Source organism: Bacillus sp. GW823-FHT06A10, from assembly GCF_058795375.1.
The window spans coordinates 115,343-207,346 of record NZ_JBXAHT010000005.1 but is presented as its reverse complement, the minus strand read 5'-3'; the positions used below and the strand labels follow the sequence as shown (position 1 = coordinate 207,346).

The 92,004-nt window shown below is 34.4% G+C and carries 73 protein-coding genes, 4 tRNA genes and 3 pseudogenes (1 of these 80 running past the window's edge); 62 read left to right on the top strand and 18 right to left on the bottom strand.

What is annotated here, in order from left to right; all coding sequences use genetic code 11:
* Positions 1 to 79: 79 nt before the first annotated feature.
* From AC1Q8M_RS25900 to AC1Q8M_RS25890, 3 genes are all read left to right on the top strand, one after another.
* A tRNA-Gly gene (locus tag AC1Q8M_RS25900) sits at positions 80 to 154 on the top strand.
* Positions 155 to 168: 14 nt separating this feature from the next.
* Positions 169 to 239 (top strand) — tRNA-Cys (locus AC1Q8M_RS25895).
* Positions 240 to 249: 10 nt separating this feature from the next.
* Positions 250 to 331 (top strand) — tRNA-Leu (locus tag AC1Q8M_RS25890).
* Between the two features lie 185 nt (positions 332 to 516).
* On the opposite strand, the gene AC1Q8M_RS25885 is transcribed toward AC1Q8M_RS25890, so the two are convergent.
* Positions 517 to 837 carry a DUF3884 family protein gene (locus tag AC1Q8M_RS25885; RefSeq protein ID WP_097925564.1) on the bottom strand — a complete coding sequence of 107 codons (321 nt, stop codon included), beginning with the start codon at positions 835 to 837 and terminating at the stop codon, positions 517 to 519.
* Positions 838 to 1,189: 352 nt separating this feature from the next.
* On the opposite strand from AC1Q8M_RS25885, the gene AC1Q8M_RS25880 reads away from it, so the two are divergent.
* The 13 genes from AC1Q8M_RS25880 (at position 1,190) to AC1Q8M_RS25820 (ending at position 17,826) form a co-directional block, all read left to right on the top strand.
* Positions 1,190 to 1,909: a YebC/PmpR family DNA-binding transcriptional regulator gene (locus AC1Q8M_RS25880; RefSeq protein WP_000532949.1), complete on the top strand. Its 720-nt coding sequence runs from the start codon at positions 1,190 to 1,192 to the stop codon at positions 1,907 to 1,909.
* A gap of 147 nt (positions 1,910 to 2,056) precedes the next feature.
* Positions 2,057 to 2,518 (top strand): NUDIX hydrolase, encoded by a 462-nt coding sequence (locus AC1Q8M_RS25875; protein WP_000400463.1) that lies wholly within the window; start codon positions 2,057 to 2,059, stop codon positions 2,516 to 2,518.
* A 483-nt stretch (positions 2,519 to 3,001) separates the two neighbouring features.
* Positions 3,002 to 3,778, top strand: a complete 777-nt coding sequence (locus tag AC1Q8M_RS25870) for a transglycosylase domain-containing protein (RefSeq protein ID WP_000664716.1) — start codon at positions 3,002 to 3,004, stop codon at positions 3,776 to 3,778.
* 187 nt (positions 3,779 to 3,965) lie between these two features.
* The gene (locus AC1Q8M_RS25865) at positions 3,966 to 4,616 is read left to right on the top strand and encodes a DsbA family protein (RefSeq protein WP_000841308.1); all 651 of its coding nucleotides are present in this window, start codon (positions 3,966 to 3,968) and stop codon (positions 4,614 to 4,616) included.
* A 115-nt stretch (positions 4,617 to 4,731) separates the two neighbouring features.
* Positions 4,732 to 4,805: transfer RNA gene (locus AC1Q8M_RS25860), tRNA-Gly, on the top strand.
* Between the two features lie 202 nt (positions 4,806 to 5,007).
* On the top strand, positions 5,008 to 6,150 hold the full coding sequence (queG, locus tag AC1Q8M_RS25855; protein ID WP_000345209.1) for a tRNA epoxyqueuosine(34) reductase QueG: 1,143 nt from the start codon (positions 5,008 to 5,010) through the stop codon (positions 6,148 to 6,150).
* 44 nt (positions 6,151 to 6,194) lie between these two features.
* Entirely contained in the window at positions 6,195 to 7,082 is an 888-nt protein-coding gene (locus tag AC1Q8M_RS25850) for an amidase domain-containing protein (RefSeq protein ID WP_097925561.1), read from the top strand.
* Positions 7,083 to 7,140: 58 nt separating this feature from the next.
* Positions 7,141 to 7,629 (top strand): tRNA (uridine(34)/cytosine(34)/5-carboxymethylaminomethyluridine(34)-2'-O)-methyltransferase TrmL, encoded by a 489-nt coding sequence (gene trmL / locus AC1Q8M_RS25845; RefSeq protein ID WP_000538147.1) that lies wholly within the window; start codon positions 7,141 to 7,143, stop codon positions 7,627 to 7,629.
* Positions 7,630 to 7,756: 127 nt separating this feature from the next.
* Positions 7,757 to 9,826 (top strand): sensor domain-containing protein, encoded by a 2,070-nt coding sequence (locus AC1Q8M_RS25840; RefSeq protein ID WP_016513613.1) that lies wholly within the window; start codon positions 7,757 to 7,759, stop codon positions 9,824 to 9,826.
* Positions 9,827 to 10,217: 391 nt separating this feature from the next.
* Positions 10,218 to 12,113 (top strand): PrkA family serine protein kinase, encoded by a 1,896-nt coding sequence (locus AC1Q8M_RS25835; protein ID WP_000353273.1) that lies wholly within the window; start codon positions 10,218 to 10,220, stop codon positions 12,111 to 12,113.
* A gap of 452 nt (positions 12,114 to 12,565) precedes the next feature.
* The gene (gene yhbH / locus AC1Q8M_RS25830; RefSeq protein ID WP_000503516.1) at positions 12,566 to 13,741 is read left to right on the top strand and encodes a sporulation protein YhbH; all 1,176 of its coding nucleotides are present in this window, start codon (positions 12,566 to 12,568) and stop codon (positions 13,739 to 13,741) included.
* 128 nt (positions 13,742 to 13,869) lie between these two features.
* Positions 13,870 to 16,806, top strand: a complete 2,937-nt coding sequence (locus tag AC1Q8M_RS25825) for an NEAT domain-containing protein (protein WP_098855751.1) — start codon at positions 13,870 to 13,872, stop codon at positions 16,804 to 16,806.
* 156 nt (positions 16,807 to 16,962) lie between these two features.
* Positions 16,963 to 17,826, top strand: coding sequence for a GNAT family N-acetyltransferase (locus AC1Q8M_RS25820; RefSeq protein ID WP_016513615.1), 864 nt, complete (start codon positions 16,963 to 16,965; stop codon positions 17,824 to 17,826).
* A gap of 79 nt (positions 17,827 to 17,905) precedes the next feature.
* On the opposite strand, the gene opuD is transcribed toward AC1Q8M_RS25820, so the two are convergent.
* A complete protein-coding gene (opuD, locus tag AC1Q8M_RS25815; RefSeq protein WP_016513616.1) occupies positions 17,906 to 19,456 on the bottom strand; it encodes a glycine betaine transporter OpuD in 1,551 nt (516 codons plus the stop codon).
* Between the two features lie 246 nt (positions 19,457 to 19,702).
* Here opuD and colA point away from each other — a divergent pair, with 246 nt between their 5' ends.
* The 7 genes and pseudogenes from colA to AC1Q8M_RS25780 all read left to right on the top strand — a co-directional run bounded on the left by colA (position 19,703) and on the right by AC1Q8M_RS25780 (position 29,648).
* Complete coding sequence (gene colA / locus AC1Q8M_RS25810) at positions 19,703 to 22,600, top strand: collagenase ColA (protein ID WP_098361477.1); 2,898 nt, start codon at positions 19,703 to 19,705, stop codon at positions 22,598 to 22,600.
* Between the two features lie 246 nt (positions 22,601 to 22,846).
* Positions 22,847 to 23,395 (top strand): NfeD family protein, encoded by a 549-nt coding sequence (locus AC1Q8M_RS25805; RefSeq protein WP_001173144.1) that lies wholly within the window; start codon positions 22,847 to 22,849, stop codon positions 23,393 to 23,395.
* A 12-nt stretch (positions 23,396 to 23,407) separates the two neighbouring features.
* Positions 23,408 to 24,976, top strand: coding sequence for a flotillin lipid rafts scaffold protein FloT (gene floT / locus AC1Q8M_RS25800; RefSeq protein WP_000155000.1), 1,569 nt, complete (start codon positions 23,408 to 23,410; stop codon positions 24,974 to 24,976).
* Between the two features lie 248 nt (positions 24,977 to 25,224).
* Positions 25,225 to 26,259 (top strand): annotated as a pseudogene (locus tag AC1Q8M_RS25795) (HAMP domain-containing protein); the annotation flags it as partial.
* Positions 26,254 to 27,201, top strand: coding sequence for a methyl-accepting chemotaxis protein (locus AC1Q8M_RS25790; RefSeq protein ID WP_372584488.1), 948 nt, complete (start codon positions 26,254 to 26,256; stop codon positions 27,199 to 27,201). The pseudogene AC1Q8M_RS25795 and the gene AC1Q8M_RS25790, both read left to right, overlap by 6 nt.
* Positions 27,202 to 27,345: 144 nt before the next feature.
* Entirely contained in the window at positions 27,346 to 28,953 is a 1,608-nt protein-coding gene (locus AC1Q8M_RS25785; protein ID WP_003269387.1) for an ATP-binding protein, read from the top strand.
* A gap of 2 nt (positions 28,954 to 28,955) precedes the next feature.
* Positions 28,956 to 29,648, top strand: a complete 693-nt coding sequence (locus AC1Q8M_RS25780; RefSeq protein WP_000503468.1) for a response regulator — start codon at positions 28,956 to 28,958, stop codon at positions 29,646 to 29,648.
* Positions 29,649 to 29,694: 46 nt separating this feature from the next.
* Here AC1Q8M_RS25780 and AC1Q8M_RS25775 read toward each other — a convergent pair whose 3' ends face one another.
* Entirely contained in the window at positions 29,695 to 30,999 is a 1,305-nt protein-coding gene (locus tag AC1Q8M_RS25775; RefSeq protein ID WP_000880483.1) for a CitMHS family transporter, read from the bottom strand.
* A gap of 254 nt (positions 31,000 to 31,253) precedes the next feature.
* Between AC1Q8M_RS25775 and AC1Q8M_RS25770 the strand changes: the two genes are divergently transcribed.
* From AC1Q8M_RS25770 to AC1Q8M_RS25675, 20 genes and pseudogenes are all read left to right on the top strand, one after another.
* On the top strand, positions 31,254 to 31,508 hold the full coding sequence (locus AC1Q8M_RS25770) for a hypothetical protein (protein WP_000857376.1): 255 nt from the start codon (positions 31,254 to 31,256) through the stop codon (positions 31,506 to 31,508).
* A 135-nt stretch (positions 31,509 to 31,643) separates the two neighbouring features.
* A complete protein-coding gene (locus AC1Q8M_RS25765) occupies positions 31,644 to 32,147 on the top strand; it encodes a nitrous oxide reductase accessory protein NosL (RefSeq protein WP_000865665.1) in 504 nt (167 codons plus the stop codon).
* A gap of 286 nt (positions 32,148 to 32,433) precedes the next feature.
* Positions 32,434 to 33,303: an ankyrin repeat domain-containing protein gene (locus AC1Q8M_RS25760; RefSeq protein WP_141544297.1), complete on the top strand. Its 870-nt coding sequence runs from the start codon at positions 32,434 to 32,436 to the stop codon at positions 33,301 to 33,303.
* Between the two features lie 142 nt (positions 33,304 to 33,445).
* Positions 33,446 to 33,721: pseudogene (locus tag AC1Q8M_RS25755) on the top strand (GNAT family N-acetyltransferase); the annotation flags it as partial.
* A gap of 308 nt (positions 33,722 to 34,029) precedes the next feature.
* Positions 34,030 to 34,596 (top strand): glycerol-3-phosphate responsive antiterminator, encoded by a 567-nt coding sequence (locus AC1Q8M_RS25750; RefSeq protein ID WP_098683974.1) that lies wholly within the window; start codon positions 34,030 to 34,032, stop codon positions 34,594 to 34,596.
* Positions 34,593 to 35,690: an ABC transporter ATP-binding protein gene (locus AC1Q8M_RS25745; RefSeq protein WP_058840026.1), complete on the top strand. Its 1,098-nt coding sequence runs from the start codon at positions 34,593 to 34,595 to the stop codon at positions 35,688 to 35,690. Before AC1Q8M_RS25750 ends, AC1Q8M_RS25745 begins: the two co-directional genes overlap by 4 nt.
* Positions 35,690 to 36,622, top strand: coding sequence for a carbohydrate ABC transporter permease (locus AC1Q8M_RS25740; RefSeq protein ID WP_000573797.1), 933 nt, complete (start codon positions 35,690 to 35,692; stop codon positions 36,620 to 36,622). Before AC1Q8M_RS25745 ends, AC1Q8M_RS25740 begins: the two co-directional genes overlap by 1 nt.
* Positions 36,619 to 37,440 (top strand): carbohydrate ABC transporter permease, encoded by an 822-nt coding sequence (locus AC1Q8M_RS25735; protein ID WP_000635946.1) that lies wholly within the window; start codon positions 36,619 to 36,621, stop codon positions 37,438 to 37,440. The genes AC1Q8M_RS25740 and AC1Q8M_RS25735 overlap by 4 nt, the downstream gene beginning before the upstream one ends.
* A gap of 21 nt (positions 37,441 to 37,461) precedes the next feature.
* Positions 37,462 to 38,838 (top strand): ABC transporter substrate-binding protein, encoded by a 1,377-nt coding sequence (locus tag AC1Q8M_RS25730; RefSeq protein WP_098855753.1) that lies wholly within the window; start codon positions 37,462 to 37,464, stop codon positions 38,836 to 38,838.
* Positions 38,839 to 39,275: 437 nt separating this feature from the next.
* Positions 39,276 to 39,980, top strand: coding sequence for a metallophosphoesterase family protein (locus AC1Q8M_RS25725; RefSeq protein ID WP_000821970.1), 705 nt, complete (start codon positions 39,276 to 39,278; stop codon positions 39,978 to 39,980).
* 195 nt (positions 39,981 to 40,175) lie between these two features.
* Positions 40,176 to 40,847 carry a response regulator transcription factor gene (locus AC1Q8M_RS25720; RefSeq protein ID WP_001238623.1) on the top strand — a complete coding sequence of 224 codons (672 nt, stop codon included), beginning with the start codon at positions 40,176 to 40,178 and terminating at the stop codon, positions 40,845 to 40,847.
* Complete coding sequence (locus tag AC1Q8M_RS25715; RefSeq protein WP_080017751.1) at positions 40,844 to 42,094, top strand: sensor histidine kinase; 1,251 nt, start codon at positions 40,844 to 40,846, stop codon at positions 42,092 to 42,094. Before AC1Q8M_RS25720 ends, AC1Q8M_RS25715 begins: the two co-directional genes overlap by 4 nt.
* A gap of 230 nt (positions 42,095 to 42,324) precedes the next feature.
* A complete protein-coding gene (locus AC1Q8M_RS25710; protein WP_097822420.1) occupies positions 42,325 to 43,146 on the top strand; it encodes a transporter in 822 nt (273 codons plus the stop codon).
* A gap of 7 nt (positions 43,147 to 43,153) precedes the next feature.
* Positions 43,154 to 43,909: a C39 family peptidase gene (locus tag AC1Q8M_RS25705; protein ID WP_086387701.1), complete on the top strand. Its 756-nt coding sequence runs from the start codon at positions 43,154 to 43,156 to the stop codon at positions 43,907 to 43,909.
* Positions 43,910 to 44,191: 282 nt separating this feature from the next.
* A pseudogene (locus tag AC1Q8M_RS25700) lies at positions 44,192 to 45,235 on the top strand (HAMP domain-containing protein); the annotation flags it as partial.
* The gene (locus AC1Q8M_RS25695) at positions 45,227 to 46,174 is read left to right on the top strand and encodes a methyl-accepting chemotaxis protein (protein WP_433996687.1); all 948 of its coding nucleotides are present in this window, start codon (positions 45,227 to 45,229) and stop codon (positions 46,172 to 46,174) included. The pseudogene AC1Q8M_RS25700 and the gene AC1Q8M_RS25695, both read left to right, overlap by 9 nt.
* Positions 46,175 to 46,252: 78 nt before the next feature.
* Positions 46,253 to 47,857, top strand: coding sequence for a sensor histidine kinase (locus AC1Q8M_RS25690; protein ID WP_000746401.1), 1,605 nt, complete (start codon positions 46,253 to 46,255; stop codon positions 47,855 to 47,857).
* Entirely contained in the window at positions 47,854 to 48,561 is a 708-nt protein-coding gene (locus AC1Q8M_RS25685) for a response regulator (RefSeq protein ID WP_097822419.1), read from the top strand. The genes AC1Q8M_RS25690 and AC1Q8M_RS25685 overlap by 4 nt, the downstream gene beginning before the upstream one ends.
* Positions 48,562 to 48,683: 122 nt before the next feature.
* Positions 48,684 to 50,030: a 2-hydroxycarboxylate transporter family protein gene (locus tag AC1Q8M_RS25680; RefSeq protein ID WP_000512729.1), complete on the top strand. Its 1,347-nt coding sequence runs from the start codon at positions 48,684 to 48,686 to the stop codon at positions 50,028 to 50,030.
* A gap of 59 nt (positions 50,031 to 50,089) precedes the next feature.
* On the top strand, positions 50,090 to 51,289 hold the full coding sequence (locus AC1Q8M_RS25675) for an NAD(P)-dependent malic enzyme (RefSeq protein ID WP_025118066.1): 1,200 nt from the start codon (positions 50,090 to 50,092) through the stop codon (positions 51,287 to 51,289).
* Positions 51,290 to 51,581: 292 nt separating this feature from the next.
* Here the strand turns inward: AC1Q8M_RS25675 and AC1Q8M_RS25670 are convergent, their stop codons facing one another.
* Together AC1Q8M_RS25670 and AC1Q8M_RS25665 are read right to left on the bottom strand one after the other, a co-directional pair.
* Positions 51,582 to 52,106, bottom strand: a complete 525-nt coding sequence (locus AC1Q8M_RS25670) for a DUF4871 domain-containing protein (protein ID WP_025118065.1) — start codon at positions 52,104 to 52,106, stop codon at positions 51,582 to 51,584.
* A 187-nt stretch (positions 52,107 to 52,293) separates the two neighbouring features.
* Complete coding sequence (locus tag AC1Q8M_RS25665) at positions 52,294 to 53,220, bottom strand: DMT family transporter (RefSeq protein ID WP_098855755.1); 927 nt, start codon at positions 53,218 to 53,220, stop codon at positions 52,294 to 52,296.
* A 120-nt stretch (positions 53,221 to 53,340) separates the two neighbouring features.
* Between AC1Q8M_RS25665 and pdxR the strand changes: the two genes are divergently transcribed.
* Positions 53,341 to 54,741, top strand: a complete 1,401-nt coding sequence (pdxR, locus tag AC1Q8M_RS25660; RefSeq protein ID WP_097822417.1) for a MocR-like pyridoxine biosynthesis transcription factor PdxR — start codon at positions 53,341 to 53,343, stop codon at positions 54,739 to 54,741.
* 32 nt (positions 54,742 to 54,773) lie between these two features.
* On the opposite strand, the gene AC1Q8M_RS25655 is transcribed toward pdxR, so the two are convergent.
* The 3 genes from AC1Q8M_RS25655 to AC1Q8M_RS25645 form a co-directional block, all read right to left on the bottom strand.
* The gene (locus AC1Q8M_RS25655) at positions 54,774 to 55,286 is read right to left on the bottom strand and encodes a GNAT family N-acetyltransferase (RefSeq protein ID WP_000351212.1); all 513 of its coding nucleotides are present in this window, start codon (positions 55,284 to 55,286) and stop codon (positions 54,774 to 54,776) included.
* A 145-nt stretch (positions 55,287 to 55,431) separates the two neighbouring features.
* Positions 55,432 to 56,886, bottom strand: coding sequence for a HAMP domain-containing sensor histidine kinase (locus AC1Q8M_RS25650; RefSeq protein ID WP_063546416.1), 1,455 nt, complete (start codon positions 56,884 to 56,886; stop codon positions 55,432 to 55,434).
* A gap of 65 nt (positions 56,887 to 56,951) precedes the next feature.
* Entirely contained in the window at positions 56,952 to 57,623 is a 672-nt protein-coding gene (locus tag AC1Q8M_RS25645; RefSeq protein WP_000238956.1) for a response regulator transcription factor, read from the bottom strand.
* Positions 57,624 to 57,953: 330 nt separating this feature from the next.
* Between AC1Q8M_RS25645 and AC1Q8M_RS25640 the strand changes: the two genes are divergently transcribed.
* A complete protein-coding gene (locus AC1Q8M_RS25640; RefSeq protein WP_097822416.1) occupies positions 57,954 to 58,076 on the top strand; it encodes a hypothetical protein in 123 nt (40 codons plus the stop codon).
* 457 nt (positions 58,077 to 58,533) lie between these two features.
* Here the strand turns inward: AC1Q8M_RS25640 and AC1Q8M_RS25635 are convergent, their stop codons facing one another.
* Both AC1Q8M_RS25635 and fdhD read right to left on the bottom strand, forming a co-directional pair.
* Positions 58,534 to 59,040, bottom strand: coding sequence for a GNAT family N-acetyltransferase (locus AC1Q8M_RS25635; RefSeq protein ID WP_000405868.1), 507 nt, complete (start codon positions 59,038 to 59,040; stop codon positions 58,534 to 58,536).
* Positions 59,041 to 59,271: 231 nt separating this feature from the next.
* Entirely contained in the window at positions 59,272 to 60,078 is an 807-nt protein-coding gene (gene fdhD / locus AC1Q8M_RS25630; RefSeq protein WP_000529236.1) for a formate dehydrogenase accessory sulfurtransferase FdhD, read from the bottom strand.
* Between the two features lie 299 nt (positions 60,079 to 60,377).
* Here fdhD and fdhF point away from each other — a divergent pair, with 299 nt between their 5' ends.
* The 7 genes from fdhF to AC1Q8M_RS25595 all read left to right on the top strand — a co-directional run bounded on the left by fdhF (position 60,378) and on the right by AC1Q8M_RS25595 (position 71,941).
* On the top strand, positions 60,378 to 63,314 hold the full coding sequence (gene fdhF, locus AC1Q8M_RS25625; protein WP_098400325.1) for a formate dehydrogenase subunit alpha: 2,937 nt from the start codon (positions 60,378 to 60,380) through the stop codon (positions 63,312 to 63,314).
* A gap of 12 nt (positions 63,315 to 63,326) precedes the next feature.
* Positions 63,327 to 63,809 (top strand): helical membrane plugin domain-containing protein, encoded by a 483-nt coding sequence (locus tag AC1Q8M_RS25620; RefSeq protein WP_001040540.1) that lies wholly within the window; start codon positions 63,327 to 63,329, stop codon positions 63,807 to 63,809.
* A 155-nt stretch (positions 63,810 to 63,964) separates the two neighbouring features.
* Complete coding sequence (locus AC1Q8M_RS25615; protein ID WP_001164721.1) at positions 63,965 to 65,836, top strand: glycerophosphodiester phosphodiesterase; 1,872 nt, start codon at positions 63,965 to 63,967, stop codon at positions 65,834 to 65,836.
* Positions 65,837 to 66,204: 368 nt separating this feature from the next.
* On the top strand, positions 66,205 to 67,338 hold the full coding sequence (ald, locus tag AC1Q8M_RS25610; protein ID WP_001219741.1) for an alanine dehydrogenase: 1,134 nt from the start codon (positions 66,205 to 66,207) through the stop codon (positions 67,336 to 67,338).
* A gap of 103 nt (positions 67,339 to 67,441) precedes the next feature.
* Positions 67,442 to 68,857 carry an amino acid permease gene (locus AC1Q8M_RS25605; protein ID WP_001284896.1) on the top strand — a complete coding sequence of 472 codons (1,416 nt, stop codon included), beginning with the start codon at positions 67,442 to 67,444 and terminating at the stop codon, positions 68,855 to 68,857.
* A gap of 316 nt (positions 68,858 to 69,173) precedes the next feature.
* Positions 69,174 to 69,551, top strand: a complete 378-nt coding sequence (locus AC1Q8M_RS25600) for an ArsR/SmtB family transcription factor (protein WP_000918378.1) — start codon at positions 69,174 to 69,176, stop codon at positions 69,549 to 69,551.
* Positions 69,552 to 69,574: 23 nt separating this feature from the next.
* Positions 69,575 to 71,941, top strand: a complete 2,367-nt coding sequence (locus AC1Q8M_RS25595) for a heavy metal translocating P-type ATPase (RefSeq protein WP_097853650.1) — start codon at positions 69,575 to 69,577, stop codon at positions 71,939 to 71,941.
* Between the two features lie 203 nt (positions 71,942 to 72,144).
* Here the strand turns inward: AC1Q8M_RS25595 and AC1Q8M_RS25590 are convergent, their stop codons facing one another.
* On the bottom strand, positions 72,145 to 73,608 hold the full coding sequence (locus tag AC1Q8M_RS25590; RefSeq protein WP_000150177.1) for a nicotinate phosphoribosyltransferase: 1,464 nt from the start codon (positions 73,606 to 73,608) through the stop codon (positions 72,145 to 72,147).
* Between the two features lie 198 nt (positions 73,609 to 73,806).
* Between AC1Q8M_RS25590 and AC1Q8M_RS25585 the strand changes: the two genes are divergently transcribed.
* The 3 genes from AC1Q8M_RS25585 to AC1Q8M_RS25575 all read left to right on the top strand — a co-directional run bounded on the left by AC1Q8M_RS25585 (position 73,807) and on the right by AC1Q8M_RS25575 (position 77,079).
* A complete protein-coding gene (locus AC1Q8M_RS25585; RefSeq protein WP_001187938.1) occupies positions 73,807 to 75,078 on the top strand; it encodes a helix-turn-helix transcriptional regulator in 1,272 nt (423 codons plus the stop codon).
* Between the two features lie 2 nt (positions 75,079 to 75,080).
* Positions 75,081 to 75,212, top strand: a complete 132-nt coding sequence (nprX, locus tag AC1Q8M_RS25580) for a quorum-signaling peptide NprX (protein ID WP_000738910.1) — start codon at positions 75,081 to 75,083, stop codon at positions 75,210 to 75,212.
* A 166-nt stretch (positions 75,213 to 75,378) separates the two neighbouring features.
* Positions 75,379 to 77,079 carry a M4 family metallopeptidase gene (locus AC1Q8M_RS25575; RefSeq protein ID WP_000730376.1) on the top strand — a complete coding sequence of 567 codons (1,701 nt, stop codon included), beginning with the start codon at positions 75,379 to 75,381 and terminating at the stop codon, positions 77,077 to 77,079.
* A gap of 63 nt (positions 77,080 to 77,142) precedes the next feature.
* On the opposite strand, the gene AC1Q8M_RS25570 is transcribed toward AC1Q8M_RS25575, so the two are convergent.
* Positions 77,143 to 77,691 (bottom strand): TVP38/TMEM64 family protein, encoded by a 549-nt coding sequence (locus AC1Q8M_RS25570; protein ID WP_000852231.1) that lies wholly within the window; start codon positions 77,689 to 77,691, stop codon positions 77,143 to 77,145.
* A 397-nt stretch (positions 77,692 to 78,088) separates the two neighbouring features.
* Between AC1Q8M_RS25570 and AC1Q8M_RS25565 the strand changes: the two genes are divergently transcribed.
* On the top strand, positions 78,089 to 78,607 hold the full coding sequence (locus tag AC1Q8M_RS25565; RefSeq protein ID WP_141549526.1) for an RNase A-like domain-containing lipoprotein: 519 nt from the start codon (positions 78,089 to 78,091) through the stop codon (positions 78,605 to 78,607).
* A 16-nt stretch (positions 78,608 to 78,623) separates the two neighbouring features.
* Positions 78,624 to 78,896, top strand: a complete 273-nt coding sequence (locus AC1Q8M_RS25560) for a hypothetical protein (RefSeq protein ID WP_000288806.1) — start codon at positions 78,624 to 78,626, stop codon at positions 78,894 to 78,896.
* A gap of 42 nt (positions 78,897 to 78,938) precedes the next feature.
* Here the strand turns inward: AC1Q8M_RS25560 and AC1Q8M_RS25555 are convergent, their stop codons facing one another.
* The 3 genes from AC1Q8M_RS25555 to AC1Q8M_RS25545 form a co-directional block, all read right to left on the bottom strand.
* Positions 78,939 to 80,201: a VanW family protein gene (locus AC1Q8M_RS25555; protein ID WP_000777370.1), complete on the bottom strand. Its 1,263-nt coding sequence runs from the start codon at positions 80,199 to 80,201 to the stop codon at positions 78,939 to 78,941.
* A gap of 234 nt (positions 80,202 to 80,435) precedes the next feature.
* Positions 80,436 to 81,452: an LCP family protein gene (locus AC1Q8M_RS25550; protein ID WP_002153524.1), complete on the bottom strand. Its 1,017-nt coding sequence runs from the start codon at positions 81,450 to 81,452 to the stop codon at positions 80,436 to 80,438.
* Between the two features lie 186 nt (positions 81,453 to 81,638).
* Positions 81,639 to 82,817, bottom strand: coding sequence for a NupC/NupG family nucleoside CNT transporter (locus AC1Q8M_RS25545; protein WP_000668876.1), 1,179 nt, complete (start codon positions 82,815 to 82,817; stop codon positions 81,639 to 81,641).
* A 91-nt stretch (positions 82,818 to 82,908) separates the two neighbouring features.
* Between AC1Q8M_RS25545 and gloA2 the strand changes: the two genes are divergently transcribed.
* The 3 genes from gloA2 (at position 82,909) to aspA (ending at position 86,309) form a co-directional block, all read left to right on the top strand.
* A complete protein-coding gene (gene gloA2, locus AC1Q8M_RS25540) occupies positions 82,909 to 83,295 on the top strand; it encodes an SMU1112c/YaeR family gloxylase I-like metalloprotein (protein WP_001017682.1) in 387 nt (128 codons plus the stop codon).
* Between the two features lie 108 nt (positions 83,296 to 83,403).
* Positions 83,404 to 84,702: a hemolysin family protein gene (locus tag AC1Q8M_RS25535; protein WP_000353320.1), complete on the top strand. Its 1,299-nt coding sequence runs from the start codon at positions 83,404 to 83,406 to the stop codon at positions 84,700 to 84,702.
* 173 nt (positions 84,703 to 84,875) lie between these two features.
* The gene (gene aspA / locus AC1Q8M_RS25530; RefSeq protein WP_000562125.1) at positions 84,876 to 86,309 is read left to right on the top strand and encodes an aspartate ammonia-lyase; all 1,434 of its coding nucleotides are present in this window, start codon (positions 84,876 to 84,878) and stop codon (positions 86,307 to 86,309) included.
* Between the two features lie 39 nt (positions 86,310 to 86,348).
* On the opposite strand, the gene AC1Q8M_RS25525 is transcribed toward aspA, so the two are convergent.
* A complete protein-coding gene (locus AC1Q8M_RS25525; protein WP_000109093.1) occupies positions 86,349 to 87,968 on the bottom strand; it encodes an L-lactate permease in 1,620 nt (539 codons plus the stop codon).
* An 819-nt stretch (positions 87,969 to 88,787) separates the two neighbouring features.
* Here AC1Q8M_RS25525 and AC1Q8M_RS25520 point away from each other — a divergent pair.
* Together AC1Q8M_RS25520 and AC1Q8M_RS25515 are read left to right on the top strand one after the other, a co-directional pair.
* Positions 88,788 to 89,075: an ArsR/SmtB family transcription factor gene (locus tag AC1Q8M_RS25520; protein ID WP_000081428.1), complete on the top strand. Its 288-nt coding sequence runs from the start codon at positions 88,788 to 88,790 to the stop codon at positions 89,073 to 89,075.
* Positions 89,076 to 89,266: 191 nt separating this feature from the next.
* Complete coding sequence (locus AC1Q8M_RS25515) at positions 89,267 to 89,446, top strand: acid-soluble spore protein H (protein ID WP_000382679.1); 180 nt, start codon at positions 89,267 to 89,269, stop codon at positions 89,444 to 89,446.
* A 41-nt stretch (positions 89,447 to 89,487) separates the two neighbouring features.
* Here AC1Q8M_RS25515 and AC1Q8M_RS25510 read toward each other — a convergent pair whose 3' ends face one another.
* Complete coding sequence (locus AC1Q8M_RS25510; protein WP_071714244.1) at positions 89,488 to 90,873, bottom strand: peptide MFS transporter; 1,386 nt, start codon at positions 90,871 to 90,873, stop codon at positions 89,488 to 89,490.
* 380 nt (positions 90,874 to 91,253) lie between these two features.
* A protein-coding gene (locus AC1Q8M_RS25505; protein WP_098361481.1) for an ABC transporter substrate-binding protein crosses the window boundary here: on the bottom strand, positions 91,254 to 92,004 show its 3' portion. Its footprint extends 218 nt past the window's final position; only the last 751 of its 969 coding nucleotides appear in the window; the start codon falls outside the window, past its right edge; it ends in the stop codon at positions 91,254 to 91,256.

Sequence of the window (92,004 nt, the reverse complement as noted above, 5' to 3'; positions counted from 1 at the left end):
GGGCTATAGCCAAGCGGTAAGGCAACGGACTTTGACTCCGTCATGCGCTGGTTCGAATCCAGCTAGCCCAGCCATTTTTGCGGAAGTAGTTCAGTGGTAGAATACAACCTTGCCAAGGTTGGGGTCGCGGGTTCGAATCCCGTCTTCCGCTCCAATAAAATTTAATATGGCGGCATAGCCAAGTGGTAAGGCAGAGGTCTGCAAAACCTTTATCACCGGTTCAAATCCGGTTGCCGCCTTTTCTTTTGTGCCGATGTGGCGGAATTGGCAGACGCGCACGACTCAAAATCGTGTTCCTTCGGGAGTGTCGGTTCGACCCCGACCATCGGTATCATGAACGTCGTAAAAAACTCTATACAATTAGTATAGAGTTTTTTTGTGTTTTCTTTTCATTACATGACAAAATAAGCACAAAAAGTGTACGGTGAGTAAACTGCGAAACATTAAAAGGATAAAAACAAACATTCAATTTTATCCTTTTAATTGCGGTATTCTATAATATGCCCTTCGAGCACTCTAGAGAGAATTTCTCCACCCGGGTGACATGAAGTTAAATCCGACACCACCAGTAGATATTAGTACATGATCAGCTGTTAATTTCGTAATTTCTAAAAACTTCTTTTCAAACTTTTCTCTGTTGTATTTGTACATAGTTGAGTGGCACGACCACATGTGCGTTGAAGTACTCAACCAGTCCCCTAATTCCTTCAATTCAGGAAACGCCTCAAATTGGATTGGTTCATCTAATTTCATGAATCTTACTTGATAGATAGTTGGGTTTAACTTCTCTCCTATTCCTTTAAAAGCATGTAATTTTTTCTCATTTGAATGTGTCATAATTCCCCCTCTACCTTTTCTTCAAATTTTTCCCTATTTTTATTGTACAACAATAGAAAGTAATTATGGGGATATTATGGAAATCGGTATCTGCAATATAAAAAGACTCTAATAGAAATGTTAGAGTCTTTTTTGTTAAATTATATTATGTGATGCTAAAATTCGTAATAAACTTAGGAATTCATGTATAATATAACTTGTCGAAAGAACAAAATGATAGTGATTTATATTATGTCTGTAATATGAATCAAAAATGAACTTTTTATATTTCTTTTAAAAATGTGTTGAACACACATTATATTTCATATTAATATTTTTATGTAGATTTAAAACGAGAAAGAGAGTGGAAAGTATGGGCCGTAAATGGAACAATATTAAAGACAAAAAAGCATCAAAAGATGCAAATACAAGCCGTATATACGCGAAATTTGGACGTGAAATTTATGTGGCGGCAAAACAAGGCGAGCCAGATCCAGAATCAAATCAAGCGCTTAGAGTCGTATTAGAACGTGCGAAAACATACAATGTACCAAGAACAATTATTGATCGTGCAGTTGAAAAAGCAAAAGGCGGTTCAGAGGAAAATTATGACGAGCTTCGTTATGAAGGATTTGGACCAAATGGAGCTATGGTTATTGTAGATACACTTACAAATAACGTAAACCGTACTGCAGCAGATGTACGAGCTGCATTTAGCAAAAACAGTGGTAACATGGGTGTAAACGGTTCTGTAGCTTACATGTTTGATGCGACAGCTGTTATCGGCCTTGAAGGTAAAACATCAGATGAAGTTCTTGAAATTTTAATGGAAGCAGATGTAGATGCACGTGACATTCTAGAAGAAGAAGATGCTGTTATCGTGTATGCTGAACCAGATCAATTCCATTCAGTACAATCTGCACTTAAAGGTGCTGGTGTTGAAGAATTTACAGTTGCAGAATTAACAATGCTTGCACAAAGTGATGTTACACTTCCTGAAGATGCTCAAGTACAATTTGAGAAAATGGTTGATGCATTAGAAGATTTAGAAGATGTACAACAAGTTTACCACAACGTAGACTTAGGAGAGTAATACGATGAAAGCCCCTTTTCGTTTAACGAATAGGGGCTTTTTTTATGAAGTTAATTAAGGTGATGAATTATTAAAGGTATTTTGGTGTAGATAGGGAATATGCTTATAGGGATATATGAAATAACCATTATTTCTAGGAGGCTTAGTATGGAACATAAGACACCAAAGCATATAGTTGCCGTAGCAGGTTATTTAACAAATGAGAAAAATGAAGTGTTATTAACAAAGGTACACTGGCGAGCTGATACGTGGGAAATGCCAGGAGGACAGGTAGAAGAAGGAGAAGCACTCGATCAAGCTGTCTGTAGGGAAATAAAAGAGGAAACAGGGTTAACGGTGAAGCCTATCGGAATTACCGGGGTTTATTATAATGCCTCTATGCACATTCTAGCTGTTGTTTTTAAAGTAGCATATGTGAGTGGCGAAATAAAAATTCAACCTGAAGAAATACAAGAGGCTAAATTTGTTGATTTAAATGAAGAGAACATAGATGAGTATATAACTCGTCCTCATATGAAATCCAGAACGCTTGATGCAATGAGAGCAACACATTGTATTCCGTATGAAACGTGGGAAGTACAGCCATATAATTTAATAGGAAGATTGTAAAGAAAAGAGTAGCTGATTTGAGATACATTCAAATCACTACTCTTTTTTGTATACTGTTTAAGAAAAAGGTCAAAATAATAATAGTGTTAGTATTGATTTACAGAACGTTTGTTCTGTATAATGTATATGTTATATACATTAAGATTACTAGATACTCAAAAGTACATATATTTGTAGATGATATAATTAAAGTATAAAGTGAAAATATAATAGCCTTAAGGCTTACTCTGTTATTGGTTATTCGTGATTGAATATAATCTATATTCAATATTTCAGATGAATAGTAGATAAAAAAGGTCTGTGATACAATACTTTTTTACCCCGCTATTTGCCGGGAACGTGATTGGTGAGGGCTGATTAAAGTTTCACTTTATACCTTACAATGATGTAAGGTACGTGTAAGAGAAATCGATGGGATATTTTTTTACAACAATGTATTCTTAAAGTAAGAGTTATATGCTGTGTGGAAAAGAGGTGTTCAAGATGAAAGAACGAGTATTATCTAGGGTGAACTATCATCAAAAAGTTGCATTAAATCCAATGACTAAACTTTTTTATAAAGCCATTATATTATTATTATTGTTAAGTTGTACGTTATTATTCATTGGAAATGTAATGATTGAGAAAAGTGACATTAGTAAATTACATGTACCGGCTAATTTAGAGGTGCCAGAATCATTAACACATGCATTTATTGCGACAGAAGATAAAAGATTTTATCATCATAACGGTTTAGATTATATAGCAATTATTAGGGCCTCTGTTGAGAATATAAAGGCTGGTGGTGTCGTGCAAGGAGGAAGCACGATTACACAGCAGCTATCTAAAAATGCTTTTTTAACTAATGAGCGTACATTTTCTCGTAAGTGGAAAGAGATTTTTTATACGAAAAAAATTGAACGCACATTTACGAAGGATGAAATTTTAAAATTATATGTAAGTAACATTTATTATGGTGAAGGAGCATGGGGAATTGAAAAAGCAGCAAACCTTTACTTCGGTAAAAAGGTGAACCAATTAACGTTGGCTGAAAGTGCAATGATGGCTGCTGTAGTAAAAGCACCTGCTTATTACTCACCTGCCCAAAATTATGATAAAGCAGTAGAGAGACGAAATGTTGTGTTGAGACTAATGGAGAAAGAAGGCTATATAAGCCATGATGAGTATGTTCAAGCAGTTAGTGAGAAATTAGTAATTCGTCATGATATAAAAATAGAGCAGTCGATGTTAAATAGTGCGCGTAAAAAAGCAGTAAGTTAAGAGAAGTTCCTACAGAGGAGCTTCTTTTTTTGAATAAATTGTGACAAATTGTGACACAATATCGTCACAATTATTGTGTTTTTGTAATTTATGTGAGCGTGTTCATTGCGTGACGTATATAAGTGTTGATATTATGTGTATTGTGTACAATGCTGTATACAGAATATGAATTTAAAGAGGAATGTATATGAAATCAAATAAACTCATGGCTCTTGGTATAGTTTTTTCTATCGCAGTATTGATTGTAATTGGAACAATTGCGTATAGCATCATAAATGACAAAAAAGATAAAGGGAATGAGATGTTTGCTTATTCCACGCAACAATCTTTAGGGAAAGATGATGCTCCAGTTAAGGTAGTTGAATTTGGAGACTTTAAATGTCCTGCTTGTCGTACTTGGGATGTAACAGTATTACCTCGATTAAAAGAAGAGTATATTGATAAAGGCAAAGTGCAGTTATATTTTATTAACTTCCCATTTATCGGAAAAGACTCGGATTTAGGTGCAGCAGCTGGTGAAGCAATTTATAAACAAGATAAAGATTCATTCTGGATTTTCTATGATGAGATTTATCAAAATCAAAAGAAAGATACGGAAGAATGGATTACAGAAGATTTGCTTCTTAGCATTGTGAAAGAGAAACTTCCAAAAGTTGATGTAGAGCAATTTAAGAAAGATTTACACAGTAAAGAAATTACAGAAAAAGTACGTAAAGATTCAGATCGTGCTCAAAAATTAAAAGTTCAAGGTGCTCCTTCAGTATATGTAAACGGAAATCTTGCAAACCCTGATTTCGATAGTATGAAGAAGGCCATTGATAAAGAATTGAAAAAGTGATGAGGTCTCTCATCACTTTTTCGACTTTTTTCGATAAAATTCTTGCCTCTATTTTTTTAACATGCTATACTACTTTACATAAGTTATTCTAATATCTTATATGTAATTCATATTTGCGGGTGTAGTTTAGTGGTAAAACAAGAGCCTTCCAAGCTCTGGTCGAGAGTTCGATTCTCTTCACCCGCTCCAAATTTTATTAAATGTTTTTCTATAAATTGTGATCAACGCAGTGTTTCGTTTCCGAGATAAACGAGGCATTGCGTTTTTTAATGTTTGAAAAATATAATTACATGCGAAAATAGAAGTAAATAATAGTATTCCAAAAGTGAATTACTAACCAATAAAGTCGTTACATAAGGGATGATGGATTCATCTGAGGAGGCGATTAAGAGTGGATTTTGAACAATTAAAGCAAGATGTAATTGCGTATAGTAAAACAATTGGCATAGATAAAATAGGCTTTGCGAGTGCTTCTCCTTTTGAGGAATTAAAGCAGCGCTTAATCCAGCAACAACAATTAAATTATCAATCTGGATTTGAAGAGCCTGATATAGAGAAGAGAACGAATCCGCAACTTTTATTACCGGGTGCTAAATCAATTATTGCGATTGCTTTAGCATATCCTTCAAAATTAAAAAATGCACCATTAAGTAAGCGTGGAGAACGCCGTGGAATTTTTTGCCGTGCTTCTTGGGGACAAGATTATCATCTTGTTTTACGAGATCGTTTGCAAAAATTAGAAGCATATTTAATTGAAAAACTTCCAGATATAGAAGTGAAGTCCATGGTTGATACAGGTGAATTAAGTGATCGAGCTGTATCAGAGCGTGCAGGCATTGGCTGGAGTGGGAAAAACTGTGCTATTATTACACCTGAATTCGGTTCGTACGTATACTTAGGGGAAATGATTACAAATGTTCCATTCCCGCCAGATAAGCCGATAGAAGATCAATGCGGGGGCTGTACGAAATGTATCGATATTTGTCCTACAGGTGCTTTAATACAGGGGGGACAGTTAGATTCGAAGAAGTGTATTGCGTTTTTAACACAGACGAAAGGATTCCTACCTGAAGAATATCGCGATAAAATAGGAAATCGTATATATGGATGTGATACGTGTCAGACTGTTTGCCCGAAAAACAAAGGAATGGATTTTCATAATCATCCTGAGATGGAGCCGGATCCTGAGCTAGTTAAACCATTATTAACGCCACTTTTAACAATTAGTAATCGTGATTTTAAAGAGAAATATGGGATTATGTCAGGGTCATGGAGAGGGAAAAAGCCACTGCAAAGAAATGCGATTTTAGCATTAGCACATTTTAAAGAAGCATCGGCAATTCCTGATTTAATTGGTGTTATGAAAGATGACCCAAGACCGGTATTGCGCGGAACGGCAGCATGGGCACTTGGGAAAATTGGGGGAGATGGAGTAGGCGAAGCGATTGAGAAAGCGATGGAACGTGAGAAAGATGAAGAAGTACTTCATGAAATGAATCGCGGGCTTGAATTGTTAGCACAGAAAAAAGAGTAGATAATATTTCCCTTTTTCATATTGTAATATGGGAGGGAAACGAAATGGCTGTAAAAATGAATATTGAAAAGCAAGTACAACAGTTTTTAGCATATATCACAGAGAAACGAACAGACGTGGATGGTATTGCTGAGGATTTACTACAAATGGCACAGAGAAAGAAACAATTGTTTCAAAGGCGTAGTGCACATATAGTGAAAGCAATTGCGGATGTTTCTTTCATTAGACAATTAAATAGTAATGACCATCAAGAAATTGATTATCAAATACATTTTAAATATTTAATTAAGCATAAAGAATTATTTTATATTGAAGAGGAACAATTAAAACGAAGAGTTTGTTTAAATAATAGTCGGATTATAGGCGATTATGATATTGAAGTGTCAGAAGAAATTAGAATGGGTGAGACATTAGAAAGGGAAATTACGAAAGAGAAGTACGGTTCTTATCAGTATAATCGTTTAGAGGCAGTGAAATATGCAGAGCGTTGGTGGGATGACCGAAATCCTATGTATCGTAATTTCCCTGATAATTGTACGAATTTCATTTCTCAATGTCTTCATACTGGAGAAGTACCTATGAACGGATATCCTAATATTCGTAAAGGATGGTGGCAAAGGGAGAATCAGTGGAGTTGGAGCTGGGCTGTTGCACATTCTTTTTATTGGTATTTGTCAGGTGCTACAACAGGACTTCGAGCAGAGTCGGTAGAGAGGCCAGAAGAACTTATTCTTGGAGATGTAATTGCTTATGATTTCGAGGATGACGGAAGATGGAATCATACGACGATTGTAGTAGCAAAAGATGCAGATGGTATGCCGCTTGTAAATGCACATTCAGCAAATAGCCGTCGACGTTATTGGAACTATGAAGACTCTAGTAAATATACACCACAAATGAAATATAAATTCTTTCATATTATTAATGGGTAGAGATTTTTCGCTCAAGTGGTATAATACGTAGTAGACAAAAAACAGAGGTGAATATCGCGTGGGAGTACATGTTGTTTTATATCAGCCAGAAATTCCAGCAAATACAGGAAATATTGCTCGTACTTGTGCAGCAACTGGAACAGAATTACATTTGATTAGACCGCTTGGATTTTCAACGGATGATAAAATGTTAAAGCGTGCCGGATTAGATTATTGGCAGCACGTGAAAATTACGTATTATGATTCAATTGAAGAATTTTATGAAAAAAATAAAGATGGTGAATTCTTCTATTTAACGAAGTATGGCGAGAAAGCTCATACAGCGTTTGACTATAGCAAGCGCGAGAAGGATTACTATTTTGTATTTGGAAGAGAAACAAACGGCTTACCAGCTAATGTAATCGAAGAAAACTTTGATCATTGTTTACGTATTCCAATGACAGATAAAGTACGTTCATTAAATTTATCTAATACAGCAGCAATTTTAATTTATGAAGCATTCCGTCAACAAAATTACCCTGGATTAGATTTAGAAATCGTTTATTAAAAGTCGCCATATGGCGACTTTTTTTTATAAAATAAAAATAATATGTGATCATACGTTTAAAAGAGAGGACATAATCATATAGAATGGGATATATGATTAAAAATAGATAAGACGGGTTGAGATAAATATGAAGGAAGAATATAGTAATCAAAATACCTTTTTAAGTATGATAGATATGGATTTAATTAGACAAGGGTTATTACATGCTATTCAAGATTTAGTATTTATATTGAAAGTTATTGATGATGAAACGTTTAAATATATGTATGTGAATAAAATAGGAATGGATTATGCTAGGTTAAGCGAAGAGTGCTATGGAAAAACTTTTGCAGAAGTATTACCGAAAGATATAGCGGGGATATTGCAAAGGCAATATGAAAAAGTAGTGAGAGAAGCGAAAGCACACACTTTTTGTGATGTAGTCAAATTACCAAAAGGTGAGATACATTATGAATCTTCACTTAATCCTGTCTGCGATGAAGAAGGAATATGTCAATTTGTTATTTGTATTACAAGAGATATTACAGCTCAAATTGAGGAGAAGACAGAGATAGAGGAAAAACAAATGTTATTTAAGTCGTTACTGGAATATAATAATGACTCAATTATATCTATAGATTCTATAGGGAGAGTTACATATGCAAATCCGGCAACGTATGAAATATTTGGATACCGGTATGAGGAATTAAATAATAAATTTATTTTTGAATTTATTAATAAAGAATATGAAAAAGATTTTCAAATTATATTTAAGGGATCGATGCAAGGAAAAGCAAAACAAATTGTTTCAAAGAAATATGTTCATAAAGAAGGGTACGAGCTATATATTTCTTTGAGAACTATCCCGATTATTGTGAACGGTGAAATTGTTGGAGTGTATATTGTTACGAGAGATGTTACAAGGCAAGTATTAAACGAAATGCGAACAGAATATTTAGCTTACTATGACCAGTTAACAGGATTAATGAATAGAATTTCATGTACAAATAAGTTAAATACTTTTTTAAAAGAGAGTATAAATTTTGCGCTTGTATTTATAGATTTAGATGAGTTTCATCGTATTAATGATACATTTGGTCATAAAGAGGGAGATAAAGTATTACAAAAAGTGACAGAATGTTTAAGCAATCTAAAAATAGAAGGTATGCACTTATTTAGAGAACACGATGATCAATTTGTTATGTTGATAGAAAATATAACGAAAGAATGTGTAGAGGAAGTTGCAAAAAGCATACTGAAAAATATTAGTGAATATTTTGTAATTGAGAAAGAAGATGTATATTTAAGTGCGTCAATTGGAATTGTAATGGCTCCAGCAGATGGAGAAGATGAAAAAATACTATTTCAGAGAGTCGATGCTGCCTTAGAAAAAGCAAAAGACAAAGGAAAAGGACATTATCATTTTTATTGTAGTGGATTAGACTGTGAGCGTGAACAAAGGTTTATAATAGAAAACCAGTTACATCGTGCTATAGAAAAAAATGAATTTTTCTTATATTATCAGCCACAAATTAATATTGAGACGAAAAAAATAGCTAGTATGGAAGCTTTAATAAGGTGGGAGAATAAGGAATTAGGATTTGTTTCTCCAAACCAATTTATTCCGTTGGCAGAAAGAACAGGATTTATTATTAAGCTCGATGAATGGGTAGTAAATCAAGTGTGTCAGCAACTGCGCGAATGGTTAAATAAAGGATATGAAGTGGTCCCAATTGCAGTTAATATTTCAGCTAGACACTTTCGCTCTATTACATTAATAGAGATGATTACACGGGCTTTAAATAAGTACAATGTACCAGCTCATTTATTAGCGATAGAGGTTACAGAAGGAGCTCTTATACATAAAGATATATCGAAGAGAGTGTTACTACAATTAAAAGAACAAAATTTAAAGATTCATTTAGATGATTTTGGAACAGGCTATTCATCTTTAAGTTACTTAAAAACATATCCAATTGATACTTTAAAAATTGATCGTTCTTTTATGGAAGGTATACATATAGATGAACGTGATACGAATATTACAGCTGCAATTATTCATTTAGCTCATACTTTAGAATTGAATGTAATTGCAGAGGGAGTAGAAAAAAAGGAGCAAATACAGTTTTTGAAAGAAAAGAATGTGAAGCTTGTACAAGGTTATTATTATAGCCGACCACTATCCAAATATGATATGGAAAATATGTATTATAAATAATGCATAAAAAATGATGTGCTAAAAGCACATCATTTTTTATGTGTACCTGGTTTGTCATTGTAACCGGATGTAAAAATCGCTGTAAGAAATGTGAGTGATACACCTAAAATTAATAATAATTTCATACTAATATCCTCCTTACTTTTTTCGGTTCACGAGTTTTATTTATTACCCAAAATGTATGTAAGGTTCTTAGAAGAAAAGAATTTATTTATAATGAATAGCAGTGTAAAAACGTTAATACCTATATTATACAGAATTTTCTTTGAATTTTGGAGAGAATTTTAGCGTGCTATTATATATTTCGTTTTGATTTAAAGAATGTTTAAGGACATCCTAGCATACCTTTTATAATAATCCGATTGAACAAGGAGATGGGGGAGGAGCTATAATGGATATTCTAAAAAAGATTGAACAGCATCGAGCAGCAGAAGAACGTTTACAATGGGAAGGTACGTTTGCGGAGTATTTGGAGCTTGTGAAAGAAAGACCATGGGTGGCTCAAACAGCACACTCTCGCATTTACAATATGATAAAAGATGCCGGAATTGAAGAAGTTGATGGTAGAAGAAAGTATAACTTCTTTAGTAATCAGCTCTTTGGATTAGAGGATGCTCTAGAACGTCTTGTAGAGGAATATTTTCATCCATCTGCAAAACGATTAGATGTTAGAAAAAGAATTTTATTATTAATGGGTCCTGTTAGTGGAGGGAAATCAACGTTAGTTACGATGTTGAAACGAGGATTAGAAACATATTCAAGAACAGATCGCGGAGCAATTTTTGCAATTAAAGGATGCCCAATGCATGAGGATCCACTGCATTTAATTCCACATCATTTACGAGATGATTTCTTTGATGAGTATGGAGTTAGAATTGAAGGGAATTTATCACCACTAAATGTCATGCGTTTAGAGCAAGAATACGGATCAAGAATTGAGGATGTAGTTGTAGAGCGTATTTTCTTCTCTGAAGATCGCCGTACAGGGATTGGTACATTTAGCCCGTCTGATCCAAAATCACAGGATATTGCAGATTTAACAGGTAGTCTGGACTTTTCTACGATTGCAGAATATGGTTCAGAATCAGATCCCCGTGCGTATCGATTTGATGGAGAATTAAATAAGGCAAACCGAGGAATGATGGAGTTCCAAGAGATGTTAAAATGCGATGAGAAGTTTTTATGGCACTTATTATCGCTTACGCAAGAAGGGAATTTCAAAGCGGGAAGATTTGCGCTTATTTCAGCAGATGAATTAATTGTAGCGCATACGAATGAAACAGAGTATCGCTCATTTATAGCAAATAAGAAAAATGAAGCATTACACTCAAGAATTATTGTAATGCCAGTTCCTTATAATTTACGAGTAAGTGAAGAAGAACATATTTATGAAAAAATGATTCGTGAAAGTGATGTGTCGAATGTTCACATTGCACCACATACACTTCGCGTTGCAGCAATGTTCACTATTTTAACTCGTTTAAAAGATCCGAAGCGTCCGGATATTGATTTAATTAAAAAGATGCGTTTGTATGATGGAGAAACGGTAGAAGGTTATAATGCGATTGATGTAGAAGAATTACAACGCGAATATCAAGATGAAGGTATGAAGGGGATTGATCCTCGTTATGTCATTAACCGAATTTCGTCTACAATCATTCGAAAAGAGGTACCATCTATTAACGCGTTAGATGTACTTAGATCTTTAAAAGATGGGCTGGATCAGCATCCATCGATTAGTAATGAAGACCGTGAACGTTATATGAATTTCATCTCATTAGCGAGAAAAGAATACGATGAAATCGCGAAGAAAGAAGTACAAAAAGCGTTTGTTTATTCATATGAAGAATCAGCTAAGACGCTTATGGATAATTACTTAGATAACGTCGAGGCGTACTGCAATAAATCGAAATTACGTGATCCGTTAACAGGGGAAGAAATGAGTCCAGATGAAAAACTAATGCGCTCAATTGAAGAGCAAATTGGAATTTCAGAAAATGCTAAGAAAGCATTCCGTGAAGAGATTTTAATTCGCATTTCTGCTTATGCCCGTAAAGGAAAACGCTTTGATTATAATTCACATGAACGTCTTCGTGAAGCGATTCAGAAAAAACTATTTGCTGATTTAAAAGATATAGTGAAAATTACAACATCAACGAAGACACCGGACGAAAATCAGCTTAAGAAAATCAATGATGTTGTTGCACGTTTAATTGATGAGCATGGCTATAATTCTTCTTCAGCAAATGAATTACTACGCTATGTAGGTAGCTTGTTAAACCGATAGTTTGATAACAAAACGCTGTCTCTTGTATTTTGCGGGACAGCGTTTTATTATCCGTTCATATGTGTGTAAAGTGTCATACCTTGTCCAAATGTAATAAATTAAGATGCAATTTCATGAATTTATTGTCAATTATTTTTACAATATGCATATGATAGAGTAACCAACCATTCATACGAAAAAAGCCAACACAATACAATATGTTGCAAAGTAAAAATGTGTGCAACAATGCATTGTGTTTCTTTCTTATCAGTGGCTGAATATTTCTTTCTATTATGTGAGTGGCAAAATTTTGTTTAGGATGCTCGGGGTATTGTATGAAAAACGTTATAAATGTTTATGGGATGATTTTCTATGGGCAGTTACCTTTCAAATATTCTAGCTTGCACATTACAGAACAAAATTTGTAGCTTGCTGTTCATACAGGAAGACAATTACAGTAAGGAGGGAAAGGAATGGGCGAAGAAAATCAACCAAATTATACGATTTCACAGGAAAACTGGTCCCTCCATCGCAAAGGATATGACGACCAACAGCGCCATCAAGAAAAAGTACAAGAGGCAATTAAGAATAATTTACCCGATCTTGTAACAGAAGAAAGTATAGTTATGTCTAATGGCAAGGATGTTGTAAAAATACCAATTCGTTCTCTAGATGAATATAAGATTAGATACAATTATGATAAAAATAAACATGTTGGGCAAGGAAACGGTGACAGCAAAGTTGGTGATGTCGTTGCGAGAGATGGATCAGGTGGTCAAAAACAAAAAGGGCCAGGAAAAGGGCAAGGAGCAGGAGATGCAGCTGGGGAAGATTACTATGAAGCTGAAGTCTCTATTTTAGAATTAGAGCAAGCGTTTTTCAGAGAGTTAGAGCTGCCTAATTTAAAGAGAAAAGAAATAGATGAAAACCGGATTGAACATGTTGAATTTAATGACATTAGAAAAACAGGATTATGGGGAAATATCGATAAGAAACGAACAATGATATCCGCATATAAACGAAATGCGATGCGTGGTAAAGCATCTTTCCATCCAATTCATCAAGAAGATTTAAAGTTCCGTACTTGGAATGAAGTATTAAAGCCAGATTCAAAGGCTGTTGTGTTAGCGATGATGGATACGAGTGGATCGATGGGAATGTGGGAGAAGTATATGGCACGTAGTTTCTTTTTCTGGATGACAAGATTTTTACGCACAAAGTATGAAACAGTTGATATTGAATTTATTGCTCATCATACAGAAGCGAAAGTCGTTACAGAAGAAGAATTTTTTTCAAAAGGAGAAAGCGGTGGAACAATCTGCTCCTCCGTATACAAAAAAGCACTCGAGCTAATCGATAATAAATATTCACCAGACCGCTATAATATTTATCCATTCCATTTTTCAGATGGTGATAATTTAACATCAGATAATGCTAGATGTGTAAAGCTTGTGGAAGAATTAATGAAGAAATGTAATATGTTTGGATATGGGGAAGTGAACCAGTATAACCGCCACAGTACACTCATGTCAGCCTATAAAAATATTAAAGATGAAAACTTTAGATACTATATTTTAAAGCAAAAAGCAGACGTATTTCATGCGATGAAAAGCTTTTTTAGAGAAGAATCAGGTGAGAAAATGGCATAACCTCTTTTAAAGAGGTTCTTTTTTTGTAAACTTTTTATTTTTTTAGTTGACAATGATAATGAAAATCATTATCATTTATTCGAGAAATGATTACATTTCGAATTATATATTTCAGAGGAGATGTAAAGTTGAAACAAAATAAAAGAAAACGTATAAATGCAATGATTATAGTGGCGACGTTATCACTTCCGTTTGCTGTTTATTCAACACCTGCTTTAGCGGCAGTAGCAATTGAGACGAATAAAACGGGACAAGGTTTAGAAGATGGTACATATGACGCTGTTATTAAAGCGTATAAAGATAAAACGAATGAAGAGTCTATGGCAGCTGTTTATATAAAGGGTCCGAAACTAACAATTGAGAATGGAAAGAAAATTGTAACAGCAACGTTAAGTGATAGTGATTTCTTTCAATACTTGAAAACAGAGGATATTCATACTCCAGGTGTGTTTCATGATGTGAAAGTAATATCAGAAGATAAAAAGAAAAATGGAACGAAAGTGATTCAGTTTGAAGTAGGGGAATTAGGAAAAAGGTATAATATGCGAATGCATATTTATATTCCAACAATGGCCTATGACAATAAGTACCAAGTACAGTTTGAAGTAAATACATTGAATTTAGAGAACAATGTTCCAGAAAAACAAAAGGAAAATAAAGAGGATAAAGTGGATCAACAAGATGAAATTGGAAATGTAATAGTAGATAAGCAACTACAAAGGCATATTAATAAATATAATTTGAATAGAGAAAATCTAGATACCCCAATAACTAAGGAAGATTTATTAAAAGTTAAATCTTTAATAGTCGTTGAAGCTAAAAATAAAGGAATACAAGACGTAAGCGGTCTAGAATATATGACGAACTTAGAAAACTTAAAGTTGGAAGAAGTTAAGTTAAAAAATATAAAATTTATCTCGAAATTGAGACAATTAAAATCATTAAGTATAACCTATGGTGAACTTGAAGATATTGGACCTTTGGCTGAGTTAGAGCATATTGAGTTTTTAACTTTGAGAAACAATAAAATCTCAGATTTAAGCCCATTAAGCCAAATGAAGAAGATTAAAATGCTAGATTTAAATAGTAATTATATAAAAGATATTAAACCATTATTTACAGTGAAATCTTTAAGGACTTTGACTGTGGCAAATAATCAAATTAGTAATGATAACCTTGCTGGAATTGAGCAATTGAAAAATGTAAAAAACTTATCTTTAAGTAACAATGGACTTACGAATATTGAACATATTACATCAATGAAAAAATTAGTAGAGTTAGATCTTGCTAAAAATGAATTAGAAAATATCGAACCTTTATCAAGATTATCTACTGTACAATCACTTAATTTAGAAGAAAACTATATTTCAGATATAACGCCACTTAGTCACTTAACAGACTTATATGATTTAAAGCTAGGTTCAAATGAAATTCGTGATGTTAGACCTGTTCAAGAGCTAGGAAAAAGAATATATATCGATATTCAAAGACAAAAAATCTTTTTAGATAATGTAGAAAAAGATAAGGAAGTTAAAATACCTATCTATAATTTACAAGGAGAGCCACTTGATACTATTCAATTGAAGAGTGAAGATGGGATAGTTAATAATGGTTCTGTTAAATGGGGGACTACTGGTGAAAAAACATACGAATTTACGTTGGATATAAAGCCAGAAGAGAATCGTATTAAGTTTAATGGAACAGTAATTCAAAATGTTGTTGAAAGATTAGACGAAATCAAGGAAACAATAAAAGAGGATAATGAACAAAAGGAAAATGTAATTCTCGATAAAACTTTACAACAACATATTAATAAAGAGAATTTAGGTAGAGAGAATTTAAACGCTCCTATTACAAAAGAAGATTTATTACAGATTAAAAAATTAGAGATACTTAAAGAAAATGGAAATGAGATAAAAAATATAACAGGTTTAGAGTACATGACGAACTTAGAAAAACTCACTTTAGAAGGAGTAGGCCTGAAAAATATTGAGTTCATCTCAAACTTGAAACAATTGAATAATGTGAATGTATCTCATAATCAAATTGAAGATATAACACCACTATCTTCATTGGAAAATTTACAGTGGTTAAATCTTGCGGACAATCATATTAAAGATGTAACGGTTATTGGTTCCATGCTAAACTTATTTAGCTTAAATTTAGCTGGAAATGAGATTCGTGATGTAAGGCCGTTAATACAATTAGGTCAGTGGTTTACAATTGATGTTGGAAGACAAAATATCATTTTAAATGATGCAAAAATAAACGAAGAAATTCAAGTTCCTGTATATGATTTAGAAGGAGAAAGTATTGAAAATATTCAATTGGTAAGTGAGGGAGGGACGTTTAATAACGGAGTAATAAAATGGAGTACCCCAGGTGAAAAGGTGTATAAATTTGATTTAGATTCTGATGAAATTAGCATAAGGTTTAACGGAACAGTTATACAGAATATAGTGGAAAAAGAAGAAGAAAAAGAGCCGGTAAAAGAAATTGAAGAAACAAAAGAAGAAGTGAAAGAGCCGGTAAAAGAAGTTGAAGAAACAAAAGAAGAAGTGAAAGAAGAAGTAAAAGAGCCAACAAAAGAAGTTGAAGAAACAAAAGAAGAAGTGAAAGAACCGGTAAAAGAAGTTGAAGAAGCGAAAGAAGAAGTAAAAGAACCGGTAAAAGAAGTTGAAGGTACACAAGAAGAAGTGAAAGAACCGGTAAAAGAAGTGAAAGAGGAAGTAAAAGAGCCAACGAAAGAAGTTGAAGAAGCGAAAGAGGAAGTGGACGAGCCAACAACAGGAGTTGAAGGATCGAAAGCGGAGGTAAAAGAAACAGGAAAAGAAATTGAAGGTTCAAAAGACGCGGTAAATCAATCAGCAGTAGTCCAAGAACAAAACGTGAATAATCAAGTTGTGAAAGAAAATAAACCAGCTGTTAATAAGCAAGAAGAAAGTAAGAAATCATTAGGAGCAACAGGTGGACAAGAGAATACATCAACATTACTTTCAGGCATAGCGTTAGTTCTTTCAGCACTGAGTATGTTTGTATTTAGAAAGAGATTATTTAAGAAATAAAAAACGTTTTATCTTATTATAACGTAAGATGATTATATGAGTTTTTGAGAAGACATTATCATGGCGATTTCATTTTGAAATATGCTTATGGTGATGTCTTTTTTAGAAGGATATAAATGGAAAAGGTGTGAATATATTAGTGAAGGAGGAGAGGTTATGTATGTCAGTTCTATTTTGAAAATTGAAGAGGTGGCAGCATTTATTGCGAATATGAATAAAGATGCTACTCATCATGTTGGCTATTGTGGAGATGAGAAAGAGGAGTTGTTACAGACAATTATTCATGATTTTTCAGATATAGGCTGGGAACAATCTTTTGTTGCTACTTATGAGAATAATAATTTAATAGGTTTATTAGGATTTGATGTGGATGAAGTAAAGAAATGTGCAGAGATATGGGGACCGTTTATTATCGCAGAGAATTGGGAAGAAGTTGCTTTACATATGTGGAAGGAACTTATAGAAAAGGTGCCTTTTCATATTGAGAGATTTTATGGTTTTTATCATGTGGAAAATAATAATTGTGCCCGTTTAATGAGGAATTTACATGCAAAAGAACAAGGTCGACATAGTATTCTCGTTTTAAATAATATTGTGGAGCACCGTATTATATGTAATGTAGAAGAGGCTTTACCACAAGTGTTTGAGCAGTTTATCGCTTTACACAATCATGTATTTTCTAATACGTATTATGACGGAAACGAAATTATTGAACGTTTAAGTAATACGAATAAATTATTTGTAAGTATGAAGAATGATAAGTTAGAAGGTTATGTATATGTGGAAGTAAATCCAGAGTTTCAAGAAGCGAATATTGAATTTATTGCAACCGCTGAAAATAGTAGAAGAAAAGGTGTCGGAGAGCGGATATTACAAGGGGCAATTCAGTATATTTTCTCCTTCCAAGGGATGAGAGAGATAGTACTATGTTTGAATACGAATAATGATCGTGCGATGAAATTGTACAAGAAAGTAGGTTTTGAGGAAAAAGCATGTTTACAACACTATATAATAGAGTGAAAAACCCATTCATATGAAAATGATATTTCATATGAATGGGTTTTATTACGGATTTAAAAGTAATTTGAGGCGCCAATTGTTACATAACTTTTTTTGTTTTTTGAGATATTTCTTTCGTTTGCGAATTAACATCTTCTTTTTTTAGCTCTTTAAAAAGCGAAGTGACCATAAGAACGACTACAATAGAAAATGGTAGCGCAGCAATTATAGCTGCGATTTGTAGTGCATTTAATCCTCCAGCTTGTAATAAAATAGCGGCAATTATCGCGATTGTTAATCCCCATATAAGTTTTAAACTATTTTTCGGTGATAAGCTTCCGTTACTCGTTTGCATGGAAACAACAAATGTTGCTGAATCGGCAGAAGTAACGAAAAATGTGGCTACTAAAATTAACCCGATAATCGTTAAAAATGTAGAGAATGGTAGATGTGAAATAACAGCAAATAATCCAATCTCTGTACCATTTTTTGCAATTTCATCAGCTATTCCAAGCGATTGGAACATTTCCATATGAATTGCGGTACCACCAAATACTGCAAACCAAAATGTACAGATAAGAGTTGGGACTAATACAACTCCAAAAATAAATTCTTTTATTGTACGCCCTTTAGAAATACGTGCGATAAATGTGCCGACGAATGGAGACCAAGAAATCCACCATCCCCAATAGAAAATAGTCCAGTTTTCAATCCAAGAAGAAGATTTTTCATTAAATGCTCCTAAATTTAATCCCATACTAGGCAAAGCTCCAATATAAGAACCGAGTGTAGATGTGAAATATTTCATAATAAATACGGTTGGCCCTAAAAGTAAGAAAGAGATGAGTAAAATACCTGCAAGAGAGAAATTCAAGTTACTCAAATATTTAATCCCACGATCTAAGCCAGTTTGTGCACTTGTTAAATATAAAACAGCGAAGATAGCTATAAGTACGAGCTGGGTAAGTAAAGTGTTATGAATGGAAGGGAATAAATAGCTTAATCCTCCAGCAATTTGTTGAGCACCAATCCCAACAGATGGTACAATGCCAAACACTGTGGCTAAAACAGCTAAAATATCAACTGTTTTTCCGATACGAGAATTTTTCGATCGATTAAATAATGGAGTAACTGTAGCCCCGATAGTGCTACCTTTTTGTTTGCGGAATGTGAAATATGCAATTGTTAAAGCGACCATTGCGTATAGTGACCACGGAAAGAGTCCCCAGTGGAAAAATGAATATTGCATAGCGAGTTTGGCGCTTTCTTCTGTACCTGCTTTTCCTGTTAATGGATCTGTAAAATGTGAAATCGGTTCAGCGATTCCATAAAAGAGGAGTCCAATTCCCATTCCTGCCCCAAACAACATGGATAGCCAAGATGGATAATTATATTTTGGCTTTTCTCCATCTTTACCAAGACGAATAGAACCGTACTTAGAAAATGCTAAATAAGCAGCCAAAATAATCATTGTAGTCATAAGTAGAGAGTAAAACCACCCAAATTTATTGAGGATAAATGAGTTTAAAGAAGATGTAACACTTTGTAAATCGTAGCCTTGTATCCAACTTGCTGGGGTAATTCCCCATATAATGAATAATGTTGTTAGCAAGAAGGAGATATAAAATACACTGTTTTCTTTTTTTATCATAGAATCCCACCCTTATTTAATAAAGTTAACAATTATAGTAATCATAACAATTAAGTTTTTAATTGTCAAAAAACTCCCTTTTTTTAACATGAAAGGATGTAATTTGTTTTAGGGAGGTAAAGAGCAATGTGTTCACGATATGTACAAATTATAGGAAGAAATAATATGAAATATTGCATTTTATATTGTTACATCCAGATTTTATGTTAAATTCTTGAATGGAATATTAAAATAGGGGGCAAGGATATGAACAAGAAATCAAAGATCAATAAAGTGATGCTTAGCATTAGTACAATGGCTTTATCGTTAGGCGCACTTCAAACTCATGCAGCAGCGGAAGAAAAAGTACCGTATAACGTGTTGAAAACGAAACCGGTTGGAATTGAAAAGTCGGTAGATGAAGTTGGACATATTTCAAAAGTTGATGAAACTTTATCATTTCAAGAACGTTTAAAAGTAGGAGATTTTTCACAGCGACCAGCATCTATTACGAAGAAAACTGCAGTAAAGCAAGTTAAAGAAAGCTATTCAATGGCTGATTTAAACAAAATGAATGATCAAGAATTGGTTGAAACGTTAGGCAGTATTAAGTGGCACCAAATTACAGACTTATTTCAGTTTAATGAAGATGCAAAGGCTTTTTATAAAGATAAAGGAAAAATGCAAGTCATTATAGATGAATTAGCTCATAGAGGTAGTACATTTACAAAAGATGATTCAAAAGGAATTCAAACGTTTACTGAAGTGTTGCGTTCAGCTTTTTATCTTGCATTTTATAATAGTGAATTAAGCGACTTAAATGAAAGAAGCTTCCAGGATAAATGTTTACCTGCTTTAAAAGCAATCGCAAAAAATCCAAACTTTAAGCTTGGTACAGTTGAACAAGATACAGTCGTATCTGCATACGGTAAATTAATTAGTAATGCTTCAAGCGATGTTGAAACGGTTCAATACGCATCGAATATTTTAAAGCAATACAATGATAATTATACTACTTATGTAAATGATCGAATGAAGGGACAAGCAATATACGATATTATGCAAGGTATTGACTATGATATACAGTCGTACTTAACTGAGGCTCGTAAAGAAGCGAATGAAACGATGTGGTATGGAAAAGTAGATGGGTTTATTAATGAAATAAATCGTATTGCTCTTCTAAATGAAGTAACGTCAGAAAATAAATGGCTCGTTAATAATGGCATTTATTTTGCTAGCCGTTTAGGGAAGTTTCATAGCAATCCAAATAAAGGATTAGAGGTTGTTACACAAGCGATGCATATGTACCCGCGCTTAAGTGAACCTTATTTTGTTGCGGTAGAACAAATTACAACAAATTATAATGGTAAAGATTATAGTGGGAATACAGTAGATTTAGAGAAAATACGTAAAGAAGGAAAAGAGCAATACTTACCAAAAACGTATACATTCGACGATGGATCAATTGTGTTCAAAACAGGAGATAAAGTATCAGAAGAAAAAATTAAGAGACTATATTGGGCTGCGAAGGAAGTAAAGGCACAGTATCACCGTGTAATTGGAAATGACAAAGCGTTAGAGCCAGGAAATGCGGATGATGTATTAACGATCGTAATTTATAATAGTCCAGATGAATATCAGTTAAATAGACAATTGTATGGATATGAAACAAACAACGGTGGAATTTATATTGAAGAGACAGGAACATTCTTTACATATGAGCGTACGCCAGAGCAAAGTATTTATAGTTTAGAAGAGTTATTCCGTCATGAATTTACTCATTATCTGCAAGGGAGATATGAAGTTCCTGGTTTATTTGGAAGAGGAGATATGTATCAAAATGAAAGGCTAACTTGGTTCCAAGAAGGAAATGCAGAGTTTTTCGCAGGATCTACTCGTACGAATAACGTTGTACCAAGAAAGAGTATAATTAGCGGATTATCATCTGATCCTGCAAGCCGTTATACAGCAGAGCGTACACTATTTGCTAAATACGGTTCTTGGGATTTCTATAATTACTCGTTCGCATTGCAGTCTTATTTATATACGCATCAGTTTGAAACATTTGATAAAATTCAAGATTTGATTCGTGCGAATGACGTGAAAAATTATGATGCATATCGTGAAAATCTAAGTAAAGATCCTAAGTTAAATAAAGAGTATCAAGAGTATATGCAGCAGTTAATTGATAATCAAGATACATACACTGTACCAGAAGTAGCTGATGATTATTTAGCTGAACATGCAACGAAGTCATTAGGAGCGGTGAAGAAAGAAATTAGTGATACGTTGCCTATGAAAGATACAAAAATGACAAAACATAATTCTCAATTCTTTAATACATTTACATTAGAAGGTACGTATACAGGTAGTGTCACAAAAGGTGAATCAGAAGATTGGAAAGAAATGAGTAAAAGAGTAAATGAATCTTTAGAACAATTGGCGCAAAAAGAATGGAGTGGCTACAAAACTGTTACAGCATACTTTGTCAATTATCGTGTGAATAGCTCAAATGAATTTGAATATGATGTAGTCTTCCATGGAATCGCAAAAGATGATGGAGAAAATAAAGCTCCAACGGTTAATATAAATGGCCCTTATAATGGTCTTGTAAAAGAGGGAATTCAATTTAAAAGTGATGGCTCAAGCGATGAAGATGGAAAAATTGCTTCTTATTTATGGGAATTTGGAGATGGAAGCACAAGTGCAGAAGTGAATCCAGTACATGTATATGAAAGAGAAGGTTCTTATAAAGTATCGTTAAGAGTAAAAGATGATAAGGGAAAAGAGAGCAGAAGCGAAACAACTGTTACGATTAAAGATGGAAGTTTAACAGAATCAGAACCAAATAATCGTCCAGAGGAAGCAAATCGTATCGGGCTAAATAGTACTATAAAAGGTAGTCTTATTGGTGGGGACCACACTGATGTTTATACATTTAATGTAGCATCAGCGAAAGATATCGACATTTCTGTTTTAAATGAGTATGGAATTGGGATGACATGGGTACTTCACCATGAATCAGATATGCAAAATTATGCGGCTTACGGTCAAGCTAATGGGAATCATATAGAAGCAAAATTTAATGCAAAACCAGGTAAGTATTACTTGTATGTATATAAATATGATAATAGCGATGGAACATACGAATTGTCAGTAAAATAAGCGCTTTTCCAATGTATGTTTAACTTTACTTTTTGTGGAAAATAGTATATTATATAGATATATAATATATCGGTTATTTTCTAGGAGGAGCCTGTCACAATAGGTTTCTCCTGTTCTTTTTTAGAGGCCTGTCTTACAGGCTTTTATTTAAAAGGGAAATGACTGAAAATTAAGAACGATAATCTTTGAAAGAGGTGGGGCATACACATAACAAAAAAGGGATTGTTTAAGAGAGGGGGATAAGAAATGGCTTTGTTTGGTTATCCACTTGAAACAATTTATTTATATGGATTTATTATTGCTACTATACTCACTGTTATTTATATCTTTTTTGGAGATATATTTGAATCGATATTTAGTTTTGGGGGCGGATCTGTATCCGTTGTTACTTTATTACTTAGTTTTTTCGCCATGTTATGTGGACTTAGTTATATAGGAGAATATTTATTTTCCTTTAATAGCATTCTTATTTTTGGGGCTGCATTTGCTATATCTTTTATCGGTGTTTTCATCATGAAAATACTAATTTTAAAACCGATTGCAGAAGCAGAACAAAATACCGTACAACGTATGGATGAATTTATCGGTTGTAAAGGAGAAGTCATTACGACAATTCCTACAGAAGGATTTGGTGAAGTATTAATTTCATCCCAATTTGGAAGTAATGCAATCCCAGCTAAAACTGTTGGAAAAAAAGATATTTCGCAAGGAACAGAGGTTATTATCGAGGGAGTCCAAGATGGTGTTTTACTTGTACAAAACATCGCTTATTCTTTAAAGAAACCAAAATTATAAGGGGGAATTTACATGACGATTCCATTAATTATCGGTGGAGTTTTACTCGCAATTTTAATTCTACTCATTTTAGTATTTATTACGAAGTATCGTACGGTTGGTCCGGATGAAGCGTTAATTGTTACAGGGAACTGGCTTGGTGGAGGAAAGAATGTAGTTACCACTGATGATGGAAAGAAGATTAAGATTATTCGCGGGGGCGGTACTTTCGTAGTTCCAATTATGCAAAGAGCAGAGCCTTTAAGCTTATTAAACTATAAATTAGAAGTTGGTACACGTGATACGTATACGAAACAAGGTGTACCGATCACAGTAAACGGTGTTTCTATTATTAAAGTGGGATCAACAATTGAAGAAGTTTCCACAGCAGCTGAACAATATTTAGGAAAAGAAACAGAAGAGTTAAAAATAGAAGCAAAAGAAGTTTTAGAAGGGCATCTCCGTGCTATCTTATCTTCTATGACAGTAGAAGATGCGTATAGTAATAGAGAGCAATTTGCTCAAAAGGTACATGAAGTAGCTTCTACAGATTTAAAGAAGATGGGACTTCGCATTGTTTCTTTCACAATTAAAGAAATAATGGATAAAAACGGATACTTAGATGCGCTTGGTCAGCCCCAAATTGCGACAGTTAAGCGTGATGCAACAATTGCGAATGCAGAGCGTGAAAAAGAAGCACGTATTGAAAAAGCCCGTGCTGAAAAAGAGGCAAAAGAAGCAGAATATCAACGTGATGCACAAATCGCTGAAGCTGAAAAACATAAAGAATTAAAAGTACAGTCTTATAAGAGAGAACAAGAACAAGCGCGTGCAGATGCGGATCTTTCTTACGAATTACAACAAGCGAAAGCACAACAAGGTGTTACAGAAGAGCAAATGCGCGTTAAAATCATTGAGCGTGAAAAGCAAATTGAGTTAGAAGAAAAAGAAATTGCGCGTCGTGAAAAGCAATATGATGCAGAAGTTAAGAAAAAAGCCGATGCAGATCGCTATGCTGTTGAGCAATCAGCGGAAGCAGAAAAAGTAAAACAAATTAAAAAAGCCGATGCGGATCAATATAAGATTGAAGCAGAAGCGAGAGCACGTGCAGAAGAAGTACGTGTAGAAGGTTTAGCGAAGGCGGAAATTGAAAAAGCACAAGGTCAAGCGAAAGCGGAAGTACAAAAAGCGCAAGGTACAGCAGAGGCAGATGTTATTAGATTAAAAGGTTTAGCAGAAGCAGAAGCGAAACAAAAAATCGCAGAAGCATTTGAATTATATGGTCAAGCGGCAATTATGGATATGGTTCTTAAAATGCTTCCAAGTTATGCGAAGGAACTTGCAAGTCCGCTTAGTAATATTGATAAAATCACAGTTGTCGATACAGGCGGCGGTGGTAAAAATAGCGGGGCCGGAAAAGTTGCGGGTTATGCGACTGATTTAATGGCAACGATGCAAGAAACGTTAAAAGCTTCTTCTGGCATTGACTTAAAAGAGCTATTAGAAGGATTTGCAGGAAAAGGAGCGGTACAACAATTATCAAGCGATAAACCTGTTGTATCTGTAGTAGAAGATGAGAAAAAAGAAGTAGAAAAAGAATAGTAAGGTGAAAAGAACCTCTAGTAAGTGAAATACTAGAGGTTCTCCTATGAATTATAATATTTCGAATAATATACATTTTTATACATTGTTTTAATTATTTAATTTATATAGAATGAAAAAGATATGTATCAATTCTTTAGATGTATAAAAAGATAGAGAGTCTCATTGATACATTTAAATCGTATTATTTTTATAGAAAGATTAAATGTTAATTAATTACATTTAAAACGGTATGGAGGGGTAGAAGTATGTTTCAAGGGAAATTAAGGAGTAGTAGTTTAAAAACAAAGTTACTTGTATCATTTATTATTATTTTAATTCTTCCAAGTATTGTAATTGGTTGGACGTCTTATCAACAGGCGAAGACGAATTTTAATGAAACAATTTTAAACTCGGCGAAAGATAATATAAAAATTTTGGATAATGTAATTAATAAGGAATTGGATAGTAAAAAAATAGATGCAACTTATTTTACGAAATTATTTACACAATCAAGTTACCAAGCAGATCAAATTCAAAACATACAAAATAAACTAGAAGAATACAATAAACTGCATCCAGAAATGGAAGCAATCTATACAGGATCTAGTAATGGACAGTTCATTCAATCACCAGCTATTCAGATGCCAGATGGATATAATCCTACAGAAAGAGATTGGTATAAAGAGGCAGTGAAGAAAAGCGGAGAAGTAATTGTAACTGCTCCATATAAGTCAAAAACGACAGGAAATATTGTTATTACACTAGCAAAACAAAACGAGGATAAAAGTGGAGTTCTTGGGATTGACTTAATCATTAATGATATCGTTACTACTTCTAAGATGGTTAATATCGGTAAGGAAGGATATGTAGCGATATTTGATCAAGATAAAAATGTAGTAGCGCACCCGAAAATGAAGCCAGGAGAGAAATTAGAAGAGAAACTTAGTAAAGAATTGTATAAACAGGAAGCTGGGGATTTTCATTATTCATTAGATGGTGAAGATCGCAATATCACTTTTAAAACGAATAAGAAAACTGGATGGAAAATAGCAGGAATTATGCCTTCCAAAGAAATTATCGAAGCGGCTGAACCTATTTTCTATAAAACAATAACTGTTCTTGGAATTTCACTAATAATCGGTGGGATTGTAATTTACTTCATAATTGCGTCTATTATTAAACCGTTAAAACAACTTGTCATATCATCGAAGAAGATTAGTGAAGGTGATTTAACAGAATCAATTACAGTTCATTCTAAAGATGAAATTGGACAGCTAGGAGAAAGTTTTAACGAGATGGCTGCATCGTTACAAAGTGTCATTTCTAATATAAACACTTCAGCAAGTCATGTAGCGGCATCTTCAGAAGAATTAACAGCTAGTATGAAGCAGACAAGCGAAGCAACGGAACAAATTACACAGGCTATAGAGCAAGTATCAAGTGGTGCAGAAATACAAACGAAAGAAGTTGAAGAAGGAGCAACATTGTTAGAAGAAGTTACAGAAGGAATTCAGCGTGTTGCAGATAGTTCTTCATTAGTATCTACAGCCTCTATGTATACGAAGAAAAAAGCTGAAAATGGTGGGAAGTTAGTTGAACAAACTGTGAATCAAATGCAATTAATTCATGAGTCTGTTTCACAGTCAGACAAAATCATTGGTTTGTTAGACGATAAGTCGAAACAAATTGGAGCAATCCTTGAAGTAATTCAACATATTGCAGAACAGACAAATTTATTAGCGTTAAATGCGGCAATTGAGGCTGCGAGAGCTGGAGAGCAAGGTAGAGGATTTGCAATTGTAGCAGATGAAGTGCGAAAGCTAGCAGAACAATCAGGACAGTCATCTACGGAAATTGGGAAACTAGTGAAAGAGATTCAATTTGATATAAAAGAAACAGTAAGCTCTATGAATCAAGTTGGAGCAGAAGTACAATCAGGACTTGTAGTTGCAAATGAAACGAAGCAAAGCTTTGTCGAAATATTGAAGTCTACAAATGATACAGTTGTACAAATTGATAGCATGGTAGATGTAGCAAAACAAATGACGGTAGATGCAAAACAAGTAAGTGCATCTATTAATGAAATTGCAGCTACGATTGAAGAAAATGCCGCAAGTGTTCAAAATATTGCTGGTTCCTCTGAGGAACAATTAGCTTCAGTAGATGAAATAAATGCAGCAGCAGTCCATTTATCACAAATGGCAGAAGAATTACAAGAGATGATTGGTAAGTTTAAAATATAATAATAAACTGTTAAGAAACGAAGTAGTACTTATGCTTCGTTTCTTTTTTTATGAAGATAAAAAAGAAAGAAATATATAGTAACCGTGTTATGATAATAAAAAACTGTATTTTCTTTAAATTCTATCTTTAATCATGTTAGGGGAATGGTTTTGAAATTTAAAAAATTAAAACTCCAACCGAGAATTACATTAACTATTAGTACACTTATTTTAGTTGTACTTATGCTAACGAGTTATTTGTTTTATTACATATTATCTGAAACGGTAGAAGAGCAAATTGGTAAACGGGCTTTGCATGTTGCGAAAACAGTTGCCGCGATACCAGAAATTCAGGAAGCTTTTCAAAAAGAAAATCCAGCTTCTATTATTCAGCCAATCGCAGAAAAAATTCGAATTGATACAGAGGCTGACTTTATTGTAGTTGGAAACAAAGAGGGGATTCGTTATGCGCATCCTGAGCGAGATAAAATAGGAGAAAAAATGGTTGGCGGAGATAATAAAGGCGTTTTATTAGAAGGGAAATCTTATGTTTCTAAAGCTAATGGATCATTAGGCCCTTCGTTGCGTGGGAAAGTCCCAGTCCGTAACCAGGAAAATGAAATTATTGGTGTGGTGTCTGTTGGGTTTTCAATGGCTGATATTCATGGAGCGGTAGAAGTGTATGGAAAGCGTGTATTTTGGATTACAATAATAGGTCTTTTAATTGGAATAATCGGCTCTATATATTTAGCGGCAAGTATAAAAAGAATGATGTTCGGGATGGAACCAGAAGAAATTTCATCTTTATATGAAGAGCATAGTACAGTGATTCAATCTGTACGTGAAGGGATTATTGTAATCGATAAAAATGGCATGATTAGTTTAGTCAATCAAGCAGCTTATGATATTCTTTCGCTAGATAAGCAACAAAATATTATTGGGGAATTTATTTTAAATGTAATTCCTAATTCAACGATACTAGATGTACTTCAAACTGGTGAAGAACAGTTTGATCGTCAATTAAATATAAAAGGACAGGCTGTTATTGCGAACCGTCTACCTATTAAAGTAAAGAATAAAGTAACTGGCGTTGTATCGAGCTTACGTTTGAAATCTGAAATGGATCAGTTAACAGCAGAATTATCTCAGACGAAGCAATATACAGAGGCATTACGAGCGCAAACGCACGAATATAACAATTTATTGTATACGCTTTCAGGTCTTATCCAATTAGAATCATACGAAGATGCTTTAGAGCTTATTCATAAGGAAACAGCGGTATATCAAGATTTTGTTCAATTTATTATGAAGCGGATTCAAAATCCATGGCTAGGTGGAATTTTAATTGGATTTTATAATAGAGCACGAGAGTTGAAGATTGATTTTATGCTAGATAGAGAAAGTGGTTTAGACAAATTAAGTCCACATATTGAGAGTAATTATGTCGTTTCTATTTTAGGAAATTTAATTACGAATGCATTTGAAGCAATTGAAAAAAATGAAGAGAATGATAAGAAAGTAAGGATGTTTGTAACTGATATTGGAGAAGAAATATTAATTGAAGTGGAAGATTCAGGGCAAGGGATTCATGATGAAATAATTACTAGCATATTCTATAAAGGCTTTTCGACGAAAGAAGGAGGAGAGCGAGGGTATGGATTAGCAAAAGTGAAAGAGTTAGTAGAAGATTTAAATGGAAGTATTGCAATTGAAAAAGGGGATTTAGGTGGTGCGTTATTTATTATTGCACTACCGAAAGAGAGAGGCGAATAGTAATGGGTGAGGAGATTGAAGTATTAATTGTAGAAGATGATATTCGGATTGCTGACATTCATCGTCGTTTTACTGAAAAAATTGAGGGATTTAAAGTAATTGGAACGGCAACGACTGGAGAACAAGCGAAAGAATGGCTAGAGCTTGTGAAGCCACAGCTCGTGTTATTAGATGTGTACTTACCTGATATGCAAGGAACGGAACTTGTCACATATATTAGGAATCATTTGCACGATACAGATATTATTATGATTACAGCGGCATCGGAAACAGATGTAGTGAGGCACGCCCTACGGGGCGGAGTAACAGATTATATCGTAAAGCCACTAATGTTTGATCGATTTAAAGCAAGTCTAGAAGGCTATCAAAAAAAGATTATACAGTTAAAGAAGAACAATCAATTATCTACGGAACAAATTGAATATTTATGGTCTCAAAGAGGCGTGAAGGGAGATCAAATAGAATATGCCCCGAAAGGGATAGATCCTTATACTTTAGCGAAAGTAAAAAAGCATATGTTAACAGTTAATGAAGAAGGGATTACAGCAGAAATGTTAAGCTCAATGATTGGAGTAAGCCGATCAACGGCAAGGCGCTATTTAGAGTATTTGATATCTGGGAAGAAAGTCCACGCAGAGCTAATATATGGAAGTGTTGGGAGACCGGAGAGACGGTATTTTCTTGCTTCTTCATAATAAAAAACAGTAGAGGATTTTATTTCTTCTACTGTTTTTTTGCATCTTATATTGGAATAATCCCAATTACAATTCCGGTAATTAACATAACCATTGTCGTTCCAACGGCCCACAATAAAGTGAAGCGTTGATGTTCACCGAAATCAACTTTGGCCATTCCGACCAATAAATAAGTGGAAGCGACAAGAGGACTTAATAAGTGAACGGGTTGCCCAAGTAAGGAAGCGCGTCCCATTTCAGCTGCACTAATTCCGTAAGTAGCAGCAGCTTTCGTCAAAATAGGTAATACCCCGAAGTAAAATGCATCATTAGACATGAAAAATGTGAATGGCATACTGAGAAGTGCTGTAATAATTGGTAGTTGTGGTCCAAGTGCATCTGGTATAAGAGTTACTACACTGTTAGCCATTGCATCTACCATTTTTGTTCCAGATAAAATACCAGTGAAAATACCGGCAGCAAATACGAGAGAAACAACTGCTAATACATTCCCTGCATGAGAAGCAATACGTTCTTTCTGTTGCTCTAAGTTTGGATAGTTAATCATAACAGCAATAGCAAAAGCGACTGTAAATAAAACAGGTAACGGCATAACTTCTAGTATGAGACAAACAAGTAATGCAGCGGTTAATAAAAAGTTAATCCATAGAAGTTTAGGGCGTTTATGCGCTGCAGCTTCAACAGTTGCAGCTTGCTCATCCATTGTTTGCATTTGTTTTAAATACTGTACATCCATAATTCCTAAACGTTTTCTTTCTTTTTTTCCAAGATAGTAGGCAACGAAAACAACCCAAATTGCACCAGCAATCATTCCTGGAATAAGAGGTGTAAATAATTCGGAAGCCTCAAGTCCAAGTGCGCTCATAACACGAGCTGTGGGTCCACCCCAAGGTGTAAGATTTGTTACCCCCGCCCCTAACATAACAACTCCAGCCAATATGAGGGGGTTCATTCCAAGGCGCTTATATAGTGGATACATTGCAGAAACTGTAATCATGTATGTTGTTGTACCATCACCATCTAGAGAAACGATAATAGTCAATATAGCCGTTCCGACAACGATTTTTAAAGGATCTCCTTTTACAAATTTTAAAATCTTACTAATGACAGGATCAAATAAACCGCTATCAATCATAATCCCAAAATATAAAATAGCGAACATAAGCATAATACCAGTAGGTGCTAATTTTTGAATCCCCTCTAACATCATAGGCCCCATATTGGCATAGAATCCGCCAATTACTGCAAAAACACTCGGAATTAATATTAAGGCTACTAGTGCTGACATACGTTTCGTCATAATTAAAAACATAAAGACAAATACCATCACAAATCCAAGTAGTGCTAACATGTAATTTCCCCCTCAAAAGAATGATTGCGCTTTCAAAAAAGAATAAAAATTCAGAAAAAGGTTTTTTATTTATAATAAAAGCATCTATTCAAATGGTAAATAATTTGAAAAATAACATCATTAGAAGCATAATTTTTATTTTGTTCATTTTGTTCACGGTAGTTAATTTGAATTTTTAAAAAGTAAGCCACTCCTCGTAAGAATGGTAGAATAAGATGAAAATAGTGAAGTGTGAAATAGGGAGTAGATGTTATATGAAAACGAGAATAGAAGAGATTTATAGCTCTTATGAAGGAAAAGTAGAGGAGATTTTTATTAATGAATCTTCTTACGTATATGAATGGGAAAAATTACTGATGATCCGAAAAAATGACGGTGAGCTAAAAAAAATTGCAGTCGGGATTAGTGGAAATATAAGATTGGTAAATGTAGAAGTTGGACAGGAAATTAGTGCGGATACATTATTAGTTAAATTAGAAGATGATTTATTAATTACAGGTTGTGAGTGATGAGAGATGTGTAGAAATAACTACACATCTTTTTTTGTTTCCTATATTACAAAAAGCACATTGTTTTTTCACAAATCTCACACAACCTTTTGGTATTCTTTTCGTGGAGTATACGGTTTCTAGGGAGGAATATTGATGAAAGTAAAATATGTCGTACTTGCTATATGTTTATGTTTCGTATTTACAGTAGTCGGGTGTGGGAAAAAGGAAACAGCAGCTGTTGCCATTGATGAGAAACATGATAAATGTGATATTTGCCAAATTGGGGTAACAGATAATCAATTTGCAACAGAAATTATTTTAGAAAATGGAAAAGCGTTAAAGTTTGATGATATCGGTTGTATGTATAAATGGATGGAGATCAACTCAGATGAAAAGACGAAAGAGAAATTTGTCCGAGATTATGATTCGAAAGATTGGATTTCGTTAGAAGACGCTACTTACGTATATGATAAAACAATAACGACACCGATGGCTTATAATGTCATTTCATTTAAAAATAAAAAAGATGCAGAGAGCTTTGTATCTAACTATAAGGGGAAAGTTCTTTCGTATAAAGAGCTAGCAGAGCATAAATGGGAAATGAATAAAGAGATGATGGGGAAACCGAAAGCAGGAAATCATGGTGGACATCATTAATAGAAAAAGACAACTATGTAGTTGTCTTTTTCTATTATTACTCAGGTGCAAATATAGAAAAGGTGTAAAATTTTTAGCGGAACGGTTACAATGGAATATAGTAACCTAAAGCAATCATTTATGTACTTTTTAGAAATGTATACAAATGCGGTAAAAACGTGCTAAACTAATTGCTTCATAATGTTAATGATGGGGCCATCAGGCGTATCATTTCAATAGGTTGAGAAACATAGTATAAGCTTAAGATAATCCGATTAAAGAAGGAATCTAAAGGGCTTATGGATAAATGTACTCAAGAAGAGTTATTGTATGTGATGGAGGAATGGTTAAGAAAACATTATCTTTCATAGGAGCTGTAGTTGTGAGAAAACAAAAAATTTTATTATGTATTTTATTAGGACTTTTAATCACGGTAGTGGCTTGCGATAAGCAAGAAGAACCAGAATCGAAACCGGTTCATGTGAAAAATGAAAAGAAAAAAGAGAAGCATAAAGAACAGGAAGAATCTAAAGAAGAGAAAAGTATAAATTTAATGGACAAACAGTTGTTACTTTCAGCTACTCTTGGAGACACAGAGACAGCTATGAAGTTGATTCAGGATGGAGCGAATATAAACGTAGAAGGTGACAACGGAGAAACGCCTGTCCTTGCAGCGACGTACCAAAATCATGTAGAGACAGTTAAAGCATTAATTGGTGCAGGTGCTAATATTGAAATTAAAGATGAGAAAAAAAGTAATCCACTTCTTTATGCAAGTAGAGAAGGATATACGGATATTGTAAAAGTATTAATTAATGCAGGAGTTAATACGAAAGAAACGACTAGGTCAGGTGGGACAGCACTTATTTCTGCATCTGAACGTGGCCATGTAGAGGTTGTTAAAGAATTATTAGAGCATACAGATATTGATGTGAATTATAAAAATGAACGTGGTGGAACAGCGCTATTAGAAGCAATTGTATTAGGAAATGGTAGTGAAAACCATAAGAAAGTAATTCAATTGCTTATTGATCACGGTGCAGATGTAAACATGGCTAACAAGGAACATCTGACGCCACTGCAATACGCTGAAAAAAGAGGTTTTAAAGATATTGTAAATATGTTGAGGGTAGCTGGAGCGAATGAAGTAGTACAGCCACAACAACCAGTAGAGTAAAAAACGAAAAATAATCCCATTTAGATAGACAGAATGAAGAAATCAGTTAGTATGATGGATTCAGTAATGTGTATTTGAATGGGATTTTTATTTTGAACATGAAAAATAGATTATGAATGGATGGTATATGGAGTAAATAAGGAGGCAACCTTATTTGGCAATTGTAAAAAATGAAAAAGTAGTTTCTGTTTGTTGCAGTGCCAGAAGTACGCCCGTAGCTGCTGAGGCAAGTGTGGAAACTTTAGCGGAGTTTCAAGGGAACGGATATGGTACTGATGTTGTTACAGCCTGGGCCATATCAATACAAGAGAAAAGGCGCATTCCACTTTATAGTACCGCTTGGGATAACTTTAGTTTGCAAGCAGTGGCAAGCAAACTAAAAATCATTAACTATGGAATGAATTTACATATTGATTGAATTTTAAGTATTGTTTCGTTCTATTTATTTATATTTTAATATCTAGATTAATGTAAAAAATGATGTGGTGAATATTAACATTCGATTAACACCTAATTAACAATCTATCAAAACTGACTTAATAAATGCGTAATATAGTAAAGGTAACAAAATAACTAGGGTAGAGAATATTTGAGAACACCCACTTACATATAATGTGCCACTTTCTTAGGTGTGCTCTATTCCCTAGAGTTCAAATAAGGAGAAAGGCGTTCTATGTAAGTAGGTGTTTTTAGTTTGGATAAAAATAGAACAGTTAGGTGGAATAAATGTTTAAAGAACCTTATATTGCGATGATAAAGGATTGGAAAGGATACAAAGCATACAAAAAATTGCCGAAAACAGTTTTTCTTATGACTGGTTCAATGCTGGAATTACCAGAGCTTGTATATGAATTGCAGAAACATGGACATGATGTATTTCTTCATTGTGATTTTATACAAGGTTTAAATACGAATACAGAGGAAGCGCTTTTGTATATTCAAGATGTTATCGGGGCACAAGGTATTATTTCAACAAAGGGTTCGACAATTCGAAATGCTAATAAAATTGGATTGAAAACAATTCAACGTATTTTTATTGTAGATACTTTATCTCTTACTAAATCAATTGAAAATTGTAAAACGACTAAACCAAATGCAGTAGAGATTATGCCGGGGATTATGCCTTCTATAATTAAACAGCTAGTAGAGGAAATAGAGTTTCCTATTATTGCAGGCGGGTTGATTCAAACGCGAGAAGATGCGGAAATTGCAATTCGTGCAGGAGCAAGTGCGATTTCAACAAGTCATTATGAAGTATGGATACATGAAGAAAAAAGGAGTGCAACTTTGTGATTGAATTGAAAAATGTTTCAAAGGTATATAAAAATGCAGAAGAGACAGCGGTTAAAGGCGTATCGGTTCATATTAAGAAGGGCGAATTTTTTGTTTTAGTTGGACCTTCGGGATGCGGGAAAAGCACATTATTACGAATGATCGCTGGCTTAGAAGAGATTTCTTCGGGAGATTTAATTATTAATGAACGTGTTGCAAATGATCTAGAGCCGAAAGACCGTAATCTATCAATGGTATTTCAAAATTATGCATTATATCCACACTTATCTGTAGAAGAAAATATTTTATTTGGACTTAAGGTAAGAAAAGTACAAAAAGAAGAGCGACAAAAGCGACTAATGGAAGCTATTGAAATGGTAGGACTGAAAGAGTATGTGAAAATGAAACCAGGTCAATTATCAGGCGGACAAAGACAGCGTGTTGCGCTTGCTAGGGCAATCGTGAGTCAAGCACCAATCTGTTTAATGGATGAACCACTTTCGAATTTAGATGCGAAATTACGTGCGCAAATGAGAATTGAAATTAGAGAAATTCAGCAGCGATTAGGAATTACGATGATTTACGTTACCCACGATCAAATAGAAGCGATGACTATGGGAGATCGTATCATGGTTTTAAATAAAGGAAGTATACAGCAAGTTGGAACACCACTTGACATATATAACGAACCAGCAAACGAATTTGTTGCAAGCTTTATAGGTTCTCCTTCTATGAATATAAATGATGGGGAAGTAAATAAAGAAAAAGGTGTATTACATATAGGACAATTGCAAATTCCATTATCTATTAGACAGTTAAAGCAATTACCAGAAGGAACAATTCGCATAGGCATGCGCCCTGAGCATATTGCACTGTCTGAGGAGGGACAAGAAGTGATGTTGCAATCTGTAGAGGTATTAGGGAATGAATCTATATTGAACTTTGCGGTAAATGGAACAACTTGGAGTGCGAAAGTTATCGGACAGTTACTCCTGAACAAAGGTGACAAAGTAAAATTATTATTCTCGCAAGAAAAGTTATGCTTCTTTAACGAAAACACGAATGAACGCTTAAAAGTGGTAGCTGAAGAAGAGTTGAAAGTGGTGGCGAAATAATGATCGAAGTAAGTAAGTTACCAGTTCAAACAAAGGTGTCAAAAAAGAAAAAATTATGGGAGAGAACGAAAGATTTAAGAATAGGATTATTGTTTTTGGCGCCATCTATTTTGCTATTTTCGATTTTTCTGTTCTATCCATTGTTTAGGACGATTTATTATAGTTTTTATTTAACCGATATACATGGAGAAGCTAATCTCTTCGTTGGCTTAGAAAATTATCAATATTTATTCTCTGATCCAGCCTTCTACAAAAGTATAAAATCAACTTTATTATTTGTTTTATATACAGTTCCTACGAGTATTATATTTGCTTTGTTTCTTGCATTGATTGCAAATGGAAAGGTAAGAGGTATTGGGTTATTCCGAGTTCTGTTTTCTTCGACGATGGGAATATCAGTAGCTGCTAGTGCAGTGATTTGGCTATTTTTATTTCATCCAAGTGTAGGATTATTTAATAATATATTAGCCTCTATGAACCTTCCTGCAATCGCATGGTTAACGAGTCCGGACTGGGCACTATTCTCTGTATCAGTTACAACAGTTTGGGTGAATACAGGTTTTGCATTTTTAGTTATATTAGGTGGTTTACAAAATATTGATACGTCTTTATATGAGAGTGCATCTATAGATGGTGCTAGTTATTTATATAAGCTTCGCCGTGTTACATTACCGATGCTATCGCCAACTTTATTCTTTATTGTAACAGTAACATTAATTAGTGCGTTCCAAAGCTTTGGACAAATTGATATTTTAACGCACGGTGGACCAAATGATGCAACGAATTTAATTGTGTACTCGATTTATAAAGAGGCGTTTGTGAATCATCAATTTGGAACAGCAAGTGCACAAGCGATGGTATTATTTGTTTTCATTTTCGTTGCTACATTACTTCAATTTAAGTTTGCTGAGAGAAAGGTGCATTATAAATGATTGTTAAACAGTGGAAACAAAATTTCCTATTATACATGCTACTCATTATTAGTGCAGTGATGGTGTTTTTTCCTGTACTGTATGCATTTTTAATAAGCTTTATGACACCAGACGATATTCAAATGAGAAGGTTATTTCCGACCCAGTTTACTTTTGATAATTTCATTAATATTTTTCAAAAAGTACCGCTTTTTACATACTTATATAACAGTTTAATTGTATCGACAGTCGTTATGATTGGACAACTTATCGTATCAAGTTTAGCAGCTTATGCTTTTGTTTTTCTTCAGTTTAAAGGGAGAAACTTAATTTTCTTCCTGTTTATTTCAACGATGCTTATTCCGTGGGAAGCAACGATGGTGCCTAACTTTTTAACGATTCAAAACTTTGGCTGGATCAATAGTTTCGCTGGGATGACAGTGCCGTTTTTTGCAACAGCTTTCGGTATTTTCTTGTTACGCCAACATTTTATGACACTCCCGAATGAACTGAAAGAAGCTGCTTTTATTGAAGGGATTGGAAATATAAGATTTTTATTCAGCGTTGTAATACCGTATTGTAAAACGAGTTTTATTACGCTTGGAGTATATAGCTTTTTAACAACATGGAATATGTATTTATGGCCACTTTTAGTGACCACTGATGAAAAAGTAAGAACAGTGCAAATCGGTGTAAAGCAGCTTCAGTCTCAAGAAGTTGCAACTGATTGGGGAAGTGTAATGGCCGGTGTTACGGTTATCGTTATTCCAACATTGATTTTACTATTTTTAGGACAAAAACAATTACAACAAGGATTAACAAAAGGTGCAATTAAATAACTAAGAGAAGGTGAGCTTAAAATGAGTTTAGTAAAAAAAGGTGCTGCTCTATTAATGGCAGCAACAATGGCATTATCTAGTGCCGCTTGTTCAAATAGTAAAACAGAGGGAAAACCTGAAGCGCAGGCAAAAGTAGCACCAGTTGAAAAAAATGGTGATAAAACTGTAATTCGCTTCTGGCATGCGATGGGTGGAAAAATACAAGGTGTACTAGATGGTCTTGTTGCAGACTATAATAAGTCACAAAATAAATACGAGATAAAGGCAGAGTTCCAAGGGACATATGAAGAGTCTTTAACAAAATTTAGAACGATGTCTGCAACGAAAGAAGCGCCAGCTCTTGTTCAATCGAGTGAAATTACAACGAAATATATGATTGATAGCAAAAAAATCACACCAATTGATAGCTGGATAAAAAAAGATAAGTACGATACGTCAAAATTAGAAAAAGCAATTACAAATTATTATTCAGTTGATGGAAAAATGTATTCTATGCCATTTAATTCATCTACACCAGTATTAATTTATAATAAAGATGCTTTTGCAAAGGCGGGCTTAGATCCAGAGAAAGCTCCGAAAACATATGCGGAATTACAAGAAGCAGCGAAAAAGTTAACGATTAAAGAAGGTGGAAATGTAAAACAATATGGATTCTCCATGCTTAACTATGGTTGGTTCTTTGAAGAATTGTTAGCGACACAAGGTGCTTTATATGTAGATAACGAAAACGGCCGTAAAGATGCTGCAAAGAAGGCGGTATTTAACGGTAAAGAAGGACAGAAAGTATTTGGAATGTTAGATGATTTAAATAAAGCTGGCGCACTTGGAAAGTATGGAGCAAGTTGGGATGATATTCGTGCCGCGTTCCAGTCTGGACAAGTTGCTATGTATTTAGATTCTTCAGCAGGTGTTCGTGATTTAATTGATGCATCTAAGTTTAATGTAGGTGTTTCATATATTCCGTATCCAGAGGATTCGAAACAAAATGGTGTTGTTATTGGTGGAGCATCATTATGGATGACGAATATGGTTTCAGAAGAAACGCAACAAGGTGCTTGGGACTTTATGAAATATTTAACGAAGCCAGACGTACAAGCAAAATGGCATACTGCAACAGGTTATTTCTCAATTAATCCAGATGCATATAATGAGCCATTAGTAAAAGAGCAATATGAAAAATATCCGCAGTTGAAAGTAACAGTAGATCAACTGCAAGCGACGAAGCAAACTCCGGCAACACAAGGTGCTTTAATTAGTGTATTCCCAGAATCAAGAGATGCAGTTGTAAAAGCATTAGAAGCAATGTATGACGGGAAGAATAGTAAAGAAGCGTTAGATGAAGCTGCCAAAGCAACAGATAGAGCAATTAGCATTTCAGCTCGTACGAGTCAAAAATAAGAGAAAGCCGTATCCTTAAAAGGGATACGGCTTTCTCTATAGGGAGATAAGGGATCAAAGAAATGATGAAGTCTTATCTCTTTTATATGAGTAAAGGGTCTAGAGTGAATGTTGTCCTTTTCATTATTTATTTAACTCCATTGCGACTTGTTTACCATTTACGAAAACCTCTACTACCGCTACTACAACTTCCATTACTTTTTTCATCTCTCATCTCTCCTTATTTTTTGTTTCATTTCTTACTCTCAGTATAAGGAAATACAGTAATTACAACTATCGAATTGGATGACAAGAGACTTACATTGTTGTAAGGATAATAGTTTAGTTTGTAATAAAGTGAAATTGTAATCAGTGGGGGGCTTACTGCCCGTTAATGCGGGATTTCAATTCTGAACTTTCTGTCGTTTTGAACTATAATTAGAAAGAGGGGGGATAATATGAAAAGAATTCTTGTTATTAGTGATATTCATGGAGAGATAGAAAAGTTCGAACAGTTATTGGAAGAAGCTCAATATGATGCGAAACAGGATCAATTAATCTTACTGGGAGATTATGTAGATCGTGGTCCAAATGCGCGTGCTGTAATTGAAAAGGTAAGAGAATTGAAAGAAGAGGGAGCACTCATTTTAAAAGGAAATCATGAAGATATGATGATTAAGGCGTTAACGACAAATGAGGAACGTTCATGGAACCATTGGGTAAAAAGAAATGGTGGAGATAAGACATTATATAGCTATGGATTTGTAGAAGAGGATATTGCGGTTAATGAGAAAGACTTCCAAAAACCGATGTTACAATCTCGTGTATTAGAGGAACATATAAAGTTTATTCAAGAATTAGATCATTACATTGAAACAGAAGAGTATATATTTGTACATGCTGGGGTTGAACCGATGAAACGAGTTTCTGAATCTGAACCATATACGTTAATGTGGATCCGTAATGAATTTCATAATGGATATAGTGGTGAAAAGGTTGTTGTATTTGGGCATACGGAAACAAAAACGCTTCATGGTAGTGAGGATTGCGGAGTGTATTTTGGGAGTAATCGTATTATTGGAATTGATGGCGGGGCTGTGTATGGTGGTCAGCTAAATTGTTTGGAGTTGCCGAGTAAAAAGGTATATGTAATAAAAAATTGAAAGAGATAAGAGGAATCTTATTTCTTTCAATTTTTTATTAAGCTAAATTTAAGACAAAGTTTTTATAATAAAACTTCAAAATTTTAGAAGGAAATAGTTAAAAATGAAAATACGTAATGTAACTACATTCTTTTTTTATGAAGAGAAGAAATGTAATAATAAATAGAATTGAACTATTTGATGGAAGGTGAGAGCATGCGATTACTTGTAGTAGAAGATAATGCCTCGTTATTAGAGTCTATCGTACAAATTTTGCGTGATGAATTTGAAGTAGATACGGCAATAAATGGAGAAGATGGATTGTTTTTAGCGCTTCAAAATATATATGATGCAATTTTGCTGGATGTGATGATGCCAGGGATGGACGGATTTGAAGTAATTCAAAAAATACGTGATGAAAAGATTGAAACACCAGTCCTGTTTTTGACAGCGAGAGATTCTTTAGAAGATCGGGTGAAGGGATTGGATTTTGGTGGAGATGACTATATAGTTAAGCCATTCCAGGCCCCTGAATTAAAAGCGAGAATTCGCGCTTTACTACGCAGAAGTGGTAGTTTAACAACCCAGCAAACGATTCGTTATAAAGGGATTGAATTGTTCGGAAAAGATAAAGACGTTCAAGTAGATGGACAAAGTATTAAGTTGACATTGAAACAATATGAGCTACTAGAGTATCTCATTCAAAATAGCGGGAAGATTTTAATGCGTGAACAAATTTTTGATCGTGTTTGGGGATTTGATTCAGATACGACAGTAGCCATTGTGGAAGTGTATGTGCATCATTTGCGTAAAAAATTAGAACCATTCGGTTATCAGAAAGATATTCAAACCGTTCGAGGTATTGGATATATATTAAAAGAACAATGAAAAAGGGAAGTATGTTTCAAAAGACACGCATTCGTTTGACTATAGTGAATTCATTAGTATTTATCCTATTAATAGGTATATTAGGTAGTATTATTTATTCATACACATATAAGCGTATTTATAATGAAGTGGATCAATCTATAAAAATGATGGCTCAGTATAGAGAAAAATTAGATGTTAAAATACCACCAAGAAAACGTATGGAGAATATCCAAATTGGAGATCCGCGAGTAACTAGAATAACTTGGAATGGGAAAATAGTGAAAATAGAGGGCGATAACCGTAAATTCCGTTCTATTTTTGAAGAGAATTTGGAAAAGTTTTCTCCGGAAAAAATAGGGGAGTTACAAGATATCAAAGTACAAGGACGATATTTTAGAGCATTTTCGCTTCAAAAAGATGGAGAAATAGTTCAAATCGTGCGAGATATAACAGCGGAAGAAGGAATGTTAAATACTTTATTTTTAATTCTTATTATAGGTTGTAGCATAGGAAGTTTATGTGCAATAGGAATCGGCTTTTTCTTAGCTGGTAGGGCACTCGTACCTATTCAAAATTCATGGGAGAAACAGCAGCAATTCGTTTCTGATGCATCACATGAACTCAGGACACCACTTGCAGTTATTCAATCAAAAACGGATGTTTTATTCCAGTCACCATCCGCTACGATAGAAGAAAAAGCGATGGATATTTCTACAATTTCAAAAGAATGTAGGCGGTTATCGAAACTCGTTAGTAATTTATTATTGCTAGCACGTTCTGATTCTAATCAAATTGAGATGGATAAGAAAACATTTGAACTTGATAAATTGTTAGAAGAAATAGTAGCTCCATATAAGGAGATTGCTTCTTATCAAGAAAAAGAAATGATGCTAAAAGTAGAACGTGGTGTATCTTTTATGGGGGATAGAGAGCGGATTCATCAAATGATGGTCATACTGTTAGATAATGCGATGAAGTATACAAACGAAGGTGGGCATATTCAAATCGATTGCACGCAAACGAGTAGTTCAATTCGTATACATGTGAAAGATGACGGGATAGGAGTGAAAGAAGAAGATATTCCGAAATTATTTGATCGTTTTTATCAAGGGGATAAAGCAAGAAGTACGTCAGAAGGAGCTGGATTAGGTCTTTCAATCGCAAATTGGATTGTAGAAAAGCATTATGGAAAAATATCAGTAGAGAGCAAATGGGGAGATGGAACTTGCTTTGAAGTGATTTTCCCTAAAAATCAAAAAATATAAGTAAGAAGACGATCTTGTTTTTACAAGGTCGTCTTTTTTAAGGGAAAGTTAAGAAACTATTTATATTATGTATGGCATAAAGAAAGTTCGTTACATGAAGAAGAGACTAGGTGTATGTGAGTGAGTTTTATCAATCATAATGTTATCTCAAGCAGCGATGAGATGTATGTATAGTATTAAAAAAACTAGGGGAATGATGGGAAAGAAAGTATAAGAGGGAGGAATTAATTTTGAAAAAGAAAATGATGACGGTATTCACTATTGGAGTAATGAGTTTAAGTATATTAGGGGGTGCCTCTCCTTCTGAAACACAAAAAGGAAAGACAGATTACACACAGCGCAGTAAAGAACAATTGAACAATGGTAAGATACATGCAGTGCATACAGAAGAAAAAGCAGAGAAACTAGGTATTGAAACGGAAGGAAAAGAACAAATTACACTAGAAAAAGAAATTCATGAAACAGAAGTAGGAAGGGAAGCAGAGCAGTTAGGCATATCGATTGAAGGAAAAGATGTTGGGACGCTGTCAGAAGAAATCTATGAAACAAAAGTAAAGCAAGAAGCGTTAAAGCTAGGTATATCTATAGAGAATACATCAATTGTAGATTTAATTACTCAAATTAATGCGATTAAAATTAAAGATGAAGCAGATAAATTAGGTATTTCGGCAGATGGACAAGAAATCGAAGACATCGCGGAAGAAATCTACGGAAAGAAAGTAAGAGAAGAAGCAGGAAAGTTAGATATTTCTCAAAAAGGAAAAGAAATTGAAGAGTTAGCACAAGAAGTGTACGAACAAAAAGTACAGGAAGAAGCAAAAAAATATCATATTGATTTGTATGGTAAAGATATATATCAAATATTAAGAGAAATTAATGAACAAATGGTGCTACAAATGGCAGATGAGCTTAATATGGATAAAATGAATATGAATATTCAAGAGTTAGCGGAAAAGATAAAAAAAGATCAGCCTGAAAAAGGAAAAGAACTAAATTTTGTACCGATGATACGAACGGATGCTGACGCATTTTATTCTTATTTAACGAATTAATAAGGGCGTGAAAGCGATAAGAAAATTGAAGTGGTATATATGTACAGCTTTACTAGGTACAGCAATATGGAGTGTATATACAAATGGAATTCCAAAGTATGTAGAGAAGTTAACATTCTCAAATATACAAAGAGGAAAAGAAACGGAGTTTAGTAATAACGATGAAAAAGTCATCTTATCAAATGTTCCATTAATTCAGCAGTTACCAGAATTGGATAGAGGCTGTGAAGTGACAAGCTTAGCGATGATGTTACAATACGCTGGTGTTTCAGTGGATAAGATGACATTAGCAAATGAAATAAAAAAAGTTGATTTTATAGACGATGGTGTGCGCGGGAATCCAAATGAAGGATTTGTAGGTAATATTTATACATTCTCTGAATCAGGATACGGTGTATATCATGGGCCACTTTTTCAGTTAGCGGAAAAATATTTACCTAATAAAGCTGTAGACTTAACAGGGAAGAATATAGAAGAAATTTATAAGAGTGTAAAAGCAGGGAAACCTGTAGTCATGATCACGAATGCAACATTTGCACCATTAGATGAAGATGAATTTACTACATGGGAAACAAATAGTGGAGATGTTTCTATTACGTATAATGAACATTGTGTTGTACTTATTGGGTATGATCAGGAATCTGTATATATTCGAGATCCACTTGAGGATAGCTTAGATGTAAAAGTACCGAGAGAAACCTTTGAACAGGCATGGGTACAAATGGGAAGTCAGGCAATTAGTTATGTAAAGAGCGCTAAATAAATTAGGAAGAAGATTTTTAGTAATATGACTATAAGGTGAAGGATAAAACATTTGAGGATTATAAGAGAAGTTTTATAGAGTAGAAGCTGTTAAGAAATAAGAGAACTTTAGCATATATAATGCTAAAGTTCTCTTGTTTTTATGATTAAAATACTTATAGGGAGTAAATATGTAAAAATGCATAATTGAAGAAAAAATTACATTTTATCATTATATATTGTTTTATATATGTTAATTGTATAAAATGACACAAGTATCCACATTACATAAAGGAGGCTTATTATGCAAAAAGTATTTAACTGGGTTAAATGTATGAGTATCAATAAAAAATTAATCATTTCATTTTTTATTATTTTAACTATACCAGGAATTATTATCGGTGGTGTTTCATATCAAACTGCCAAAACAAATTTTGAACATCAAATGACAGATAAGGCAAAGGAGAATATTTCGATTTTAAATACTGTTATTTCTCAAAATATAGAAGAGAAATTTGTTGATGCGACGTACTTTGCAGACATCTTAACAGAGGATACATATCCAAATGGACAAGAAGAAATAGTAAGAACGAAGTTAGCACAATATATAAAGCTTCATCCAGAAGTAGAAGGTATTTATATTGGAACAGAGACGGGAAAGTTTATAAGAGAACCATTTATTCAAATGGCTGATGGGTATAATCCAACAGATAGATCTTGGTATAAAGAAGCACATGAAAATAAAGGGAAAGTAATTGTTACTGCGCCATATCAGTCAGCATCTACAAAAAATATGGTAGTGACAATTGCGAAAGAAGTAAAAGATGGTAAAGGTGTTATAGGAATTAATTTAAACTTAGATAACATCTTAAAAATTTCCAAAATGATTAACATTGGTGAAAAAGGTTATGCAGTTATTTTAGATCAAAATAAGCAAATTGTTAGTCATCCATCTAGAAAACCAGGTACAAAAGTTACTGATCCTTGGATTAAACCAATTTATGAAGATAAACAAGGAAATGTGTCTTATACAGAACAAGATGATAAAAAGAATTTAATCTTTGCAACAAATGAGAAAACAGGCTGGAAAGTAGTTGGCGTTATGTTCGATGAAGAAATTACCCAAGCTGCAAATCCAGTGTTTTATAAGACTTTAATTGTTATTGCTATCGCTATTGTATTTGGTAGTGTATTAATTTATTTCATTACAAAGTCTATTACAAGGCCATTACGAAAAATAGCTGAATCGGCACATAAAATTAGTAAGGGAGATTTAACAGAGAAAATTACAATCCATTCCAAAGATGATATAGGGAAACTAGGGAATTCATTTAATGAAATGTCTACGTCTTTACAAGATGTTATTACCCAAATTAGCTTTTCAGCAGAACATGTTGCAGCATCGGCAGAAGAGTTAACAGCGAGCGTACAGCAAGCGAATGATGCGACAGATCAAATTACAATTGCAATGGAGCAAGTATCAGGTGGGGCTGAATCACAAAGCCAAGGTGTTGAAGAAGGTGCGGCTACATTACAACAAGTAAATACAGCAATTCAAGATGTAACTGGAAGCGCAGAGTCAATTTCTATTTCCTCATTACATGCGCGAGAAAGAGCTGAAGAGGGAGAAGATTTAGTTGAACAAACCGCAAAACAAATGCAGTCTATTTCTAGGTCGGTATCCGAGTCAGATGCTATTATTAAACTTCTTGATGAGAAATCAAAGCAGGTAGGAGCTATTTCTGAAGCAATTCAAAATATCGCTACTCAAACGAACTTATTAGCTTTAAATGCGGCTATTGAAGCAGCAAGAGCAGGTGAACAGGGACGAGGATTTGCTATTGTAGCAGATGAGGTTAGAAAATTAGCAGAGCAATCAGGAGAGTCATCTGGAGAGATTGCAAATTTAATTGCAGAAATTAAGGCGGATATTGAACATACTGTTAAGGCAATGGATAATGTGAATGGAGAAGTTCAACAAGGCCTTGATGTTGTAACAAAAACGAAAGTAAGTTTTACGGAAATTTTAAGTTCTACTACACATATTGTTTCTCAAGTTAATCAAATGGTAGAAACAACGAAGAGAATTGCGGGAGATGCAAATGAAGTGACAAATGCTATTGATGAAATTGCAGCGGCTGCAGAAGAAAATACAGCTAGTATGCAAAGTGTTGCAGCTTCAACAGAAGAACAAGTTAATTCAATGGAAGAAATTAGTTCTGCTTCGCAAAACTTAGCTGGGATGGCAGAAGAATTACAAGCGATGACTAGTAAATTTAAAGTATAATAACAGCAGATAAGTAAGGTGAAAATAATATCACCTTACTTATTTTTCTATTCAGCAATTAGGGGAGTCATTAACGGGATGAAAAAAAGAAAAAGACTATGGAATTTATGGAAAACGATTACATTGTTAGTTTGTACAGTTGTGATTTTTTCTTTACTTGTGACAGATATATTAATTAGTCACAATGTAGAACGGACAACGGAGGATAACCAAGCAGAGAAAGCAAAAACAATTGCACACATTGTGGCGAATGATTCGATTGTAATCGATGGCTTGATTGGGAAAGCAGATACTTCTGCAATCCAAACGTATACAAATAGGATATTAAAAAACACAGGTGTTCAATTTATTGTAGTTATGGACATGAATGGAATAAGAAAATCACATCCAAATCCTCAAAAAATAGGTCATCATTTTATTGGGGGAGATGAAGGGCCTGCATTGAAAGGAAAGGAACATGTATCACTGGCAGAAGGAACTTTAGGTATTTCAATGCGAGTGTTTGTACCTGTATTTTCTGAAACGGGTGAACAGCTTGGAGCGGTGGCGGTCGGTATTTCAGCAGATAATGTAAAAGAGAGAGTTAAGGAAAGTAGATATATCATTTATATTGGAGTTGGAGTTGGAGTATTAGTCGGAATTATAGGAGCGATATTGCTAGCTAGACATATAAAGAAAAGCTTATTCGGTCTTGAACCTCACAGGATAGCAAAAATTCTTGAAGAAAGAAATACGATGCTACAATCTGTAAAGGAAGGTATTATTGCTGTAGATAAAGAGGCTAGAGTAACGCTAATTAATAATGAAGCGAAACGTCTATTTAAAAAAAGCGGACTTGAAGAAGATTTTATCGGTAAAGATGTTGAGTTGTATATGCCGAATTCACGTATAAAAGAAGTATTGCAAACGGGAGAAGTACAATTAAACGAAGAACAAAATATTTATGGAATTACGATTGTGACGAATCGAGTTCCTTTATATGTAAAAGGAGAAATAGTTGGCGCAATTGCAACATTTCGTGATAAAACAGAGATTCGAAAACTAGCAGAGGAACTAACTGGTATTAGACTATATGCAGAAGCATTACGGGCACAATCTCATGAGTTTATGAATAAGATGCATGTCGTATTAGGGCTTACACATATGAAACAGTATGAAGAATTACAGAAGTATATAAGCGGTATGGTATCAGAGCATCAATATGAAATTGGTGGAGTTATGAAAAGAATAAAAAATCCAGTATTTGCTGGTTTTTTACTAGGTAAGCTCAGCTATGCTAGAGAGAAGAATATCAAATTAATTATAAGTGAAGATTCTCATATGCCGGAAATAGATGATGAAAGTATTACTCATGAACTTATTACGATTGTGGGAAATTTAATTGATAATGCGTTAGAGGCAGTGACGAATTGTGAAAAGAAGCAAGTTGAAGTTGAGATACAACAAGGGGATATATTAACTATTACAGTGCAAGATACGGGAAAAGGTATACAAGAAAAAGAAATAGAGGAATTATTTACGAAAGGTTATTCCACAAAGGGAGATAACCGCGGTTATGGTTTGTATCTTGTAAAAGAAAGTATACAGCGAATAAATGGGGAAATTGATATACATTCATTAGTAGGAAAGGGAACAACGATAACAATTGAAATACCTAAAGGTAGGGATGAGAGGCAAATATGATTAAAGTTTTAATTGTAGAAGATGACCCGATGGTAGCAATGTTAAATACGCATTATTTAGAGCAAGTAGGAGGGTTTGAACTTGTTCAAGCAGTTAACTCAGTAAAGTCGGCGATAGAAGTATTAGAGAAATCACGAGTGGATTTAGTATTACTTGATATTTTTATGCCTGAAGAGACTGGGTTTGAGCTTTTAATGTATATTCGGAATCAAGAAAAAGAAATCGATATTATAATGATTTCAGCTGTACATGATATGGGGAGTATTAAAAAAGCATTACAATACGGAGTTGTAGATTATTTAATTAAACCATTTACATTCGAACGATTTAAAGAGGCATTAACTATATATCGAGAAAAACTTACTTTCATGAAAGAACAACAAAAGCTTAGTCAATCGGAATTAGATTCGTTAATTTTACAAAAAGAAAAAAGAGAGCCTACTGTCACTAAAGAGCTTCCGAAAGGATTAACGAAGCAAACGTTGCAATTAATTTGGCAGAAGATCGAGTCGTTGAATGGACGAGCGTTTACAACAGATGAAATGGCACAATTAGTTGGAATTTCAAGAGTTTCTATTCGGAAATATGTAATGTTTCTGACTGAAATTGGGGTGTTAGAAAACGAAATGATGTACCAACATGTGGGAAGACCTGTAAGTAAATTAAGATGTGTTAATCAAAAGAAAATAGAGTTTTACGTATAAGCGACTTAGTATAAGTCGCTTATACTTTTTTTAATTACAAAATCAATTACAAAACTTACAAAAACTATTTTTACTATTGAAAGCGTTTTAATATTGTTATTAAGAAAACGAGGGGGTGCCATATGGGAATTCAAAAGAATGTGGAAGCGGTATCATTTTCTGGAGGAAATGAAGTACAAAGAGAATCTTTCGCTTCTAAAATTATGAATGTAAAAATCGGTGTTATACCTTTACCGTTATATGTAGTATTGGCTGCTATTATTTATGGGGCATCTGTATATAATAAATTGCCAGCAGATATGATTGGTGGATTTGCAGTTATTATGATCATGGGGATTTTCTTAGGCGATATTGGGATGAGAATTCCAATTTTAAAAAATATCGGCGGTCCAGCAATACTTTCGTTATTTATTCCATCATTACTTGTATTTTTTAACTGGATGAATCCAGCTTCAATGGAAGCCGCGACTATGTTAATGAAAAAATCGAACTTTTTATATTTATATATTTCTTGTTTAGTAGTCGGAAGTATTTTAGGAATGAACCGTAAAGTGTTAGTGCAAGGTTTCGTTCGCATGTTTATTCCTTTAGTAGTAGGGACGTTAGCTTCTGTAGCAGTAGGATTATTGGTCGGTTCATTATTTGGATTTGAAATGAAGCAGACATTCTTCTTTATCATCGTACCAATTGTGAGTGGTGGTATCGGGGAAGGAATTTTACCACTGTCGCTAGCTTATAGTGATATTTTAAATGAATCATCAGCAACGTTTGTATCACAGCTTATTCCAGCAGCTATTATTGGAAATATGTTCGCAATTGTAAGTGCAGGGTATATGAAGCGTTTAGGTGAGAAGAAACCGGAGCTTAGTGGTAACGGTGTATTAGTGAAAACAGACAATCAAGCAGAATTATTAAAAGAACAAAATACAGAGAAACCAATTGACTTCTCATTAATGGGAGCAGGTTTATTAATTGCGTGTACGTTCTTCATCTTCGGAGGATTTGCTTCTAAGTTCATCGGTATTCCTGGGGCGATCATTATGATTTTCTCAGCAGCACTTGTGAAATACTTTAAATTAATGCCAGCAAAAATGGAGCAAGGAGCATTCCATTTATATAAATTTATTTCGAAGAATTTAACTTGGCCTTTAATGGTTGGATTAGGATTGCTATATATTCCGTTAAAAGACGTAGCAGCAGTTCTTTCAGTAGGATATGTTGTTGTGTGCGCATCGGTTGTTCTTACAATGGTAGCATCAGGTTTTCTTGTAGGGAAAGTGATGAAAATGTATCCAGTCGAATCGGCGATTGTAACTGGATGTCATAGCGGTTTAGGTGGAACTGGAGATGTTGCTATTTTATCGGCTTCAAATCGTATGGAATTAATGCCGTTCGCGCAAATTTCTACTCGTTTAGGCGGAGCGGCAATGGTTGTAACAGCGACAATATTATTAAAGATGTTTTCATGATTAAACAAGCTAGCTATATTCATATAGCTAGCTTGTCAAATTAAGGGGAGATTATAAGTATGTTAGCAAATCAAATTAATGAAAGATCATTGTTATTGCATAAAGAATTAGTAGGGAAAATTGAAATTACAAGTAAAGTAGAAGTAAATTCAGCGGATGATTTAAGCCTGACGTATACACCAGGTGTAGCGGAGTCTTGTAAAGCAATTGCGGCAGATGAAGAAACGGTGTATGACTATACAGCACGTGGCAATATGGTGGCAGTTGTTTCAGATGGAACAGCGGTACTTGGTTTAGGAAACATTGGACCGAAAGCGGCTATGCCTGTTATGGAAGGAAAAAGTATTTTATTTAAGAAATTTGCGAATGTAGATGCTTTCCCATTATGTTTAGGCACAACGGATGTAGATGAAATCGTTACCCTTGTAAAAAATTTAGAGCCTACATTTGCAGGGATTAATTTAGAAGATATTGCAGCACCGCGTTGTTTTGAAATTGAAAAACGACTAAAAGAAGAAACGAATATTCCTGTATTCCATGATGATCAACATGGAACAGCTATTGTCGTTTTAGCAGCTGTTATTAATGCATTAAAAGTTGTTAGTAAACAAATGGATAATGTGAAAATCGTTATTAACGGTGCGGGTTCGGCAGGAATTGCAATTGGAAAATTATTATTAAAGGCTGGTGCAAATCACATTACGCTAGTTAGCCTAGAAGGTATTGTTTGTGAAGGTGAAACATGGATGAACGAAGCACAAATTGAAGTTTCCAAAAAGACAAATCGTGAACATGTGCGTGGAACGTTAAAAGAAGCGATTCACCAAGCTGATATTTTTATTGGCGTATCTGCTCCTAACGTATTAACGAAAGAACTTGTACAGACGATGAATGAGAAAGCAATTGTGTTTGCAATGGCGAATCCAATTCCAGAAATCTTCCCTGAGGATGCATTAGAGGCTGGGGCAGCTGTAGTAGGAACTGGGCGCTCGGATTATGCGAATCAAGTAAATAATGTATTGGCGTTTCCCGGAATATTCCGCGGTGCGTTAGATGTGCGCGCAACTGATATTACAGAAGAGATGAAATTAGCGGCAGCATATGGGATCGCTAACATCATTACTGACGAAGAACGTAATGCGAATTATGTAATCCCGAATCCATTAGATAAAAGAGTTGTTCCAAGTGTTGCAGAAGCAGTAGCGAAAGCAGCTATTGATTCGGGCGTGGCGCAAATTACGAAAATACCAAGTTATTAATAGCTAAAAGCAGTGCCTAAAAGGCACTGCTTTTTTGAGATAAGAAATCAAAATAATGAAGAAGTGTAGAATTATTTATGTTTCTTCACTATTTATTTAATTCCATTGCAACTTGTTTACCATTCACTAAAACCTCAGTTACTGCTACGATTACTTCTATCATTTTTTTCATCTCTCATCTCTCCTCGTTTCATTTCTTACTTTAAGTATAAGAGAAGAGAGATAATTCAACTATCGAAGTACATGACGTAGAAATTACATTATTGTAAGAAAGTGGTTTATTTTTGTCACTTTACTCAGCAGTGATTACAAACTGATCATAATATTTTTCATTCACATATATATTTAATAACCATAATCCAGATGAAGGTAGTGACATAGTGAGAGGGAGTTCGTTTGCAGTAGAATCGATTGTATTTGAAGTGGTCCAAGTTTGTTTGGAAGTTTCTTTTTGAAAGAGTACTGGTGTCGGAGTTACAGATCCTTGTTTTAGCGCAATAATAGACAATTTTCCAGTTGGTATTTCAGAATCTAGAAAGTACCACATTATTTCATTTTGTTCATTCGCGATAATAGGACTATCAGCCATTGCGATTTTTCCTTCGATGCCTTTTAAAGGTATTTTTCCGTCTATGAATGAGGGGGCTTCTTCCCAATTTACATCTTTTAAAACACTAAGATGAAAGAAGGAAGGTGCGTTCACTTGATTGGATGACGTTGTGACAGCTTCAGTTTTAGATGCTTTTGAATCAGGTTGTGCTGGTGTGCATCCAGTGATGAGGAAGGAGAGAAGTAGCATAGTTCCGATTTTTTTCATGGTGCCACACTCCTAGTTTTTATTGTTAGTGTAATTGTATTTGCTAGAAGGCGGGACAATTCCTTTAAAGTATAAAAAGAGGTCGTAAGTTTTGTACGACCTCTTTTGACATTTTTTATCCCGTAAAAGCCCGATTGGTGTAGGTTAATAATCAGTGGGAGATAGCCCCACTAATTAAAGTTTCACTTTATACTTGTTCAGTTGTATAGGTTGGTTCGGTTTCTTTTTGAGGCATCGTCAAAAAAATAACGGACAGAACGATACATACGCCGCCTAATAATTGATATGTTCCAAAAGATTCATTTAGCCAAGTAATTGAGACGATGGCAGCTACAAGGGGTTCAATGCTAGATAAAATGCTTGTTTCTGTTGCTGCTAAATATTTAAGACTACCGATATATAGAAGGAAAGAAAGGGTACCACTAATAATAATAAGAATAAGCATAGAAAAAGTTTTTAGTGTAAGGGTTTGTGAAAAGTGATTCCACCCGAATGAACGATTATAAATAAGTAGTGCAATTCCTCCGATTAACATCCCCCAACCAATTACTACAGTTGTCCCGCATTCTTTAATGAGAGAAGCCGGATGAAGGGTATAAAATGCAAATCCAATTGCTGTTAATAGTCCAAAAATAATAGCTTCTTTAGATAAAACAATATTTTCAATTGAGCCATTTGTAATAATAAAGTATGTTCCTATTAGCGCGGCTATAATTGCGAATAGTTGCATGGAAGCAGGGAATTTTCTTTGTGCAAATGCAACATACATGGTTATAAGAACAGGACCTAGAAATTGAAATAGTGTTGCTGTGACCGCGTTACTAATATGAACTGTTTCGATAAAGGCGTATTGCGCACCAAGCATGCCGAGAATAGAAAAAATAATAAGTTGTATAGAATATCTAGGGTGTTTCCAAATTTGAAATATGTTTTGTTTCTTTATAAGTAAGAAAGACAAAATAAATATTCCTGCAAGCAACAATCGAATTGTTAAAAAATCAATTGAGGATACATTAGTATGTTGAAATAGCCACTGAATCATTGGACCAGATAATCCCCATAATGTAGCCCCTGTAATAATCATAATGAGTCCGATACGTCTACCATTGTTCATTATCATGTTTCTCCTCTCCGGTATTTGATTTTTTATGTGTGACATGATAAAAGGAATTATATATAAAATCTGGTACTGTAAAAAGTATCAGATTTTAGTTTTATTAAGGGGTCAGATATTATGTTAGAATTAACGCCTAATTTAAATATGAATAGTAAAAAGGCATTGTATGTGCAATTGTATGAGTATATAAAAAAAGAGATTAAAGATGGATCGATTGTCTCTTTTACGAAATTACCGGCTAAGCGAAAGTTAGCGATACATTTACAAGTAAGTAAAAATACAGTAGAGGCAGCGTACGAACAATTACTTGCAGAAGGTTATATTGAGTCGATATCGAGAAAAGGTTATTTTGTATGCAAGATTGAGCAAATGGTTCATGTAGAGGATAGCGGAGATAGAATAGAAGAAGTACCGTTTCAGGAGAAGAGTTATAAATTTGATTTTACACAAACAGGAATTGATACAAATGCTTTTCCATTCAATATGTATCGGAAAATTGTAAATGAAGTATGGCAGCCGTATAATAACGAACTTCTCTTTCTAGGACACCCTCAAGGAGAAGCAAGCTTAAGAGAAGAGATTGCGAATTATTTGTATGAATCTAGAGGTGTGCGTTGTTCAGCTAGTCAAATTGTATTAGGAGCGGGAACACAAATATTAGTGAAACTATTGTTTCAATTGTTAAAGGGAAGCAATTATGCAGTTGAAAACCCAGGGTATCATAGGAAGATGGTTGTTTTTGAACAGGGAGAAGCAAGAGTCCAAATGTTATCTTTAGATAGAGATGGAATTTGTATTGCAGATTTAGAAAATAGCAATGCGAATGTTGTATTTGTTACACCTTCCCATCAGTTTCCATATGGAATGATTATGCCTATTACGAGAAGGGTGCAGCTTTTACAATGGGCAAAGAAAGAAGAGAGCAGGTATATTATTGAAGATGATTATGATAGTGAATTTCGCTATTCTGGAAAGCCTATACCGGCGCTGCAAGGGTTAGATACAGAGGGGAAAGTTATTTATATGGGGACGCTATCTAAAGCATTATTACCATCGCTACGGATGAGCTATATGGTGTTGCCGAAGAAATTAATTAAAAAGTATCAACAGCAATATTTATTTTATACACAAAGTGTTTCAAGAATGGACCAAGAAGTGATTAGAAGATTTTTAAATGAAGGCTATTGGGAAAAACATATTCATAAAATGCGTGTCGTCTACCGAAAGAAGAGAGATCGACTTGTTTTTGAAATAGAGAAGTATTTCTCTAATCGTGTTGAAGTGATAGGAGAAGATTCGGGATTACACATTTTATTAAAAGTGCATAATGGAATGCGGGAAGAAGAATTAATTCAAGAAGCTGCGAAACATAGTATCAAAATATATCCTGTGTCTACGTACTATAAAGACGGTACGGCGCCTGAGAGTGTAGTTTTACTTGGGTTTGCGATATTATCAGAGGAAGAAATTGCGAAAGCGATTCAATTATTACACACGGCATGGTTTACAAGAAAGTAAAAAACATCCTCCAAACATGAGGATGTTTTTTATTATTTATTTTCATCTAAGAATAAGACCATATGCTCTTCGTCCCAATATTGTCCGTTATATTTTAATGAACGTTCTTGTACACCGAATGTTTTAAAACCTAATGATTCATAAAGTTTTTTCGCTCCATCGTTTCCAACAACAACATCAAGCATAACTTGTTCTACTTCTAAAGATTTAGCAAGCTCAAGACATTCTTTAATAAGTGCTTTTCCTGCTCCAAGTCCGCGTGCTTTTGGAGATACATATACAGAACCGATTTTAGCTTTATGTTCTTGTTTTACATATGGTTTCGTTTCCAGTGTTGCAACCCCGATTAATTTTCCATCTTTAAATGCACCTAGCGTATAGTTTTCATCTTGTGCTAATTTTTGTGCTTTATATTCAATCGCACACTCTTTATTAATAATATCTTCATAAGAAGAGCTGAATGCTTCAGGGTTTTGCTTTAATCCTTCTACGCGAAGTTCTAAGTAAATTTCTGCTTCGTCTTTTGTTAATACATGGATATCCAATTATATCACCCTCCAAATCTTTGCAAATGTACCTTTATTTTATATTGAAATAAGAATAATTTCAAAAGCTTAGCTTATATGAACTGTTTTTATGAACAAAATAACACCAGTAGTGTTTACTACTACTGGTGTTTTCACACGCATATTATTCAAAAGGTAGCTCGATTATAAAGTTTGTTCCCGCTCCTAATTGGCTTGTTACTAGAATAGAACCGTTATGCAATTCTACAATTTCCTTTGCAACAGCTAGCCCGATACCTTTTCCGCCTGTAGCTCGTGTTCTAGATTTATCGACACGATAAAAACGGTCAAATATATGCGGGATATCTTCTTCAGGAATACCTTCACCTTCATCTTGTACACTTATTGTAAAAGAATCTGTTTTCATGAGTACACGTATCGTAATAGATGTGTTTTCTGGCGAATGTTGATAAGCGTTGTGTAATAAATTTAACATAACTTGTTCCATACGTCTTTCGTCTATGCAAACTTCTAAATCATCTTTGCAATATACATGAAGCTGCATTTGCTTATTTGTTAATGTTGTTTTTGTTTTTTCTACCATTCGTTCTAAAAATGGCTGAAGAAGCACTTTTTGTTTTTTTATAACAAATTGGTGTTGTTCTAATTGTACAAGCATAAATAAATCTTGGACGAGATCGGTTACACTATCCGTTTCATCCTCAATGATTTGTAAGTATTCTTCTCGCTCCTCTTTTGTTAAAGAGTCTCTCTTTGCTACCTTCGCATAACCTTTCATATAGGTCAATGGAGTTAATAGTTCATGAGCGACACTAGCGAGAAATTCATTGCGCTCTTTTTTCATATACGTAAGTTCACTCGATAAATCTTCAATTGTTTTTGCTAAACTTCCGAGTTCATCATTTCGTTTAATACCTAATTGAATTGGCTTGTTTAATTTTGACATTTTTTCTGTCGCTCTCTTCATTTTTACAAGTGGTTCTGTAATAACGCGTGAAAAAACAAAGACAGAAATTGTTGTTAAAATAATTGTTAAAACGCTAATGATAAGAAATTGGTTCATGAGTTTAAGCAACATATTTTCTAGGAAAGATGTTTTTAATAACATATATAGCTTTCCTTGAAACTTTGTTGTGTTAAGTGGGCTTACTGTTGTGATGAACTTTGATTTTTTCCAGTTCCTTTCAACGACTAAGCCGCCGTCTGGGACAGTTTCTGTTTTACAAGTAAGTTGTTTTTGCATATCTTTTGTTACGGGTTCTGAGGTGGAAATAATTTTGCCGTTATGGTCAGTAATAATGATAGCTATATCGGAGTTAGAAATTGATTCCGATTCAACTAAGTGTGCAGCCTCATTCGTAATATCGAACTCAGGGTACACAGGACGTTTAGGATTTTTATTATGTTCAGCGTGTTTCATTTCTTTATAATATTCATCCCGTCTCTCGCGGCTTTTAATTTTTTTACTATAGCGATTACCTTTCTCTAAAAGAGCATCTGTTTCCTCTACAATACGCATTTTTGAAAGGCTTTTATAAAAAGATACGAAAGCAATTGTTTCAATACATAAAGCTAATATTAAAAAGTATGTCCCAATTTTAAGGGAAAGTTTACTCATTTTTTCACCATACCTTATTCATAATAAAGAGTCAGTGGTATACGATTTCCCACTGACCGAAGTAATTATTCACTTTTCCATTTATATCCGACTTTATAGACCGTTTCTAGGTAATCTTCAATCGGAAATCCTTTTTTGCGTAGTTTATCACGGATATTACGAATGTGTGAGTCAATTGTTCTATATTCGATATCTGTTTCATAGCCCCAAATTTTTTCGATTAAATCATCTCGGCTATAAGCACGGTTTGTATTTTGCAAAAATAGCCCGAGTAACGAAAATTCGATAGGAGTTAGCGAGATTTTTTCATCATAAACTGTGACAGTATGTTTCGTTTTATCCCACTCAATACCATTGAAACTAACAAAGCCATCTTTTTTTGTACGGCGTAATATAGCCTCGATTCGTGCGACTAATACATGCTCATCAAATGGTTTTGTAATATAATCATCTGCGCCCATCGTGAGGCCTTTCACCATATCGTAGTTTTGGTTGCGAGCTGTTAACATAATGATAGGAACGTTGGAAATTTGACGAATTTGATAGCAAGTATCCCATCCATCCATATTTGGCATCATAACATCTAATAAAATAATATCGAATTCTTTTTGTTCGATTAATTTTAGTGCTTCAAGGCCAGAGGTAGCTTTCATACAAAAATAGCCGCGAGGGCTTAAGAACAGATCTAATAATCGCAACATACGTTCTTCATCGTCTACTAATAAAATTTTTACCATAATCTTGTGCACCCCAAACTGTTCATTCTACTTGTATAGTTTACATGAAAATAATAAAAAACTCTTTTTATGTGATTGAATGGAGGGCTGATTTTTTCGCTCAGAGTAATTGACATAAAAAATGCACTAGTTTTGCACAACTATTTTTTATAATAGAAAACGTAGCGACACAAAATACCCTATGTTGCGACATAACGTCATGTCATTTTATTTATAAAATGACAATTCCATTCTATTGTGTATGTGAGATAGAGAGGGTTTTCGTATTCACCTCGCATCGGATAAGAAAAATTTCCTATCTCACACTTTTTTTAAAAGGAGATCATACACATGAATTCAAAAGAAGAAATTTCAAAAAAAGAAAAGCAAGATCGTAATACGGTTGTAATGTGTGTTGCCGTATCTATGGTTATTATTATAAGTTGCGTAAATAAAGTTTTGGGGATTTTATAATATAAAAAAAAGCTGATTGCTTCTTAAGAAGCAATCAGCTTTTTTCGTTGTTAGGGGGAAGGCGTGAAACAGCTCGCTAATGTGTTAACTCCCCTGACGTTAATCGTCCGTTAGGTCGAAACGTTAGAAACCCCCACTTCAAGCTTTGCTAAGTGGGGGAGTGTTCATATGATAAACCAAGGTAAAATTGCTAACCCAGAAGTTACAATTGCTGTAGTAAATATTAAAAGCATAGCTCGTTTGTTTTGTTTCATGTCACATTCTCCTCTACATATCAAGTACATGCGATTAACGTGGGATGTAGTTCCCCACTGAGTAAAGTTTCACTTTATATTTTTAGTATAATGAATGGAAAGGTTTGGTACGATCGATAAAGGTGACATGAAGATTACATTGTTGTAATGAAAAAAGCATCTTTCTTAATAAAAAGATGCTTTTGGAAAACTATATTGAAGTATTAATCATTTAAGAACAGAACCATATGTTCCTCGTCCCAATATTGACCGTTATGTTTTAATGAACGCTCTTGTACGCCGTAAGTTTGGAAACCTAATGATTCATATAATTTTTTGGCACCGGCGTTACCAACTACAACATCGAGCATAAGTTGTTCTACATGTAATTTATCGGCATTTTCAATAATTGCTTTAATAAGAGCTCGTCCTGCTCCAAGGCCACGCGCTTTTGGGGAAACGAAAACGGAACCGATTTTTGCTTTATGTTCTTGTTTAATAAAAGGCTTTGTTTCTAAAGTAGCAATGCCGATTAAATCATCATCTTTGAAGACCCCTAGAGTATACTTATCCGGATTGCTTAATCGTTTTGCCATAGCAGCTACAGGATCCTCATGTTTCAAAACATCTTCATAGGAAGAGCTAAAAGCTTCCGGGTTCTTCGTTAAACCTTCCATACAAACTTTTAAATATATTTCTGCGTCCTCTGTCGTTAATAAGCGAATTTCCATAGTTGTAACCTCCTTGGTCGATTTCAAATAAAATAAATCCATTACTTTTATAAGATTGTGTATGTGTTTTGTTAGCAGTCTCTTTTAATTTGTAAAAGAATGAAAAGATATATGCTACAATGCTTTGTTTTTTAATATGTAATGAAATTATATATTAACTTTATTAACTATTCAAGTCTTTAATATATTACATTTTCATAACTAAAATAACTCCTCAATTGAGGAGCTATTTTAGTTATTCGATTGATAACCATCAATTCGATGTGGATGTGTGTAAATATTACAAGATTCATTTCTAATAAATCCTACGACTGTAATGCCTAAATCGTGAGCAAGTTGCAATGCTAGTTTTGTTGGGGCAGATTTAGATAGAACAATTTCACATCCGATTTTTGAAACTTTGAGTAAAATTTCGGATGAAATACGTCCGCTAAATGCGATAATTTTTCCTTTAACAGATATATCATTGCGTAAACAATGACCGTATATTTTGTCTAATGCATTATGTCTTCCGATATCCATTCTTGATAGAAGGATATTATTTCGATCACATAGCGCGGTATTGTGAACACCACCAGTTTGGCGAAAGGTAGTGGAAGATTGTTGTAAAGTATTCATTAAGTAAAAACATTCTTCAGGAGTAATTTTTACATGTATATCATGTAAGTCTTTTGCTTTTGCCGCATCGTTTACGAAAATAAAACCTTGTCTACCTTTTCCGCAGCAAGAAGTGATGTATCGTTTATTATATAAAGTTTGATAGAGCAGATTCACTTTTGATGATTTTACATGGACAATTCCGTTATCTTTTTGAACCCATAGTTCTTCAACATCGTTATAGGAAGAAATAATCCCCTCAGAAATTAAAAAACCAATTACCATATCTTCAATATAATTTGGTGTGCATACGACTGTTACATATTCTTCACCATTCAATTTAATAGTAATAGGAGATTCTGTAACAATCTCGTCAAGTTGTTTTGAAAATGTACCAGATTGATAACGTACAATTGTATAAGTCTCTTGCGTAGGCCCCATATTTAATTCCCCTTTTATATGTATTTCTCTCCCACATTTATCATAAAACAATGGGAAAATAAAAACACCTATTAACAAGAAGATCACAGATTATTTTGGTTATTATTGTATATGTACGATATAATAGAACTGTAGAATAGTGATATTTTCAAGCTTTCGTAGTTATACCTTATAACATCTAGAATCGACTTCATAAGAAAGTATTTGGGTAGAGCGTTTCAAAAATATGTACAGTAATGCGGTTTTGAAAACGGATTCATAATTGTGTTGTACAGTTGGTTGTAAGGAGAGGGGAAACTATGGCAGAACAGACAGTCCGTGTAACCGTCGATGGTAAAGAATTTTCTGCATCAGGTGAAAAGACGATACTACAATTATTTAACGAGAGTAATTTGGAACATCCTCAAATTTGTCATGTACCAGAAGTAGATCCAATTCAAACTTGTGATACGTGTATTGTAGAAGTAAATGGAAAGTTATTGCGTGCTTGTTCAACGAAATTAGAGAACGGTATGCATATCGAAAGACAGTCCCAGCGTGCAAAAGAGGCACAGACTGAGGCAATGGATCGAATATTAGAGAATCACCTACTGTATTGTACCGTTTGTGATAACAATAATGGTAACTGTAAAGTCCATAATACAGTACATATGATGGGAATTGAGGAACAGAAATATCCGTATGAGCCAAAAGTAAGTGCGTGTGAAGTGGATATGTCACATCCATTTTATCGATATGATCCAAATCAATGTATTGCTTGTGGGCAGTGTGTAGAAGTATGTCAAAACTTACAAGTGAATGAAACTATATCGATTGATTGGAGCTTAGACCGTCCACGTGTTATATGGGACAATGGTGTAAGTATAAATGACTCATCTTGTGTAAGTTGCGGGCAATGTGTAACAGTATGTCCATGTAATGCGTTGATGGAGAAATCAATGTTAGGTGAAGCTGGATTCATGACTGGATTGAAACCAGATGTGTTAGATCCGATGATCGATTTTGTAAAGGATGTAGAGCCTGGATATAGTAGTATTTTAGCAGTTTCAGAAGTAGAGGCTGCGATGCGTAAGACGAAAGTGAATAGAACAAAAACAGTTTGTACATTTTGTGGTGTAGGTTGTTCATTTGAAGTATGGACGAAAGACCGCCACATTTTGAAAGTACAGCCTGTTTCAGATGCGCCGGTTAACGGTATTTCCACATGCGTAAAAGGCAAATTTGGATGGGATTTTGTAAACAGTGAAGATCGAATTACAAAGCCATTAATTCGCCAAGGAGATATGTTTGTTGAAGCTTCATGGGAAGAGGCTCTTGAAGTTGTTGCATCCAATATGCAGCATATTAAATCAGAATATGGAAGTGATGCATTTGGGTTTATTTCTTCTTCGAAAGTAACGAATGAAGAAAATTATCTTATGCAAAAACTAGCCCGTCAAATATATGGAACGAATAATGTAGACAACTGTTCCCGTTATTGTCAATCTCCAGCAACAGACGGTTTATTTAAAACTGTCGGTATGGGCGGGGACGCTGGAACAGTGAAAGATATTGCGGAAGCTGGCCTTGTCATTATCGTTGGAGCAAATCCAACAGAAGGACATCCTGTACTTGCAACGCGTGTAAAACGTGCTCATAAATTACATGACCAAAAATTAATTGTGGCGGACCTTCGTAAACATGAAATGGCAGAGCGTGCGGATTTATTCATTCATCCGCGCCAAGGAACTGATTATGTATGGCTCGTTGGTATTACGAAATATATTATTGATCAAGATTGGCACGATAAAAAGTTCATAGCTGAAAATGTGAAGAATTTTGATGAATATAGCAAAATGGTAGAAAAGTATACGCTTGATTATACAGAAGAAATTACGGGGATTTCGAAAGAAAATCTGAAAGAAATGGCTCGTATGGTATATGAAGCAGATGGTACTTGTGTACTTTGGGGAATGGGTGTAACGCAAAATACTGGAGGAAGTACAACTTCAGCAGCAATTTCAAATCTATTGCTTGTTACGGGTAATTATCGTCGTCCTGGTGCAGGAGCATATCCATTACGCGGACATAATAACGTACAAGGCGCTTGTGATATGGCAACATTACCAAACTGGCTTCCAGGTTACCAAGCAGTTTCAGATGATGCGCTCCGTGCGAAATTTGAAAAAGCATACGGTACTACAATTCCGAAAGCACCAGGCTTAAATAATATTGCAATGTTACTTGCGGCAGATGAAGGAAAACTGCGTGGTATGTATGTTATGGGTGAAGAAATGGCTTTAGTAGATTCGAATGCCAACCATGTACAACATATTTTAGCGAATTTAGATTTCCTTGTTGTTCAAGATATGTTCTTATCGAAAACAGCTCGTTTTGCTGATGTTATTTTACCGGCAGCACCAAGCTTAGAAAAAGAGGGAACATTTACGAATACAGAGCGCCGTATTCAAAGATTATATGAAGTATTGAAGCCGCTTGGTGATTCAAAGCCAGACTGGTGGATTTTACAAAAAGTAGCTCGTGCACTTGGCGGGGACTGGAATTATGAAAATCCAAGTGAAATCATGGATGAAATTGCATCGCTTGCACCTTTATATTCTCAGGCAACATACGATCGTTTAGAAGGATGGAATAGTTTATGTTGGGGTAGCCATGATGGCAGCGATACACCACTATTATATGTGGACGGATTTAACTTCCCAGATAAACTAGCTCGTCTATCATTAGATGAATGGGTACCACCAGTTGTAGCGCCAGATGAGTATGATTTACTTTTAAATAATGGTCGTATGTTAGAACATTTCCATGAAGGGAATATGACGAATAAATCGGCTGGTATTTTATCTAAAGTATCTGAAGTGTTCGTTGAAATCTCGCCTGAACTTGCCCTAGAGCGCAATGTGAAAGATGGTGGTCTTGTAGAATTAGCATCACCATTTGGGAAAATTAAAGTACAGGCACTTGTTACAGATCGTGTAACGGGGAAAGAGCTATATTTACCGATGCATGCAACGGTAAATGAAGAGGCAATCAATATTTTAACTGGAACGGCGACAGATCTTTATACGTGTACACCAGCGTACAAACAAACGATGGTAAAGATGCGTGTACTACGTGAAAAAGGGAATCGTCCGTTACCATCTTCAAACCCGAGAGATAAAAAGCGTAATCCGCAAAACGGTGTTGAAATCCAGCAAAAATGGCAAAGAAAACAATACGTATCACTTGTGGACTAGGGGGCGGAGAGAGTGGCGAAAGAAATTACTGTAATTAAAAAGAAAGTTGTAACAGAGGAAGAACAGAAACAGCAAGTAGCAGATGAACTTCTAAATGAGCTATCTAATAATCGTGAAGCAGTAGAAGAAACGATGCAGCTTTTAGCACAGTTGCAGAAGGCTGGTATATTAGATGCGGCAATTAGTTTACTTGCTGCGAAGGAAGATGTTTCAAAAATCGCTGTGGAGCAATTAAATCGTGAACCCGTTAAAAATGCGTTAAATAATATGATGGGGGCAGGAGAAGCGTTATCTTCAGTTGACCCAGAAATAACGAAGCAAATTACGTCAAGTTTAGTTACAGGATTGCAATTTGCAACAGATGAATTAAATAGTGGCAAAAAAACAAAAGTGATGGATTTCTTTAAAGTATTAAAAGATCCAGATATCAATAGAGCTATTACATTCGGTTTTAGCTTCTTGAAAGCATTTGGACAAGGGCTAGAGAAAAAATAGAATAAATGAAAAAGTGATGGGAAGTAGCCATCACTTTTTTCATTATATGTATAAGAGTGTTCATGTTAAGCGGAATATATTATTATTAAAAAGATGGATTAGAACTGGAAATATGGAATCCATCTCAAATACCGTTTTAGAATTTGGAGGAATATATGCAACACCGTAAAAAACTATCTATACCAGGAGTAATGAGACATTCCTTTCAAACAGTTAAATTTGCTTTTTGGAATGTATTAACTTTTCAACTTGCTTATAAATTATTAGCAGCGATTGTGTTTGTTCCGCTATTTGGAATTATTTTTAATAAGTTATTGTATTTTGGTGGTTATGCAAATGCGACAAATGATGAATTATTAGCGTTTTTAAAGACGCCTTATGGCATCTTAGCAATCGTAATTTTATCATTGTTAGCACTGTTTCTTATCTTTACGGAATTTGCGGTGCTTATTATTATTTCGTATTTCGCTCATAAAAGACAGAAGGTGAAATTACGTCCGATTTTATATAAAACGGTAACGTATTTACCTACTCTTTTCACATATTGCTTACCAGGATTTATTTTATATGCTGTCGTATTGTTGCCTCTTTTAAATATGGGATATGAAACGGCATTAATCCCGCAAATTCAAATTCCTAACTTTATTACAGGAGAACTGTTTAAGACAACGATGGGGCAAGTTGGTTATTACACGTTCTTTGCTGTAGTCGCGTATTTGAATCTTCGATGGATTTTCGTTCTACCTATTGTTGTTTTAGAGCAAAAATCATTTCGCGTGGCAGCACGTAAAAGTGCAAATTTAGTAAAGGAAAGCTTTTTTAAAGTACTACTCTTTTTAGTAGGATTTTTTATTTCAATTGGAATTGTATATGTCGTATTTTTGGGAATATATTTATTGTGCCTATGGGGTGTTTATGAATTTACAAACCCGAAAGGAACATTTGCATTATTAGCTGAATCAACGATTTCTGTATTTTTAACGAGCACATTGTATTTATTCAGCTTTATCGTGACGCCATTTTATATTATGGCGATTACGCGATTATACTTACAAAAGGTACCGGTTGAAGATGTTTTATTAGAAGAAGGATTAGATTATTCGAAAACGAAAGCAGATAAATGTTTCTTCCAAAAACATCGTTGGAAATTCATTGGCGTATACATTGTAGGGATTATTACTGCGGGAATGGTCGTTGCCTTCATTGTAACGTTTATTTCAAATTCGTATAAAGAACCGATTATTATGGCGCACCGCGGGTATATATCAAAAGGCGTAGAAAATACGAAAGAAGCTGTGCAAGGTGCTATTGATGCAAAAGCAGACTACGCTGAAATAGATGTATTACAAACGAAAGACGGTGAACTAGCGGTTATACATGATTTGAAGCTGAAACGTCTCGCAAATGCAAATGTGCATGTGTCAGATTTAACGATGGTTGAGTTAAGGCAGCTTACCCTTAGTCAAGATGGACTTTCAGGACAAATAAGTACACTTGATGAAATCATTAAGCTAGCAAATGGCAAAATCAAACTTAATATAGAAGTGAAGCTTCATGGGGGCGAAAAAGACTTTGTAAACAAAGTCTTAAAAACGATTAAAGATAATGAATTTGAGAAGCAATGTGTAATTCAAACGTTACACTATCCGCTTATTAAAGAGTTTAAGCGTGCAAATCCAGATATAAAAGTAGGGTATATATTGTATGCAAGTAGAGCTAACTTAAAGAATGTGAAGGCTGACTTTTACGTAGCAGAAGAATATATGTTAAATAAGAAATTAGTAAAAGAAGCAAGGAAGTTAAACAAACCAATTTACGTATGGACAGTAAATGATATGGAAAATTTAAAGGCATATTATAAGTTAAACGTAGATGGTATCATAACTGATTACCCTGAAGATGCACGTGAAACAATTAAGATGTTAAAAGAGCAAGAAGCGGAAGAAAGTGATCTGTTTGATAAAATTACTGAAACGACAGATGATTTGTTTTTAAAATTATTTATAAGTTACCCAGCTGCTAGCTAAATGCTAGCAGCTGTTTTTTTGTGAAAAGAATATATCTCTAAAGTATTAAGTAAAGTAATAACTGTATATGTATACGTTATCGCTTAGTTTTTTACATTGTTACATTATTGTCAAATAATAAATGATTACTGTTTATTTTGAAGAAGTATAATAAAAATTGAGTGAAAGATAATGGAATGTCACGAAACCCCTAATAGAATCAATGTTTTATATATTTACACTATTCTAAATATATAAACTTTAGAAAAATGATATGTTAGCGTTTTCATAACTTTTAAGTTATGCTAGAATAAGGACATAAGTTATTAATTATTACAAAAAGAAAAAAGAATCTCTTTTTTCTGTTAATTATAAGGGGGCATTTCATTATGCGTATTGGGGTACCAGCAGAAATTAAAAACAACGAAAACCGTGTGGCAATGACACCAGCAGGTGTTGTACATTTAATTCGTAACAATCACGAAGTATTCATTCAAAAGGGTGCAGGTTTAGGATCTGGTTTCACAGACGCTCAGTATGTTGAAGCGGGAGCAAAAATTGTTGATACAGCTGAAGAAGCTTGGAACATGGAAATGGTTATGAAAGTTAAAGAACCAATTGAAAGCGAATACAAACACTTCAGTGAAGGCTTAATCTTATTCACATACTTACACTTAGCTCCAGAGCCAGAATTAACAAAAGCGTTAATTGAGAAGAAAGTTGTTGCGATTGCATATGAAACAGTACAATTAGAAAACCGTTCTCTACCATTACTTGCACCTATGAGTGAAGTAGCTGGTCGTATGGCTGCACAAATTGGTGCGCAATTCCTTGAGAAAAACAAAGGCGGTAAAGGTATCTTACTTGCAGGTGTTCCAGGAGTTAAACGTGGTAAAGTAACAATCATCGGTGGTGGACAAGCTGGTACAAATGCTGCTAAAATTGCAGTTGGACTAGGTGCGGATGTAACAATCATCGACTTAAGCGCAGAACGTCTTCGTCAATTAGATGACATTTTCGGAAACCAAGTAAAAACTTTAATGTCTAATCCTTACAATATTGCAGAAGCTGTAAAAGAGTCTGATCTTGTAATCGGTGCAGTATTAATCCCAGGTGCAAAAGCTCCAAAACTTGTAACAGAAGAAATGATTAAATCAATGGAACCAGGTTCTGTTGTTGTAGATATCGCGATTGACCAAGGTGGTATTTTCGAAACAACTGACCGTATTACAACTCATGATAACCCAACTTACGAAAAACACGGCGTTGTTCATTATGCAGTTGCAAACATGCCAGGTGCGGTTCCACGTACATCAACTCTTGCATTAACAAACGTAACAGTACCATATGCAGTACAAATTGCTAACAAAGGCTACAAAGAAGCTTGCCTAGGCAACTCTGCATTACTAAAAGGTATTAACACATTAGATGGCTATGTAACATTTGAAGCAGTTGCAGAAGCTCACGGTGTAGAGTACAAAGGTGCTAAAGAATTATTAGAAGCAGAAACAGTATCTTGCTAATAGAAGCATTATACAAAACAAAATCGAACAATATATAATACAACATGATAAGAGCTAAGAGATAATACCTCTTAGCTCTTCTTAGTAAAAGGGGGCATACATCGTGGCCAACCTATTTAAAAAGAAATCCGTTACGCAATTGTTAGGGGAAAGTAAAAGTAAAACTTTGACGAAAACGCTAGGGGCATTTGACCTAACAATGCTAGGGATTGGTGCGATAATTGGTACAGGAGTTCTAGTATTAACTGGATTAGTAGCAGCAAGAGATGCTGGTCCAGCAGTTATTTTTTCATTTATGATTGCAGCAATTGTTTGTGGATTTGCAGCATTATGTTATGCAGAAGTTGCATCTACACTTCCTGTTTCAGGTAGTGTGTACACATATTCGTATGCAACAATTGGTGAGTTTGTTGCTCATTTAATGGGATGGACATTGTTATCCGTATATGTCGTAACGACTGCCGCAGTAGCTGGCGGATGGACGGGTTATTTCAATAATTTAGTGAGTGGACTGGGACTTGAAATTCCGAAAGCGTTGCTAACAATTCCAGCGCAAGGTGGTATGGTAAACTTACCAGCAGTTATCGTTACGTTAGTGATAACTTGGTTATTATCACGAGGTACGAAAGAAAGTAAGCGTGTGAATAACATAATGGTATTAATTAAAATTGGTATTGTTGTTTTATTCATTGCAGTTGGTGTATTCTACGTGAAACCAGAAAACTGGATACCATTTGCACCTTACGGTTTAAGTGGAGTGTTCGCAGGGGGAGCAGCAGTATTCTTTGCTTTCTTAGGATTTGATGCATTAGCAACTTCTGCTGAAGAAGTAAAAAATCCGCAACGTGATCTACCAATTGGTATTATTGCTTCGTTAGTTATTTGTACAATCATTTATGTTGTAGTTTGTCTCGTTATGACGGGTATGGTTTCTTATAAAGAGCTAGATGTACCGGAAGCGATGGCATATGTGTTAGAGGTTGTAGGACAAGATAAAGTGGCTGGTGTAATTGCTATTGGAGCTGTAATCGGTATTATGGCTGTAATTTTCGCTTACATTTATGCGACAACACGTGTATTCTTCGCAATGAGTCGTGACGGTTTATTACCAAAATCTTTTGCGAAAATTAACAAGAAGACTGAAGCGCCAACATTTTCAGTTTGGTTAACAGGAATTGGTAGTGCTTTAATTGCTGGATTTATCGATTTAAAAGAATTGTCGAATTTAGCGAATATTGGAGCGTTATTAACATTCGCCATGGTTGGTGTAACTGTTATCATTCTTCGTAAAACGCATCCGAAATTACAACGTGGATTTATGGTACCACTTGTACCGATCTTACCGATTATTTCAATTGCATGTTGTCTATTCTTAATGGTAAATTTACCGTTAACAACATGGATATACTTTGGTATTTGGTTAGCGATTGGAGTAGTTGTATACTTTGTTTATTCGAAAAAGCATAGTCATTTAAAAGACGATGGAAGTTCGCAGGATAATTTAGATCAAGCTAATTAAAGGGATATAAACACAGTAAGCCTTGTGCGTCTAGGGAGCGCGCAAGGCTTTTTCTTTTGTTGAAATAAAGGGAACATATATTACTTTGTTGAATTTTTATGTCGGAATATGAAAAAAGGGTGTGCGAATTGTACATCCTTTTTTGTATGAGAATATAGAGGATGCGGAAAATATGTATATGCCTTACTAAAATGTGAACGGAATGTTCATAAAAAAAATTCAGATTTCATTGACACATATGAGTAGGCGCTCATATAATAAGAGTATAAGATATATGAATGATTGTTCATATGTTCAATTAAAGAGGTGAGCTATTATGGCTGGAAATAAAGTAGAAACACCACAAGAGACATGTTCTCAAACGATAATTCATGAAGAAGTTGTAGAGCAAGTAAAACAAACAATTCCAACTGATGAAAGTTTAAGTAAAGTAGCAGAACTATTTAAAGTATTAGGTGACCGTACACGTACGAGAATATTACATGCGCTATTTGAAGCTGAAATGTGCGTTTGTGATTTAGCTTATTTATTAGGAATGACACAATCATCTATTTCGCATCAGCTTCGTGTGTTAAAGCAAGCGAAACTTGTGAAGAATCGTAAAGAAGGAAAGGTTGTTTATTATTCGTTAGCTGACCAGCACGTAATTCATATCTTCGAGCAAGCGTTTGAACACGTAAACGAAGAAGAATAAAAAGAACGCGAGGAGGGAGAACGATGGCTGAAGCGTTAGTGAAAAAGAAACTGATGTTAGAAGGTTTAGATTGTGCGAATTGTGCAATGAAAATTGAAAAAGGTGTTGGGAATATAGAAGGAGTAAATTCTTGCTCTGTAAACTTCGCAACAAAGACAATGATCTTAGAAACAGCACAAAATAAAGAAAACGAAGTTGTTACGGAAGCAAAACAACTCGTTACAAAATTAGAACCGCATATTAAAGTGCAAGAAGAGCAAAAAAATAAAATTGCTAAAGAAGTATTTATATTAGAAGGTTTAGATTGCGCGAACTGTGCAATGAAAATTGAAAATAAAGTGAAGGAAATGCCAGCTGTCTCAGAAGCAACTGTTGATTTCGTATCGAAGAAACTACGAGTAGAAGTTGCGAATAAAAGAGAACTAGAAGCAACTGTAGCAAATATAACAAATGTCGTTCAAAAGTTAGAGCCAGATGTGAAAGTTGTTCGTGAAGAGAAGAACGGTCATGACCACGGACATAGTCACGATCATGGTGAAGCAAACGTGAAAAAGATGGTAGGGAGATTAGTGGTCGGCGGAATTTTGACAGCAATTGCTGCATTAGCGAGCTTACCACAAATGGTAACAATTCCGTTATTCGTCCTTGCTTATTTATTAATAGGTGGAGATATCGTTTGGAGAGCGGTAAGAAACATGACTCGCGGCCAAGTATTTGATGAAAACTTCTTAATGGCAATTGCAACTGTAGGAGCCTTTGCAATTCAGCAATATTCAGAAGCCGTAGCAGTAATGCTATTTTATCAAGTAGGAGAACTATTCCAAAGCATTGCGGTAAACCGCTCTCGAAAATCAATTACTTCATTAATGGATATTCGTCCTGATTATGCGAATGTAAAGATTGGGAATGAAACGAAACAAGTATCACCAGAAGATGTACAAATTGGCGATTATATTATCGTTAAGCCAGGTGAGAAAGTACCATTAGACGGAAAAGTAATTGAAGGAACATCAATGGTAGATACTTCAGCATTAACTGGTGAATCTGTACCACGTGAAGTTGAAGTTGGAAATGATGTATTAAGTGGCTTTGTGAACCAAAACGGTGTATTAACAATTGAAGTTACAAAAGAGTTTGGTGAATCAACTGTATCGAAAATTTTAGATTTAGTTCAAAATGCAAGCAGTAAAAAAGCACCAACAGAAAACTTTATTACGAAGTTTGCGCGTTACTACACTCCAGTTGTAGTTATTACAGCGGCGATCATGGCGTTTATTCCACCGCTTATTTTAGAAGGGGCTACATTCTCTGAGTGGATTTATAGAGCTTTAGTGTTCTTAGTAATCTCTTGTCCATGTGCGTTAGTTGTATCCATTCCTCTTGGATTCTTTGGAGGTATCGGTGGTGCATCTAAAAGTGGTGTGTTAGTAAAAGGTAGTAACTATTTAGAAGCTTTAAATGATGTAAAATATATTGTTTTTGACAAAACAGGAACATTAACAAAAGGTGTTTTCAAAGTTACAAAAATGGAACCGAGCGAAGGTACTACAAGCGAAGAGTTATTAGAGTATGCGGCATTTGCTGAAGTGTATTCTAACCATCCAATTGCCCAATCTATTCGAAAGGCATATGGAAAATCAATTGATGAAAAAATAATCGATGATTATAACGAAATTTCTGGTCACGGTACAGTCGTAAAAGTACAAGGAAAAGAAATTTTTGCAGGTAATGCAAAATTAATGAGAAAAGAAAATATTGAATTTAAACAACCAGAAACAGTAGGTACATTAGTTCACGTTGCTGTAGATGGAAAATATGCAGGTTATATTGTTATTTCTGATGAGGTAAAAGAGGATTCGAAACAAGCGATTCAAAAGTTAAAAGAACTAGGTATTAAAAAGACAGTAATGTTAACTGGTGATGCAAAAACAGTTGGTGAAGCTGTCGGTAAAGAATTAGGCTTAGATGAAGTTCATGCGGAATTACTACCGCAACAAAAAGTAGAAGAGATTGAAAAAATTGATGCAGCGAAGCATGGAAAAGAAAAAATTGCCTTCGTTGGTGACGGTATTAACGATACACCAGTATTAGCCCGTGCAGACGTTGGTATTGCGATGGGTGGTTTAGGATCAGATGCAGCAATTGAAGCGGCAGACATCGTTATTATGACTGATGAGCCTTCAAAAATTGCGACAGCTGTAAAAATTGCAAAACGCACAAGAAGTATAGTGTGGCAAAATATCATCTTTGCTTTAGGTGTAAAAGGGATCGTTCTATTACTTGGTGCCTTTGGTATTGCAACAATGTGGGAAGCTGTTTTCTCAGATGTTGGTGTGACACTACTTGCAGTGTTAAATGCAATGCGTGTATTACGAGTGAAAGGTTTATAAAAAAGAGGACGCAACCTGCGTCCTCTTTTTTATTGGTTATTTTGTTGAAATTGATTTAATAAAATAATATCAAATATTATTTTACTTTTAAATAATATAATATTAAAATTTACAAATAAAAAACATTCGTCGTATTATTTTAATATATTTTTTACAAATATCCATATAGTATTGAAAAAACAGAGAAGGAGAAACTTCTCTGTTTACTTTTGTATGTTTTTTTCAACTTGTTCTCGAACAGTTTGAATGTAATTCATTTTATGATCCCAACATTCTTGGCTTAAATCGACAGGATACTCTTCGGGATTTAAAGTTCGCATGTATTCTTCCCAAAATAGAGCGAGACTCTGTTCATTATATTGTTGAATATCTAATATACTTGGTAGTTCATATGTTCTTTCACCGTTAACGAAAATGTCTTTATGGAGTTCACGGGCTTCAAAGTTTGTTACAAATTTACTTATATATGTGTGAACTGGATGGAACATTTTTAAGCGCTCTTCTTTTCCAGGTTCTTCAGAATCTAACGCAATATAATCGCCTTCTGCATGATCGTTAACCCGATTGATAATACGATAAATTCGTTTCAGTCCTGGAGTGGTAATTTTTTCAGGATTAGATGAAATTTTAATCGTATCATTTAATTTTCCGTCAGTATCTTCAATTGCAACTAGTTTGTAAACAGCCCCTAATGCAGGTTGCTCAAAGGACGTAATTAATTTCGTCCCAACACCCCATACGTCAATTTTTGCCCCTTGAGATTTAAGGTGCATAATTGTGTATTCATCTAAATCGCTAGAAGCGATAATTTTTGTATTTGTAAACCCTGATTCATCTAGTAGTTTTCGTGCCTTTTTCGATAAATAAGCCATATCACCACTATCAAGACGTATACCATAGAAATCAATACGATCCCCAAATTCTTTTGCAACACGAATTGCATTTGGAACACCAGATTTCAATGTGTCATATGTATCAACGAGAAAGACGCACTTCTTATGAGTTTCAGCGTATTTCTTAAACGCAACGTATTCATCGCGATATGCTTGAACGAAAGAGTGAGCGTGTGTGCCAGCTACAGGGATCCCGAAGCGTTTCCCAGCACGAACGTTGCTTGTAGAGGAGAAACCACCAATAAAGGCAGCGCGTGTCCCCCAAAGGGCGGCATCGAACTCATGGGCACGTCTTGTGCCGAACTCTAAAAGCTCATCATTACTTGCAGCATGTTTCATACGAGCAGCTTTTGTTGCAATTAATGTTTGGTAATTCACAATATTTAAGAGGGCGGTTTCAATAATTTGTGCTTCACCCAGTGGTGCATCAACACGTAATAAAGGCTCGTTATTAAATACAACTTCACCTTCTTGCATACTGCGAATCGTCCCAGTGAATTTCATATTTTGTAAATAATGAAGGAATTCTTCTTCAAATTTTAATTCTGCTAAATAAGCGATATCGCTTTCAGTAAAACTGAAATTTTCTATGTACTCTACAATTTTCTCAAGGCCAGCAAAAACAGCGTAGCCGTTCTCAAATGGAAGCTTTCGAAAATATAAATCAAAAACAGAACGGCGATTATGAATACCATCTTTCCAATATGTATAAGCCATGTTGATTTGATATAGGTCTGTATGTAAGGCATAACTATCGTCTTTATAATGAGTCATCGCGAGAACACCTCCATAATTTGGTTATAGTATACCAATTTTTCACCATTCGTAGCAAAGAAGAGATATTGAAGTGAAGTCAAGAGAGAAAAAAATGAAATTATGCATATTTTTTAGAAAATTTATATTTATCAATTTATATTTCTCCAGATTTTATGTATTATTAGAGTAATGGGGTAATGAGAATGGAGGAGGACAATGCAACAAACATTAGAAAAAATAGGCAAACAAGTCTTTTACAAACGGCTTCAGCAAAAAATGACACAAGAAGAATTATGTCAGGGCATTTGTTCTGTCTCATACTTAAGTAAGATCGAAAATGGAAAGATCGAAGCATCAGAAGAAATTCTACAATTGCTCTGCGCAAGACTAGAAATTGCTGTGACGGATTTGAGAGATGTAGAAGAAGATGTGAAGGGGAAGCTAGATGAATGGTTAAATGCACTAGTTCATTTAGACAAGCAACAAGTAGAACGTATATATGAAGAGTTGCAAGGTGAAATGAAGCATGTGTTGGATTTTGAAATTATAAATTATTATAAACTGCTGTATACACGTTATTTAATTATGAAAAGGGATATTTCTGCACTCGAAGAAGAATTAGATAAGTTGAAGAAGGTATATAAAAAATATTCTCCATTTCAGAAGTTGTTATATATGTATAGTAGAGGATTATTGTGCTGTTTACAGTATAGATGGAAGGATGGGCTAGATTACTTATTAAAAACAGAAGTAATGGCCAAAGAACAAGGGTATCATGAAACAGGTTTGTATTATAATATAGCGCTTGCATATACTCATTTAGATATTCATCATCTTGCAATTCATTTTGTAAATATGGCATTAGAAGGATTTCGTAGTGAATATAAGTTTAGAAACATAATTAATTGCCAAATCCTTATTGCGGTAAGTTATACAGAAAAAGGTCAGTATGAAGAAGCTTTAAAAATGTATGAGAGTATATTGAGAGAGGCCACATCTTTTGCTGATAAGGATGTACTATTAGCTATTACTTTAAGTAATATGGGAAGTATCTATTATAAAAAAGGCAAATATCAGCAAGCGAAAAAATATTATTTAGATAGTCTACAACTTCAAAAACAAATAGATTTAAACTATTTAGATACAATATACGAAATGGCACTAGTATGCATTAAATTAGAAGAATTGGAAGAGGCAAGGACATTAATTGATAAGGGAATTGATGCAGCAAAACAGGAAGAGAGATTTAATGCAAAATTATATTTGCTTTTAATGCTTAGATATAAATATTTTGAAGAAGCAAAAGATTATAAAGCATTTTTGGAAAATGAGGCTATCCCGTTGTATAAATCTGCAGGAAATAAAATAGAATTAAAGAAAGTATACGTTGAACTAGCAGAACATTTTTCCAGTTTATCGAGATTTGAAGAAAGTAATCGATATTATAGGTTAGTTATTGATTTAATGAATGATAATAAGGAGGAATAAACATGAAAAAGATGGTATTTGGAGTATTGGCGTTTATATTGACTCTTACAGTTGCTGGAGGAATACATCAATATAGCAGTAAACCTGATATTGTTGGTCAACAAGCTAAAACTGTTGAACAAGTTAATTTATAATCTCCACCCTTTCCAATCGGAAAGGGTTTTTTCAATATTTGTTCCTCAAAATTCTACAAAACTTGAGAAAATAATTATTTGAATTTTTAGTATATTAATAGTGGAAACATAATGCTAATATGAAACTACTCTTTTTCAAAAAAATTTTTTATTAGGGGGAAGGTTCATGAAAAAGAAAAGTTTAGCGTTAGTGTTAGCGACAGGAATGGCAGTTACAACGTTTGGAGGGACAGGCTCTGCATTTGCGGATTCTAAAAATGTACTCTCTACGAAGAAGTACAATGAGACAGTACAGTCACCTGAGTTTATTTCTGGTGATCTAACTGGAGCGACTGGTAAGAAAGCAGAATCTGTTGTGTTTGATTACTTAAACGCAGCAAAAGGTGATTACAAGCTAGGGGAAAAGAGTGCGCAAGATTCTTTCAAAGTGAAACAAGTGAAGAAAGATGCTGTAACTGATTCAACAGTAGTACGTATGCAACAAGTTTACGAAGGAGTACCTGTATGGGGTTCTACTCAAGTAGCTCACGTAAGTAAAGACGGTTCTTTAAAAGTATTGTCTGGAACAGTTGCACCTGATTTAGACAAAAAGGAAAAGTTAAAAAATAAAAATAAGATTGAAGGCGCAAAAGCAATTGAAATCGCGCAGCAAGATTTAGGGGTAACACCGAAATATGAGGTAGAACCAAAAGCGGACTTATATGTATATCAAAATGGTGAAGAAACAACATATGCATATGTTGTAAATCTAAATTTCTTAGATCCAAGTCCAGGAAACTACTACTATTTCATTGAAGCAGACAGCGGTAAAGTATTAAATAAATATAATAAATTGGATCATGTAGCAAATGAAGATAAATCACCAATTAAGCAAGAGGCTCCTAAACAGGATGCGAAAGCAGTAGTAAAACCTGTAACAGGAACAAATAAAGTAGGAACTGGTAAAGGTGTATTAGGAGATACGAAATCACTCAATACAACATTATCTGGCTCATCTTACTACTTACAAGATAATACGCGCGGAGCAACGATTTTCACATATGATGCGAAAAATCGTACTACATTGCCAGGAACTTTATGGGTAGATGCAGATAATGTTTTCAATGCAGCGTATGATGCAGCGGCAGTAGATGCTCATTACTATGCAGGTAAAACATATGATTATTATAAAGCTACATTTAATAGAAACTCTATTAATGATGCAGGGGCACCGTTAAAATCAACAGTTCATTACGGAAGTAAGTATAATAATGCATTCTGGAACGGCTCACAAATGGTATACGGAGATGGAGATGGTGTAACATTCACTTCATTATCTGGTGGAATTGACGTAATTGGTCACGAATTAACGCATGCTGTTACGGAAAATAGCTCGGACTTAATTTATCAAAATGAATCAGGAGCGTTAAATGAAGCGATTTCTGATATCTTTGGTACTTTAGTAGAATTCTATGATAACCGTAACCCAGATTGGGAGATTGGTGAAGATATTTACACGCCTGGTAAAGCGGGAGATGCGCTTCGCTCTATGAGTGATCCAGCGAAATATGGTGACCCAGACCATTATTCTAAGCGTTACACTGGTACTAGTGATAACGGTGGGGTTCATACAAACAGTGGTATCATTAATAAACAAGCTTATTTATTAGCAAATGGTGGTACGCATTCGGGTGTAACTGTAACGGGCATTGGTAAAGATAAGTTAGGTGCAATTTATTACCGTGCAAACACACAATATTTCACGCAATCTACTACATTTAGCCAAGCTCGTGCTGGTGCAGTACAAGCTGCAGCTGATTTATATGGTGCGACTTCTGCGGAAGTAGCGGCAGTTAAGCAATCGTTTAGTGCTGTTGGTATTAACTAAGGATTTAAAGGATAGCTATTAATAAAATACCTCAAAAATAAAGAAGGAGCATAGGCTCCTTCTTTATTTTTTTCTCCATTTTTTCCACAAATAATATAATCCGATACAACCTGCGATTGTCACAATCCACTTCGCTTCATTTGTTCCGTTCATGACTTGGTATGCCGAATATACTTCAATCAATAATGCCGGTATTTTACCTATTGTACTGGCAATACTGAAGGAGAGTAATGACATTTTCCCTAGAGCTGCAAATAAAGTCACGATACTTGATGGGATGAAAGGTATCAATCGAAACGATAGAACGAGTAGAAAGGCCTCTCTACCTTGTACATAAAGAAGACGCTCTACCTTTGGGTACTTATTTACTTTATCGTGAGTGAACTTTTGAAGGCCTATGCGGTAAATATAAAACGAGATAATAGCCCCTAAGGCCTCACCTGCGATTGAAATGATTGTGCCATTTGTTACACCGAAGAGCTGTATATTAATGGCGGTTAAAAAGATGCTAGGAATAACGCCTAAAAGACTAATGATGATGTTAATTAAGATACTAAGTGGAATTGCGATTGAATAGTATTCTGTTAAGAAATTTTGAATCGTTTCAGCCATTGTTTAAAATCCTTTATCTTTTTTTGCATTACACCATATTTCGTTTGTATAGGCAAGGGTAAATTTACATAATGTAGAAAAACGTTGATAAGAAGGGGTCTTTATACCTTATGTGGGTATTAGGTATATAAAAACAGGGGTATTTTAAAATGTTTTGAAAAACACTATAAAAACCTTTGTATGAAAGATTTTTATAGTTATATTATCATTGTTTTTATATGGGAAATAATCATAAAATATAGGGGGTATATATTATAAAAGTCGAAAAATAGAGGATTGATGAAATTGCGCGGGTAAATATGGAAAAATAGATAAAAAAATGAAAACTGATAGATTTTTTCGTTGTGAAATTGACTTTTAGTGAAGTTGCGATAATAATCATGAAAGAGGTGATATGATGAAACGAATAAGTAGTCTTTTCTTGAGTGGTTTATTGGCACTAATGCTGATCTTAAGTGGATGTGCAGGAAAAGAACAAAAAACAGAGAAACAAACAGGGAATCAATCGACATCAGTAGAAAAAATTAGTGATAATATTTTAGATGAAATGGAAGGGCCACCTAAAAATGGTCATACGATTGAAAGACATGTAGGCAAATCAGAAGAAGATTTGAAGAATCGCTTGAAGACAGATAAAGTATCAGCAGCAAGTACATACTATGACAAGGAAACAGCAACGAAAGCTGTAAAAGATAGTTTGAAGCAGCATGATAAGGAAATTCAAGACTGGTTAAAAAATTCTAAAGAGGCTCGTCTCGTATTAAATACAACACATTCATTCCCGGTTGGAAAAACGGTAATAAAGAAAAATATGAGTGTAAAAGACAAGTTGGTAAAAACTGTTACTGTTTTAGCAAGAGATAACTCAGGAGAATTAGGGTTTAAGATTATTACTTCTTATCCATCTGATAAATAAGAAGGGGGAGTACATTATGTATACGACATTACAATACTTTCTTAAATCGTACTGTACGTTAAGTATTCATGAGGATGAAATAGTAAGCGTGATGGAAGAGTTTATTGAACAAGAAGACGAAGAAATCGTTTTGAAATTACGTGATGAATTAATAAATATGAAGAAAAAGAACGTGTGGGAAGAGGCGTGTGTATTAGCTGCGAAGGAAGGGAATCGTATGTGGTCTTTAGAAGAAACGAAAGACCATCTTGAAACTTTTTTACTATTACTGCAAAAGAAAAAGGCGTGATTAAATCACGCCTTTTTCTTTATGCTATTCGGTTGATATTATCTATTCTTTTGGAGCGCTTTTATATACGCTTTTTGAAATTTGTCCATTTGATATTACTGCCCCGTTTTGTGTTACTTTTTTATACGTAACCGCTGTGATTTTATCACTAGTCCTACTAATTACTTGGGAAGAAACTTCAACATTTTTACCAGTATTTGTACCGAAAATGCGTGTAGTAATACTACCTCCATTTGAAAATGCTTGAATATAAATATGATTGCCCGTATTATTTTTAAATTTTAAATCTGGACCATAATCTGCTACTGCTGCATCTTGCCCAAGTGGTAAATAATTTACCGGCATAGAATGATTGCTTCGAGAAACAATGCCTAAATCTGCCCTTAAAGCTGCGCTGTATAAAGTACTACTGACTTGGCAAACTCCTCCGCCTGCACTTTGTATTACTTTACCTTGTGAATATACTGCTGCAGATTTATAACCATGTGCAGCATCAGTTACGCCAACGCGGCCATTAAAACTAAATGTTTCATCAGGTGCGACAATAACCCCACTTAAAGTATTGGCTGACTTATTTACGTTAAATGATTGATTTCCGTTACGGCCGGCCATTGGAGTAGAATATTCAGCGATGACTTCTTTAATACCCATTTTCTGTATGTCTTCTGTAGAACGTTCTGGTTTTATAAATGTAACTGGCAATGTAACATCTGATTTACCAGTAGTAATAGCTTCGTTTGTTAAATCGTTTAGTTTCCCTTTATCAATTTTTTCTCCGTTTTGGCTTTGACTAACATTTACTGTTGAGCCTTCAATACTCAATTCTGCATTAACAGGATTTTTTAATGTTTCATTATATTTATCTTTTATAAAGGTTTCATAAGCTGTTGCATTTAATTGTGGTGTTAATTTATAGTCACGTTTTAATTCACCGTTTTCAGCTTGCTTACGCATTTTGTAACGATCCATTACGTTTCCTTCTTGTTCTTTGAAGATTTTGTCAATAATATCTTTCTCTTTATAATTTATCCCTAAATCTTTCCATGTGTAAGTTTGTTTATCGTTTTGGAATATGTAGGTAAGGGATTTTTGATCTAACTCAGTTACCTTTTGATTAATAATTGCTTGAATATCTTTCCTATTTTTTCCTTCGAGAGAAATACCTTCAAATGTAGTATTTGGTAATGCAGTAGTATTTAATTGATTATTTAATTTGGATACATATTGATATCCCCCAACACCGCCTACACAAAGTAATATGCCCCCAGCAATTGCAGAACCAATCAGTATTTTACTTAGCTTCATTTATTTCCCCCCAGAAATTTATGTATAAATATATGTATTACATTTTTTGTATAAAAATGATGAAAATAACATTATGTACGTACTAGTATACTATTATTTTCACTGTGTGTGTAATGTTTTCATAAAAAATGTTACATAGCTGTAATAATTGTCACTTCTTGTCACAATGTGTATGAAAAATATGTTGAAAAATATAATAAAAAGGCTGTCTAGAAAGATCTAGCAGCCTTTTTATTATAATTTTTTATGTTCATTTTTATTCGTAACACCGAGATGTTTTTGAAGGGTAGTTGAAATAGTGTCGACGCTTTTTTCATTTGGAACGTAATAATAAATACCACCTATATATTTATCTGTACCTTCTACTTGCATTTTTTCCATCTTTAAATTTGAATCCATTGAATTTTTTGTAATTGTCATCATATCATCAAACGTTAAATTGGTTTTTAAATCCTTATCGACAGCGTCTAGTAGGCCACCGATTTTATTAATGGAATTAAGAGATAGTGCCTTTTCAGCAATGGCCTCTAATACAAGCTGTTGTCGTTGGCCACGCATATAATCACTATCGATATGACGAGTTCTAGCTAGCGCCAATGCTTCTTCTCCATTTAAATGTTGACGTCCTTTTTTAAGATGAATTGCATCTGCTTCATCTTTACTATTTTGCTCTGTGAACTCAACTGGAACGTCTACAGTAATACCACCAAGAGAATCAACAATTTTAATAAAGGATTTAAAGTTGAATTTTACATAGTAATCAACTGGAACATCTAAAAAGTTCTCTACCGTATCAATTGTGCTGTCTACACCACCGAATACGTGCGCATGTGTAATTTTATCGTATTTATCACGTGATTTAATGTAGACGCGTGAGTCACGTGGAATGCTTACAAGTTTAACGGATTTATCGTTTTTATTAATTGTTGCAAGTAATAACGCATCTGTTCGAGTCGCTTTTCCATAACCTTTTTCCCTAATTTCACTTTCATCAACACCCATAATAAGTACGGAAATGTTGTCGGTCATAGGTTTAACAGCTTTTTCACGTTTACTGGACTTATCTCCTCGACCTAGTTCAGCATAAGCATTATTTAAGACGGACTTTGCTTTACTGTATATATGGAAGGAGTAGCCTCCTGCTCCAAGTGCTACAATTAGTAATGGAATAAGAAGGAACCAAAGTAGGCGTTTTTTCTTTGAGCGTCCTTTTTTGGCTCGCGTATTGTTGTTCGTGTCGGATTTCATCATTTTTTCTCCTTTAAAACTATCAAAGTGTATACATTTAGAAGTGTATTCAAACACATAAAAAATATTTTACGCTAAATAAAAGCGATTGTACATGTATAAAAAATAGATGTCTTGATTATTTATAAGACACCTATTCGTTATTGTATACAAAAGATAGAGATAAGAAAATGATAAAATTTTACCTAATTACAACATAATGCTTACGATAATTGCAGATAAAATGCTAACGAGAGTAGCTCCATATAGTAATTTAAGGCCAAACCTCGCAACAACGTTTCCTTGTTCCTCGTTTAGTCCTTTTACCGCACCTGAAATAATACCAATGGAAGAGAAATTGGCAAAAGACACAAGGAAAACAGAAATAATACCAACTGTACGGGGGGAAAGGCTATTAGAAATTTTACTGAGGTCCATCATTGCAACAAATTCATTTGTTACAAGCTTCGTTGCCATAATGCTGCCAGCTGCGACAATTTCAGAACTTGGTACACCGATAAGGAATGCGATAGGTGCAAATATATAGCCGATTAATTGTTGGAACGTAATACCGAATATAATGAGGAACAGGTCATTAATACAACTAATTAATGCGACGAATCCGATGAGCATAGCGCCGACAACAATGGCTACACGAAAACCATCAAGAATGTATTCTCCAAGCATTTCAAAAAAGCTCTGTTTTTCACCTTTGATTTCTAAAATATCTTCGTCATCTTTAACGTCGTAAGGGTTAATGATGAGTACGATAATAAAACCGCTAAATAAATTGAGAACGAGTGCAGTTACTACATATTTAGGTTCAATCATTGTCATATAGGCACCTACGATAGACATAGATACGGTTGACATAGCAGAGGCACAAAGTGTATAAAGACGGTGTTTTGGAATTTGAGCTAATTGCTTTTTCACTGTAATAAAAACTTCTGATTGGCCGACAATGGCAGAGGCAATAGCGTTGTAAGATTCTAATTTCCCAAGACCATTTATTTTACTAAGAAAGTACCCGATCCAATGAATAAAAAATGGTAGTATTTTGAAATGTTGTAATATGCCAATTAAAACAGAAATAAAGACGATTGGTAATAATACATTAAGGAAAAATGGCATTTCACCTTTATTTGCAAGACCACCAAATACGAAATTTATTCCATTAGCAGCATACTCGAGTAGCTTGGTAAACAAACTGGAAATGATTCTAATTAGTATGAGGCCGACTTCTGTATTTAGTAGTAAATAGGTTAAAATTAACTGTATAATAAGCATGATAAAAATTGGTTTAAATTTAATATGCTTCTTATTATTGCTAGCAATATAAGCGAGCAAGAAAACAACAATTAGTCCGACGAAAAAAGTAATGAATTTCATGATAAGCCCCCTAAAAGAGATATTCTGCTATATATGTTTTTCATTTCAAGAGAGAATATGCATCTTTGGTAAAGAAAGGAATAGAGAGAGTATGAATATATGTAGAGTGCATCACGTTGCAATTATTTGTTCGAATTATGAGACGTCAAAGTATTTTTATACTAGAATATTAGGATTTAAAGAACTGAATGAAGTATATAGAAAGGAACGAGATTCTTATAAATTAGATTTATGTGTAGGAGAAGAGTATCAAATCGAATTATTTTCATTTCCAAATCCGCCTGAGCGCAAAAGTTTTCCAGAAGCAGCAGGTCTTAGACATTTAGCATTTGCTGTTACAAATATAGAAGAAGCTGTGAAGCATTTAAATCAATGTGGTGTTGAGACAGAATCGATCCGTATTGATGAAATAACGGAGAAGAAATTCGTCTTTTTCCAAGATCCCGATGGTTTACCTTTAGAATTGTATGAGGTTTGAAAATTGGTGGATTTTATATAGAGTTGCTTTCCAATAATTGAAGAAACTAAAGTGAAACTTCTTTTTAAAAGGAGGTGTAACTTTAGCTAAGAAAGCTAAAGGACATATGTGGATATTTTAAAATTATTGATGGTAGTCATTCTTATTGGGTTAACAGCATTTTTTGTGGCTGTTGAGTTTGCAATTATTAAGGTACGTAGCAGTCGTATTGATCAACTCGTTAGCGAAAAAAGACGAGGTGCACTGGCAGCTAAAAAGGTAACTTCAAATTTAGATGAATATTTATCGGCCTGTCAGCTAGGTATTACAATTACTGCTTTAGGGCTCGGGTGGTTAGGGGAACCAACTATTAAACATTTACTCGAGCCGTTGTTTTTAAAATTACAATTCTCACCTGCAATTTCCAGTACAGTTTCATTTATTATTGCCTTTGCAGTAATTACATTTTTACATGTTGTCATTGGGGAACTTGCTCCAAAGACATTTGCTATACAAAAAGCAGAACAAGTTAGCTTATTGTTATCGAAACCACTTATTTATTTTTACCGAGTTATGTATCCGTTTATTTGGGCTTTGAATGGTTCAGCGAGGGTTGTAACTGGTTTATTCGGATTACATCCAGCTTCTGAACATGAAGTAGCTCATTCAGAAGAAGAATTAAGGTTAATCTTATCTGAGAGCTATGAGAGCGGAGAGATTAACCAAAGGGAATTTAAATATGTAAATAATATTTTTGAATTTGATAATAGAGTAGCAAAAGAAATTATGGTACCTCGTACGGAAGTTGTAGGCTTATATGAGGACGAACCATTTGAAACACATATTAAAGTAATCGCACAAGAAAAGTACACGAGATATCCTGTATTTGGTGAAGATAAAGATGAAATTATTGGGATGGTTAATGTAAAAGATTTATTTATTCGTTATATGGATGGGAATCGGGACGAGGAGTGCTCGATTATGCCATATACAAGGCCAGTTATTGAAGTGCTAGAAAATATTCCAATTCATGATTTACTATTACAAATGCAAAGAAAACACATTCCATTAGCTGTATTGTATGATGAATATGGTGGTACAGCAGGGATTGTTACACTAGAAGATATTTTAGAAGAAATTGTTGGAGAAATTCGAGATGAATACGATGAAGATGAGAATCCACCTATAGAGCATGTAAGTGAAGGTTATAAAATCGTAGAGGGAAAAGTGCTTATTAGTGAAGTAAATGATTTGCTTGGCATACATTTAATTGCTGATGATGTAGATACAATTGGTGGCTGGATTATGGTACAAAAACAAATCGTTGCTGAAGGAGATGTTATTGAGAAACACGGTTTTTATTTTAAAGTCCTTGAAAAGGATATGCATCAAATTAAACGAGTGGAAATAAGGAAAGTAGAAGAATGATTTTCTATAAACTTTAATAAAAAGGATATACAGAAAAATAAATGTTTGCGCTTTCAAAAAAGGTGCTATATAGTGAAGGTGGATACTGAAAAATTCTTCTGAATGATACTCGTGTTTTTAGAGGGCGGATTTTTTGGATAAGGATTTAGAATGAAAAAGTATAGGTGATAAAAATGATAGCAACGAAGGATATACGTATAGAAAAAGATTTTTTAGGTGAAAAAGAAGTACCAAATGCAGCTTATTATGGTGTACAAACATTACGTGCCGTAGAAAACTTCCCAATTACAGGATATCGCATTCATCCATCACTCATTACAGCAATGGCAATCGTGAAAAAAGCGGCGGCACTTGCGAATATAGATACTGGTTATTTAGCTAAAGACATTGGACATGAAATTGCAGAAGCAGCGCAAGAAATTGTTGATGGAAAGTTTCATGATCAATTTATCGTGGATCCTATTCAAGGCGGAGCCGGAACTTCTATTAATATGAATACAAATGAAGTAATTGCGAATAGAGCGTTAGAACGTATGGGGTATGAAAAAGGTGCGTATGCAAAAATTAGTCCAAACACTCATGTGAACATGGCCCAATCAACGAACGATGCGTTTCCAACAGGGATTCATATTGCAACTCTTATGATGTTAGAAGAGCTTCTTATTACAATGGAAGCACTTCATTCTGCTTTTCGTAAAAAAGCAAAAGAGTTTGATCACGTTATTAAAATGGGACGCACACATTTACAAGATGCAGTTCCAATTCGCCTTGGACAAGAATTTGAAGCGTATAGCCGAGTGCTTGAGCGTGATATAAAAAGAATTAAACAGTCTCGTCAACATTTATATGAAGTGAATATGGGGGCGACAGCTGTTGGTACAGGATTAAATGCAAATCCTACGTATATTGAACAAGTGGTAAAACATTTAAGAACGTTTAGTGGATTCCCACTTGTTGGTGCAGAGCATTTAGTTGATGCAACGCAAAATACAGATGCATACACAGAAGTATCTGCAGCACTTAAAGTATGTATGATGAACATGTCTAAAATTGCAAACGATCTTCGTATTATGGCGTCTGGTCCACGTGTTGGGTTAGCTGAAATTCAATTGCCAGCACGTCAGCCGGGTTCATCGATTATGCCAGGTAAAGTAAATCCAGTTATGGCAGAAGTGATTAACCAAGTCGCATTCCAAGTAATCGGAAACGATCATACAATTTGCTTAGCATCAGAAGCAGGACAATTAGAGTTAAACGTAATGGAGCCTGTGCTTGTATTTAATTTAATTCAATCTATAAGTATTATGAATAATGGATTCCGTGTATTCCGTGAATATTGTATTGAAGGAATTACAGCAAATGAAGAATTGCTGAAGCAATATGTTGAGAAAAGTGTTGGAATTATTACAGCAGTTAATCCTCATATTGGTTATGAAGCAGCATCTCGTATTGCACGTGAAGCAATTGAAACAGGAAAATCTGTTAGGGAGTTATGTTTAGAACATGGTGTACTGACAGAAGAGGAATTGGATATTATTTTAGATCCATTCGAAATGACTCACCCTGAAATTGCTGGAGCTTCTTTATTAAAAAATAAAAAAATGTAATGTGAAAAACACCGATCCATTTGGATCGGTGTTTTATTTTTAAAAGATATTAAATACAGCGTTTAATTGAAGTAAGCTAATAACAGCTAAGAAGATTAAACTGTATTTCATTGCTGTTTTAAATAGAGCAGATTCTTTCCCAACTAGTCCAACTGCGGCACAAGCAACTGCTACAGATTGTGGTGAAACCATTTTTGCCATTGTACCACCTACTACGTTTAAGGCAACGAGTGTAGAAGGAACGATGTTTAACTGGTCTGCTGTTACTGCTTGAAGTGGTGCGAATAAAGAACCACTTGAAACTACTGAACCTGTAATGAATACGCCAATCCATCCTAAGATTGGAGAAAGAACTGGGAATGCATTACCAGTAGAAGAGAATGCAAGTCCAAGTGTAGATGACATACCAGAGTAGTTCTCTACGTAAGCTAAAGCGATAACGCTACAAATTGTATATACTGGAGCTTTTAATTCTTTCATTGTTTCAATCATTAATTCTTTAACCATTTTACCTTTTACGCGGTAAACGATAAGTGAAACGATAATTGCTAGTACAATCGCAGTAGTTGTAGAAGAGAATACATCGAATTTGAAAACAGCTGCGAAAGGTGTATCAGCTTTTGTAATTGGTGTAGTTTTCATAACAGCATTATGAAGACCAGGGAACTGAATGTTAAATACTAAGTTTGCTAACGCACCATCTGGAGCAAATAAAGCTTTAATCGGTTTTAAGTTAAAGATTGTTACAAATGCAGTTAAGAATACGAATGGAGACCAAGCATATAAAATTTGATTGAATGTATGTGATACTTTAGTTTCTTGTTTTTCTTCTTTAGTAGAAGATTTTGGTTGCCAAACACGTAAGAATAATGCAAGAGCAATCATACTTACAACGGCTGCGAAAATATTAGTAAGTTCTGCACCTAAGAAGTAAGTTACAGCGAATTGAGTAATTGCGAAAGAAACACCACTTACAAGAATACCTTGCCAAGTTTCTTTAATACCTTTAATTCCATCGACCATTGAAACAAGTAAGAAAGGTAAGATGATACTAATGAAAGGTAAAATAAGAACAGTTTGACGACCGATAGTTAATGCGTCAAGTTCAGTTAATTGTGCTGGTACTGTAACTGGAATACCCATAGCACCCATAGCACCACCAGCGATATTAGCTACTAAACAAATACCTGCTGCTTTTAATGGGTTAAATCCCATACCTACAAGTAGTGCAGCTGTAATAGCAACTGGAACCCCTAGACCAGCTGCGCCTTCTAAGAAAGCACCGAAAGAATAAGCGATTAATAATACTTGTAAACGTTGATCATTTGTAATGCTTGAAATACTATCGCGAATAATATTGAATTGCTCTGTTTTAACAGTTAATTTGTAAAGGAAAATTGCGGCGATAACGATAGTACAAATTGGATAAAATCCAGATAAAACACCGAATCCGGCAGATGCTACAGCTACTGTTGCTGGCATTTTATAAACAAATATTGCAAGGATAATAGCGACAATCACACTATAAAGACCAGCCATGTAACTTTTCATTTTGAATCCCATTAAACAAATGATGAAACAAAAGATTGGAAGTGCTGCGATTAGTGCAGATAGCCAAATATTGTTTAATGGGTCATAAATTTGTGTCCAAGTACTCATAATAATGACAACTCCTATCTATTATATGTGAAGAAATTCACATTATTTGTGAAACTATTCACAATCAACTTACATGCTTAGTATATTCTCCTTCAACACTATTGTCAACGTAAAAAAGTATAATTATTCCATAATAGTGTTAAAAGAAAAGCTTTGTTCATAAAGTAGACAAAAAACACACTCAAATGAATTTAAGTGTGCTGTATAAGTTATTTGCATATTATTTTGCTTATTCAGATGGCATGTTCCTTATAGGCGTATATTAGATGCTATCTTTTATATCGAGTATAAAGTTTGATATATGAACTGATCTGTCCTGTTTGATTTAGTGAGGGAGGAATGGTGAGTGGATTTAATAGGAAGTTTGGCACAACAGTCCAACCGCTTGCAATACGAATAAAAAATTAGAAACAAATTTTTAATACCACATCATCTCTTTTTACTGAAAATTCCTTTTAGCGTAACAAAGAGGTTAAGTATAGTTCAGCTACATTACGATAGGTTATCAATTATAGACGGTATTTTACAATACCGTTACTGTGCATTTCAATGAGGTGAAAATATAACAAAAAGCCTGATAAAACAACGTTTGCAAGCAAAGTATTCGTAGGCCGTTATTTTGCTTTTTCGTTATATCATATAGTATAATATTCAAAATCAACAAGGATTTTTTCCTGAATTTTTGTTGATGAAAATGGAAAAATTTTTCGGCTTTATAGGTTGATAAAGTTATGTCGTAACAGGAAATATAAGAACAGATATATAAATAAATAAAAAGAACATAAAAACGCAAATAAAAACGAAAATGAGGGGAACTTTATGAGCCAAAATCAATTCGAATGTCGTATTTCAGAAGAAGATGTACAAATGTTAAGAGCGTTAGCTCACCCACTTCGTCTACGTCTAGTAATGGAACTTATGCAAAGAGGAACATGTAATGTAACACAACTACAGGAAGTATTAGAAATTCCGCAATCAACGGTTTCACAACATTTAACGAAGTTAAAGCAAAATAAAGTAGTGCGCTTTGAAAGACGAGGATTAGAAGTGTATTACCAAATCCATAATGATAAAGTAAGTGCGGTAGTAAAAACATTATTTTCTTAAAATTTGAATATTATGGAAAAAGACGTGTAGAATATACGTCTTTTTTTATTTGTCAGAAAGGTAGCGAGAGAGTAAATATTAGCATGTGAGGAAGAAATGACTATCAATCAACATGCTGCTTTACGGAATATATTCTAAAAGGAAAAGAAAAAATAGAAAGGAGTGTAGTAAGCAAAAGGAGGGATATTAGTATGGATGTGAAACGTGTGAAACAAATCTTATCTTCTTCAAGTAGAATTGACGTTACATATGAGGGCGTACCAGTATGGATTGAGAGCTGTGATGAGCAGAAGGGGAGTGCTCAAGTGTATGATGTATCTAATCCTGGTGAGAGCGTTCATGTGGACGTGACAGCTTTAGAGGAGAAATAATAAAAAAGACGCTTCTAATTTTAGAAGCGTCTTTTTTTGTATTATTCCATCATACTCGCAACTTTTTTAGAGAAGAGAAGGAGTACAAGTCCTAAGACGATAACGATAATACCGATACTTGCAAATACTTCAAGGTATCCTAATGATTGTGTAAAGGAAGCAAGTTTACCTGCTAACCAGTTAGCCATACCCGTACCAGCTAACCATACCCCCATTAGTAATGATGCTAATTTTACAGGAGCGATTGCACTTACCATTGATAGACCGATTGGTGATAAGAATAACTCACCAATTGTGTGGAAGAGATAAGTGATAACGATGAATAATAAATTCGCTTTTACAGTTATATCTGCTTCGCTACTTCCAGTTTTTAGAACTGCTAATGTTAAAACGAGATAACCTATACCTAGTAAAATCATACCAAATGCCATTTTTGTTGGCACGTTTAAATCACCGCGTTTTGTTTTAGAAAGTTTTAACCATAGCATAGATACAAATGGTGCAAGTAGTACGATGAATGCTGGATTAACGGATTGGAACCAAGATGTTGGAACTTCCCAACCGAAAATTGTACGATCTACAAATTTATTTGTATAAAGTGTTAAAGAACTACCAGCTTGTTCAAATCCTGCCCAGAAGAATACTACGAAACAAGTTAAAATTACAATTGCCCAAGTACGATTTTTCTCTTGTTTTGTTAAAGGTTTCTTTTCGATTACAGGTTGATCTTTTGATTTTTTACCAACAACTGTTGTTCCTGCTTTACCAAGGTAACGAGGAGCTAATAAGTTGAAAACAATTTGTCCAATAATCATACCGATACAAGCTGCTAAGAATCCGTATTTATATCCCATTACAATAACGCCATTAGCGCTTGTTTTAAAGAAATCTTCTGCTAAAAATCCACAAATAAGTGGAGCAAAGAAAGCACCTACGTTAATACCCATATAGAAGATAGTAAATGCACTGTCACGACGTGAATCATTTTCGCCATACAATTCACCTAACAGTGTAGAAATATTTGGTTTGAAGAATCCATTACCAATAACTAATAGTATTAATCCAAGGAATAGTCCTGTTTTTGTATTCATTGAGAATAGTACAAAATTTCCGATTGCCATAATGATTCCGCCGAGAGTAATGGCATGACGTCTTGTGATATAATGATCCGTTAGCCATCCGCCTATAATTGGCATGAAATATACTGCCGCTGTAAAAGTACCATATAATTGCACTGCGACTGCCTTATCAAATCCTAACCCGCCACTAACAGCAGCAGTTGTTAAATAAAGAACTAAAAGGCCACGCATTCCATAATAACTAAATCTTTCCCACATTTCTGTTAAGAACAACAAGTACAACCCTGGTGGATGTTTTTTTGGTGATTGTTGCTCTCCAGCTTTTTCTAATTTTAAAGCTGCATCCATTTTTGTTTCCCCCTAATCCTGTATAACGGATATTTATGTAATCATTTTAATTTACAAAATATTTAGAAGTCAATAGAATTATATGGAAATAGAAAGAAAATTTCTAAAAAAGTTCTATTTTTCTTCAACCGTTACTGTATTTTGCCCTGAAAACGAGATGATAAGCGTTTTCAAATGTAATAATTGAATTCTAAAAGAAAATAAAATAGTGATTAATCAGAAAATTTAGATTAAAAAATCTATTCTGATATAAAGAAAATATATTCTATTTACTTTTATAATATAACATATTGGGAATAAAAATACAAAATGAAATAATGTGACACTTCAGTGAAATGAAAAAACCAGCTCCATCAAAGAGAGAGCTGGTTAGAATAAAATTATTTAACAAAGCGTTTTTCGATATCATCTAATAGTAGGTTAGCAGCCATTACACCGCCAGCTGTATTCCAAATAACGTCATCAACTTTGTATGCTTTACCATTTTTCACTGCATTTAAATTTTTAAATAGCGGATCATTGATATATTCTTTTTCTAATTCAGAGCCTTTTTTCTCATTTCCTTTATCGAATGTGAAGTAGAATAATACGTCGCCATCCATTGCAGAAATACGTTCTTTAGATACGTTACGCTCTGCAAAGTCGTCTTTATTTTGATCGCCAGGGCGTTTAAATCCAAGTTCTTTTAAAATAACACCAGAGAATGTATCGCCATGATAAATACGAACATCACCAGGCATGAAACGAACCATAGAGATTTCTTGATTTACTTTATCGCCAAGTTTGCCTTTTAAATCTTTCATACGTGATTCGTAATCAGCTACAACTTTTTGACCTTTTTTTTCTTTATTTAATGCTTTTGCATAAAATTTGAAGTTATCTTTCCATTCCCCACGTAATGTTTCTGAGAACACAGTAGGTGCAATTGCTTTTAGTTGTTCGTACACTTTTTCGTGACGCATTTTGTTACCGATAATTAAGTCTGGTTTTAAAGAAGCAATTGTTTCAACGTTAACTTGTCCTTCATCACCAACAACTTTTACATCTTTCATTTTATCCTTAATATGTGGATACCATGGATCACCAGTCCAAGACTTTACAGCACCAACTGGTTTCACACCTAATTCAAGT

What these genes read in the sequence shown, in the direction of transcription:
- AC1Q8M_RS25575 (WP_000730376.1), top strand. Translation starts at nt 75,379, where the DNA reads ATGAAAAAGAAAAGTTTAGCGTTAGTGTTAGCGACAGGAATGGCAGTT.
- AC1Q8M_RS25840 (WP_016513613.1), top strand. Translation starts at nt 7,757, where the DNA reads ATGAAGGAAGAATATAGTAATCAAAATACCTTTTTAAGTATGATAGAT.
- AC1Q8M_RS25560 (WP_000288806.1), top strand. Translation starts at nt 78,624, where the DNA reads ATGTATACGACATTACAATACTTTCTTAAATCGTACTGTACGTTAAGT.
- AC1Q8M_RS25545 (WP_000668876.1), bottom strand. Translation starts at nt 82,817, where the DNA reads ATGAAATTCATTACTTTTTTCGTCGGACTAATTGTTGTTTTCTTGCTC.
- AC1Q8M_RS25685 (WP_097822419.1), top strand. Translation starts at nt 47,854, where the DNA reads ATGATTAAAGTTTTAATTGTAGAAGATGACCCGATGGTAGCAATGTTA.
- AC1Q8M_RS25515 (WP_000382679.1), top strand. Translation starts at nt 89,267, where the DNA reads ATGGATGTGAAACGTGTGAAACAAATCTTATCTTCTTCAAGTAGAATT.
- aspA (WP_000562125.1), top strand. Translation starts at nt 84,876, where the DNA reads ATGATAGCAACGAAGGATATACGTATAGAAAAAGATTTTTTAGGTGAA.
- AC1Q8M_RS25600 (WP_000918378.1), top strand. Translation starts at nt 69,174, where the DNA reads ATGGCTGGAAATAAAGTAGAAACACCACAAGAGACATGTTCTCAAACG.
- AC1Q8M_RS25640 (WP_097822416.1), top strand. Translation starts at nt 57,954, where the DNA reads ATGAATTCAAAAGAAGAAATTTCAAAAAAAGAAAAGCAAGATCGTAAT.
- AC1Q8M_RS25635 (WP_000405868.1), bottom strand. Translation starts at nt 59,040, where the DNA reads ATGGAAATTCGCTTATTAACGACAGAGGACGCAGAAATATATTTAAAA.
- AC1Q8M_RS25650 (WP_063546416.1), bottom strand. Translation starts at nt 56,886, where the DNA reads ATGAGTAAACTTTCCCTTAAAATTGGGACATACTTTTTAATATTAGCT.
- fdhD (WP_000529236.1), bottom strand. Translation starts at nt 60,078, where the DNA reads ATGGGGCCTACGCAAGAGACTTATACAATTGTACGTTATCAATCTGGT.
- AC1Q8M_RS25885 (WP_097925564.1), bottom strand. Translation starts at nt 837, where the DNA reads ATGACACATTCAAATGAGAAAAAATTACATGCTTTTAAAGGAATAGGA.
- AC1Q8M_RS25875 (WP_000400463.1), top strand. Translation starts at nt 2,057, where the DNA reads ATGGAACATAAGACACCAAAGCATATAGTTGCCGTAGCAGGTTATTTA.
- AC1Q8M_RS25750 (WP_098683974.1), top strand. Translation starts at nt 34,030, where the DNA reads ATGTTTAAAGAACCTTATATTGCGATGATAAAGGATTGGAAAGGATAC.
- AC1Q8M_RS25520 (WP_000081428.1), top strand. Translation starts at nt 88,788, where the DNA reads ATGAGCCAAAATCAATTCGAATGTCGTATTTCAGAAGAAGATGTACAA.
- AC1Q8M_RS25615 (WP_001164721.1), top strand. Translation starts at nt 63,965, where the DNA reads ATGCAACACCGTAAAAAACTATCTATACCAGGAGTAATGAGACATTCC.
- AC1Q8M_RS25555 (WP_000777370.1), bottom strand. Translation starts at nt 80,201, where the DNA reads ATGAAGCTAAGTAAAATACTGATTGGTTCTGCAATTGCTGGGGGCATA.
- ald (WP_001219741.1), top strand. Translation starts at nt 66,205, where the DNA reads ATGCGTATTGGGGTACCAGCAGAAATTAAAAACAACGAAAACCGTGTG.
- AC1Q8M_RS25730 (WP_098855753.1), top strand. Translation starts at nt 37,462, where the DNA reads ATGAGTTTAGTAAAAAAAGGTGCTGCTCTATTAATGGCAGCAACAATG.
- floT (WP_000155000.1), top strand. Translation starts at nt 23,408, where the DNA reads ATGACGATTCCATTAATTATCGGTGGAGTTTTACTCGCAATTTTAATT.
- AC1Q8M_RS25725 (WP_000821970.1), top strand. Translation starts at nt 39,276, where the DNA reads ATGAAAAGAATTCTTGTTATTAGTGATATTCATGGAGAGATAGAAAAG.
- colA (WP_098361477.1), top strand. Translation starts at nt 19,703, where the DNA reads ATGAACAAGAAATCAAAGATCAATAAAGTGATGCTTAGCATTAGTACA.
- AC1Q8M_RS25665 (WP_098855755.1), bottom strand. Translation starts at nt 53,220, where the DNA reads ATGAACAATGGTAGACGTATCGGACTCATTATGATTATTACAGGGGCT.
- AC1Q8M_RS25525 (WP_000109093.1), bottom strand. Translation starts at nt 87,968, where the DNA reads ATGAGTACTTGGACACAAATTTATGACCCATTAAACAATATTTGGCTA.
- yhbH (WP_000503516.1), top strand. Translation starts at nt 12,566, where the DNA reads ATGGGCGAAGAAAATCAACCAAATTATACGATTTCACAGGAAAACTGG.
- AC1Q8M_RS25595 (WP_097853650.1), top strand. Translation starts at nt 69,575, where the DNA reads ATGGCTGAAGCGTTAGTGAAAAAGAAACTGATGTTAGAAGGTTTAGAT.
- AC1Q8M_RS25770 (WP_000857376.1), top strand. Translation starts at nt 31,254, where the DNA reads ATGAAAACGAGAATAGAAGAGATTTATAGCTCTTATGAAGGAAAAGTA.
- AC1Q8M_RS25850 (WP_097925561.1), top strand. Translation starts at nt 6,195, where the DNA reads ATGGCTGTAAAAATGAATATTGAAAAGCAAGTACAACAGTTTTTAGCA.
- AC1Q8M_RS25590 (WP_000150177.1), bottom strand. Translation starts at nt 73,608, where the DNA reads ATGACTCATTATAAAGACGATAGTTATGCCTTACATACAGACCTATAT.
- fdhF (WP_098400325.1), top strand. Translation starts at nt 60,378, where the DNA reads ATGGCAGAACAGACAGTCCGTGTAACCGTCGATGGTAAAGAATTTTCT.
- opuD (WP_016513616.1), bottom strand. Translation starts at nt 19,456, where the DNA reads ATGATAAAAAAAGAAAACAGTGTATTTTATATCTCCTTCTTGCTAACA.
- AC1Q8M_RS25680 (WP_000512729.1), top strand. Translation starts at nt 48,684, where the DNA reads ATGGGAATTCAAAAGAATGTGGAAGCGGTATCATTTTCTGGAGGAAAT.
- AC1Q8M_RS25790 (WP_372584488.1), top strand. Translation starts at nt 26,254, where the DNA reads ATGGCTGCATCGTTACAAAGTGTCATTTCTAATATAAACACTTCAGCA.
- AC1Q8M_RS25775 (WP_000880483.1), bottom strand. Translation starts at nt 30,999, where the DNA reads ATGTTAGCACTACTTGGATTTGTGATGGTATTTGTCTTTATGTTTTTA.
- AC1Q8M_RS25645 (WP_000238956.1), bottom strand. Translation starts at nt 57,623, where the DNA reads ATGGTAAAAATTTTATTAGTAGACGATGAAGAACGTATGTTGCGATTA.
- AC1Q8M_RS25690 (WP_000746401.1), top strand. Translation starts at nt 46,253, where the DNA reads ATGAAAAAAAGAAAAAGACTATGGAATTTATGGAAAACGATTACATTG.
- AC1Q8M_RS25695 (WP_433996687.1), top strand. Translation starts at nt 45,227, where the DNA reads ATGTCTACGTCTTTACAAGATGTTATTACCCAAATTAGCTTTTCAGCA.
- AC1Q8M_RS25675 (WP_025118066.1), top strand. Translation starts at nt 50,090, where the DNA reads ATGTTAGCAAATCAAATTAATGAAAGATCATTGTTATTGCATAAAGAA.
- AC1Q8M_RS25720 (WP_001238623.1), top strand. Translation starts at nt 40,176, where the DNA reads ATGCGATTACTTGTAGTAGAAGATAATGCCTCGTTATTAGAGTCTATC.
- AC1Q8M_RS25715 (WP_080017751.1), top strand. Translation starts at nt 40,844, where the DNA reads ATGAAAAAGGGAAGTATGTTTCAAAAGACACGCATTCGTTTGACTATA.
- AC1Q8M_RS25870 (WP_000664716.1), top strand. Translation starts at nt 3,002, where the DNA reads ATGAAAGAACGAGTATTATCTAGGGTGAACTATCATCAAAAAGTTGCA.
- AC1Q8M_RS25585 (WP_001187938.1), top strand. Translation starts at nt 73,807, where the DNA reads ATGCAACAAACATTAGAAAAAATAGGCAAACAAGTCTTTTACAAACGG.
- AC1Q8M_RS25805 (WP_001173144.1), top strand. Translation starts at nt 22,847, where the DNA reads ATGGCTTTGTTTGGTTATCCACTTGAAACAATTTATTTATATGGATTT.
- nprX (WP_000738910.1), top strand. Translation starts at nt 75,081, where the DNA reads ATGAAAAAGATGGTATTTGGAGTATTGGCGTTTATATTGACTCTTACA.
- AC1Q8M_RS25565 (WP_141549526.1), top strand. Translation starts at nt 78,089, where the DNA reads ATGAAACGAATAAGTAGTCTTTTCTTGAGTGGTTTATTGGCACTAATG.
- AC1Q8M_RS25785 (WP_003269387.1), top strand. Translation starts at nt 27,346, where the DNA reads ATGGTTTTGAAATTTAAAAAATTAAAACTCCAACCGAGAATTACATTA.
- AC1Q8M_RS25835 (WP_000353273.1), top strand. Translation starts at nt 10,218, where the DNA reads ATGGATATTCTAAAAAAGATTGAACAGCATCGAGCAGCAGAAGAACGT.
- AC1Q8M_RS25740 (WP_000573797.1), top strand. Translation starts at nt 35,690, where the DNA reads ATGATCGAAGTAAGTAAGTTACCAGTTCAAACAAAGGTGTCAAAAAAG.
- pdxR (WP_097822417.1), top strand. Translation starts at nt 53,341, where the DNA reads ATGTTAGAATTAACGCCTAATTTAAATATGAATAGTAAAAAGGCATTG.
- gloA2 (WP_001017682.1), top strand. Translation starts at nt 82,909, where the DNA reads ATGAATATATGTAGAGTGCATCACGTTGCAATTATTTGTTCGAATTAT.
- AC1Q8M_RS25820 (WP_016513615.1), top strand. Translation starts at nt 16,963, where the DNA reads ATGTATGTCAGTTCTATTTTGAAAATTGAAGAGGTGGCAGCATTTATT.
- AC1Q8M_RS25510 (WP_071714244.1), bottom strand. Translation starts at nt 90,873, where the DNA reads ATGGATGCAGCTTTAAAATTAGAAAAAGCTGGAGAGCAACAATCACCA.
- AC1Q8M_RS25765 (WP_000865665.1), top strand. Translation starts at nt 31,644, where the DNA reads ATGAAAGTAAAATATGTCGTACTTGCTATATGTTTATGTTTCGTATTT.
- AC1Q8M_RS25760 (WP_141544297.1), top strand. Translation starts at nt 32,434, where the DNA reads ATGTACTCAAGAAGAGTTATTGTATGTGATGGAGGAATGGTTAAGAAA.
- AC1Q8M_RS25865 (WP_000841308.1), top strand. Translation starts at nt 3,966, where the DNA reads ATGAAATCAAATAAACTCATGGCTCTTGGTATAGTTTTTTCTATCGCA.
- AC1Q8M_RS25735 (WP_000635946.1), top strand. Translation starts at nt 36,619, where the DNA reads ATGATTGTTAAACAGTGGAAACAAAATTTCCTATTATACATGCTACTC.
- AC1Q8M_RS25780 (WP_000503468.1), top strand. Translation starts at nt 28,956, where the DNA reads ATGGGTGAGGAGATTGAAGTATTAATTGTAGAAGATGATATTCGGATT.
- AC1Q8M_RS25570 (WP_000852231.1), bottom strand. Translation starts at nt 77,691, where the DNA reads ATGGCTGAAACGATTCAAAATTTCTTAACAGAATACTATTCAATCGCA.
- AC1Q8M_RS25670 (WP_025118065.1), bottom strand. Translation starts at nt 52,106, where the DNA reads ATGAAAAAAATCGGAACTATGCTACTTCTCTCCTTCCTCATCACTGGA.
- AC1Q8M_RS25880 (WP_000532949.1), top strand. Translation starts at nt 1,190, where the DNA reads ATGGGCCGTAAATGGAACAATATTAAAGACAAAAAAGCATCAAAAGAT.
- AC1Q8M_RS25550 (WP_002153524.1), bottom strand. Translation starts at nt 81,452, where the DNA reads ATGATGAAATCCGACACGAACAACAATACGCGAGCCAAAAAAGGACGC.